This window comes from Paenibacillus sp. FSL R5-0701, assembly GCF_037973995.1.
Lineage (GTDB): Bacteria > Bacillota > Bacilli > Paenibacillales > Paenibacillaceae > Paenibacillus.
On the sequence record NZ_CP150230.1, the window covers coordinates 5,361,221 to 5,476,563 of the forward strand.

The 115,343-nt window shown below is 46.9% G+C and carries 93 protein-coding genes, 1 pseudogene and 1 riboswitch (2 of these 95 running past the window's edge); of the genes and pseudogenes, 17 read left to right on the top strand and 77 right to left on the bottom strand.

Annotated features, from left to right (window positions below; all coding sequences use genetic code 11):
- The 9 genes from pulA to MKZ13_RS23745 all read right to left on the bottom strand — a co-directional run.
- A protein-coding gene (gene pulA / locus MKZ13_RS23705) for a type I pullulanase (protein ID WP_339178715.1) crosses the window boundary here: on the bottom strand, positions 1-1,477 show its 5' portion. Its footprint begins 572 nt before the window's first position; only the first 1,477 of its 2,049 coding nucleotides appear in the window; it begins with the start codon at positions 1,475-1,477; its stop codon lies beyond the left edge, outside the window.
- 170 nt (positions 1,478-1,647) lie between these two features.
- On the bottom strand, positions 1,648-4,719 hold the full coding sequence (locus MKZ13_RS23710) for a DUF5704 domain-containing protein (protein WP_339178717.1): 3,072 nt from the start codon (positions 4,717-4,719) through the stop codon (positions 1,648-1,650).
- Between the two features lie 627 nt (positions 4,720-5,346).
- Positions 5,347-6,606, bottom strand: a complete 1,260-nt coding sequence (locus MKZ13_RS23715) for an S-layer homology domain-containing protein (protein WP_339178720.1) — start codon at positions 6,604-6,606, stop codon at positions 5,347-5,349.
- Between the two features lie 348 nt (positions 6,607-6,954).
- Positions 6,955-8,466: an extracellular solute-binding protein gene (locus MKZ13_RS23720; RefSeq protein WP_339178722.1), complete on the bottom strand. Its 1,512-nt coding sequence runs from the start codon at positions 8,464-8,466 to the stop codon at positions 6,955-6,957.
- A gap of 221 nt (positions 8,467-8,687) precedes the next feature.
- Positions 8,688-9,800, bottom strand: coding sequence for a glycoside hydrolase family 88 protein (locus MKZ13_RS23725; protein ID WP_339178724.1), 1,113 nt, complete (start codon positions 9,798-9,800; stop codon positions 8,688-8,690).
- Between the two features lie 24 nt (positions 9,801-9,824).
- Positions 9,825-11,324 (bottom strand): extracellular solute-binding protein, encoded by a 1,500-nt coding sequence (locus MKZ13_RS23730; RefSeq protein ID WP_339178727.1) that lies wholly within the window; start codon positions 11,322-11,324, stop codon positions 9,825-9,827.
- A 62-nt stretch (positions 11,325-11,386) separates the two neighbouring features.
- Positions 11,387-12,259, bottom strand: coding sequence for a carbohydrate ABC transporter permease (locus MKZ13_RS23735; RefSeq protein ID WP_076212380.1), 873 nt, complete (start codon positions 12,257-12,259; stop codon positions 11,387-11,389).
- A 45-nt stretch (positions 12,260-12,304) separates the two neighbouring features.
- Complete coding sequence (locus tag MKZ13_RS23740; protein ID WP_145323915.1) at positions 12,305-13,258, bottom strand: sugar ABC transporter permease; 954 nt, start codon at positions 13,256-13,258, stop codon at positions 12,305-12,307.
- A gap of 283 nt (positions 13,259-13,541) precedes the next feature.
- Complete coding sequence (locus tag MKZ13_RS23745) at positions 13,542-15,878, bottom strand: helix-turn-helix domain-containing protein (protein ID WP_339178733.1); 2,337 nt, start codon at positions 15,876-15,878, stop codon at positions 13,542-13,544.
- Positions 15,879-16,405: 527 nt separating this feature from the next.
- Here MKZ13_RS23745 and MKZ13_RS23750 point away from each other — a divergent pair.
- Together MKZ13_RS23750 and MKZ13_RS23755 are read left to right on the top strand one after the other, a co-directional pair.
- Positions 16,406-18,409 carry a DNA mismatch repair protein MutS gene (locus MKZ13_RS23750; RefSeq protein ID WP_339178735.1) on the top strand — a complete coding sequence of 668 codons (2,004 nt, stop codon included), beginning with the start codon at positions 16,406-16,408 and terminating at the stop codon, positions 18,407-18,409.
- A gap of 138 nt (positions 18,410-18,547) precedes the next feature.
- Positions 18,548-18,799, top strand: a complete 252-nt coding sequence (locus MKZ13_RS23755; protein WP_339178737.1) for a cysteine-rich CWC family protein — start codon at positions 18,548-18,550, stop codon at positions 18,797-18,799.
- Between the two features lie 65 nt (positions 18,800-18,864).
- On the opposite strand, the gene MKZ13_RS23760 is transcribed toward MKZ13_RS23755, so the two are convergent.
- The 5 genes from MKZ13_RS23760 to gcvH all read right to left on the bottom strand — a co-directional run bounded on the left by MKZ13_RS23760 (position 18,865) and on the right by gcvH (position 24,845).
- Positions 18,865-20,010 (bottom strand): mannitol-1-phosphate 5-dehydrogenase, encoded by a 1,146-nt coding sequence (locus MKZ13_RS23760; RefSeq protein WP_339178739.1) that lies wholly within the window; start codon positions 20,008-20,010, stop codon positions 18,865-18,867.
- Positions 20,007-20,441, bottom strand: coding sequence for a PTS sugar transporter subunit IIA (locus MKZ13_RS23765; protein ID WP_017686856.1), 435 nt, complete (start codon positions 20,439-20,441; stop codon positions 20,007-20,009). Before MKZ13_RS23765 ends, MKZ13_RS23760 begins: the two co-directional genes overlap by 4 nt.
- Positions 20,438-22,540: a BglG family transcription antiterminator gene (locus MKZ13_RS23770; protein WP_339178741.1), complete on the bottom strand. Its 2,103-nt coding sequence runs from the start codon at positions 22,538-22,540 to the stop codon at positions 20,438-20,440. Before MKZ13_RS23770 ends, MKZ13_RS23765 begins: the two co-directional genes overlap by 4 nt.
- 38 nt (positions 22,541-22,578) lie before the next feature.
- Complete coding sequence (locus MKZ13_RS23775) at positions 22,579-24,033, bottom strand: PTS mannitol transporter subunit IICB (protein ID WP_339178744.1); 1,455 nt, start codon at positions 24,031-24,033, stop codon at positions 22,579-22,581.
- Between the two features lie 419 nt (positions 24,034-24,452).
- Positions 24,453-24,845, bottom strand: coding sequence for a glycine cleavage system protein GcvH (gene gcvH / locus MKZ13_RS23780; protein ID WP_047844042.1), 393 nt, complete (start codon positions 24,843-24,845; stop codon positions 24,453-24,455).
- Positions 24,846-25,189: 344 nt separating this feature from the next.
- A riboswitch (glycine riboswitch) is annotated at positions 25,190-25,312 on the top strand.
- A gap of 320 nt (positions 25,313-25,632) precedes the next feature.
- Between gcvH and gcvT the strand changes: the two genes are divergently transcribed.
- The 3 genes from gcvT (at position 25,633) to gcvPB (ending at position 29,689) form a co-directional block, all read left to right on the top strand.
- Complete coding sequence (gene gcvT, locus MKZ13_RS23785; RefSeq protein WP_127551417.1) at positions 25,633-26,769, top strand: glycine cleavage system aminomethyltransferase GcvT; 1,137 nt, start codon at positions 25,633-25,635, stop codon at positions 26,767-26,769.
- Positions 26,766-28,121 (top strand): aminomethyl-transferring glycine dehydrogenase subunit GcvPA, encoded by a 1,356-nt coding sequence (gene gcvPA, locus MKZ13_RS23790; protein ID WP_339178746.1) that lies wholly within the window; start codon positions 26,766-26,768, stop codon positions 28,119-28,121. The genes gcvT and gcvPA overlap by 4 nt, the downstream gene beginning before the upstream one ends.
- Before the next feature lie 128 nt (positions 28,122-28,249).
- Positions 28,250-29,689 carry an aminomethyl-transferring glycine dehydrogenase subunit GcvPB gene (gene gcvPB, locus MKZ13_RS23795; protein ID WP_339185446.1) on the top strand — a complete coding sequence of 480 codons (1,440 nt, stop codon included), beginning with the start codon at positions 28,250-28,252 and terminating at the stop codon, positions 29,687-29,689.
- Between the two features lie 237 nt (positions 29,690-29,926).
- Here the strand turns inward: gcvPB and ptsP are convergent, their stop codons facing one another.
- The 11 genes from ptsP to MKZ13_RS23850 all read right to left on the bottom strand — a co-directional run bounded on the left by ptsP (position 29,927) and on the right by MKZ13_RS23850 (position 43,553).
- Positions 29,927-31,639: a phosphoenolpyruvate--protein phosphotransferase gene (gene ptsP, locus MKZ13_RS23800; RefSeq protein ID WP_047844045.1), complete on the bottom strand. Its 1,713-nt coding sequence runs from the start codon at positions 31,637-31,639 to the stop codon at positions 29,927-29,929.
- The gene (locus MKZ13_RS23805) at positions 31,632-31,907 is read right to left on the bottom strand and encodes an HPr family phosphocarrier protein (RefSeq protein WP_024633102.1); all 276 of its coding nucleotides are present in this window, start codon (positions 31,905-31,907) and stop codon (positions 31,632-31,634) included. Before MKZ13_RS23805 ends, ptsP begins: the two co-directional genes overlap by 8 nt.
- A 77-nt stretch (positions 31,908-31,984) precedes the next feature.
- Positions 31,985-34,036, bottom strand: coding sequence for a glucose-specific PTS transporter subunit IIBC (ptsG, locus tag MKZ13_RS23810; RefSeq protein WP_339178751.1), 2,052 nt, complete (start codon positions 34,034-34,036; stop codon positions 31,985-31,987).
- A gap of 287 nt (positions 34,037-34,323) precedes the next feature.
- Positions 34,324-35,178: a PRD domain-containing protein gene (locus tag MKZ13_RS23815; RefSeq protein WP_036617005.1), complete on the bottom strand. Its 855-nt coding sequence runs from the start codon at positions 35,176-35,178 to the stop codon at positions 34,324-34,326.
- 165 nt (positions 35,179-35,343) lie between these two features.
- Positions 35,344-36,897 carry a flotillin family protein gene (locus MKZ13_RS23820; protein ID WP_145323943.1) on the bottom strand — a complete coding sequence of 518 codons (1,554 nt, stop codon included), beginning with the start codon at positions 36,895-36,897 and terminating at the stop codon, positions 35,344-35,346.
- Positions 36,898-36,960: 63 nt separating this feature from the next.
- Complete coding sequence (locus MKZ13_RS23825; protein WP_221824722.1) at positions 36,961-37,497, bottom strand: protease; 537 nt, start codon at positions 37,495-37,497, stop codon at positions 36,961-36,963.
- A gap of 276 nt (positions 37,498-37,773) precedes the next feature.
- A complete protein-coding gene (locus MKZ13_RS23830; protein WP_047844049.1) occupies positions 37,774-38,937 on the bottom strand; it encodes an iron-containing alcohol dehydrogenase in 1,164 nt (387 codons plus the stop codon).
- Positions 38,938-39,029: 92 nt separating this feature from the next.
- Positions 39,030-39,617: an MSMEG_1061 family FMN-dependent PPOX-type flavoprotein gene (locus MKZ13_RS23835; protein ID WP_260632990.1), complete on the bottom strand. Its 588-nt coding sequence runs from the start codon at positions 39,615-39,617 to the stop codon at positions 39,030-39,032.
- Positions 39,618-39,767: 150 nt separating this feature from the next.
- Complete coding sequence (locus MKZ13_RS23840) at positions 39,768-41,366, bottom strand: UDP-glucose--hexose-1-phosphate uridylyltransferase (protein WP_339178754.1); 1,599 nt, start codon at positions 41,364-41,366, stop codon at positions 39,768-39,770.
- Positions 41,367-41,380: 14 nt separating this feature from the next.
- The gene (gene galE / locus MKZ13_RS23845) at positions 41,381-42,370 is read right to left on the bottom strand and encodes a UDP-glucose 4-epimerase GalE (protein ID WP_017686840.1); all 990 of its coding nucleotides are present in this window, start codon (positions 42,368-42,370) and stop codon (positions 41,381-41,383) included.
- Between the two features lies 1 nt (position 42,371).
- Positions 42,372-43,553, bottom strand: coding sequence for a galactokinase (locus MKZ13_RS23850; protein ID WP_221824726.1), 1,182 nt, complete (start codon positions 43,551-43,553; stop codon positions 42,372-42,374).
- Between the two features lie 153 nt (positions 43,554-43,706).
- On the opposite strand from MKZ13_RS23850, the gene MKZ13_RS23855 reads away from it, so the two are divergent.
- Complete coding sequence (locus MKZ13_RS23855; protein ID WP_339178756.1) at positions 43,707-44,681, top strand: AraC family transcriptional regulator; 975 nt, start codon at positions 43,707-43,709, stop codon at positions 44,679-44,681.
- An 80-nt stretch (positions 44,682-44,761) separates the two neighbouring features.
- Here the strand turns inward: MKZ13_RS23855 and mgrA are convergent, their stop codons facing one another.
- The 6 genes from mgrA to MKZ13_RS23885 form a co-directional block, all read right to left on the bottom strand.
- Positions 44,762-45,769, bottom strand: coding sequence for an L-glyceraldehyde 3-phosphate reductase (gene mgrA, locus MKZ13_RS23860; protein WP_036674510.1), 1,008 nt, complete (start codon positions 45,767-45,769; stop codon positions 44,762-44,764).
- Positions 45,770-45,847: 78 nt separating this feature from the next.
- Positions 45,848-46,588: an NAD-dependent protein deacylase gene (locus MKZ13_RS23865; RefSeq protein ID WP_339178759.1), complete on the bottom strand. Its 741-nt coding sequence runs from the start codon at positions 46,586-46,588 to the stop codon at positions 45,848-45,850.
- A 234-nt stretch (positions 46,589-46,822) separates the two neighbouring features.
- Entirely contained in the window at positions 46,823-47,590 is a 768-nt protein-coding gene (locus MKZ13_RS23870) for an HAD family hydrolase (protein WP_339178762.1), read from the bottom strand.
- A gap of 64 nt (positions 47,591-47,654) precedes the next feature.
- Positions 47,655-48,419 carry an alpha/beta fold hydrolase gene (locus tag MKZ13_RS23875; protein ID WP_339178766.1) on the bottom strand — a complete coding sequence of 255 codons (765 nt, stop codon included), beginning with the start codon at positions 48,417-48,419 and terminating at the stop codon, positions 47,655-47,657.
- A gap of 94 nt (positions 48,420-48,513) precedes the next feature.
- Positions 48,514-49,179, bottom strand: coding sequence for a bifunctional 2-keto-4-hydroxyglutarate aldolase/2-keto-3-deoxy-6-phosphogluconate aldolase (locus MKZ13_RS23880; protein ID WP_017686833.1), 666 nt, complete (start codon positions 49,177-49,179; stop codon positions 48,514-48,516).
- Between the two features lie 88 nt (positions 49,180-49,267).
- Entirely contained in the window at positions 49,268-50,233 is a 966-nt protein-coding gene (locus MKZ13_RS23885) for a sugar kinase (RefSeq protein ID WP_339178769.1), read from the bottom strand.
- Positions 50,234-50,455: 222 nt separating this feature from the next.
- On the opposite strand from MKZ13_RS23885, the gene MKZ13_RS23890 reads away from it, so the two are divergent.
- The 3 genes and pseudogenes from MKZ13_RS23890 (at position 50,456) to ilvD (ending at position 53,865) form a co-directional block, all read left to right on the top strand.
- Complete coding sequence (locus MKZ13_RS23890) at positions 50,456-51,496, top strand: fucose 4-O-acetylase (protein WP_339178772.1); 1,041 nt, start codon at positions 50,456-50,458, stop codon at positions 51,494-51,496.
- Positions 51,497-51,619: 123 nt separating this feature from the next.
- Positions 51,620-51,862: pseudogene (locus MKZ13_RS23895) on the top strand (general stress protein); the annotation flags it as partial.
- A 317-nt stretch (positions 51,863-52,179) separates the two neighbouring features.
- Positions 52,180-53,865, top strand: coding sequence for a dihydroxy-acid dehydratase (gene ilvD / locus MKZ13_RS23900; RefSeq protein WP_074096200.1), 1,686 nt, complete (start codon positions 52,180-52,182; stop codon positions 53,863-53,865).
- 85 nt (positions 53,866-53,950) lie between these two features.
- Here the strand turns inward: ilvD and MKZ13_RS23905 are convergent, their stop codons facing one another.
- The gene (locus tag MKZ13_RS23905; protein ID WP_339178773.1) at positions 53,951-55,354 is read right to left on the bottom strand and encodes a polysaccharide deacetylase family protein; all 1,404 of its coding nucleotides are present in this window, start codon (positions 55,352-55,354) and stop codon (positions 53,951-53,953) included.
- A 174-nt stretch (positions 55,355-55,528) separates the two neighbouring features.
- On the opposite strand from MKZ13_RS23905, the gene MKZ13_RS23910 reads away from it, so the two are divergent.
- Positions 55,529-56,725 (top strand): AI-2E family transporter, encoded by a 1,197-nt coding sequence (locus tag MKZ13_RS23910; protein ID WP_339178776.1) that lies wholly within the window; start codon positions 55,529-55,531, stop codon positions 56,723-56,725.
- Here the strand turns inward: MKZ13_RS23910 and MKZ13_RS23915 are convergent.
- The 14 genes from MKZ13_RS23915 to MKZ13_RS23980 form a co-directional block, all read right to left on the bottom strand.
- Positions 56,704-58,545: a penicillin-binding protein 2 gene (locus MKZ13_RS23915; protein WP_339178778.1), complete on the bottom strand. Its 1,842-nt coding sequence runs from the start codon at positions 58,543-58,545 to the stop codon at positions 56,704-56,706. The genes MKZ13_RS23910 and MKZ13_RS23915 overlap by 22 nt on opposite strands.
- Positions 58,546-58,639: 94 nt before the next feature.
- Positions 58,640-60,928 (bottom strand): methyl-accepting chemotaxis protein, encoded by a 2,289-nt coding sequence (locus MKZ13_RS23920; protein WP_339178779.1) that lies wholly within the window; start codon positions 60,926-60,928, stop codon positions 58,640-58,642.
- Between the two features lie 234 nt (positions 60,929-61,162).
- Complete coding sequence (locus MKZ13_RS23925; RefSeq protein WP_221824739.1) at positions 61,163-62,491, bottom strand: U32 family peptidase; 1,329 nt, start codon at positions 62,489-62,491, stop codon at positions 61,163-61,165.
- Between the two features lie 17 nt (positions 62,492-62,508).
- Positions 62,509-63,438 carry a peptidase U32 family protein gene (locus MKZ13_RS23930; protein WP_036616959.1) on the bottom strand — a complete coding sequence of 310 codons (930 nt, stop codon included), beginning with the start codon at positions 63,436-63,438 and terminating at the stop codon, positions 62,509-62,511.
- A gap of 14 nt (positions 63,439-63,452) precedes the next feature.
- Positions 63,453-64,493 carry an endolytic transglycosylase MltG gene (gene mltG, locus MKZ13_RS23935; RefSeq protein WP_339178782.1) on the bottom strand — a complete coding sequence of 347 codons (1,041 nt, stop codon included), beginning with the start codon at positions 64,491-64,493 and terminating at the stop codon, positions 63,453-63,455.
- A gap of 76 nt (positions 64,494-64,569) precedes the next feature.
- Positions 64,570-64,884, bottom strand: a complete 315-nt coding sequence (locus tag MKZ13_RS23940; protein ID WP_047844066.1) for a DUF1292 domain-containing protein — start codon at positions 64,882-64,884, stop codon at positions 64,570-64,572.
- Positions 64,885-65,184, bottom strand: coding sequence for a DUF1292 domain-containing protein (locus tag MKZ13_RS23945; protein ID WP_017686820.1), 300 nt, complete (start codon positions 65,182-65,184; stop codon positions 64,885-64,887).
- Positions 65,185-65,196: 12 nt separating this feature from the next.
- Positions 65,197-65,613: a Holliday junction resolvase RuvX gene (gene ruvX, locus MKZ13_RS23950; RefSeq protein WP_036616953.1), complete on the bottom strand. Its 417-nt coding sequence runs from the start codon at positions 65,611-65,613 to the stop codon at positions 65,197-65,199.
- A gap of 128 nt (positions 65,614-65,741) precedes the next feature.
- Complete coding sequence (locus MKZ13_RS23955) at positions 65,742-66,002, bottom strand: IreB family regulatory phosphoprotein (RefSeq protein ID WP_036616950.1); 261 nt, start codon at positions 66,000-66,002, stop codon at positions 65,742-65,744.
- Positions 66,003-66,131: 129 nt separating this feature from the next.
- On the bottom strand, positions 66,132-68,753 hold the full coding sequence (alaS, locus tag MKZ13_RS23960) for an alanine--tRNA ligase (RefSeq protein WP_339178785.1): 2,622 nt from the start codon (positions 68,751-68,753) through the stop codon (positions 66,132-66,134).
- 436 nt (positions 68,754-69,189) lie between these two features.
- A complete protein-coding gene (locus MKZ13_RS23965) occupies positions 69,190-70,257 on the bottom strand; it encodes an AI-2E family transporter (RefSeq protein WP_076212453.1) in 1,068 nt (355 codons plus the stop codon).
- Positions 70,258-70,551: 294 nt separating this feature from the next.
- Positions 70,552-70,761: a hypothetical protein gene (locus MKZ13_RS23970; RefSeq protein WP_017686815.1), complete on the bottom strand. Its 210-nt coding sequence runs from the start codon at positions 70,759-70,761 to the stop codon at positions 70,552-70,554.
- 10 nt (positions 70,762-70,771) lie between these two features.
- The gene (locus tag MKZ13_RS23975; RefSeq protein ID WP_017686814.1) at positions 70,772-71,293 is read right to left on the bottom strand and encodes a PRC-barrel domain-containing protein; all 522 of its coding nucleotides are present in this window, start codon (positions 71,291-71,293) and stop codon (positions 70,772-70,774) included.
- 164 nt (positions 71,294-71,457) lie between these two features.
- Positions 71,458-72,609 carry a cysteine desulfurase family protein gene (locus tag MKZ13_RS23980; RefSeq protein ID WP_339178788.1) on the bottom strand — a complete coding sequence of 384 codons (1,152 nt, stop codon included), beginning with the start codon at positions 72,607-72,609 and terminating at the stop codon, positions 71,458-71,460.
- 132 nt (positions 72,610-72,741) lie between these two features.
- Between MKZ13_RS23980 and MKZ13_RS23985 the strand changes: the two genes are divergently transcribed.
- Positions 72,742-73,116 (top strand): hypothetical protein, encoded by a 375-nt coding sequence (locus tag MKZ13_RS23985; RefSeq protein ID WP_339178791.1) that lies wholly within the window; start codon positions 72,742-72,744, stop codon positions 73,114-73,116.
- Positions 73,117-73,293: 177 nt separating this feature from the next.
- On the opposite strand, the gene MKZ13_RS23990 is transcribed toward MKZ13_RS23985, so the two are convergent.
- The gene (locus MKZ13_RS23990) at positions 73,294-73,713 is read right to left on the bottom strand and encodes an Rrf2 family transcriptional regulator (protein WP_017686811.1); all 420 of its coding nucleotides are present in this window, start codon (positions 73,711-73,713) and stop codon (positions 73,294-73,296) included.
- A gap of 321 nt (positions 73,714-74,034) precedes the next feature.
- Between MKZ13_RS23990 and mnmA the strand changes: the two genes are divergently transcribed.
- Positions 74,035-75,159: a tRNA 2-thiouridine(34) synthase MnmA gene (mnmA, locus tag MKZ13_RS23995; RefSeq protein ID WP_036616942.1), complete on the top strand. Its 1,125-nt coding sequence runs from the start codon at positions 74,035-74,037 to the stop codon at positions 75,157-75,159.
- 131 nt (positions 75,160-75,290) lie between these two features.
- On the opposite strand, the gene crcB is transcribed toward mnmA, so the two are convergent.
- From crcB to MKZ13_RS24015, 4 genes are read right to left on the bottom strand one after another with little or no spacing between them, the layout of a single operon-like run.
- Entirely contained in the window at positions 75,291-75,650 is a 360-nt protein-coding gene (gene crcB, locus MKZ13_RS24000) for a fluoride efflux transporter CrcB (protein ID WP_339178794.1), read from the bottom strand.
- Entirely contained in the window at positions 75,647-76,048 is a 402-nt protein-coding gene (locus tag MKZ13_RS24005; protein ID WP_339178797.1) for a CrcB family protein, read from the bottom strand. Before MKZ13_RS24005 ends, crcB begins: the two co-directional genes overlap by 4 nt.
- A gap of 32 nt (positions 76,049-76,080) precedes the next feature.
- A complete protein-coding gene (locus MKZ13_RS24010) occupies positions 76,081-77,388 on the bottom strand; it encodes a replication-associated recombination protein A (RefSeq protein ID WP_339178798.1) in 1,308 nt (435 codons plus the stop codon).
- A 14-nt stretch (positions 77,389-77,402) separates the two neighbouring features.
- Positions 77,403-78,320, bottom strand: coding sequence for a LysR family transcriptional regulator (locus MKZ13_RS24015; protein ID WP_339178799.1), 918 nt, complete (start codon positions 78,318-78,320; stop codon positions 77,403-77,405).
- Between the two features lie 136 nt (positions 78,321-78,456).
- Between MKZ13_RS24015 and MKZ13_RS24020 the strand changes: the two genes are divergently transcribed.
- Positions 78,457-79,200, top strand: a complete 744-nt coding sequence (locus MKZ13_RS24020) for an SDR family NAD(P)-dependent oxidoreductase (RefSeq protein WP_339178801.1) — start codon at positions 78,457-78,459, stop codon at positions 79,198-79,200.
- Positions 79,197-80,099, top strand: coding sequence for an EamA family transporter (locus MKZ13_RS24025; protein WP_339178804.1), 903 nt, complete (start codon positions 79,197-79,199; stop codon positions 80,097-80,099). Before MKZ13_RS24020 ends, MKZ13_RS24025 begins: the two co-directional genes overlap by 4 nt.
- Before the next feature lie 125 nt (positions 80,100-80,224).
- Here MKZ13_RS24025 and MKZ13_RS24030 read toward each other — a convergent pair whose 3' ends face one another.
- From MKZ13_RS24030 to MKZ13_RS24085, 12 genes are all read right to left on the bottom strand, one after another.
- Positions 80,225-82,405 (bottom strand): UvrD-helicase domain-containing protein, encoded by a 2,181-nt coding sequence (locus MKZ13_RS24030; protein ID WP_339178806.1) that lies wholly within the window; start codon positions 82,403-82,405, stop codon positions 80,225-80,227.
- A 225-nt stretch (positions 82,406-82,630) separates the two neighbouring features.
- Complete coding sequence (locus MKZ13_RS24035; protein ID WP_339178808.1) at positions 82,631-84,409, bottom strand: ABC transporter ATP-binding protein; 1,779 nt, start codon at positions 84,407-84,409, stop codon at positions 82,631-82,633.
- An 86-nt stretch (positions 84,410-84,495) separates the two neighbouring features.
- Positions 84,496-85,794, bottom strand: a complete 1,299-nt coding sequence (locus MKZ13_RS24040; protein ID WP_339178811.1) for an NCS2 family permease — start codon at positions 85,792-85,794, stop codon at positions 84,496-84,498.
- A gap of 245 nt (positions 85,795-86,039) precedes the next feature.
- A complete protein-coding gene (locus MKZ13_RS24045) occupies positions 86,040-86,798 on the bottom strand; it encodes a tRNA threonylcarbamoyladenosine dehydratase (protein WP_339178813.1) in 759 nt (252 codons plus the stop codon).
- Between the two features lie 17 nt (positions 86,799-86,815).
- A complete protein-coding gene (gene aspS, locus MKZ13_RS24050) occupies positions 86,816-88,594 on the bottom strand; it encodes an aspartate--tRNA ligase (protein WP_076329184.1) in 1,779 nt (592 codons plus the stop codon).
- A gap of 214 nt (positions 88,595-88,808) precedes the next feature.
- Entirely contained in the window at positions 88,809-90,062 is a 1,254-nt protein-coding gene (gene hisS, locus MKZ13_RS24055) for a histidine--tRNA ligase (RefSeq protein WP_017686789.1), read from the bottom strand.
- A 781-nt stretch (positions 90,063-90,843) separates the two neighbouring features.
- Positions 90,844-92,112 carry an SEC-C metal-binding domain-containing protein gene (locus tag MKZ13_RS24060; protein WP_339178817.1) on the bottom strand — a complete coding sequence of 423 codons (1,269 nt, stop codon included), beginning with the start codon at positions 92,110-92,112 and terminating at the stop codon, positions 90,844-90,846.
- Between the two features lie 630 nt (positions 92,113-92,742).
- Positions 92,743-93,189, bottom strand: coding sequence for a hypothetical protein (locus tag MKZ13_RS24065; protein WP_221824758.1), 447 nt, complete (start codon positions 93,187-93,189; stop codon positions 92,743-92,745).
- A gap of 104 nt (positions 93,190-93,293) precedes the next feature.
- Entirely contained in the window at positions 93,294-93,800 is a 507-nt protein-coding gene (locus MKZ13_RS24070) for a type 1 glutamine amidotransferase domain-containing protein (RefSeq protein WP_105601829.1), read from the bottom strand.
- A 265-nt stretch (positions 93,801-94,065) separates the two neighbouring features.
- A complete protein-coding gene (locus tag MKZ13_RS24075; RefSeq protein ID WP_221824760.1) occupies positions 94,066-94,233 on the bottom strand; it encodes a hypothetical protein in 168 nt (55 codons plus the stop codon).
- Positions 94,234-94,309: 76 nt separating this feature from the next.
- Positions 94,310-94,771 (bottom strand): D-aminoacyl-tRNA deacylase, encoded by a 462-nt coding sequence (dtd, locus tag MKZ13_RS24080; protein WP_339178820.1) that lies wholly within the window; start codon positions 94,769-94,771, stop codon positions 94,310-94,312.
- 12 nt (positions 94,772-94,783) lie between these two features.
- Entirely contained in the window at positions 94,784-96,961 is a 2,178-nt protein-coding gene (locus MKZ13_RS24085) for a bifunctional (p)ppGpp synthetase/guanosine-3',5'-bis(diphosphate) 3'-pyrophosphohydrolase (RefSeq protein WP_211082497.1), read from the bottom strand.
- 373 nt (positions 96,962-97,334) lie between these two features.
- Between MKZ13_RS24085 and uraA the strand changes: the two genes are divergently transcribed.
- Positions 97,335-98,651, top strand: a complete 1,317-nt coding sequence (gene uraA, locus MKZ13_RS24090; RefSeq protein WP_339178825.1) for a uracil permease — start codon at positions 97,335-97,337, stop codon at positions 98,649-98,651.
- Positions 98,652-98,807: 156 nt separating this feature from the next.
- Here uraA and MKZ13_RS24095 read toward each other — a convergent pair whose 3' ends face one another.
- The 6 genes from MKZ13_RS24095 to MKZ13_RS24120 all read right to left on the bottom strand — a co-directional run bounded on the left by MKZ13_RS24095 (position 98,808) and on the right by MKZ13_RS24120 (position 105,322).
- On the bottom strand, positions 98,808-99,323 hold the full coding sequence (locus MKZ13_RS24095; protein ID WP_091020472.1) for an adenine phosphoribosyltransferase: 516 nt from the start codon (positions 99,321-99,323) through the stop codon (positions 98,808-98,810).
- A gap of 37 nt (positions 99,324-99,360) precedes the next feature.
- Positions 99,361-101,769, bottom strand: a complete 2,409-nt coding sequence (gene recJ, locus MKZ13_RS24100; RefSeq protein WP_339178830.1) for a single-stranded-DNA-specific exonuclease RecJ — start codon at positions 101,767-101,769, stop codon at positions 99,361-99,363.
- A 40-nt stretch (positions 101,770-101,809) separates the two neighbouring features.
- Positions 101,810-102,769 (bottom strand): cation diffusion facilitator family transporter, encoded by a 960-nt coding sequence (locus MKZ13_RS24105; RefSeq protein WP_339178831.1) that lies wholly within the window; start codon positions 102,767-102,769, stop codon positions 101,810-101,812.
- A 73-nt stretch (positions 102,770-102,842) separates the two neighbouring features.
- On the bottom strand, positions 102,843-103,751 hold the full coding sequence (gene secF / locus MKZ13_RS24110; RefSeq protein WP_221824764.1) for a protein translocase subunit SecF: 909 nt from the start codon (positions 103,749-103,751) through the stop codon (positions 102,843-102,845).
- Positions 103,741-104,991 carry a protein translocase subunit SecD gene (gene secD, locus MKZ13_RS24115; RefSeq protein WP_091020478.1) on the bottom strand — a complete coding sequence of 417 codons (1,251 nt, stop codon included), beginning with the start codon at positions 104,989-104,991 and terminating at the stop codon, positions 103,741-103,743. Before secD ends, secF begins: the two co-directional genes overlap by 11 nt.
- Positions 104,992-105,082: 91 nt before the next feature.
- Positions 105,083-105,322, bottom strand: a complete 240-nt coding sequence (locus MKZ13_RS24120; RefSeq protein WP_221824798.1) for a post-transcriptional regulator — start codon at positions 105,320-105,322, stop codon at positions 105,083-105,085.
- A 227-nt stretch (positions 105,323-105,549) separates the two neighbouring features.
- On the opposite strand from MKZ13_RS24120, the gene spoVB reads away from it, so the two are divergent.
- Entirely contained in the window at positions 105,550-107,172 is a 1,623-nt protein-coding gene (gene spoVB, locus MKZ13_RS24125; protein ID WP_339178835.1) for a stage V sporulation protein B, read from the top strand.
- A 7-nt stretch (positions 107,173-107,179) separates the two neighbouring features.
- Here spoVB and MKZ13_RS24130 read toward each other — a convergent pair whose 3' ends face one another.
- The gene (locus MKZ13_RS24130) at positions 107,180-107,944 is read right to left on the bottom strand and encodes a DUF421 domain-containing protein (protein WP_339178837.1); all 765 of its coding nucleotides are present in this window, start codon (positions 107,942-107,944) and stop codon (positions 107,180-107,182) included.
- Between the two features lie 182 nt (positions 107,945-108,126).
- Here MKZ13_RS24130 and MKZ13_RS24135 point away from each other — a divergent pair, with 182 nt between their 5' ends.
- Complete coding sequence (locus MKZ13_RS24135) at positions 108,127-108,519, top strand: TIGR04086 family membrane protein (protein ID WP_017686772.1); 393 nt, start codon at positions 108,127-108,129, stop codon at positions 108,517-108,519.
- A gap of 125 nt (positions 108,520-108,644) precedes the next feature.
- Here the strand turns inward: MKZ13_RS24135 and yajC are convergent, their stop codons facing one another.
- The 7 genes from yajC to ruvC form a co-directional block, all read right to left on the bottom strand.
- Positions 108,645-108,959, bottom strand: a complete 315-nt coding sequence (yajC, locus tag MKZ13_RS24140; protein WP_145324035.1) for a preprotein translocase subunit YajC — start codon at positions 108,957-108,959, stop codon at positions 108,645-108,647.
- Between the two features lie 67 nt (positions 108,960-109,026).
- Positions 109,027-110,163: a tRNA guanosine(34) transglycosylase Tgt gene (gene tgt, locus MKZ13_RS24145; protein ID WP_076212514.1), complete on the bottom strand. Its 1,137-nt coding sequence runs from the start codon at positions 110,161-110,163 to the stop codon at positions 109,027-109,029.
- 43 nt (positions 110,164-110,206) lie between these two features.
- The gene (queA, locus tag MKZ13_RS24150) at positions 110,207-111,235 is read right to left on the bottom strand and encodes a tRNA preQ1(34) S-adenosylmethionine ribosyltransferase-isomerase QueA (RefSeq protein WP_221824766.1); all 1,029 of its coding nucleotides are present in this window, start codon (positions 111,233-111,235) and stop codon (positions 110,207-110,209) included.
- A gap of 6 nt (positions 111,236-111,241) precedes the next feature.
- The gene (locus MKZ13_RS24155) at positions 111,242-113,329 is read right to left on the bottom strand and encodes a SpoIID/LytB domain-containing protein (RefSeq protein WP_339178841.1); all 2,088 of its coding nucleotides are present in this window, start codon (positions 113,327-113,329) and stop codon (positions 111,242-111,244) included.
- Positions 113,330-113,433: 104 nt separating this feature from the next.
- Entirely contained in the window at positions 113,434-114,444 is a 1,011-nt protein-coding gene (gene ruvB / locus MKZ13_RS24160; protein WP_221824768.1) for a Holliday junction branch migration DNA helicase RuvB, read from the bottom strand.
- Positions 114,445-114,499: 55 nt separating this feature from the next.
- Positions 114,500-115,114: a Holliday junction branch migration protein RuvA gene (ruvA, locus tag MKZ13_RS24165; RefSeq protein ID WP_036616866.1), complete on the bottom strand. Its 615-nt coding sequence runs from the start codon at positions 115,112-115,114 to the stop codon at positions 114,500-114,502.
- Positions 115,111-115,343 carry the 3' portion of a crossover junction endodeoxyribonuclease RuvC gene (gene ruvC, locus MKZ13_RS24170; RefSeq protein WP_017686765.1) on the bottom strand. It continues 271 nt past the right edge of the window, so 233 of the gene's 504 nt are visible here — the last part of the coding sequence; its start codon lies beyond the right edge, outside the window — the gene reads right to left on this strand; its stop codon occupies positions 115,111-115,113. The genes ruvA and ruvC overlap by 4 nt, the downstream gene beginning before the upstream one ends.

A 115,343-nucleotide genomic window follows, 5' to 3' on the forward strand; every position in this document is an offset into this window, starting at 1 on the left:
CTTCCACGCTCTCGCAACCACAAATACTTCCATCCTCGTTATAACTGAGGAAATTCAGGGTATCGTGGAGTCCTTGTGTACGCGCGACTTTATCCCACAGATTGAGATTATCATGCACGGTTACATAGTTAATCGTCTCGGATGGACCATCCGTAAAATCCTCAATGGCTCCCCGGACGCCAGTCCACAATTCGTCTTCTTTCCCGTCCGCGCCCGTCGCAAAGCCCGTACCCATGCCATCGCTGTCTCCCTTGATCACTCCGCGGTAATTATCGTTAAACACAGCAAAACCCGCCCCGCGCTGCGCTCCTTTTAGGGTCATATCATCACCAAGCGGCGAATCCAGTGCGCCCCATGGTTCACCATATAACAATATGGAAGGTGACACTTCGGTGTGCAACTCCGCTGCAAGCTGTTTCATCGTAGTTGTGTCGATCAGGCCCATTAGGTCAAATCGAAAACCATCCACATGATACTCCTCTGCCCAGTAACGCACCGAGTCGATGATAAACTTGCGAACCATGGTGCGTTCAGTAGCTACCTCATTGCCCGTACCTGAGCCATTGCTATAGGTTCCATCGGCGTTTTGACGATAGTAGTACCCTGGTACAAGTTTTTCAAAAGAGCTGCCTTCCGTATCAAACGTATGATTATATACCACATCCATAATGACACCTATTCCCTTGTTATGAAGGGCCAGCACCATTGATTTGAACTCACGAATCCGTGTCTCCGGCTCATCTGCACGTGATGCATAGGACCCTTCCGGGACATTGTAATGAAGTGGATCATATCCCCAGTTATAGTTGGAGGCATCAGACGTATCCCCATCCACCCTGGATTCATCCACCGTCGCAAAATCAAATACAGGCAGCAGATGAACGTGGGTAATCCCTAGTTCAACCAAATGATCGATCCCCAGTGTGTTACCCTCCGAATCACGCAGACCCGTCTCGGTGAAAGCCATGTATTTGCCTTTATTTGTTATACCAGATGATGGGTGAATGGAAAAATCACGTACATGCAGTTCGTACAGGACTGCATCTACAGGACTGGTCAATTGCGGGCGAATATCCTCACTCCATCCCTTCGGATGTGTTTGCTCCAGTCTCACAATTACACCCATTTCTCCATTCATGGTCACTGCTCGTGCGTAGGGGTCTACAGCATGGGTTGAATGTCCATCTTCGAAAGTAGGCTTGTACATGTAACGGTAGCTGTTTAAATCACCCTCCAGTTCCAGAACCCAGATGCCTTGTTCTTTCTTTTGCATAGGTAACGCCTGCTGTTTCCGTTGATTGGGCTCTTCCTCCGGGCTCCCCCCTGTCAAAGGTGGGTACAGAAGTAGTTCCATCTGAACGGCTAACGGTGACCAGACTTTAAAGTGACAGGTTTGTGCTTCTAATGTGACACCTAAATCTCTTCCTTGGTATGTATCTTCTGAAATCAATAGTTCCTGCTTATCCTCTTCAATCATGTGTGTTGTTCCCCTCTCGTTGAGAAAATTGATGAAAATGGATGATACGAGTGCTCCTTACCCTTTATACCCGTTCTGCTGCCCAACCATAATCCGAATTACACAAAAGAAGACAAACGTCATGTAGATTCACATGACGCCTGCCTTCTTTATGGGTAAAACGATTCTCTCTAATGCGGTACCTGGGATTGGAAATCATTCCGGCTGGATTGATCGGCGTGGTACAAAACCACGTCCCCATCTTGCATCGGCCATCTTCTCCCCTGACCATCTACCGGGCCGTTATCAAAACCTTCCATTTGCCATTGATTCATCAACGGTGCGTGAATATATTGTAGATGTGGCGCACTCGTATTGCCACTGCGCAATGTTTCGATATTGAAGTTAACCACAATGTAACCATCCCTCAGAAATATCATTGCCTTCTCATCCAACTGGTTTTGTCTGGAAAGTGGCTCTAAATCGGTTCCTTTGGGTACTGCATATACATCTGCTGGCAAGCTATATTCCCCATACCAGCGCTGAATCGCTGCATTCGCCCGATCTACATTAACACCAGATGGAATATCTGTTTTTGGGCCAATGAGTGTACGTATCTGTGAAGGAAGAATCATCCAGTCATAACGACCTACCCACGTTTTATGATGAGAGGTCTGATCCACGAAACGAACCATATGTTCCGCCATTGTACCCTGATTGCGTTCCTCCTCCGACAGTTCATAGGTATACTGATAACGCGCTGTATCACCTAACTCCGTACCGGGGACATTCCGCAACCGTGAGTTCAGAACAACAAAGCGTTTTTCTAAATCTTGTGCCGATCCGATACGAATGAGTCGTTCCTGTCCTCGGTGGTAGTATAAATCCACTTCTTGCCGGGTGGTGCCATCTTTACTCACAAAAGAGAACGTCGGCGTGATTCGGATACCATCCTGTTTCCCAAACATGTTGCCCTTGGTTTTCAAATCAAACTTGAAATGGTAACCCGTCTTCACTGCAGCATTTCGGAAACCCTGTACCGGATGACTGCCGGGACGAATAGGCAGGACATAGGGAGCCAAATTACCTCGGGGATCTCCGTCTATACTGTTTCCACCGGTCCAGTAGCTTACACCCGTTGGTTCGGGGCTGCCTATCCGCTTACGGAACACATTCTCCCAGTTGTAGTCTGAAATATCGGTGATGTGAAAATCATACAATCGTCCGATAACTTCTACAGCAACGGTATCTACTGCGACATGATGAGTCAGATTCGTATTGGCATCCTGTTGTTCTGTGAAGTTTGCAGGTGTATTTTCGGCGATATTTCGAAACTCGACCTGATAATTCCCTTCATCTACCCATACAGGAAGAAAAAAAGGAGTGTCCAACTGATTTACCGGAATATCCACCCATGTCATAGCCGGAATAAACTGACTTCTGGCACCATTATAGACATCGAATGGGAAACGAACCTGTTTGATCCGGAAATATTTCGCATAATCATGGTTTCCATAACCTGGGTAACTCGCTACATCCAAATGTTGACCTGAGGTCGGTATTCGCACAATGAATGGACGCTCTAAAATAAGTGCAGCTCTGGTCGGATCAGGCGTAGTCTTCTGATTATGAGGCTGATCATCAGACACCCAGGCATAGTTCACAACTGGAGTATGTACTGTCACCGTGTTAATTCCCAGAATGGGGAACTTCTGATCCTGACCTCCGTTAACATTGCCAGGGAGCAATCCATACGTAATCTCACCCGTGGTTGGCTGGTTAGCTTTGTTCATCAATGTGTTCTTGATTGTCAGACGGTTCTGGTACAGAACATCGTCTCCGATCATGCCAGGTTGGGGGATCGTGCCAGGTCTTGGAGTTGTTTTCTCCACCGGGGCAGGATCCATAATCATCCCTCCATTAAAGACTACCTTGTCGTTATTAACGGTGTTCTCTCTAACCTCCGCTTCAGCTTCAGATTGAAACAATGACGTTTCATCTGGCGTAGAGGGTTCAGTAGAACCACCCGGAACCCCTTTGATGCCAAGATCAATTTCTCGACATGGCGCAGGTTTCACATGATTGGTAACCGCAGTATCCATAGCAGATTGCAAAGTCGGTGGTGTATATGCATTGGGCGTCAGAGTCACGGTGTCACCATAACCGCCTAGCGCATAGTTAGATACCTTAGCTTCATTTAACTTGTAAACCTCCAGTTTATCGATCTGCCAATAGCTATATGTCCGTGTTACTTGCATGGTTTTATCCCCGGGCACATCAAGTTCTTTGGGCTCAGGAGGTGTTCCTGGATCCCCCTCACCACTAGACGCTCTTCCCGGGATCGTCCAGGTTTTATGATAAACCCTTTTCACTTTAACGGTGTAAGTCACCGTTCCTGTCATGTTAACCCAACGGTGCTGAAACAGATACCCTTTAGCTAAGACATTGGCATAAAGGTCTTCTGAAGTTGGAATGCCGCGAGTGACATCAAACTTCTCAGCTCCTCGATCGTCTGCCTTCAACACACCTCCAACAGACGGGTCCATAACTGATGCTTCAATAACCGTGCCTCTACTCGGTGGGCTGATGGTCACAGGGCAAGCGTTCACAGGGTCGCCCCCCGGATCGCCATCATTACCACCTTCTCCATTATTCGTGCAGTCCTTCACCTCAAGCACCTGAGTCCCTTGTTCATCCAGTTGCTGAGCAGAATCAAGAAAATGAGCTTTGATGGTAGTGCTACCCACGATACCTTTTGTCGCGATTTTGCCATCAGCACCGATCGTTGCCACAGCCGGATTCGAGCTCTGCCACGTCAATTTAGGATGAGCTGTCAGTTTATGAACAGAGCGATCCGGTTTGGTTAGAACTGCTTCCGCCTGTAGTGGTGTCGTATTGGCTTTACAAGCATTCGGCAGATTCACAACGAGTCCTGGCTCAGACGTGACAGTTATGGTGGCAGTATCCGAGATTAGATATGTACCATTGTTCCAGATCGCACGCACAGTGACCGTGCCCGGACTTTCGGCCGTTAACATCCCTGTTTTCAACTCTATACTCGCAATTGTCTCGTCAGAAGAAAACCATTTGATCTCCGCTTCCCTTCGCGATACGTCGATGCCCTCACCAAAGGCTGTCGCACCATAGCCCTTTGTCTTCACCTTGGCTACCATCTGCTGAGTTTGACCTAGGGTAAGGGTTTTATTTGGAGTTACATCGATTTCTTTTTCTTCCTCCAAATCGCCTTCCCAGATGATATCCATGGGTGTAAAATAAGAAGCATTGTATTTAGGACAGCCCGCCGTTGTTTGCCCACCATTTGCGAAAGGGCTCTTCTCGGTTGGTATATGGTACCCTCCAGTAATTGTTCTTATTGCAACAATTGTTGAAGGAAAAGGTGGGGTAGGGTCTCCCACACCAGTATATGAATCTTGATCTGCTCTCCCCTGATAATTAACATCATGGATTCGGACATTAAAGATACTTGAGACTTCTACTCGTCTGGAATTATAATCAGGCCAGTTTTCTGCAGGCCATCTACTGAAATCTACACTATCTGGAACTTCTGTAGCAGCAGGAAATGGACTGGAGCAACTCCCTGCATTATTCGCATAAGTTGGTCCCCCAGCATGGTCAGCTCTAAATTGTCCGCTATCCACTTGGTACCAATATACCCCTGGCCTCCCTACAGTAGGAGTGGCTAATATTGTAACCTTCCGAGGGTTTTTCATAGATTTAGGTCCATACTCATCTGTAGCAGCATGAACAACGTTCATAGGTAAGTACAATACTAACAATAATAATATTTGTGAAATAAATATACTCACTAAAATAATAGCAGAAAAATAATTAAGCTTTTTCATTACAACTTACTCACCATCCTGATAAGGCTACCTTTGAATTTTAAATTCTCCTTCTGTATCTGATTTCAAAAAATAAGACCAAGATTTATTCCTTAAAGTCGATGTAGTCCAAAATCTTTTCTGTAATCCTTTTTTTATAAGTTCTCCTGAGTCCATAGGAATTGTCACATTACTCTGTTTCTTAGCCAAATCTAAATCAAGACGATTAAATTGTATTAACGAATCGGAAAGACCTTGGTTAAATGTAATTAAATTCGAGGTTTCTAAGTTAGATGTAAATGACACATCTGCAAAAGTCCTATAAGAGCCACTTGCGTACTTATCCGGAAGAAAGAGCTTCGCGTAAATACCCTTCGGCTTATTTTGAGTAGCGTCTACAACGATAAAACGATGAATTTTTAATACACCCGAGTTATTTCTTAAATTGATATTTCCTTTTGATAAATCAGATATCAAGACCGAACCTGAACTATACCTATAATTACTAATTGTCGTTAAATTCGTCCCCGTCGTGCCGACCTCTCTCATCTCATTCAGGTCACTATACTTCCCGGCATCCGTGCCTTCTACGTCCATATAACGCAGCAAAATGGCCGATACTTCTGCACGAGTGGTGGAATCCGCAGGTTTTAATGTGCCATCTTGGAATCCACCTACAATGCCTGTCCCACGGACAAGGGCAAGATACGGAATCTGTTCGGCACGAATGGTGCCGCGGTTCACTTCCGGTGTGGGGAGAAGCGTATTTTTTGTATCGTTAAAAGCATTCTGGAAGCTGGCTCCGGACTTAATCAGTCCATTGGCAATCCATTTCATCATCTCGTAACGTGTCAGTTCCGCATTCGGATTGAACCCTTTGGCGTAATCGCCAGCGTTAATGAATCCTTGTCCGACAAGCTGGCTAACCGCCGCTTCAGACCAATGTCCCTTGAGATCAGCAAAGGGATTCTGCCCCTCTAGCTTCTCCAGTCCAGTCGCACGGGCAAGTATGGTCGCATATTCCCCACGCGTGATTTTGCCATTAGGACGAAATGTTCCGTCCTGGTAACCAGAGATAAGATTTTTTTCATAAGCTTTGGCAATAGTCGCTTGAGCCCAATGGCCCTTGATATCCTTGAACTTGCTAAGGGCCGTGTCACTTGTCCCCGATGCAGCATTCGCTGTTGAGGTCAGATGTACAGGTCCAACGTTCAATAGTGTTCCTGCCAATACAGCTGTCGTTAATAACCCGACGATCCACACGTTCCGTTTTTTCTTCTTCTCGTGTCCTTTGATCTGCTTCTTCAATCTACTCACGCTCCTATGTACCTTAGTATGGGGATGCTTTACTTGGTCAACCTAGTCACTTCTCTTCATAACCAAAACCTAAATTTGCCATAATAATCAATATTCTACCATGTTGTACTAGGCTATTGGTATCATTTTTCGTCCATCCCCATTACTTCAAGGTGTGCACCCCTCCTTCCATAGACCCACTTCATTCGCCTAAAACACAAAAAAAGGCCATGAATCCGCAGATTCATAGCCTTATGCTTTAAGGGTGTGGTTTTTCTTATGATATTGGAAAAATGAACTCATTCATAGAATAAACCATATCATTCCATTTGATCAACCCTTTTTTTATTTCAGCCAGCTTTATTTCCCGTTTAATTCCTTATAGGATGCTTCGAGTTCCGTAATCAATTGATCACCACCGGCTTTTCTCCAGCTTGCGATTTCCTGCTCCCAACCTGCATCATCGATTTTGCCCATAATGTACTTGGTCTGCGCATCCCAGATCATCTGATCCAACTCCTGACCACGCTCGGTATAGATTGCCGAAGACAAGGTGAGTGCCGGATTGGCGATGGCGTACTGCTCATTCTCACGCGCCATCTTTGTACCTTTCATACCAATCGGAACATCAACCAGTTCAGGCACATTATAACCTTCAATACTTAACAGATTATCCCGATATGGCTTCACTTCACGCTGATAAGCGTCAAAATCTTTAAGTTCGGTTTTCCCATCCGCAGTCTTGCTGTAGTGCACATCGAGCAATCCACGGAGCTGCAACGTACTCAATTCCTCATCCATCAACTGGTCCAGGAACGTAAGAACCTGCTTCAATTGCTCCTCATCCGTAACGGATGCCTTCGGGATGACCAGCATTCCGTAGTTTCCTGGCTCCCCGGCGATACGAATACCATCGGTTCCCTGGAAAGGAGCCACGTCAATCTCCCCATCCGGAGCGTTAGGTGTAAGTCGCTGCTGAGAGGACTTTCCGTTCTGGGCCACACCGTTAAGCTTCATGCCAACCAGGCCGGAATCCATTTTTTTGTCCGCATCGGAAGGGTCCAGGGCAGGGAAATCACTATTAATCAGTCCCTCGCTGAACAGTCGCTTGAAGAGTTTCATTGTGTCCACATATTCGGTGGTCAGGAATTCCGGGGTCAATTTCCCGGCATCGTCCACACCCCATTTGTTAACACCGCCAATACTTACAGCGATCCGCGTCAGTGGCGAAGAGACACCTTCATTATATTTTTTGAACAGCAGCGCACCATACGTATCCTCTTTACCATTCCCGTCAGGGTCGTCCTTACGAATGGAGCGCATCACTTCATACCAATCATCCAGCGTTTTGGGTATATCCAGCTTTAATGTATCAAACCAGTCCTTGCGATATACGATCGCAGTCCGTCCAATATCCCGGAAGTTCGGAATACCGTAGACCTTGCCTTCAATTTTGATATTGTTAAAATAAGCTTCGGATTGGGCAGACAGGTTTTTATAATCCTTCAAGTAAGGCCCCAGTTCCCAGAACAGTCCCGTTTTGGCGGCATTAAATGTGGTCGGCACATAATTCACACGCATAATGGTCGGCATCTCGCCTGAAGCAACCATAACATTCACCTTATCATCAAAAGCAGACTGCGGAATCCACTGTACATTGACATCCGTATTTGTATATTCCTCAATCTTCTTTTCAATCCCGTTCTCCTTTGCCGGTATGTCTCCTACCTGCATTAAAGAGATGGAAATGGGAAGTTTACCTTCCCCTGCAGCAGGCGCTTTTTCTCCCCCGCAACCTGCAAGCAATCCAGCGGACATTGCACCAATTACAACGATTCCGCCTAAACGGGACATTGGACCTTTTGGACTCATGAACCATCTCTCCTTTTGGATAAGGTTATGTACACAGACCACTCCGATGACAGAACAACCTTCAGATCGCTGTTATCCCCAGATTTTTTTGATTCCCTTCTAAACAAGGGGAAAATCCGGGGATAAGCCTATGCTTCCGATGCAGCTTTCTTTCAGAAAGCTTTTAGGCGAACGCTTCGCTTCCTCAAGTTATTTCTGTCCTCTACGTTCTCATGTACATGTTAGTTGGACTTGTAAAGTTCAATCTCCACTCCTGCCAAAATGAACGGAGCAACCGATTTCGGATCATTGATTCGAATGGACTCGGTAACATAATACTCGTATGACCCATCACGATACGGGCTTCCTCCGAGGCCGGCTCCGCCGTTACACTGCGTCAGGGACAGTACGCCTTCACGATCCGTTTGCAGCAGATGCTGCAGCAGACCCTGATATCCATTTTCCGCAACCGCTTTGAACTTGCCACTCAGATATCCATTACGCACACCTTTGGCCAATGCATAGACAAACATTGAAGTACCGGAAGCTTCTAGATAGTTCCGCTCACGTCCCGGCTGATCTAACAGATGTGGCCATAGTCCGGTCTGCTGATCCTGCACATGCACTAGTGCGTTGGCTACCCGTTCGAAGATACCCACAATCTGGCCGCGCTGCGGATGATCTACCGGCAGATGATCCAAGGTATCCACAACCGCCATCACATACCAGCCCATCGCCCGACTCCAGACATGTGGAGAACATCCGGTCTCTCCCGAACTCCAGCGCTGCTCTTTGCTCTCATCCCAGGCATGGTACAAGAGACCGCTACGCGGATCACGCGTGCGCTGTTCCACCAGCAAGAGCTGCAGGGCAGCCTTGTCGAACCACTTCTCTTCGCCTGTTACTGCGCCATACTGGGTCAGGTACGGAGTCGCCATGTACAACCCATCCAGCCACATCTGGAAGGGGTAAATCTTCTTGTGCCAGAACCCGCCTTCACTCGTGTGTGGCTGTCCCTTAAGCTGAGTGATAAGCAACTCCGCAGCTTTGCGGTATTTCTCTTCCCCTGTTTTCTCGAGCAACAGGAACAGTGATTTTCCCTGATTGATCTGATCCAGATTATATTCCTCGATCGCATAGGAGCGAATGGAGCCATCTTCCTGAACGAAATGATCCATCAGCTCACGGATGTAGTCAAAATACTTTTGCTCCCCCGTGTGTGTATAAAGCTCCTCCAGTGCTTTCAAAAAGCAGCCGTTCTCGTAATGCCAAGTGGCGTACAGCTCATGGTTGCGATAACTCTCCATGAATTGCTGTGCCATGCGCACCGATGTGAATTGCAGTGTTTCCTTCATGATCAAGCCTCCGCTTCCGGCTCTTTATTGAGCCTGTTTTTTGTAATCTTCGGCATATTCCTCACGAATCTTGTTTCCACCAGCATTGCCCCAATTCTCGATTTCCTTTTCCCAGCCACTTTGATCGATCTTGCCCATAATGTATTTGGTTTGTGCATCGGCAATCACCTGATCCAGATCCGCCCCACGGTCACCATACGTTGGAGAATATAACGTCAGCGCAGGGTTTGGCACAGCGTGCTCCGCCAGTTCCTTGGCAAGTGTCGTACCTTTTTCACCCAGTTCGGTATCCTTCAATTTCGGTACGTTATATCCTTCCACATAAGGAAGGTTGTCACGGTAAGGTTTCACTTCACGCTGGAATGCATCGAAGTCACTCATCTCCACCTGATCTTCGCCCACTTTGGTGTGATGTTTGTCTTCCATACCACGCATCAACAGGGTAGCCATCTCAGGGTCCATCAATTTATCGAGGAAGGAGAGCAAATCCTTGAGTTCTTCTTCCGATTTCACCGTTGATTTAGGGAATGCCAGAATTCCGGAGTTACCCGTCTGTCCTGCAACACGATCTCCGTTCGGTCCAAGCAAACCAGCGATGTCTACCACACCATCCGGATTGTTTTTGGACAGACGCTCTTGCTGACTTTTTCCGTTCTGAGCAACACCAACACGAATACCGACAACACCGGAATCATACTTTTTCTCCGCTTCTGTAGAGTCGAATACGGCAAAGTCCTGGTTCAGCAGTTTCTCATCGTACAAACGTTTCAGCAGATCCAACACCTGCATATATTCCGGTGTCATGAATTCCGGCGTGAAGCTGCCATCATCCTCGACTTTCCATTTGTTAGGTGCACCAAAGCTTACGCCAAGGCGAGTCGTGAAGGAATATTGGTCCTCATTGTATTTTTTGAAAAGCATCAGTCCAAATGTATTATCCTGACCATCTCCATCCGGATCGGAGGTTGCCAGTGTTTTAATCGTTTCATACCATTCATCCGGTGTGGCTGGCACCTTAAGATTCAGCTTTTCGAACCAGTCCTTGCGATAGATCACTGTAGCCCGTGCAATATCCGAGAATACAGGAACCCCATAAATTTTGCCCTCTACCTTGATATTGTCAAAGAAACGCTCGTTCTGTGCCGACAGATTTTTATAGTCTTTCAGCAAAGGCCCCACTTCCCAGAACACGTCATTACGCATTGCACTGGTCACCGTTGGATTATATTGCACCTTCACAATTTTCGGCATATCGCTTGAAGCAATCATCACGTTAATTTTGTCATTGTAGGCCGAAGCCGGAATCCACTGGATATCCAGTTTGGTATTGGTATACGCTTCAATCTTTTGCTGAACTTCATTGCCCTTGCTTGGCACATCACCCACCTGTGCAATGGCTATGGACACATTCTGTACGCCGCCCTCGGCAGCCTGACCCTCGTCTGATCCGCATCCTGCCAGCAAACCTGTCACCAGTGCCAGTGTGCTCAAGACAGCTACGGCTTTCTTTTTTGTTGCTTTCATAACATGAAAACCTCCCTTTTTTTATGCAGTCATACTGAACTGACTTTGAACCATCTGCCGACTCAACCTTTCACCGAACCCAGCATCACGCCTTTGGCAAAATGCTTTTGCAGGAATGGGTACACCAGCATAATCGGGATCGTGGAGAACACGATAACTGCCATGCGAATGGTAAGCGGCTGGATCTCGGTCTCTTCAATACTCGTGTCACCGATTCGGCTCTGTGCCAGAATGACAATCTCACGTAGCCAGACTTGGACAGGCCACTTCTCACTATCGTTGATATAGATAACAGCGCTGAAGAAACTGTTCCAGTGGGCCACCGCGTAAAAGAGTGAAAATGTCGCCATGGCTGGCATGGACAACGGCAGGACAATCCGGAACAATACGCTGACATCGTTACATCCATCAATTTTGGCTGCATCCTCCAGCTCATCGGGAATGGCTTGGAAGAAGTTTTTCAGTACAATCAAGTTAAATGCACTAATAGCGGTAGGTAACATCAGTGACCACAACGTATCCGTCAGGTGCAAGGATTTTACGACAAAGTATGTTGGAATCATCCCGCCACTGAAGAGCATCGTGAACAATACACCGAGCAAAATGGGCTGGCGTCCACGCAAATATCTTCTGGAGAGCGGATAAGCCATAAGTGACGTAAACAGCAGGTTAATGAAGGTACCAATCACCGTAATATAGATCGATACGCCCAGACTGCGAATCAAGGTATCTGTAGAGAAAATGTAACGGTACGCAGCCAGAGAGAACTCTTTGGGAAAAAGAATAAATCCTCCCTTAGCCACTTCATGCGGACTGGTAAACGAGACGGCCAAAATATAAATGAACGGGATGACCGTCACGATTCCAATCAACAGCAGCAAGCCATGATTGAGAATATCAAAGATCCGGTTGCCCCACGTTTTATCCTGTTGCATCTTAATGTTCACTCCTGTCTGGTGAAGAACGTCTGCACCCAAAGGTTAGTAGACGCCTTCCTCCCCGAATTTTTTGGCCATCGTATTGGCACCAAGGACAAGCGCCAGCCCGACAACCGATTTGAACAACCCGACAGCAGCACTATAACTGTACTGTGCCTGTGTAAGCCCCTTCGTGTACACGTAGGTATCAAATACCTCGCCCACATCCCGGTTCGTCGGAGTCAGCATCAGGAAGATCTGTTCAAAGCCTGTATCCAGGAAATTGCCCAGACGCAGAATGAGCAAAATGACGATTGTACTGCGAATGGCCGGCAGCGTAATGTGCCATGTTTGGCGCCAGCGATTGGCACCATCAATCCGTGCAGCTTCATAGAGCTGTGTATCCACACCGGAAAGCGCAGCCAGGAAGATAATTGTGCCCCAACCGACTTCTTTCCAGATGGATTGTCCAACAATCATCGTTCGGAACCAACCAGGTTCAAGCAGGAACGCCACTTTTTGTCCTGTCAGGTTATAGAGCAATTCATTAATCGCACCACCCTCGGTTGTGAACAGCATGTAGAACACACCAACAACAACAACCCAGGAAACAAAGTGTGGAACATAAACAAGAGTTTGTACAAATCGTTTGAAACGTTCACGGCGAACTTCATTCATCATGAGTGCCAGTACAATCGGCAGTGGGAAAAAGAACACAATGTTATAAATGGCTAGTAAAAACGTATTCCGAAATAATGTCCAGAACTGCGGTTCTCCGAAGAAACGTTGAAAATGTTTGAAGCCTACCCATTCACTCCCCAAGATCCCCTTGTAAGGGGTGTAATCCTGAAAAGCCATCGTGATGCCATACATGGGTATGTATTTGAAAATAACAAAGTAAAGCACACCCGGTATTAACATGATATACAGCCACCGGTTTTTGATAATGTCCCTCCACAGCAGGTTTTTGTCACTGCGGGTAGCGGGCCGTGTTCGAGCCGCCGTTTCGGCTTTCATATTGTCTTCCTCCCCACATTGGAAACGATTACAAAATATCACTTCCTGAATTCATGTCTTCATTGTGGAGGATAAACGAATGACTGGCTATCGTCTCGTTTTAGCCTTTTATTTTTCCTTATGTAGCAAGGTTTTAACTCATTTCCCTCACAGAATCTAAAGGCATAATGAACTGCTTTCAACCTCCATGTTCCTGTCTTAACTTCATGGAGGAAAGTGGTCTTCTTCCTTCAGCCGAACAAAAAAAAGCCTGCCTGCCATGGCGGGCAGAGCAGGTTTGTTTTTATCGCTGCTGCTCCCGGTACTTGCCGGGGGTTGTTCCTGTGATTTTGCGAAACGTACGGATAAATGCGGTTGGATTGGTATAGTTTAATTTCTCGGCAATCTCCGATATTTTAAGATTTGTTGTTTGCAGCCAGGTCTTCGCTTTTTCCATACGATACTCTGCAAGATATTCCGTAAAATTGACTCCTGCTTCTTTCTTGAATACCCGACTTAGGTAGACAGGGTGAAAATTAAGCTCAGCGGCACAGGCTTCCAGCGATAATTCACGGTCATAACGTTCCTCGATCAAGCGAATCATGCGTCTCGCAATATTCATGTATTGGGATTCTTCCTGTTCTCGCCAGAAACGGATGACGGGCAGGAACAGCCGCTTGCGGAACCAATTGGTCATCTCGTCCAACGTGGACAACTTCAGCAAATGTGACATGGATGCTTTTTCACCCAATACTTCGGCTACATCCCCGCCCTGCTCCTGCACAAGCTGATATACACGAGACAATAACTGAACCATAATGACAGGGTATTCACTGAAATGAAGCTTTTTGTCTGCAAGCAATCCCAAATATTGCTTAAAGTAGGCGTCAGTCTTTTCTTCATCTCCTTGCTTGAGCGCAGAAGCGAGCTGATCTTCAATCATGCGCAGTTGGGTATACAATGCGGCCTCCATCTGACCACGTGGCTGAATATCCTCGTAATGCAAAATAATACGGCTGCCCAGACTTACCCTCCCTTGCAGAGCCTCCCGACTCTCCTGAACTGCTCTTGGCGTATCGCCAATACAAGCATAGGAACGACTGATGCCGATACTTACGGGCAGATTCAAATAAGTCACGACACGTTCACGAATCCAGTCTGCCTGAGTATGCATCCATTCCTTCAGCTTCACCTCATCCGTGAGTTCGGAGGCAAGAACGGTGACCTGAGCATCATCCAGCATGACCGGGGTGAACCGAACTGCCGAAGGGAGTAGCTCACCTACCATATTGTTGACAGCAAACAGCAGCAGATCGCGATCCTGTTCCTCATATCGGGTCCCTTCCAAGGTATCGATCTGGAGCATGAGTACGCCAAGACTCGCCCACCCTATCGGGAAATCGTACAATTCTCCCTGATATCTGAAATCTTCTTCCGAGATTTTACCTGTCAGCAGTTTGGTCATAAAAAACTCCTGGAGGTGCACATGCTGCCCCTTCATCTGCTCCCGCATCGTTTTCTCCGAACTGAACAAGGTTGACAATTGCTCCTCAATATAGATAAATTCATCCTGTCGGCGTCCTGACGGAGCAACTGGGGAATCCAACCCCTTCGTGAATTGCAGCAGTCTGGAGATTGGTGAGTACATCCGCCGACTGCCGTATATGGCGAACAATCCTGTTACACATAACATGACAAGTGTAGCGATACCGGTAACCAATGCAATTTTCTGCGACTGGGCCGTAATCTGTCCAAGAGATACAACGGACACGTATAACCAGCCATTGAGCGGAGATTGCCTGTAACTAACCGCCACTTGATTACCTTCCACCTCCGCACTGAAGAAACCCTCTGGCTGGCCCGTCGTTTGCACCATTTCCTGAATTTCCTTATTCAGCGCGTCATATTTCCCGCCTTGCTGCATGTCGTTCAGAAAATACTTCTGCTCCCGATCCAGAACGTACATATCTCCAGAATTCGTATTTCGGCTCAAGTAGGTGCTCAGTTCCGTATCGGCGATATCAATTACAAGAAATCCCTTTGGTTTCACATTGGTTGGTATCATCGGGATTTTGAATACCATACTGACCACATTATCCGATGATATAAGAGCAGGTGCCTGTTCGGGTGTTAGTTCACCCATACCTGCTGACACAGGTACACTTTCTTTGGCTGAACTGGCATTCTGAGTGACCCAGAACAGGCTGTTGGTATAACTTAGGTAGGAGCCAATTCGGTCTCGAATGCTGAAATCATCCAATTTGCCAAAAGAACGCATCGAAACGACCCAATCTTCATCCAGATTAACCAGATAGGCTTGGTCAATGTTCGTAACCGCTTGCAAGTTGTTAAAACCGGAGGTCAGATCACGAATCTCCTGAAACTCGCTGCTGTCTAGTGGTTTCTTCATCGCCTGTAGTACCAAGGGCGAATTAACATACTGGATGGATGATAATTGCAGGCTGCGCAGAACTTGTTCTACCCTCATTTGGGTCTGATGCAATATCTGAAGATTGCTCTCACGCACTTTCTGTTCAATGTCACGTGATGCAATCGTATACGAGACCGAACCAATAACAATGACCGGAAGGGCTCCGAGGATCAGGGTAAAACAGAGCAAACGCAGTAAATACTTAGGCAAGAAGAGCATCCTCCTTTATACGTATGTTTATTAAAATAAATCGCTTTCATTGGATTAATTTACTATTGTTATTTTAAAACCCATTCTTATTCAAGTCCACTCATTTATTCTAAAGGTTGACTTCAAACCAATTTCCAGTTTATATTGGTTGCATATTCCTCAATCAAAGGAGAGATTTTTAATGTCGGTGAATGTTCTTAACTAACCAAGTTTCATATTCAGGAGTTTGGCCTTTCATTGCGCTTGTGCCCATATGGCATACGTGTATTTCATGATGCGCCAGATCCCTGCACTTAGTTAAGAACAGCGGATATCATAAATCGCCTCCGGGATTGTAATTGTCCGGGTCTATTTCCGCGCTGTGTTCAGCGCGGATTTTTTAATATAGACCTGTAGTGGACTTTGCTTTCCCATACGTTTAGGGCGGAGAATGACGTTTGTTCATTCTCCGCCCTTTTTGCGTTTTCCAGGAATATGTTTCAGCGCGTCAACTGAAATCCCAATTCAAATTCAAGGAGAGATTACGCATGAATGAGAACACATTAAACAGTTTGGGCTATCCACAAATTCAAAAAAACGTTGCAGACTGCGCCCTATCTTATCTGGGCAAACGTTATGCCAGAGAACTAAAACCGATGGCAGATGCTCACCTGATTCAGATTCGCCTGGAAGAAACAGCAGAAGCAGCTGCGTTGATTCGCTTTGGGGCCAGTATCCCCCTCCCTTCACTCGACGGAATGGAAACCATTATGGATCTGCTTGGCACGGGTTATCTATTCAGTGAACGCGACTTCAGTCATCTAGCTCAGTTCCTGCGGAGCTGTGCACAACTTATGAAATACATGGAGGGCAAATCCGGGGCCGCTCCCACCGTCAGTCGTTATGCAGCATCCATGATTCTGATCGAACCTTTGCTGAGTGAGATTGAGCGTTGCATCCATAGTGGACGCATTCAGGATCAGGCGAGTAAGGAACTGATTCGAATTCGTAAAAAAATAACGGTTAATGCGGAACGCATGAAACGAAAGCTTGATTCTCTGGTGAGTAAACATCGCTCCATTATGCAGGAACATGTCATCAGCCAACGGGGAGGAAGAACGGTTCTGCCCATTAAGAAAGAGTTCCGTAAACAGGTGAAAGGCAGTGTGCTGGATGAATCCGGGAGCGGGCAAACCGTATATATTGAACCTGTTGAGTTAGTAACTCTGCAGATGGAATTGGCCGCTCTGCAAGCGGAGGAGTCCCGAGAGGAGATGAGGATTCTCGGTGATTTAACCTCCCTGGCCGAATCATATAACCGTGAAATCGCCCTGAACACCGAAACGGTAGGTGTATTGGACTTCCTGTTTGCCAAAGCCAAATATGCGGCCACCATGGATGGACGTACCGTTCGAGTCAATACTCAGGGCCACATCAGCCTTCAACGTGCACGTCATCCGTTCATGGGTTCTTCCATGGTTCCCCTTGATTTTGCCATTGGCAAAACGTACTCGTCGCTCATTATTACTGGCCCCAATACCGGGGGTAAAACGGTCGCACTCAAAACACTTGGTTTGTTAACCTTGATGATGCAATCAGGTTTGCTTATTCCGGTCGAGGAAGGTGGCAAGATGGCTGTTTATAACGAGGTAGCAGTTGATATTGGTGACGGGCAGAGTTTGGAACAAGCGCTCAGTACATTTTCCGCACATATTCGCAATATGATTGGCATACTGGAACAGGCTGATACATCAACTCTTGTGCTCATTGATGAGATGGCTTCCGGCACAGATCCCGGTGAAGGTGTTGGACTGTCCATCGCCATGCTGGAGGAACTTCATAGCCGCGGAGCAACCGTTGTGGCGACAACACATTTTGGTGAAATCAAACATTTTGCTGCTGCCACCCCAGGATTTGAAAATGCCCGCATGGAATTTGACACCGTTTCTCTCCAGCCACTGTATCGATTGCGTATCGGAGAAGCTGGTGAGAGTTATGCTTACTCCATCGCATTAAAGCTGGGCATGCCACAGCGAATTATCGAGCGATCCAAGTCCCTGTCCGATCAAAGTATTTCGAAAGAACGTACATTAGGGTTCACGTCACCTCCTTCGGAAACTCCGGTCCTGACGCCTGATCGTTCTGTACCAGAATCAGACGGCCCAGCAGAGTTATCCAGGAGAAACCAGTCGAAACAGTCAAAGGATCCAGTCGGTCACCACAAAAAGACAACAACCAGAGAGTCGGATTCTCCTGCTCCTTCCAAAACTTTTCGCAAAGGAGATCGGGTGTACGCGGCCTATCTTAATCAGTCGGGCATCGTCTGTGATATGGAGGATAGCCGTGGAAATATCGGGGTCATGCTGCGGGGACGCAAAGTCAAAATCCATAAGAAACGCCTGACCCTGCATATATCTGCCGATGAGCTTTATCCAGGTGATGATTATGACTTGGACATTGTGCTAGAAACAAAGGAAAATCGAAAGAAACGTAAGTTGATGGGACGCAAACATGTGGAAGGCCTCCAAATCGAATTACCGCCTGAAGAATAGCCGATGGGAGAAACAGATGTAGTGAACTGGAAGTCATATATACACAGTGAAATCCATAATCACAAGCACATTTCTGTTATACTGGGACCAGTATGTTTACTTCAGCTCGTAGCTATTCCACAGGGAGGGAAGAACTCTATGTCTGCAGAACAAGACGATCAAGAGCACATCCATATCGATGTTCTTGTCTGCCCATTATGCGGGGAAGCTAATCGCTGTTCCTATGCCGCAGGACATCCTCATTCGGAATGCTGGTGTAACCGGGCTACTTTCCCCGAGGGTGTGTTTGACCGCATTCCGCCAGAGCAGCGCCGAAAATCGTGCATATGTCAACGCTGTTTGGATGACTATGCCGATAAACTCCAACCAAAAGAAGAGCCACACAGTTAACAACAACTGTATGGCTCCTCTTCTATTATGCATTATCTAGACTGTTAGCCTCGCTACCACTGCTCTTACATTTGGTTATACTGGGCAACAGCCTGTTGAAGCACCGGATGATGCTCATCTATGGACGTATAATGATGCAGTGCAGCCGAAACCCCCTTCTGGCGGATCATGTCCTGCAGTTCAACCGCTTCCGGATCATCGGAGACATCGAACTTGCAGGCTGCTGCCATGCCCAAAGCCAGATAGGTCGTTTCGCTTCCATCCGCATATGCCTGGAGGGCCGGGCGAACCAGACGATCATTCGGAGACAACTTGCGCAGCGGGGAACGACCAACACGAGTAACCTCATCGGTGAGATACGGGTTGACAAACCGTCCCAATATTTTGACAATATACTGCTCATGTTCTTCCGGGTTGAATGCAAAACGCTTCACTAGAACTTTTCCAGTTTCCTGCAAAGCACCGTAGACAATCGATTTCACCTTCTCGTCGGCAATAGCCTTCTGAATCGTGTCATACCCGTGCACATTACCGATATATGCTGCAACGCAGTGTCCTGTATTAACAGTGAACAGTTTCCGTTCGATATACGGCTCCAGATCATCGACATATACAATGCCCTCAACCGGTTTGAATGCAGGAGCCATCTGGGAACGATCAACTACCCACTCGTAAAAAGGCTCAACCTGTACATGCAACGGATCTTCATGATGCTGAATAGGCACTATCCGGTCTACGGCTGAATCTGGAAAATAAACATACTGATCTGCAAGGGAACGTACTTTTTCATCAAGCAGAGCATATACATGCTCTTTTAATTGCGTACTGGCTCCAATGGCGTTCTCGCAAGCAATAATGTGAAGTGGGTTTTGAACCGGACCGGAATTCAATCTTTTCTCCAGTCCCTTCGCTATACCTGGTGCAATATGTTTCAGCACGCCTACGCCCACTGCGGTTGTAATCAGATCAGTTTCCACCACGGTTTGGGCAACCGTTTCTAGCTGAGTCCCATCGATTGCGTTTACACCTGTAACGGTCTCCTGATCCTTGCTCTCGTTAGCCAGTTCCACTGTATACTGCCCCCGTTGCTGGAGAGCTGCTACCAAGTCCTGATTCACGTCGGAGAAAATCACCTCATACCCTGCACGGGAGAGAATCAATCCAATGAACCCACGTCCAATGTTACCTGCGCCAAAGTGTAGAGCCTTCATAGTTCCATTTCACTTTCCAGAATAGCGATAACTTCTTCGGCTGTTTTCGCCAGACGCAGGGCCTCCATATTCTCATCCTCAGCACAGATCACCGCAATGCTAGTCAAGATCTCCATATGTTCCCCGCCTTGAGCCGCGATACCAATGACCATATAAGCCTTTTCTTCGCCAAAATCAACACCTTGTGGATACTGAATGACAGAGATACCTGTGGATAAAATGAAAGCTTTGGATTCCTTTGTACCGTGTGGGATCGCAAGGCCGTTCCCTACATAGGTTGAGACAATCTCTTCACGTTCAATCATCTTCTCAATGTAATCAGCGGTAATATGTCCCGCATCCTTCAGAATCTGTCCTGCCATGCGAATCGCTTCGTATTTATCCTGAGCCGTCGCATTCATGATGACTTTATCTGTTGTTAACATACTCATAATGGTTGACCTCCAATTTCGGTTTTACTGCGATAAAATCCAACGAGTTCCTGGGACAGGTAATGAATGAGTTCATCCCTGATTCCCTTTTCCAGCAATGTAATCATTTCTTCCTGTAATAACAGGGCGCTGATCTCACTGAGAACCTCCAGGCTTTCCTTGGATAATTCTCTGGGACCGAGCATCAAGAGGACATGGGTAACTCCTGCCGGATCATCCGGCGTACGAAGGAGTGGCTCAGTGAGCTGAAACAAGCTAATGGACGGCCTGTAGATCCCCTCACTGCGTGTATGAAACAGCGCAAGTCTTGTGCCGGGAATCTTCTGACTCCCCACTGCCTCACGTGCCTCCAACCGTTTTGCGACCTCCTCCGGTTCCCTCAACACACCAGATCCATGGAGTACGTTGCACATCGCATACACCGTTTTATAGAATCCGATATCTTGGTTATCCAGCGGATACACCTGAAACTTTCCAATAATTCGGACGATCTCAACTAAAATAGCTTCCATTCCGTCAGGGTCAGAATAACGACTTGTCGTCTGAACCTCTATTTCACAAGGGTTATTATGCTGTTGTTGTAATGTTGTTGTTCGGATAAAATGACGCAGACGCTCGCTCTCTTCCGCCGTAAGTAGTGGACTCACTTTGTAATACTGATGCTCATCCATCGGCAGATCGACAGTGGATAAGACCAGATCATATTGATCTGTAGGCATCCGGGCAGCTTCATACCAGGACACGCTGTCCATGATCCGAATTTCGGGAATCTCCTTGGATAATCGGCTGGAAAGCATGCGTGATGATCCGATTCCGCTTGTACACACGATGATGGCCCTGATCTCCCGTTTCAATGCACGTAACCTCTCGATGGAAGCGCCAAAGTGCATGACTAAGAAACCAATTTCCTCATCCGGAACGTCAGTACCTGGCCAAGCTTGATGCACGGATTGTTTGACTTCTTCGAAGAGTGAATCATAATCCTTGCGAATCTGCTGCAGTAGCGGATTACGAATCATCTGTTGCCCTTCAATTCGCTCCATTACAGGTTGCATATGACCAAGCAGACCTTCACGAAGCAACCGATCCTCATGAAAGGCATAATGTGTTCTCGCCTGCATCTGATCAATCAGTGAATGTACCCTGTCCAGTAATATCAAGTCGTCTATTGGCAACAGCCGTGAAGAGTGAATCCGCTGCTCTGTCTCAATTAATAGTCTGTGAAAATAAGCTTGCTCATCTTGGGAGAATGTCAGTCCCAGTTGGGTGGATAACACACCACACAAGCGGGAAGCCATATAAGGTGGAACCTTCATCTCATCTTGCTCTGCAACTTTATCTCCCGTGTTCTCTTGTGGAGACATACGGCCAATGCCAAAGCCTTTACGAATACGTACAACCGCTACGGATAATTGAATCAGCAGCTTCATGTATTGGCGTTCCGGGATGTTCTCCAGCCATTCGATGTCTGGTTGCCATAACGCATTTTCGACCGTAAGCACATCACCGTGTCCAATCATATCCAACAGTTTTTGGTTTACGACGGAGCCCCCTTGTTCTGGCTGTCTTCCGAACAGGTCGGACTCATCCAAAAATTCGAGAGCAAGTGCAGCTATGGCTGTGCGATGAATCGTCTCACTTCCGTTAATCTTGACGCCATATCCACGTCTGCGAACCAGCTTTAGTCCCGCCTGACGGATCCGTGACTCCAGATCGTCCAGATCCGTGGTTACGGTGGATACGGTCACTTTCAGATCCGAAGCCAAGGCGAGTAACTTTACAGGCTCCGGTTCATCCAGCAAGATGCAAAGCATGAAGAGCTTACGCTCTTCTGGCGTAAACTCTACATATTCTTTACCCTCTAGTTGCTTGCGCAATACAGCCAGATCATCGGAACTGGCATCGATTCGGATACCGGTTCCTGATTTTTTTTCCAGCCTCATGCCCAAAGGTTCAAGCCATTGTTCAATCATTTGCAGCTCCCGGTGAACCGTTCGGGTACTGACCTTTACTTCAACGGCGATTTCGCCGGCAGTGACTTCATGTGGATGCTCCAGCAGAAACTCCACGATTTCACGTTGTCTTTTGGTAATACTCATATCTCAGCCTCCGGCTCAGGGAAAACGAATGCGTGCAATTACTTTAGACGTTCAACGAGCGCATCGTATTCCGGGCTTTTTAGGAAGTTGTCGATGGATATATGTTCTGCGTTCGGCGCTACGGAGCGGGCACGATCGGTTAATACTTGTTGTGTAATTACCACATCTGCATCCGGCGGGATATCACTGATAGCCGTATTGGTCACCGTAACGTCAATCCCCTCTGCCTTCATCTTCTTGCGTAGAATGGAAGCGCCCATGGCACTCGACCCCATGCCTGCATCACAGGAGAAGACAATTTTCTTCACATCTGTTTTCACTGTAGAAGAAGCCATATCTGCGACTCTGTCTGCTTCACGTTGATTAGCCGTAATACCAGCGTTTGGCACGGTTCCTTGACTCTTCATGTCTTTCATCCGACTGGATGCGGACTCCAGATCTTCGTCCTTTTGTTTACCCGTTTTCAGCAACACTGCTGCAACCAGGAAGGATACAACTGCTGCTACAAGCACCCCTGCGAGCATCGGCAGGTATCCACCTTTTGGTGTTAAGAGGAAATACGCGATAATACTACCCGGTGATGGTGCCGAAACAAGTCCTGCTCCAGTGAGCATGAATGTTAATGTACCTGCGACGCCACCCGCAATTGCGGCAAGAATCAGAATCGGTCTCATCAAAATGTAAGGGAAGTAGATCTCATGAATTCCCCCGAAGAAATGAATGATAACAGCACCCGGTGCAGAAGATTTGGCCATTCCGCGTCCGAAGAAACAGTAAGCAAGCAAGATACCAAGTCCCGGACCCGGGTTCGATTCAAGCATGTATAATACGGATTGCCCTAATTCTCTCGCTTGATCTGTTGCAATTGGTGTCAGAATCCCGTGGTTGATTGCATTGTTCAGGAACAATACTTTACCTGGTTCAATGATTAGGTTGACCAGCGGTAACAAGCCCAGATTCATTAAGCCTTGTACCCCGGCAGACAATACTTTGCTAATCGCTTCTACAGCAGGCCCGATGCCCAGTAGCGCAAAAATCCCCAAGATCCCGCCAATAATACCGGCTGAGAAGTTGTTAACCAGCATTTCAAATCCGGCTCTAACTTTACCTTCAATGGATTTATCAAACTTTTTAATGATCCATGCTGCCAGTGGTCCGGCAATCATGGCACCGAGGAACATCGGGATATCACTACCCACGATGACCCCGATGGTCATAATGGCACCCACGACACCACCACGCTGACCATGCACCATCGTACCTCCGGTGTAACCAATTAACAGTGGCAGCAAATATTTGATCATCGGATCAACTAGCTGTGCAAGCGTCTCGTTAGGGAACCAGCCTGTTGGAATGAACAGAGCCGTAATTAATCCCCAGGCGATGAACGCTCCCATATTTGGCATGACCATACCACTCAGGAATCGGCCAAAACGCTGAACACCAACCCGTAGCCCACCTTTGGAATTGGACGATTGGTCCAAATTACTCATTGTATTATCCTCCTTGGATCAAGTGATTATGATTTATGAAAGGGGTATCATTTCTCCCCTGCTGTAATCCTAAGCGAGAATGCTCTCCTGTTCAATGAAATGAAAGCGTACTTTCGTCATGAACAATGATGACAACATTAGGTTATGTAATCGTTTTAATTGATGCATAATGACTGAACCCATTGGTACACAAGGATTTTTTCGCCTATGACTTTTATCATTTCCAGAATCATTTTCTAACCTATAGCTTGGTCCAATCAGGTGATTCACATCCACAATCTGTTACAATCCACATTCAAAACCATTCTTTTAAAGCACAAAAAACCTGTGCAAGCATCCGGCTCACACAGGTCAAAACAATATGAAGCTCATTTCATTTGGTTATAAAATATATGTTAATAAGTACAAGTTCGTTAAAACTATTCTTCCGTATGTTTCCGATACGCGTCTGCATTCATCAATGTAGACAATGCTGCTGTCAGATCTCCCTCAACACGGATCTCAATCATCCAGCCTTCCTCGTAAGGAGAGCTGTTCACAAGTTCAGGGGAGTCCTGCAACGAATCATTGACTGCAATAATTGAACCTGTGACGGGAGAGAACAAGTCCGACACCGTTTTGACCGATTCGATCGTTCCAATGCTGTCCTCTGCTTTTACATTGGTTTCAAGGTCAGGCAATTCCACAAACACAATGTCACCCAGCTGATGCTGCGCGAACTCGGTAATGCCAATACGTACAGTATCCTCCCCTACGGTTTGCACCCATTCGTGCTCTTCACTGTACAGGAAATCACTTTTCAATTCGCTCATCGATATCCGCCTCGCTTTTCATTAAATGAGTGCATGCGTTCTTTGACCTTAACCTTTTTCCCAGAACATAGCGTATGATATTTTTGAATCAAATGTCAAGATACCTCACAATTTATTTACTGAACACCTCTAAATCCTGTAACCGGATTACACTCTTTCTTCATATACTGGTGAATATTAGAATAGTAAGCGTAGTCTTTTTAAATATACGAACAATAACATAAAAACTAAATTAAATATTCGGTTTTAAATCATTATCTATGATATCGTTCTTGACATCGGTAGTGGATTCACGTTTTAATGAAAGGAGTAAATGTGTTTATTGGACTATGTTATACCCGCGGATGAATGTAAAGGGAGAGATTACCCGTGACACCCGATTCGGGATGTACATGAGGTAACGCCGAAGGAGTAAACCACCGATAAGCGGAGGTGAATCTCTCAGGCAAAAGGACTTTTACGGGACGCAACTCTGGAGAGCATCTATTCGCCCTGTGCGGGCGTTATGATCACCCAAGGGGAAACCTGCTGCACAACGTAGCGGGGTAACTCTCAGGTACAAGGGACAGAGCCTTAGAATAAGCGTGCTACTTGGCATGCCGATTCTTTGGCCTGTCCTTTTCCTTTTTCCCAAAAAACGAAAAACAGGATGTAGAACGGCGCTGCCATAGCTGCCCTTACCATACTTATGTGATGAAAATATCTAGCTGAAAATTTAAAAATACCTTGGTTCATTGATCCACGATTGTATATCCGGCCGGCTGACGGCCTATGACGAGGTGATTTGATGTCCGATTTGCTTAGAACACCACTCTTCCCACTGTATCAGCAATACGAAGGCGTACGGTGCATTGATTTTGGAGGCTGGGAGCTTCCGGTACAATTTAGCGGAATCCAGAAAGAACATGAAGCGGTGCGCGAGCGTGCTGGGCTGTTTGATGTATCCCATATGGGCGAATTCACAGTACAGGGTGAGCAGGCTGAAGTTTTTTTGCAACAAATGATGACCAATGATGTGACCACGCTGGTTCCCGGTCAAGCCCAGTACACCCTGATGTGTTATCCAGATGGCGGTGTGGTGGATGATCTGCTCGTGTATAAGCTGGAAGATCAGCATTATATGCTCGTCGTTAACGCCTCCAACATCGACAAGGATTGGGCGTGGCTGCAAGAGCACTTGATCCCTGGCGTAAGCATGACCAACGATTCGGAGCAAACGGCGCTGCTCGCCTTGCAAGGTCCACTGGCTGTAGACATTATCGGGAAAGTTACAGATACGGATGTAAGCTCGATTGAACCGTTTCGTTTTGTGCAGGATGCTGAAGTATGTGGAGTAAAATTACTGTTGTCCCGTACCGGATATACCGGTGAAGATGGCTTTGAACTATATGTTCCTGCGGACCAGGCTGCTGTGGTCTGGAATGGATTAATGCAAGCCGGTGAAGGTCACGGACTTGTACCGACCGGACTTGGTGCCCGGGACACATTACGCTTTGAAGCAAGGCTCCCCCTGTATGGACAGGAATTGTCGGCAACTATCTCTCCACTCGAAGCTGGCGTAGGTATGTTTGTGAAGCTGAATGCCGGACCTTTTATCGGACACGAAGCCTTGTTACAGCAAAAAACTGACGGGCCCGCCCGCAAACTGGTCGGCATCGAAGTGTTGGAGCGCGGTATTCCCCGCCCCCACTATCCGATTTACGCCGAAGGCGTACAGATTGGTGAAGTGACAACAGGCACGCAATCACCTACATTGAAGCGTAATCTGGGGCTTGCCCTCATCGACAGCAAATACGCTGCGCTGGGAACCCCGCTTGAGATTGAGATCCGCGGCAAGAAACTGAAAGCGGAGGTCGTGAAGACCCCTTTTCATAAACGGACACGTACGTCGAAGACACCTACTCAAGGAGCTGATCAAGCATGAGCAAGCACCGTTACATTCCCATGACTGAGCAAGATCAGAGCGCCATGCTCGCAACCATCGGTGTGGATACGCTGGAGGATTTGTTTCAGGACATTCCAAAAGAGATCCGTTATCAGGGCGAGCTGCCCGTATCCTCCAAACTTGATGAATATGCGCTGACACGTCACATGTCCAAACAAGCTGGCGCCAACGCCAATTTTGAAACACACGCCAGCTTCCTCGGCGCAGGTATATACGATCATCATGTTCCTTCCGTCATCAATCATGTCATTTCCCGTTCCGAGTTTTACACCGCCTACACACCTTATCAGCCTGAGATCAGCCAAGGTGAACTACAGGCCATTTTCGAATTTCAATCCTACATCTGTGAATTAAGCGGTATGGCTGTAGCCAATGCCAGCATGTATGACGGTGCAACGGCCTTCGCAGAAGCAGGTAATCTGGCCGCAGCGGCAACTCGTCGCAAACAGCTCATCGTATCCCGTACCGTTCATCCGGAAGCCCGTCAGGTATTGCAGGCGTATGCGCACGGACTCCGTCTGGAGATTGTTGAGATTGGTTATAAGGATGGCGTCACTGATTGGGATGCCCTGCAAGCCGCCATATCGGACGATACCGCTGCTGTCATGATCCAGAGCCCGAACTTCTTCGGTGCCGTGGAAAATGTAAAGCAGGCTGCCGACCTGGTGCATGCGCACAAGGGACTGCTCGTTGTAAGTGCCAACCCGCTATCGCTGGGTCTGCTGGAAGCCCCAGGCAAGCTAGGTGCCGACATCGTTGTAGGTGATGCGCAGCCCCTCGGCATCGCCGCTTCACTCGGCGGTCCAACATGCGGATATTTCGCCGTATCCAAGCCTCATATGCGCCGAATTCCTGGCCGAATTGTAGGCCAGACAACCGATCGCAACGGCAAACGTGGTTTTGTACTCACACTGCAAGCACGTGAACAGCATATCCGCCGCGAAAAGGCGACATCCAACATCTGTTCCAACCAGGCTTTGCTTGCACTCAGCGCATCTGTCTATATGTCCATCATGGGGAAACAAGGAATGATCGATGTAGCGGATCTAAATCTGCAAAAGAGCCATTACACCCTGAATACATTAACTGCGATTCCTGGTGTTAGCCTGACGTTTAATGCACCAACATTCAATGAGTTTGTGATTAAACTTCCTGAAGGAACAGACGTGGATGCTCTTCAGTTGAAACTGCTGGATGCAGGCTTTATTGGTGGTTACGAACTCGGACGTGATTATCCGGAGCTTGCCGGACATATGCTGATTGCTGTTACGGAACGGCGTAGTAAGGAAGAAATTGACGAATTCGCACGAGCATTGGAGGGATCGCTGTGACTCAGGAAACGACGACAACACCGGCACAAGGACAATCTGAAACGGGTACCTCTGTCTCCACTTCGGCTCAATTTGAGACGGATACAACATTTAGTGCACAGACCTTATCTCCTGCTCCGGAACAATCATTGATTTTTGAACTCAGCAGCCCGGGACGTGTCGCTTATTCCTTGCCAGAAAGTGACGTTCCTCGTCAGGCTGCCGATACGTTGATTCCCCGGGAAATGCTCCGTTCGGAAGCAGCGGCACTGCCGGAAGTATTCGAGGTAGATGTTATTCGACATTATACAGCCCTGTCCCGTCGCAACTTCGGTGTAGATAACGGATTCTATCCACTGGGCTCTTGTACGATGAAATACAATCCAAAGATTAATGAGGATGTTGCACGTTATAACGGTTTCGCCAAAATCCATCCGTACCAGCATGAATCCAGCATTCAAGGTGCTCTTGAACTGTTATATACATTGCAAAACGACCTTGCAGGTCTGACAGGCATGGACGCTGTGACCCTGCAACCAGCCGCTGGTGCCCATGGCGAATGGACTGGACTTATGATGATTCGTGCCTACCACGAAGGTCGTGGTGAACAACGTACCAAAGTCATCGTGCCCGATTCTTCTCACGGGACCAACCCGGCAAGTGCTACCGTTGCAGGATTTGAAACGGTGACGATTCCATCCCGCGCAGACGGACTGGTCGATCTGGACGCACTCCGTGCAGCAGTCGGTTCGGATACGGCGGCATTGATGCTGACCAACCCGAATACACTTGGTCTGTTCGAGAAAGACATTCAGGAGATTGCATCCATCGTACATCAGGCTGGTGGCTTGTTGTATTACGATGGCGCGAACTCCAATGCCATTATGGGCATTACCCGTCCGGGTGATATGGGCTTTGACGTGGTGCATCTGAACTTGCACAAAACGATGAGTACACCTCATGGCGGTGGTGGACCTGGCGCCGGACCAGTCGGGGTGAAGAGCCGTCTGATTCCGTTCCTGCCTAAGCCCATGGTGATCAAAAAGGATGAAGGTATGTATGCATTCGATCGTGAAGGCGATCAATCCATTGGCCGAGTGAAAGCCTACTACGGTAACTTCGGTATATTGGTACGTGCCTATGCCTACATTCGTACCTATGGACCGGAAGGATTGCGCCGTGTATCTGAATGTGCGGTACTCAATGCTAACTATATGATGGCCCGTCTCGCACCTTACTACGAGATTCCGTATCCGGGTGTATGCAAACATGAATTTGTCATGTCTGGACGGGGGTTGAAGCAATATGGTGTACGCACACTTGACGTTGCCAAACGACTGCTTGATTTTGGATATCATCCACCTACGGTGTACTTCCCGCTCAACGTCGAAGAATGCATCATGATCGAGCCGACAGAAACTGAAAGTAAAGAAACGCTGGATGGGTTCATTGATACGATGATACGGATTGCCAAAGAAGCGGAAGAGACACCAGAATTAGTCCTGAACGCACCTTATGGCACACCGGTTACTCGACTCGATGAGACTACCGCAGCCCGCAAACCTGTACTGAACTGCGCTTGCAGTTAAAACTAAGTGAGTTTCTTATCCATGCTCTTGCTGATGTTAACTACACCAGTAAGAGCATTTTTTTTGCTAGACATTACAGGACTTTTCCCTCGTACTCCCCTTTATTCCCTATACATCTACGCAACAAAAAAAGCCGATATCCACAATGAATCGCGGATATCGGCAAAATCGCTACATCAATGCAGCTTATTATCGGAAAAAGAAAAAACCTCAAATCCGGAGGAAACCCCGGCAAAATTACGCTTGAATGCTTTGAACCAATTCAACAACTTGTTCAGCCGTTTGCATATCCAGAGCTTTAGCAGCCAGTTCCTGCATATCCGCACGGGACAATTTGGTGATCTGACTACGAGCTGGCAGAATGGAGGTTGCGCTCATGCTGAACTCATCCAATCCAAGACCAAGCAACAATGGAATTGCTGTTTCGTCTCCTGCCATCTCACCACACATGCCAACCCATTTGCCTTCACGATGCGCTGCATCGATAACCATTTTAACCAAACGCAAAATGGCTGGGTTGTAAGGTTGGTACAGATACGCTACTCTTTCGTTCATACGGTCAGCAGCCATTGTGTATTGAATCAGATCGTTCGTTCCGATACTGAAGAAATCCACTTCTTTGGCAAACTGATCCGCCAGAACTGCAGTCGAAGGAATTTCGACCATGATTCCGAGTTGAATGCTGTCAGAAACAGCAATGCCTTCAGCAACCAGCTTCTCTTTCTCTTCGAGCAAGACAGCTTTTGCTTCACGGAATTCACCGAGTGTTGCGATCATCGGGAACATGACACGCAGGTTTCCATGTACGCTTGCACGCAGCAATGCACGCAATTGTGTACGGAAGATATCCAGACGGTCCAGACACAGACGAACTGCGCGGAAGCCGAGGAATGGATTCATTTCTTTTGGCAGATCCAGGTATGGAAGCTCTTTGTCTCCACCGATGTCGAGTGTACGAACAACAACAGGTTTACCTTCCATTTTTTCCAGTACCGCTTTGTAAGCATTATACTGAATGTCTTCGGAAGGGAGCTTGTCTCTGCCCATGTACAAGAACTCGGTACGGTACAGGCCTACAGCCTCGCCACCGTTCTCCAGAACACCCGTTACATCATTTGGTGTACCGATGTTGGCTGCAAGTTCAACATGAACGTTGTCCACCGTTACCGTTGGCTCATCACGAAGTTTTCTCCACTCTGCACGTTGTGCATCATACTGTTCCTGTTTGGCACGGTATTCAGCAATAACTTCATCAGTAGGGTTAACCAGTACGTGACCATCCAGACCGTCAACAATGATCATATCGCCTTGTTTCGCTTGAGCCAAGATGTCCTTGGTTCCAACAACAGCTGGAATCTCAAGAGAGCGAGCCATAATCGCCGAGTGAGAAGTACGACCACCAATGTTGGTTGCAAAACCTTTAACAAATTGACGGTTCAGTTGAGCCGTGTCGGAAGGTGTTAGATCCTCCGCAAGCACGATCACTTCTTCGTTGATCTCAGCCGGACTCATGAAGTCGATACCAAGCAAGTGATTTAGCACACGTTTGGTAACGTCACGCATATCTGCAGCACGTTCCTGCAGGTAAGCACTCTTCATGTTCTCAAACATGGAGATAAATTGTGATGCCGTTTCGTTCAAAGCAAATTCTGCATTGATCATGTCATCCGCAATTCTAGCTTTAACCGGATCAATCAGTTCCGGGTCATTCAAAATGAGCAAATGCGAAGCAAAAATCTCTGCTTTTTTCTCGCCAAGCTCTTGTAAAGTGCGCTCTTTGATCGCCTCAAGCTCAGCCTGGGATTTACCCAGAGCTGAGTCGAGTTTCGCGATCTCTGCGTCAACGTCGTTAATTTGGCGTTTTTCTACAGAGTAGTCAGGATGCTCCAAGATAAACGCCTTGGCGATAGCAATACCCGCCGAAGCCGCGATCCCGGAGACATTAAGCATTAATTTCGCCCAACCCTTCGTTAACCATAACGTCAGTCAAAGCTTGAAGAGCTTCAGCTTCGCCTTCGCCTTCAACGATGATGTTGATGGTGTCGCCTTGTTCCAATCCGAGAGAAAGAACACCCAGAATGGATTTCAAAGTTACTTTTTTACCGTTAGCTTCTGCAAAGGATTCTGCACCTTTGAATTTATTTGCTGTATTAACCAGGGCTGTCGCCGGACGTGCGTGGATACCATCTTCGTCTGTAATTCTGAATGTTTGTTGCATTACAATCATCTCACTTTCAGTAGTTTGGTTTAGGCATTGCATATATTTACACTTGCTTGCCATTGTCGTAACACTTCTTATTTTATCTCAATGATTGGCTGTTCGCCAACTTTCAGCACTCCGCTCTTCTTCAGAGTTACTGCGGAGCCCTCTGGCAGGTTGGTGAAAATAACTGGTGAAATGATCGAAGGAGCGTTTGCTTTGACATACTCCAGATCCACTTCCATAATCGGCTGACCTGCCGATACCAGATCACCTTCCTGTACCAGTACGTTAAAGCCTTGACCTTTCAGCTTCACCGTATTAACACCTATATGAACAAGCACTTCCTTGCCTCCATCGGACATGATGCCCACGGCATGTTTGCTTGGAAATACATTAAACACTTTACCATACACAGGAGAAGTTATCGTACCATCATGTGGCAAAATTGCGAATCCATCACCTGTCATTTTCTCAGCAAAGACCGGATCAGGTACATTTGTAATGTCCAGCAATTCACCATTGACTGGCATGACGATATCCTCAGCAACGATGCGCTCGCCTTGCTCACCTTGTGCCTTCTCCTCTTCAGGAGTTGGTTTGGCAGCTGCTGGCGTTGGTGCTGGTGTTCTTCCTGCAATAATATCCTGCATTTGAGATTTGATCGTGTCAGAACGTGTTCCGAAGATGGCTTGAACATTATTACCCACTTCAAGTACACCAGATGCACCCAATTGTTTCAAACGATCTTTTTTCACATTGGATTTCTCATTAACTTCAATCCGCAAACGAGTAATACAAGCGTCCAGATGTTTGATATTCTCTTTGCCACCGAAAGCTTCGAGAATGTTATGGGGCAGATCATCCGTTGAACCAGAGCCTCCGCCAGATTCGGTTTCAGGCGTTGCATCCTCTCGTCCAGGTGTCTTGAGATTAAATTTGCGAATGATAAACCGGAAACCGAAGTAATAGATCACCGCAAGAATCAATCCGACAATAATAACGTCCCACCAAGGTGTACGGTTCGGAATAATCCCGAAGATCAGGAAGTCAATGAACCCACCGGAGAAGGTCATACCGATCTTTACACCCAGAATTTGCATGGTCATGAAAGACAAACCTGCAAAGATACAGTGTACTGCAAACAGGATTGGTGCTACAAACAGGAACGAGAATTCAAGTGGTTCTGTGATACCTGTCAGGAACGAGGTCAGTGCAGCTGAACCCATGATACCTGCAACATACTTTTTGTGCTCCGGTCTTGCTTCATGGTACATCGCAAGTGCCGCTGCTGGCAAACCAAACATCATGAACGGGAATTTACCAACTTGGAATGTTCCTGCTGTGAGAGCAACGCCATCACGTAACTGGCTGAAGAAAATCTTCTGATCCCCACGAATAACATCTCCGGCTTTATTCACATACTCACCGAACTCAAACCAGAATGGGGAGTAGAAAATGTGGTGAAGACCAAACGGAATTAATGACCGTTCCACAACTCCGAAGATGAATGCCGACAATGTCGGGCTTGTATCTACCATGAAGTGAGATACAGCATTCAATCCATTTTGAATCGGTGGCCAGATAATCACCAGAAGCAACCCGATTAAGAGGGATACAACCGAAGTGATAATCGGTACAAATCGTTTACCTGCAAAGAAACCGAGGTAAGACGGCAGTTCGATTTTGAAAAATCGATTGTAACACAGCGCGGCGGCAATACCTATGATAATACCTCCGAACACGCCTGTACTTAATGTTGGGATACCCAAGATGCTGGCATAACCCGGTACTTCACCGATCATTGCCGGAGTAACACCTACTGCAGATCCTAATGTAACATTCATGACCAGGTAACCGATGATCGCTGCAAGACCTGCAACGCCTTCGCCACCAGCCAATCCGACAGCTACGCCGACGGCGAACAGCAATGCCAGATTATCAAATACGATCTGACCTGCGTTCATCATAATTGTTGCGATCGAGTTCACCCAAGGGGTGTCGAGCGCCGTTACATATTGCAAGAAATCTGGATTAACCAGCATGTTACCAATTCCGAGCAGCAAACCTGCCGCAGGTAGAATGGCTACAGGCAACATAAGAGCTTTACCTACTCTTTGCAATACACCAAAAAGCTTTTTGAACATCGCGTCGTTTCTCCCTTTCGTCTAAGTTATATGTTGTGATGCAAGCAAGGGAACACAAAAAAAGGCATGAATTAATAAAGTAAACTGTGCCAACCTTGGGGTATAGCATACCCTGTACAAGGAAAGAACAATCACACTTTAATTAACTCATGCCTGATCGAGTCAGTAACACGTCGCTTATGTTTATTCAGTTGCTTGATTACGGAAACCATTGTAGCACCAGTTCTAATCTATTGCAAGCCTTTACACCAAAAAAATAAATTCTACATTCCATCACTGGAATGATCTCACTTATTCTCTTCTTCCTTCCGCTGATTCAGCCTTTGCAGATGAATGGTCAGATAACCTACCTCTGCAGGATAAACCGGCAGTTTCAGTCTTTTCTCCATTACTTTGGTCAGTTTCCATGCAAGCGAGTACATTTCGGGATACTCTAACTTAAGCAGGGAATCCAACTTATGAAGCTCTTCCACTTTGTCTCCACGGCGAACACGCTCAAGGGCAAAACGAAGATGCGTCAGCAAACGAGAGTAATCCAGCGATTCCGTTTCAAACGAATAATCGAGTTGATCAGACACCAGGTTCACCAAATCAGTGATCAATTGTGAATGCTCACGTACCTGGGATATATTTTGATTGGTCATTGCGCTATAGATATGGAGGGCAACAAAACCAATCTCATCCATCCCCAGATCTACACCCATTTTCTCTTTGATCAGACGAACAGCGTATTCTCCCATTCGATATTCTTCAGGATAAATCTCGCGGGTTTCATATAAAAATGGATTTTGTATGATAATGCCCTGCTCCTTGCGTTTTAACGCGAAAGAAATGTGATCGGTTAATGCAATATGGATATGTTCATTCAGAGGAACGTCCGTACGCTCTGCAATATACGTAATAACTTCGTTAATAATCTCGATCAGTGCTTCATCCACCTGTGGAAGAAGCTGTTTGTACTGCTCTTGCTCCTGCTGGTTTTTCAAAATGAACATTTTCTCCACAGCCATCAATGGAATGTGATCACTCGGTTTTCGGTTAAAGCCAATGCCTTTACCAATAACAACGACTTCCCCGTGTTCTGGATGCTGTGCAATGATTACATTATTATTTAGCGCTTTATCTACATGCAAGTTGCTCATTGTTTGCACCTCTTTTTCACACCATCTTAGGTGTGATTAAGTCACACCCTGTTACGAACGAAAAGACACCCGGAGCGGGCAAACCGCGCCGGACGTCTCGCTTAAAAAGTAACAAAAATTCGCCTTAAGGTCAATAGAGCAACCATGCAAGATTCGAAGTGCTTCTTACTCGTCAACTCCAGCTCTTTCCACAATCTTGTCGATTATAGAAGGAGTTGTAACAGCCTCGCTCTGTTGAATGGCAACTGGCGCAGGTGTTTTGGACTTCGTAAGGCCTTTAATCAGCTGCTCTACATCGATGCCGGATACACTTTTGAGCATCTCTGGAGCGGTCGCCATAAGTTCGGTAACATAGTTACTCACTCGTGCTGCACCTTCACCTTTACCTGTATCTACCACCGTCAGTTTATCAATGGATGCAATTGGCTCTGCAATTTTACCAGCCAGTTCAGGCAGCATTTTGACAATGATATCGAGTACAGCTGCTTCGCCAAACTTCTGGAACGCTTCGGCCAGTTTTTCTTTTGCTTCTGCTTCTGCAAGACCACGCAAACGAATAACTTCTGCATCTGCTGTACCTTTGGCAAGTTCCGCATCCGCCATGGCCTGACCTTCAAGTCGCTTCTGCTCAGCTGTTGCTTTGGCATGTGTTTCGATGGAATACTGTACTGCATCGGCTTCACGCATTCTTTTGGCTTTATCCGCTTCGGCAGCCTGCTCTACCGCATAACGATCCGCTTCTGCCTTTTTCTTCACTTCGGCATCGTATTGCTTCTCACGCACGACGATTTCTTTTTCTTGGAGATCGATCTCACGTTCTTTACGAACGAGTTCAACCTTCATTTCTTCTTCCACCACAGTCTGTCTGGCGCGAGCTTCATGGATATGGTAAGCCTGATCGGCTTCTGCTTTGGCTGTATCCTGATCCCGCTTAAACGTGGCTACTTTCAGTTCTTTCTCTTTGGCTGCCTCGGCGATATTGGTATCCCGCAGCAACTCTGCTTTTTGCCCCTGTTCCTCCGCATTAGCCTTCTGAATACGTGCATCACGCATTGCTTCTGCTTCAGCAATCTCGGCATCACGCTTCACTGCGGCAATTCTCGGTTTACCGAGAGCATCCAGGTAACCCTGTTTGTCACGAACATCCTTGATGGTAAATGAAACAATTTGCAGTCCCATTTTCTTCAAATCTCTAGCTGCTACGCCTTGAACCTCTTGGGCAAAACGATCCCGGTTCCGATATACTTCTTCCACCGTCATTGTACCGAGGATGGCCCGCAAATGCCCCTCCAGTACCTCCTGTGCTTCGCTTCTCAGCGCTTCTACAGGTTTACCGATGAATTGCTCAGCTGCCGTAGCAACGTCTTCTACAGCGCCTCCAACCTTGATAATAGCTACACCGTCAGCAATAACCGGAACCCCTTGCTCCGTGTACACTTCAGGTGTGGAGACATCCAGCTTGTGGGACAACAAGGAGATAAACTCGGACTGCTGGAATACCGGCAGGATAAATGCACCGCCACCACGAACAATTTTGATTTTTCGGCCAGAATCATCATCGGAGATATTTTTGCTACCCAGGAATGACCCCGTAACGATCATCGCTTCATCCGGTCCAACCGTTTTGTACCTCGCCCAGAAAGCCAGACCCAAAATTAGAATGACTCCGACTACAACTATAGGAATCAACAAAACATCCCAGTTCAAATTTAAATCCATTCCACATCTCTCCCCTTATTCATTCATGATGAGTGCTTAAACTAATTAGGTGATTAGAATACTTTATAAATCTTTAAGTACATTTTCATCCCATTCCGACACACGCAGTACGCCATCTACAACATCCACCACAACAACACGTGCTCCCGCCGCAATGGGGAGGTGTTCAAAACTGGATGCCGTTTGAATCGTACTACCGGATGCAAAGCGGATCATCACTTCGCCAAAACCTTTTTCCGGCACCGGAATGGTGATTTCCCCAATTTTCCCAGATAACTCTTTCATTGAAAATGCAATAGAGACATCGCTGTTACGCATCGGTTTGATGTATGCGAAGAATACCAGCATGGCTGCAGCAATACCTATAAGCAGGGATAGTATTAGACCGGACATCGCACTTAATGAACTATAACGTGTCAGCATTATGCCTGCACCACCAAAGGTTGTAATGGAACCAGCTAACACAACGGGTTTGAAAAAATCAAGGCCTGGCATTTCAAAAGCTCCGTCCAGCAAGCCATCAATCAAGTCACCCAGCACAAGGCTGACAACCGCAAATATCGCCCCTCCGATTAGACACCCCCAATACATTGTTTCCATCCCCTGTTCCTCCTCTCTCTGCCGCAAATTCATCCTAACTGAGCATTCCACATGTAAATAAATACGTAGCTACCATCAAAATGTTTCAAAATCTTTCCTCAAATGTATTCTGGAGCCGATAATGGGTATTATCACAACATTCTGTTCTCCTTGCTTCATGTTCCTCCATCATTCTCGTGCAGATCCGAATACACGAAAAAACCGCAAGCCCCCATGAAGGAGACTTGCGGTTATTGGACGACAGAATGTGTCCTTCACTTTGCAGTGATTATAGAATTACAGAGAAGCCTTGTAGATGGATACAACATCTTCCCGTTGCAGTTTCTTGAAGTTACCGAATGGACCAAACAACATCGCTTTGTCAGCCATTACGTCGATCTGGCTGTCATCGATATCGTAATCTGCCAAACGGTTAGGTGCACCAATGGATGTCCAGAATTTGCTGAGCGCATCGATACCTTCTTCAGCAATCTGTCTGTCCGACTTGCCCTCAGGGTTCACTTCGAATACATTAATTGCCAGACGTTTGAATCGATCCACATTCACATCCAGGTTATGTTTCATCCAGTGTGGGAACAAGATCGCAAGTCCACCACCGTGTGGGATATCATACACTGCGGAAACCGCATGTTCAATATTATGTGTTGCCCAATCTCCTGCGAGACCCATATTCAGCACGCCATTCAGTGCCATTGTTCCGCAATACAGAATCGTTTCGCGCAGTTCATAGTTCTCCAGGTCTTCAACCAGACGAGGCGCTGCTTCCATGACAGTACGCAGAATCGTCTCACAGAAACCGAGTTGAACCGGTGTATTGGCATCCAGATGGAAGTAATGCTCCAGTACGTGGGACATCATATCCACCATGCCGTATACCGTTTGGTCCAGCGGAACAGTGTATGTATTCACCGGATCCAGGATAGAGAATGCAGGGAATGAGTATGCGCTACCCCAACCCAATTTTTCTTGTGTATCCTGATTCGTAATAACCGAACCCGAGTTCATCTCCGAACCGGTTGCTGCCATCGTCAATACGGTACCGAGTGGAAGAGCGTCCTGTGCAACGGCTTTGCGCTGAGCAAAATCCCACATATCGCCATCATATTTGGCACCTACCGCAATGGCTTTGGAGCAGTCTAGTACACTACCGCCACCTACAGCCAGGATCAGGTCGATGTTATTTGTTTTACAGAGGTCTACCCCTTTATGCACCGTAGAAAGACGCGGGTTAGGTTCCACACCAGCCAGTTCAGTCACTTCTGCTCCGGCTTCCTTAAGCAAACCGATCACTTGATCGTACAGACCACTGCGTTTGATACTGCCGCCACCATATACAAGCAGAACCCGTTTACCGTATTTCGGCACTTCTGTCTTTAATGCTTCCAGTTGTCCTTTGCCGAAAATCAGCCGGGTTGGATTATAGAATTGGAAAGATCTCATATCTATTGTCGCCTCCAATGGAGTTTAGTATTTTTGTGCAACTCCAATTATAGTACCCTGTTTATAGAAAAACAAATCGATAGTCACTCACTTTATAACAACCCGTTAATCTCCAAATGAGCTCGAAACATCTCGCTAGATGAAGGCAAATTCTCAGCATCCACCCATGTTTCTGTGGCCCATAATCCAGCCTGTTTAAATGCCCGCGGACAATGGATAAAACACTCTTCCACATCTACAATGACAGCCGCACCTATGGTTTTACCACTCCAGCCCATACTGGCGATGAATTCCTCATCCTTGGTAATGGATGCTGTGCCATTAATACGCAGCACTTCATTCATACCCGGAATCAAAAAGAGCATGCCAACACCAGGGTTCGACAACATGTTCAACAACGAGTCTATCCGCCGATTGCCTGGGCGTTCGGGATAAACGAGCCGGTATGTATCATACACTTTCACAAATCCCGCTCCATCACCCCGAGGTGACACATCACTTTTTCCATCACGATCGGAGGTGGAGAGGAAAAATAATGGTGACATGGATATAAAGTTCTGAACATGTGAATCCACAAATGAAATTGCCTTGTTACGCACATGTTCATGCGGTTCACCCACCATGCCTTGCAGTTCCTCAGCATCTGTAATCAACGGAATATTCAGCGCCTTCTTTTCCAAATCATTAACCCCATTTCCTCAATTCATCATGGTACTCTAGGACTTCTCCCCATTATAACTGCCTCGGAGGTTCATTCCAATGCGTGCTCATGACAAGAAACACCCGCTCCTGAATGGGCGGGTGTTCTTGATTTGTTGATATTATGTTGATTATTCAGTGTATCCCATGCTGCTTACAAAACGACGGAAAGCCTGGCGTCCTGCTTCATCATATTTGTAGACACCTGCATGCTCCAGAATCTCGGCGAATTTCAAGCCGACTTCCTGCTGTACAATGGCAACGGCTTGTTCTTTGTCCAGCTTAGGACCAAACCGTTCAATCAATTCTTCCGCCCAGCCCAGATGTTTGTTCAACACATGATCGGAAGCTTTGGCCGCTTCAGCAAGCTTGGCATCTCCAGCGAGGATATCCGCGATACTGTCCAGTTCTTCTTTCAAACGACCTGGCAGAATGGCAAGTCCCATCACTTCGATCAGACCAATGTTCTCTTTTTTCAAATGGTGCATCTCACGGTGCGGATGGAAAATCCCTTCCGGATGCACATCATTTGTACGGTTGTTACGTAATACAAGATCCATCTCATAACCACCATCTGCACTACGACGAACGATTGGTGTTACCGTATTGTGTGGCACTTGTTCCCCGTCCACTTCACTGAACGCTTCGATATCCACAGCAGAATCACTGTAGACCTTCCACGCTTCATATACGGCGTTACCCGCTTCAAGCAGCTCTGCAGGATCGTGTGAAGCCAGACGCATTACAGACATTGGCCATTTTACGAGACTCAGTGTAAGTCCAGGTGCATCCGCATGGCGGAAGACAGCCTCAGGCTGTGCATTTTGAATCGCGAACGTATGACGTCCGCCCTGGAAATGGTCATGTGTCAGAATCGATCCGCCTACGATCGGCAAATCCGCGTTAGATCCGATAAAATAATGCGGGTACTCCCCGACAAAGGCAAGCAGTCTGCGAAGCGTATCCTTCGTCAGTTTCATCGGCACATGATCATGATGGAAAATGATGCAGTGCTCGTTGTAGTAAACATACGGCGAGTATTGGAACAACCAAGGCTCGTTGTTAAGCTTCAACGGAATGACTCTCAGGTTTTGGCGAGCAGGGTGATTCACCCGACCAGCGTAACCTACATTTTCACGACACAGCTGGCATTTAGGATATACCGGAGGCGGAAGCAACTTGGCCATGGCAATTTCCTTTGGACTTTTCTCCGGCTTCGACAGGTTGATAGTAATCTCCATGTCTCCATAGGCCGTGTCCTGTGTCCAGTAGACGTTCTTCGAGATCCGATCCATCCGAATATAGTTGGAGTTAATCGACAAGTCATAGAATTGAGATGTGGCTGCCTCAATGCCTTCCGTCTGCTCCGTGTGGCGGAATGCGCGTACCACTTCGGATGGGCGTGCCATCAGATGACCCATGATTTTGGCATCCAGCAAATCACGGAATGTATCGCTATTTTCAGGAATGAGTCCAATGGTGAATCCATAATCAATCAACGTATCCAGCATAGCCTGTGGACCATCGGGCACAGTCGTGTCCAACTCACCGGCATAAGGCTCTGATAATCCGAATTGTTCCAGCAAGAGGTTACGGCTATAATCCCAATCCGCTTCCTCGATTAATTGTTTCTGCAAGGCAAATGCAACCAGACGTTCAATGGCATGCAGTGCTTCCTGCTGCTCCGGTGTCCGCTCTGTGGCACCTGCTGCAATATGAGTCTGTGACATAAGGTATTCGCCTCCTAGTTTTTTCCGTAGCCGTCAGGACGTGATTGGTGCCAGCTCCAAGCGCTTTGAATGACATCTTCCAGATTGGTCCATTTTGGATTCCAGCCCAGGACAGATCTCGCTTTTGCAGATGAAGCTACCAGCACAGCCGGGTCACCTGCACGACGTGGTTCCTGTACAACCGGGATATCGAGGCCAGTCACTTTTTTGGCTGTTTCGATCACTTGTTTTACAGAGAATCCTGTGCCGTTACCCAGATTAAACACGTTACTGTTCTCACCTTTGCGAAGATAATCTACTGCACGCAGATGTGCATCAGCCAAGTCGCTCACGTGGATATAGTCACGGATACATGTTCCATCTTCTGTTGCATAGTCGTCACCAAACACGGCGATGTGCGGGCGTTGTTTCAATGCTGTTTGCAGTACGAGTGGAATCAAATGACTCTCTGGCTGGTGATCTTCACCAATTTTGCCGCTGTCATGTGCACCTGCTGCATTGAAGTAACGCAGGGAAACGTATTTGATATCCTGAACTTTATCGAACCATGACATCATGCGTTCCATCATCAGCTTTGTTTCGCCGTATACGTTGGTTGGCTCTGTACGATCACTCTCTTCGATTGGCACTTTCTCAGGCTCACCGTAGGTAGCTGCTGTAGAGGAGAAGACGATGCGGCGTACGTTCGCTGCATTCATCGCTTCCAGCAGACAGAGTGTACCAAACACGTTGTTGTCATAATATTTAACCGGGTCTTTCATACTTTCGCCTACGAGTGAGTTGGCTGCAAAGTGAATGACTGCATCGATTGAATTCTCAGCGAACAGCTTCGCCAGAATTTCTTTGTCACGCAGATCCCCTTCATACAACTTACCGCCGAGCAACGCTTCACGATGCCCTGTCTGCAAGTTATCCAGTACAACAACCTCTTCTCCACGTTCCAACAATGCTGCTACCGTATGAGACCCAATATACCCTGCTCCACCTGTCACCAAAATTGCCATTTTACTTCGCCTCCTTCAATTCTTTAACACCGTCGCCTACGCCGCATACATAAAAATCACCTTTGAGATGGGTACGCGCTTCATATGCAGCGCCCACTTCACTTACAAAACGCTCGACATCATCTTCATGCACAAGTGATACGGTACAACCGCCAAATCCTGCGCCAGTCATTCGAGCACCAAGCGTGCCTGGAATCCGCTGAGCTTCTTCAACCATAACATCCAACTCATCACAGCTTACTTCGTACAAATCGCGAAGCGATTCATGAGAAGCGTTCATCAGCTTGCCGAAGGTTTCCAGATCGTTACCCTGCAATGCTTCGACCGATGCGAGCACACGAGCATTCTCTTCCACAACATGTTGTGCACGCTGTCTTACTTTCTCATCCTTGATCTGATCCTGTAGTGTTACGAACTGCTCTGGCGTCAATTGAGCCAGGTAATTCAGTGCAGGCAGCTGTTCCTTCAAGATGGCAAGTGCCTGCTCGCATTGGGAGCGACGTTCATTGTAAGCCGAATCCACCAGACCGCGGCGTTTGTTTGTGTTACCGATGACCAATTTGTATGAGCCTGTACGGAAAGGAACCTTTTCGTACTCCAGTGTGTCACACATCAGCAGGATCGCGTGATCCTGAGCACCGTTTGCAACAGCGAACTGATCCATGATTCCACAGTTGACGCCTACGAACTCATTTTCCGCTTTCTGGGACAGAAGCGCCAGTTGAACCGTGTCAATATCCGATACACCCTCCAGAGACTGAATCGCAAATCCGGTAAGTACCTCCAGAGATGCGGATGATGAAAGTCCTGCCCCGTTCGGAATCTCCCCGTGGTACAGGAAGTCGTAGCCTTTTGTTACATTCACACCTTTGCCTTGCAGTTCAACCATGACACCAACAGGATAGTCGGTCCATTCTCCGGTTTTTTCCTTACCGATGGAGGAAGTGTCTAGTCCCCCTTCATAAGACATGTTCGTGGAAGCCAGTTGCAACTTGTTGTCCTGACGCTCACGAATGATCAATGTTGTTCCGAATTCAAGTGCTGCCGGAAGCACGTATCCACCGTTATAGTCAATGTGCTCACCGATCAGATTCACACGCCCAGGGGCATGAAATACACGGATGTCCGCTCCACTCTCTCCGTACTTCTCAATAAACTTTTGTTTCAATTCAGTTATGTTCACTGCTGGTGCACCTCGCCTCGTTGTTGTGGTTTTCTTAATGTTATTATATAAGAAAGCGGTGCCTCTTGTAATGCAACCATGTGTGTTTCATATGGATAAATGTGACCTTAAGGCGTATAATGATCGGAGCATCCCGGAAAGAAGGAAACGACCATGTCAGATCAATTCAACGCCAAGAAAGAATCCCTTGCATCTTCTAACGAAAAAATACAGGAATCACCTTCCGGTAAAAGCGGAGCACTCAGTTATTCGGTTGCCTCCAATCCGGTCTATTATGAACAAGGCGCACTGCATGTCCTGTTTGCCGGGGCAAGCCAGACCCTTCCGGGTCACGCCCTCGGTCCTAAATTGTTTGATTATTATCTGCTGCATTATGTAGAAAAAGGGGCGGGTACGTTCCGTACCGAACTGCACACCTACGAGTTATCCGCAGGTGATTGTTTCCTCATTCATCCCGGGCAACTGGTAAGTTACCAGTCTCACGCCCGCAATCCATGGCAATACCGCTGGATCGCTTTTACGGGCAGCCAGGCTGCCCAGCATGCTGACGAGGCGGGATTCCGCCCGGAGAAGTCCGTTTTTCATGCCGGACCATCCTGTGGAATTTCCGATTGGTTATCCGTGATGCAGGATGCTTTTGCCGAGCGCAAAGAAAGCTCCCATTTCACATCACTGGGTACGTTATATATGATTCTAGCTGAAGCACAAAATCACCTTTCGCAGGGTCAAACCTTAATTCCCGGTGAATCCTCCATCCGACGTACGGTGAAACAGATGATTCAATATATGTCCACTCAATATGCCTATCCTGTCTCCATTGAACAAATGTCAGCGAGTCTTGGTTACAACCGTGCGTATCTATCCCGTATTTTCAAACAGGAAACCGGACTGTCACCGGTCACTTATCTGCTAAAACTTCGGATCGACAAGTCGCGCCAACTCCTGAGAGAACGTCCGGATCTGTCCATCGAACAGGTATCTGCATCGGTCGGACTGCCAGACGCGCTGTACTTCTCCAAACAGTTCAAACGATTTCACGGTGAAGCGCCCAGCTTGTATCGAGAGAAAATACTGTCCCGCCCACTACATCAGGGGTTACAGCAGAATGCTCAACAAAACAAACGGTGAGCAACATAACGGACGGAACCACGGACGACAAAAAAGGTGCATTCCGCCATTATGGCTAAGATGCACCTTTTGCACTTTATTTATTTGTCATCAGGCTCCGGAGACAGGATGGATTCAATCCGTTCCAATTCCTCTGTAGAGAAATCCAGCTGACTGAGCGCAGCCACATTCTCTTCAATCTGGGAAGGACGACTTGCGCCAATCAACGCGGATGTTACCCTGCCATTACGCAGCACCCATGAGAGTGAAAATTGGGCCAAACTCTGACCACGGGCTGCTGCAATCTGGTTCAGCGCCCGTACTTTGCGGAGCGTCTCTGGAGAAATGTTGTTTTCATTCAGGAATACCGATGGTCCTTTGGCACGTGAGTCTTCCGGGATACCATTCAAGTATTTGTTCGTGAGCACACCTTGTGCCAATGGACAGAATGCAATACTGCCGGTTCCATACTCATCCAGCACGTCCTGCAAACCATCTTCAATCCAGCGGTCCAGCAGCGAGTATTTCGGTTGATGGATTAACAGGGGTGTACCCAGACTTTTCAAAATTTCGGCAGCCTGTCTTGTCTGCTCTGCGGGATAGTTGGAGATCCCTACATAAAGGGCTTTGCCCGAGCGAACAATATGATCCAGTGCCATCATCGTTTCTTCCAAAGGCGTTTCGGGATCATAACGATGTGAATAGAAAATATCCACATAATCCAGGCCCATACGCTTCAAGCTCTGATTCAGACTGGATACCAGATTTTTGCGTGAACCCCACTCTCCATACGGCCCGGGCCACATATAATAACCCGCTTTGGTGGAGATCACCAGTTCATCACGATAAGGTTTCAGATCCTGGGCCAGTACCTGTCCAAATAACTGCTCTGCTGAACCTGCCGGTGGGCCATAATTGTTGGCAAGGTCAAAATGTGTAATGCCCAGATCAAATGATCGGGTAATCATATTACGGCCATTCTCAGCGTTATTGATACCGCCAAAATTATGCCACAGCCCCAGTGAAATCGCTGGCAGTTTCAAACCTGAACGTCCAACGCGGTTATATTTCATCGTTTCATAGCGAGTATCGCTTGCTACGTAGACCATTATGAATCCCTTCTTTCCCCAGGTTCCGCCTCTTGTGTCCGGTCTATGCCGGAGAATGCGGTTATTCAGTCCATCCGTTCAACCAAGAAGCTGGTCCACATTATTCATTACCTCACCAATCGGCTCTGTAATCAGCAAATCCGCCCTGCGGTCGTAAGCGGTAGGTGTAGCGTTGAGCAGAACGGTATGTTTTCCCTGAAAATACGTAATTAACTGAGCCGCTGGATATACCGTCAGTGAAGTGCCTCCCACGAGTAACAGATCTGCAGAAGACAGTGCATCAATGGAGCGGTACAATGTCGTCTGATCCAGTTCCTCTTCGTACAGCACCACATCCGGCTTGATCACACCACCACATGCGGTACAGCGAGGTACCGTATCTTGGGATTGTATAATATCATTCAGCGTATAAAACTGCTTGCAATCCATGCAGGCATTACGATGAACTGAGCCGTGAAGCTCAAAAACATTGCTGCTGCCTGCCTTCTGATGCAGTCCGTCGATATTTTGCGTGATCACTGCCTGAAGTTTTCCTTCCTGCTCCAGACGGGCCAATAGTCGATGGCACCCATTCGGTTCAGCATCTGGATGAAGCATTTTGCCTCGATAAAAATCATAAAAAATATCGGCGTGTTGATCAAAAAAATGTCGACTTAATAACTCTTCCGGTGGATAAGGCGAATGCTGCTCCGTCTGATACAGACCCGCAGCCGAGCGGAAGTCGGGAATCCCGCTTTCCGTTGAAGTTCCGGCCCCTCCGAAAAAAACAATCCGGGAGCTTGCCTGAATCCAGGCAGCCAGCTGTTCTGTTGCGTTCATCCTCTCTCCTCCTTTTGTTTACTATATAAATTGAACTAAAGAATATTTACACTGGCCACTCCGATGACAGAACAACCTTCCGATCGCTGTTATCCACAGATTTTTTTGATTCCTTTCTAAAGGGAAAAATCCGAGGATAAAGGCGAACACTCCGTTTCTTCAGGTTATTTCTGTCCTCTCCGTTTTGTGTAAATGTTGAGTTCAATTTATATCGTTCAACCAAGCCAGGGTGACTTATAAAATAACGCTTATCTCATTATAATGACGAATAATGGCATGGGCATCAACCAGGTGAGATCCTTGATCTAACTGCGGACAGTAACCGAGGGTATAGGATACCTCTGCGTGCCGCCCCATCTGCATATCCCCATTACTGTCTCCAATTACAACGGCCTCCGCAGGATCGATATGTAATTCACGGCAAGCCAGGAGTGCTGCTTCTCCATCCGGTTTGCCCTGGGTCACCCGATCACAGCCCACAATGGAGGTGAAAAAGGAACGAATCCCCATCCAATCCAGATGTGTTTCTGCTGCCGCTGTACTGTCTGAAGTGACGACTGCCAGCTGTATGTCTGCTGCCCTGCAACTGTCTAAGAAAGCAAGTAATCCTGGCATCGGTTCAGCTGATTTGCGCTCCCTTACCGATTTCATGGCCACACTTGAAAATTGGCGTATCGTTGTGATCGCTTCATTCCATGGTATGCCTGCTGCATACAGCTGGCCGGCAAGCAATCCCGTACATTCATCCACAGTCGCAATGGCCAATGGGCCTTGCGGATCATAGCCGACAATATGACCTTCTGCATTATGAATGGTGCCCAGGACGCGCTCCCGTTCAACCGTAAATGAAGCTCCAAGCTCATTCATACGTGATTGTAACTGACTCAGCAACGTCTCTGCCCATGGCCCCCATAGCTGGAGGAATTCCAGTAATGTTCCATCTTTATCGAACAGTATAGCTTTACATGGGATCTGCACTCCATACACTTGAAGCATGGTCATCCGTATCACCTCCATCAAGTTATGCTATACATGCATACAGCCCTTAATGCAGAATAATCAAAATCTATTTGATCGTACTTAACCAAGCCAGTACTGTCTTGACCGTCTGATTCAGTTGTTCTTCTCCACTCACTTCCGGCTCGCCATCTCCTTTTTGATGACCATAATCACCGAACTGGGCGTGGTTTCCACCTTCAATGGTGTAGTACACCGTCTCCACGGGCAAATACATACGTCCACTCTGATACTTGGTCATATTCACAACTTCATCTTTAGTACCCAAAATGGTTAAAGCAGGTATTCCCAGTGTCATTACACTCCCTTTTTCATCCGGGTAAGATGCCAAGAAGAAGATCCCATGAAGTGCATCTGGATGTGCGGCTACATAACGTGCAGCCATGGACCCACCGAGAGAATGTCCACCCATAACAAATTGTTCGTCCGGATAGGCGGCCAGAATCTCATCTGCCAAGTTTGGCTTAAGCACTGCCAGGTTAACTGGCATCTTGGCAATTATGGTGTGATGACCCGCAGCAGCCAGCTCATGCGCGAGTGGTGCATAACTTTCCGGTTTCACCAGCCCACCAGGGTAGAAAAGTATACTTTTTCCAATCGGTTTATCTGGCACAAAATCAATCCAGTTCTCTTGTTCGTTCACGGTCACCTTATTGGCTGTTTCCATGGCCGCTTGGGCTGTTTCCTGTGGACCGTATGGTGTGAATAATTTCCACGCAACAAATCCACATCCAATGACAATGAGCGCCAGAAGTACGAGCAGGAATTTCCCGATGCCCCTCTTCTTGCGCCCTGTATTATACCGATTTCTCAACGTTAATCACCTTTCTTCACTTCCGCAGGTGCCGCGGCTCACAGAATTGGGAGCCTTTGTCCATCAGGCTCCCCTTCTACGAATTGAAAAAATATTATTCAGCCTTGGCCTTGCGGTAAGCATCCATATATTGTTCCGCTTTGCGACGGACATGACTCAGGTCACCCGTCTTCACAGCTTCCGATGTCAAGTCGGAGCCGATCCCTACAGCCACTGCTCCACCCTTGATCCAATCACCCAGATTAGACAAGGATACCCCGCCAGTTGGCATGAAATTCGCCTGCGGCATAGGGCCCTTCATCGTTTTGATAATCGAAGGATCATACAGATTACCCGGGAACAACTTCACAATGTCCACGCCAAGTTCCAATGCGCGTTGAACGTCAGCAATCGTCATCACACCAGGCAGAATCGGAATTCGATACAGGTTGCAGATCTGAACCGTATCCGGATTCAGGGAAGGCCCAACTACAAACTCGGCACCCGACATGATGGCCGCTCTCGCCGTTTGCGGTTCAAGCACCGTTCCCGCACCAATAATCGCGAATTTCTCTGGATCTTGTGTGTTCCAATGATATACACGGCTTAATTTTTCAATGGCTTTGAGTGCACTGGGTACTGTCATCGTAATCTCGATAACTTTAATGCCACCCGCAATCGCTTGCTCGGCCATGGCAATGACTTGATCCGCAGAATCTGCACGCAGAACTGCAACAACCCCATTGTCCGTAATCTTTTGCAACAGCTGAAGCTTCTTCATTTCATTCTCTCCCTTGTCAATGTGGTGGTTGTGTATACAAGCCTTACATTTAAGAACGAAGATGAGCCATATATGATTTCAGCAGCGACTAACGCTCAACATGGGCAACGTTGTTCAGCTTGGCCTCGACCTGCCCCCACGTCGGGAGCGCCTCCCAATCGCCAACAGCCTGTATAACCATGGAACCGGTCAAATTGCCGAGACGGGTTGCTTCCTGCGGGGAGTATCCTTTTAATATACCCGATAAAAATCCCGCACAGAATCCATCTCCTGCTCCTACCGTATCCAGAACATTATCCGCCTTAAAGTACGGAACTTCCGTTAGGGTACCATTCGCCAATACGTAGGTCAAATCAGGGCCACCCTTCACGATGCACACAGCATTCATGGCAGATAAACGCTCAAGTACTTTTTGATCATTTTCTTCGTTATATAGAAGTTTCATCTCGTCCAGACCCGGTAAAAAGTAGTCCGCCAGTTCAGCTAAACGCAGTATAACCGGACGGGCCTCATCCGCAGACCATAGTTTGAGACGCAGATTTGGATCAAAGCTTACTTTCACACCTGCCTGTTTGGCAATATGTATGGCAGCCTCTACCGTAGCAAGTCCGGACGGGCTTATCGCTGCCGTTATACCCGTAACGTGCAATATCTTCGCCCCGGCAATATAATCAGGATCCAGATCATCAGGTGTGATCGCACTTGCAGCAGATAGCTTCCTATAATAATGCACCGAGGCTTTCCCGGAAGCGTTCTCACGAATCATCAAACCAGTTGGCTCGTGATCACTCAACCTTACCCGGGATACATCTACGCCTTCACCGCGAATGGCTTTCAGAATCATACTGCCGATCGGATCATTGCCCAAGCGTCCAAACCAACCACTGGTATGCCCCAGGCGGGATACGCCAATAGCCAGATTGCTCTCAGCACCCCCAAAAGACTTGTCCAGTGTGGCTGCATATTCCAGCCCTCTTGTATCCTTGGCAGTCAGCAAACCCATACTCTCCCCAAACGTAATAATTTCCGGGCTTGGATAGGGACTCGTTGACATGATTTCTTCCCTCCTTATAGTTACATTCCCTCATCTTCTTTTTCTATTGTCATCCTCTATGCAACCGTTGTCAATCCCGTTGCGTTCATTTTGTTGTCACAGCTTTGATAAAAGATAACGCTTACTAATGTGAATTAAATCACAATAGATAATGAACATCCATATTACCCTTATTACAGATGCAAATGACCTTGCAAACAGGGTCTATAAGGGGGCTACACCATGAAAAATCAGACACTGATCCGGGATGATCAGGAATCTTTCTTTTACAATCTGCGCTTTATGCTTATCGTCTGTGTCCTTGCTGGCAATGCACTTGAACCACTCATTACACGTTTTGCAGGAGCCGAAGCTCTGTTCCTGTGGATATATACGTTTCACATGCCGCTCTTTGTATGGGTAACCGGGTATTTTGCGACACACTCACTCCAAGGTGCATCTGGGCGAAACGTCCTGAAGCAGATTGCCCTGCAGTACGTACTGTTTCAGTCCTTATACGCATTGATGGACTTTACCGTATTCCATACACCCCATATGCGGCTATCCTTCTTTGCACCTTACTTGCTGTTATGGTTTCTCGCGAGTCATTTCTGTTGGCGACTGCTGCTTCGTCTGACGATTTCCTGGAAACCGACTTATCGGCTGATTGGATCGATTGCGATCGGTATAATTGCCGGGTATCTGCCCATCGACGGGTTCTGGCTCAGCTTCAGCCGTACGTTTGTATTTCTGCCGTTCTTTGTCATCGGTTATGACTATGGAGCAACCATCCGTTCACATTTATTATCCGGTTGGGGGCGAAAAACCGCAGCCATCCTCTCTGCTGCACTGTTGGTATGGATCGGGTATGGTGGTTTGAATATTTCATCCGGATGGTTACTCGGCAGCATGACGTACGCCGAACTGGGTCACCACGAATGGTATGCCGGCATCTTCCGACTTGGAGTCTACCTATTGGAGATCGCATCGGCAGCACTGTTCTTGGCCTGGGTACCTTCCTTGACTTCCAGACTGACGGACCTTGGACGACGCACACTCTATGTATTCCTGCTGCATGGGTTTCTCGTTCGTCTCGCGGTCTGGTCCGGAGTCTACAGTTATATGGGAAGCTCGGCGTATATTCCAGTCATACTTGTCATTGCCGTACTCTTCGCAGTCACCCTGGCTCTGCCGGCTGTACGTCACACGTTCAAACCCTTAATTGAACCGGATATATCCCGATTTTCTTTCCATCGACCTGAGGTGTTTAAACGGTCGGCCTAATGCTCTGACGGATCTCTTCACCATCCGTTCTATCCTGGTGTATTGTTTCAGGCTGGAAATAAGGTGGTAAATTAGGGATACGCGCTACAAAAAACAACTTATCGTTGTAAGGAGTGATTTGTAATGGCACGTCAACCGACGTCAGAACGCAAGATGAGCCGTGAGGAAGCTGGCAGATTAGGTGGTAAAGCCACTTCCAAGAACCATGATCGAAGCTTCTACCAGATGATTGGTAAAAAGGGTGGAGAAGCGACTTCAGATGCCCATGACACTGACTTTTACAAGCAGATTGGTCGCAAGGGCGGCGAAGCAACCTCCGAAACTCATAATAAGGAATTCTATCGTGAGATTGGACGCAAAGGTGGAAGCAACTAATGAATTCCGCTTGCCACATCGAAACATGATCATAGCTTTCCCGCAAATCAAGAAGTCTAATTCCATGAAAAAGGTTTTAGGCTTCTTTCTATTGATTGTAGAAATATGACGACGGTTGTGATAGACTCAATAGAAAAACCGGGTGTTCACGGGTTTAAAGCAGCAAAGAATTTCACAAACTACGGGGAGCTCGACACCGGCATGCCGGTCCTTTTTTTTAGAGTACGGATGAAATTAAACGACAGATGCACTGCCATTTACTTTTCCATTCATGTTGCTCAATATTATATATTTGGGGGGAATACACCATGTCAGCCAAGAAGATGCGTTCCGATATGATCAAAAAAGGTTTTGACCGTGCACCACACCGGAGTTTGCTCCGCGCAGCGGGCGTTAAAGAAGAGGATTTCGGCAAGCCGTTTATTGCCGTATGTAACTCATACATCGATATCGTGCCCGGCCACGTCCACCTTCAGGAATTCGGTAAAATTGTAAAGGATGCTATTCGTGAAGCCGGTGGCGTTCCGTTCGAATTCAACACTATCGGAGTAGATGATGGTATTGCCATGGGACACATTGGTATGCGTTACTCGCTGCCAAGCCGTGACATTATCGCGGATTCCGTGGAAACGGTTGTATCAGCTCACTGGTTCGACGGCATGGTATGTATCCCGAACTGCGATAAAATTACACCCGGCATGATGATGGGTGCACTCCGCTGTAATATCCCTACCGTGTTTGTCAGCGGTGGACCGATGAAAGCCGGTCGTGACAGCAATGGTAAAGCTCTGTCCTTGACCTCTGTATTTGAAGGCGTAGGTGCTTACCAAGCAGGTAAAATCGATGATAAGAGCTTGCTTGAACTTGAACAGTTCGGCTGTCCAACATGTGGATCATGTTCCGGTATGTTTACTGCAAACTCCATGAACTGTCTGGCTGAAGCGATGGGACTGGCTATGCCAGGTAACGGAACCATCCTGGCTGTTGCTCCTGAGCGTCGTGAGTTTGTTAAACAATCTGCTAAACAACTAATGGAACTTATTAAAATGGATCTGAAACCACGTGATATCGTTACTGTAGAAGCAATCGATAACGCGTTTGCACTGGATATGGCGATGGGTGGATCTACGAATACAGTACTGCACACGCTGGCACTGGCTCATGAAGCTGGCATCGAGTATCCAATCGAGCGCATCAATGAAGTAGCTAACCGCGTTCCGCATCTGGCGAAACTTGCACCTGCTTCCGATCTTCACATCGAAGACGTTCACAATGCAGGCGGCGTAAGCGCAGTGCTGAACGAATTGCTCAAAAAACCAGGCGCGATTCACGGTGACTGCATTACCGTAACGGGCAAAACGATCCGTGAGAACGTTGAAGGAAAAGAAATTCAGGATACAAATGTCATTCACCACCTGGATAACCCGCATTCCGAAAAAGGCGGCCTGGCTGTATTGTTTGGTAACCTTGCACCACAAGGCGCTATCATCAAGGTTGGTGCTGTTGATGCTTCGGTTGGCGGATACCACAAAGGTCCTGCCATCTGCTTTGACTCCCAGGAGCAAGCGCTCGAAGGCATTGCTAACGGCAAAGTAAAAGAAGGACATGTTGTTGTTATCCGTTATGAAGGACCAAAAGGCGGACCAGGTATGCCTGAGATGTTGGCTCCTACTTCCCAAATCGTAGGTATGGGGTTGGGTGCTAAAGTCGGTCTGATCACCGATGGACGCTTCTCTGGCGCATCCCGCGGAATCAGTATCGGACATATCTCTCCGGAAGCAGCTGAAGGTGGTCCAATCGCCTTTGTTGAAGAAGGAGACATCATCGAGCTGGATCTGAACAACCGTATCATCGAATTGCACATCAGTGACGAAGAGTTTGAACGTCGTCGTGCAGGTTGGAAAGGCTTTGAACCGAAAGTAAAAACCGGTTACCTGGCTCGTTATTCCAAACTGGTTACCAATGCAAGCAACGGTGGCGTACTGAGCATTTAATTCATTAATAAATAAAGGGTTGCTCTTCTGCCAAATCTGGCGAAGGGCAACCCTTTTCTTTTGCTGGTTGGTGTGATCAGTCCGTTTAGTGCCGCTCTGGCAGTATCTCTTGTTCAATTAACAACGATTCATCTCTGGATTCTTCTACCGTTGCTGCCACCTGCATCATATGTTGACCGTAACGTTCCAACAGCAGATCCAGCGGCATGGCAATCATCTTGGGTACCAGTTGGTCTGTACGCTGTTTTAGTCGTTTGGTTCCTGCCGGGTGGATTACACTTAACAGCAGCTTCAAGTATACTTTGGATGCAGCACTGAACGGTCCAGGAGGCAATTCTTGTATGGTAAATCCGAATTTTTCTGGGCCTCTATTAATCATGCTCACACCGTATATCGCCTTGGCAGAGCGTAACTCAGGTTCGAGTGCCACCATGCGTGCCAGATCCGGCAATTGCTGTTCCATGGTCCGAATCATGCGAATAGCCAAATGCATACTGGAACGTGATGTCACTCCAAGTTCAAACAATTTCTGATTGTCAAAATGCAGTTCGATCACCGGATCTCCATTTTGAATAACATGGCCGTCATTCATCTCTATCCGCGCTCCGTGATATACACGTGATCTGAAGTGCAGCATGGGGTCCTCTGGCGAAGCCGTCCGCAGATGATATACCCAGTGAAACAACTTCTCCCAACCCAGCCACAAGGCCACAACGAGCCGCTTCCATAACTTCAGTGGTGTCTGTAATTGCGTTTTGTTCTGAGATTCGCTCACTGTGATACCTCCCATCAACGTATCAACGCGTACGCTTTGCAGGCCTAGCCGTTCAGCTTCCTGCAAGACGACTTCCAGCGCCTGAAGCATCTGCTCCGGCGCGTGTGCATCAGCACCAAGGGTCGTTCCTCGATCATGCAGCAGCATGACCTCTCCGCCTCTCAGTTCCTTCAGCATCCGTTCGGTCAATCTCTGGGCACCTACTCGGCTTCTCCAGTCCTCAAACATGGAAGACCACAGTACAATCTTTCGTTCTTTCTTACTGAAAAAATCAAACAGATTCATAATCCCCCACGGTGGACGATAATAACAAGTTTTCACGCCGGTTACTTCATGGATAATCTGACCTGTTCGCTGAATCTGATCACGAACAGTACGTGGCCGCATGAGCCAGTTCGTCTTGTGAATATAATTATGAATGCCAATAAGATGACCCTCGTCATGTATGCGTTGTATGAGTTCAGGATGACTCGCAGCATGTTCTCCAACGACAAAAAATGTGGCTTTTGCTTGATGCTGACGAAGCAGATCGAGCAGTCTTGGCGTATAGTGTGGATCTGGCCCATCATCAAACGTTAATGCAAATTGTGTATCACTTCTTCCCCGTCGAAATACACGAAAACCAAAAAGCCTGCTGATCAAACTTGGAATAAAGGCGTAAAAAGATGAAAGATACAATAACCACAGTAGAATACTCTGAAGTATCATTGTCATGTTGCAAGCTCCCCACTTCTCCTGCTGAATTACGGTGCACGATGGCACTATCTAAAATAAACCGCCTTTAATTTTATCATAGTTCAGACTTTTCTTGAATCCTGTTTTCCCAAAAAGATAGCTATCGTGTACAATAAATACAATCTAATTATTGCCATCAAAGGAGCCATGTCCATGTTACCGCTTTACAAAAAATACGGGCGAACTGTCTTTGACATCGCATTGCTCATATTAACCGTGTATGTGATCATGTACAGTTTCAGTCAATTATACCAAGTGGCTGCACCAGTCTTTCTATCATTCATCGTGTATTGGATGATTGAACCGCTGGCCAAATTTTTACATCGCAAAGGAATGCCCAAGACGCTTGGAGCCGCCATCTCCGTCTTGTTGTTTCTTGCATTGATTGTCGCTGCCTTTTTTGGTGTGGGCTTAATTATCATTTCACAAATTTCCAATCTGCAAGATAATTTCCCCGTATACATTGAGATGATACAACGTGAATTCACCAATCTGGTGTTATTCATTCAGGACAAGTCAGATGCTCTCCCTGATGGAGTTATGGAAAAAGCGAATGATTATTTTGCAACACTGACCGGATTCCTGTCCAAATGGGTAACTAGCGGCGCGCAATTCGTCGTAGGTTTCCTCAGTTCATTCTCTTCTTTTATTACGAACTTCGGAATTGCGATTATTCTGGCATTTTTCCTGAGTATCGAGATTGAGTCCTGGCGCAAGTTCGCCCGTGCGAAAACGCCCAAAACATTAAAGTTAGCTATTGAATTCATGCGTAATCACGTGTTCAAGACAATCCGCTCGTATCTGAAGGCACAGATGATCATGATGCTCATTACGTTTGTATTGATTTATGCAGGTTTGTTGATTTTGGGAACCTCTAACGCCTTTACCATTGCAGCAGTCTGTGCGGTTTTTGATCTGGTACCATTGCTTGGCGTTCCTGTTGTGTTTATTCCATGGATCGTCTACTTATTCATTATTGGCAATAGCAGCCTGGCGATTGGCCTGATTGTGATTCTGGCAGTGACGATGCTGACAAGACAATTGCTGGAACCGAAAATATCGGGTAATTCGATTGGTGTATCTTCGGCGTACTTGATGCTTTCGTTTATGCTGATCTCCCTTTCGATCTTTGGCCTGGCTGGTGTAGTGTTATCTCCAGTGCTCCTGATCCTTCTGAAAGAACTGTTACAACAAGGGTACCTCCAAAAGTGGATTCACCTGCCAAAAGATGAATTTGAATCCTCTCCATTGGTCATGGACCCACCGGTTAGTAAGGCCTCAGCGAATTTTGCCGAGTCTACTGTACAACGTCCCGTTTCTGCGAAGGATCATGAGGACTCAGCCAAATAGTCCATCACCTTCCTGAATAGAGCCGTCGCTTGATGTTGGCTGTCAGGAGAGACATTTTGAACAAGAACAGCTACAGCATATTGGGGTTGTTCTACCGGTCCATAACCAATGAACCATTGATTATTGCGCTTCTCTCCATGTTTCTGTATCTGAGCTGTACCTGATTTCCCTGCAACATGCCACCGTGCACGCTGCAGGGATTTTCCTGTTCCCTCACGTACTACCTTATTCATCCATGATAACAGTTTATGCGCTGTTGCGGGAGCAATCTGTCCTGATGTTGAAGGTGAATCATGCAAGGGCATTTCCAGCATGGTACCACCATCCGCATATCGGATGCGCTTAACGAGACGTGGTGCACTAACCTTTCCATCATGTAACAGTGTAACGATCAGATTGGCAGCTTGCAGCGGTGTGACCAAGACATCGCGCTGGCCGATTGCTGTCTGTATTTTCGCACCTTCATCAGCAGAAGAAACAGTCTCTGTTCTCACACGACCGTGATCCTCATGATCAAAGTGTCGTAACACGGGCATTCCTGCCATCTGCTTCCCCTCCCAGCCAATCGGACGCGCGAGTCCCAGACGATCAGCCGTGTTCTCCAGTTGCTCCATACTAAGCCTGCGCGCCGTTTCCGCGAATACGATGTTGCAAGACTCCGCGAATCCTTGCTCCAGATTCAGGTCTCCATGCCCATGCTCCTTCCAGCAAGACAGCCCATATCTTCCGTACTCACCACCGCAATGGAATTCTTCTCCGCTAGAAACCGCATGATACTCCAAAGCAGCAGCCGCAGTGACAACTTTGAAAATGGAACCCGGTACGGCTCCCTCTACTGCACGATTACCCCAGGCCGATTGCTTGGGGTTCACATGTTGTGGCTGATAGAAAGGGCGGGAGATCATGGCGCGAACATCTGCATTAGCGGCATCTAACACAACCACGGCCCCTTCTTGTAATCCTGATTCTTGCGTCAACTCCTCCAACCCACGCTGTAACTCAGCATCCACTGTGGTTTCTACACGTAAAGGATAATGGCTATTGGCTGGTGCAATGACATGTGGCTGAACATCGGGGATAATCTCTCCACCACCCGAAACCATGCGTGATACAAGCGTAGGGCCAATTCCCCTTAACAGGGGTTCAAGTGTCCTCTCCAGTCCAGCTGCCCCTGATTTCATAGCAAATGGCTGTTTTACTTCATCCTGATGCCCAGTTATAACCTTGGAGGACTCAGGCTGTTCAGACAGATAACCCATCCACTGCATCCCTGTATGCCCCTGAAGATACCTTGTCATCATCGGATAGATGCCAGCTCCTTGCAGCTGCAAACTACGTAGGCGCTCCACCTGAGCAGACGTCAAATGAACAGGCTGATGTGTACCTGCTGTCCAGAAATGAGGTACATTTTCCTGATTCCATTCCTTCTTCAATTGATCCAGATCGGTATGTAATATAGCTGCCAACTGTATCATCTCGGAGCCTTCTAATGTCCCATGCTTGCGTAATGTCTCTAATGGTCCTGCCTGTGGAAAAAGAATCAATCCCCATTGCAGCTTACCAGTCAACGCTTCACCCTTGTAATCCGTAAATTGTCCCCGCCCCGGGTCAAGCATCACCCCGCGTTCACGCTGCAATACAGACATTTCACGTACCGTTCGGTGAAATCCGGGCATCGTCTGATTCACCTGAACAATCTGGACCCAACCCAATCGTAATATAAGCATTCCAAAGACAAGAGTTAGAAGAATACAAGTTATATAGATTCGCCGTTTCGCAAGGAGATACATCCCAATCTCACCTTTTGTCGTTTTGATCATATTATTGCTGATATGACTTGGAATTATCCGGTAAACAAAAAAGAAAACCTGTCCCATGTGCGGGACAGGTTCTCCACATTTCAACCTTGGCTTTTTACACCGTAAAGCGTGACAAGGTTTCTTTCAGTTCAGTAGACACATTCTCCAGTTTGCCAGACAGATTGACCAGCTGGTTACTGATATTTTGCTGTTCACTGCTCAAGGAAGCTACTTCTTGGGACGTTGCAGAAGATTCTTCAGCTACAGCGCTGACATTACTCATTGCTTCAGACAACGTACCTTGAGATTTATTTAAATCTCCAATAGAACCTGTCACCATGCCCAGACGTTCCACAAATGCACCCATCTGTTCCTGTACGGAAGCAAAGATGACGTTGGTGTCTTTAACCGCATCCATCTGTTCCTTGAATAACGGATAAGCTGCAGACAAAGCATCCACGGTCTCATTCATTTCAGTCATGATTTTGTCTGTTATCTCTCCAACCATCTCAATGGATTGTCTGGATTGAGCCGCAAGTTGACGAACCTCATCTGCCACCACCATGAATCCGCGTCCGGCTGCACCGGCACGTGCTGCTTCAATGGTCGCATTCAGGGAAAGGATATTGGTCTGTTTCGTTATGTTTTGCAGTACTTCAAGCACTTTCAGAACAGAGGACGTGCTCTCTTTCAGCGAATCAACCTTATTCACCAGTGCACCAATCATTTCTTCTGTCTTCTGGGTTTTGGTCATCAACTGATTCAGATGTTGTGTTCCTGTCTGACTGGACTTCTCTACATGACGAGCAGAATCACCCATCTGTTCATTAGCAGCGATTACACTCTGCATCTGACGAGAGATATTGTCAGTTAATTCATTACCACGTTCCGCTTCGGTTGCCAAACTGCCTGCACCGCCTGCGATCTCCTCTGTAGCTACGGCGATCTCCGAAGCAGATACAGCCGTTTTCTTGGATGCACTGCTCAGCTCAGAGGCCGTATCCAATACTTCCTGCGCAGAACGATTGGTTTGTTCAACCAGCTTAGTAATCTGCTCCATCATCAGATTGAAGGCGGTCGAGAGCTGACCAATTTCATCCTTGGAGCTATAAGGTGTACGAACTTTAAGATTACCTTTCGCACCTTCCTGCATCAGGTCTTTCAATTTGCCGAGTGGACGAGCGATCATACGCACCATCCAGATCCCGATCAATACGGCAATCCCCGCATCAATCAGCGCCATCCACAAGGTCAGGGTTAGAATGCCCTTTGCATCCTGGACCAAAACAGAGGTAGGTATCATACCAACCAGTTTCCAATTGGATGTATCCATCGTACTGTATACAGCCAGCATTTCCGTAGATTTGCCATCTACCGTATACTCCGTATTCGTGCTACCTGCTGGTTCGGTCAACTCTTTGACAAATGCAAGCTCTGTATCTTGTCCCGTACGATCCGAGATTGAGGATGCAACCACTTTATTATCCGGAGCAATCAGTTGAAGAATAGCTCCTGGCCCCAGATCAAGCGATTTCAATTGTTCCTCCAGAACTTCCAGTTTCAGTTCAATAACCAGAACATACGACTGGGTCGTTCCCTGCAGGTTTTTCATTGAACGTGCAATTTTAAACGTTGGGGTTGAGCCATCTTCCTTGACCTCAGTTGGAAGCCAGCGATAACCGCCCACCTCAATCAACTCACTGTACCATGCTTCTTGGCGAATGTTGCCCATGGATGAACTGTTACTACCTGTACCCATAATGGACTTTGTATCGTCCGTAGGTACCAAATAAATCGCTTCCATAGATTTATTTGTAAATGCAACATTGGATAATTGCTTGTTGATTGAACTTGAGTTTATGAATGTATCATACGCAGTCAGATTTTGATCTGACATTTTTTGTAGCAAGGACTGCATTTCAGGATCAAAGAAAATCTGTGTGGATGTATCCACAAATCTCTCCAAAATAATGTCCATTTTTTGTTTGGTCTGATCAATGGTCTCCTGATTGGCACGTGAGGCATTTTTCTCTATCGTACCCTTGGCTTTTGAATAGGATAATAGACCTAAACTCACTACAAAAATCATAATTCCCGCAAAAAAGATCAAGAACAGTTTAACCCCTACGGATTTAACCGGATTTGCCTTCTTAATCTGTTGGAAAGAAGAACCTCCAAGGTTTTTCCAATCCCGGTTTTTAAATTGTTTCTTCACCCAATCAGTCTTGATCCAGCCCAGCTTGAGCTTGCTGCGGTCAATCTTAAACAATCTTTTGCCAGTGCCTGTTGTTTTGCTTTTGACTACTTTTTCTTTCTTCACTTTCTGAACCTTCTCAGGATTAACCTGCTCGGCTTTTGTCACTTGCTCCCCACTGTCTTTCTGCTTCTTTTGAACCAATCCCATTCACCTGCCAGTAATTTACTTGTTGGATTTTTCTTTCTCTCCCCTATAAATATGTAGTATTCGACAGCTTTCTTCGTTCCCCTTTCACTTCCCAGAAATATTTTACAACTTTATTCCTATTTTTCTATAAAAAAAAGACCCCCATCTGCCGATAAACGGAGGTCCCCAAGTAAATTTCATAACACTATTTTGTTAAATCATAATACAATATTGACACATCGTAGGTATTTGAGCCTACTTCTTTTTTCTCATCATATCGAAGTACGAAACCGGTTGGTCTACCTTCATTTTAATCAGCTGCAACGGGTGACGAGCAGCATCCAGAACATTGCCTTCTTCATCCTGTATTTCACCGACGACCTGTTTGAAAAAGTGACCTCCCGGACCGAAAAATTCGATTTCCTGTCCTGGTTTGAAGTGATTGCGCTGTTGAATGGTTGCCATTCCTGTTTCAGCATCATACCCCATGACCAAGCCAGCGAAGTCAAAAGGTACAGCCTTTTCTTCCGGTTCATAGATATGATCTTCATGGTCTGGTGTATCATAGAAAAATCCGGTATTCAGCGGGCGATTCGCCGCTTTGTTCATTTCTTCAACCCATTCAGGTTTCAGAACATAATTTTCCGGGTCTGCCATATAGGAATCAATAGCTTGACGGTAGACGTTAACCACAGTTGCCACGTAGTGGATCGATTTCATACGTCCTTCAATCTTGAAACTGTCCACTCCCACATCAATCAACTCGGGAATATGGCCAATCATGCACAGATCCTTTGATCCCATGGAGAATGAATTATCCTGTTCCTCGAACAGGGGAAGCTGGTTCTCACCCAGTTTGAATGTCGCAGGGGCCTTCATCTGCATGTCCTCTTCGCTGACCCACACCGTATCTTCTCTCGCATCCTCGAACAGATCATACTTCCAGCGGCAAGACTGGCAACAGCCGCCCCGGTTGGAGTCCCGATCCGTAAAGTGATTGGAGAGCACACAACGTCCGGAATACGAGGAACACATCGCCCCATGAATAAAGGCTTCAATTTCGATATCCACATTGGCCTTGATCTCTTCAATCTCTTCAAAGCTGGTCTCACGTCCGAGAACAACACGTGGAAGTCCTTCATCTTTCCAGAACTTCACGGCTTGCCAGTTGAGTGTGGATTGTTGAGTACTTAGGTGTACCTCAAGGCCTGGCACAGCACGAAGGGCTACTTCAATGATAGCCGGATCGGCTACGATGATCGCAGAGATCCCCGCATTATAGAGGTTTTGCAGGTATGTTTCGATCCCCTCAACATCCTCATTATGTGCATAGATGTTTGTCGCTACGAACACCTTGGCTCCATACTTTTTGGCAAACTCCACACCTTCACGCATCTCTTCAAAGCTAAAGTTATCCGCGTTGGAACGCAGTCCATAGGCCTGTCCACCGATATATACGGCATCTGCACCGTAATGGATTGCAAATTTCAGTTTTTCCAGATTACCCGCCGGAGCTAGCAGCTCCGGTTTGTCCAGACGGTTACGTTTCCCCGAAAACTTCCGCTGTACCGCCACTGTTTCCATTCTGTTCACCTCGTCTATTAATACACTTGTTCTTTATAGAAAAATCCAAACGACAATTCACGTTCAGGGTCCTGTAACTTCCGCACCTCAGCGAGCCACTCTTCAGAGAACGCATATGCATCAGCATCGGCTACATAACTGTCAATCGCTGTCCGATATGCACGTACAACAGCTTCATTGTAGGTGAGTGATTTTAACATACCTTCAATTTTGAAACTGTGCACACCCGCCTCCATCAACAGATGAAGATCTTCGAGGATACATATATCCTCAGAGCTCATAATGTGTGTACCGTTAATATCCTCGTAGATCGGGAATTTCTCATCCCGACGTTCAGCCTCGATCAGGAACAATCCCCGCTCTTTCCCCAGATGTCCCTCAACCGGCCGCCCTTGATGAGCCATATAACTTTGCACCAGACTGCGCTTGGAATGATAAATATTCGTCATGCCATGCACCTGAACCTGAGCTTCCACTTTCAGAAAAGGGACCATTTCCGTCAACTCGTCCATATTCAACTCACGGGCAAGCACAACACGACTAGCTCCCTTGGTTCCCCAATAGTTGGCCGTCGCATAGTTCGTTGAAGTCATCTCCGCATTCCAGTGCAGCTTCACATGTGGCGCGTATTCCTTCATGGTAGCCAGCACGGATGGATCATTAAACTCCACACCATCAATACCGATTCTGCCAAGTGCTTGGACATATTCAGGCAATTCTTTCAACAGTTCGTTGGACATCAGATTAGTCATGGATACATACACACGCGCCTGATGTTTGGCTGCAATGGCAACCACCTCTGCTGTCTCTTCCACGCTAAAGCTGCCTGGAAGACGCATGCCGAATCGATCATCTCCAATGACCAGAGCATCTGCTCCCGCTTGGAGAAGCACTTCTGCCTCTTTCACATTCGCTGCTGTAACGAGCAGTTCATGTTTCTTACTCATATAATCCCCTCCGCTTATTGCGCAGCCTTACTTTTGGCTATATTTTGCTGGTGTTCCTTATACGTTTTGGCAAATAGATGTCCAGACGAGCCATCCTTTTTTGTCACATAGAACAGATACTCCGAAGCTTCCGGATTTAGCGCTGCCTCAATGGACGGAAGACTTGGACTGGCAATTGGACCTGGTGGCAAGCCTTTGTTCAGATACGTATTATAGGGACTTTTCACCTTTAGATCCTTGAAAAACAATCGCTCCTTCGGTCTGTCGAGCAGATATTGCACGGTAGCATCAATCTCCAACTTCATATCCTGATTGATCCGATTGTAGATTACACCTGCAACCAGAGCACGTTCCTCGTCCACTACAACTTCTTTCTCCACGAGTGACGCAATCGTCAGCAGTTCATGCAGGGAAAGGTTCTTTTCCTGGAGCTTGGCTTTCAAATCAGGAATGGAATTAATCTTGGTCTGGAATTCTTCCAGCATCCGTTGCATCACATCATGCGTGGAACTTCCCTTTTTCAGCTCATACGTCTCCGGGAACAGATACCCTTCCAATACGTAGCGAAGTTCTTCATCCACTGGAATATCTTTGATGATATCTACATCAAAGGCCGAAGGATCATTGGCCAGCTTGATGAATTCATCCCGATCTACAACATGCTCATAAGAAAGCTTACCCGCCATTTGCAGAACGTTATAACCCTCCGGAATCGTAAATTTCACCATTTCTTCCGGTACAACTTCGCCACTCCTCAGCTTGCTAACAATCTCATCATATGTCACGCCAGGATTCATTGAATATGTACCCGCCATGAAATTAGAACCTAGTTTCTTCCACTTTAAATACCCTTTGAAGGTTAACCCGCTTCGGATGAGGCCTTCTTCTTGAAGCTGATCCGCGATTTTCGAAGTTCCCGATCCGCTCTTAATCTCGAATACGACCGGTTCTGTAGAAACTTCCACAGGACGCATCATACTCCACACGTAACCGCCTGCGCCTCCGACAAGAACTACAATGATAAGCAGTATGACTACAATTGCTTTCCCTTTCAAAAAAGAAACAACTCCTTTACACAACCAAAAAGAGCGGACTTCTCCGCCCTCCCGGTTTCTTCAATTTGAAGCTGATTTAATCTTCGTCAATGGGGAGTGTACACTCATCATACAGTTCCGAGATGTTCTCCCACTCATCATCATCGTCGATCGTAACTAACTCTGGCATGATCTGGTCTTCACTTCCAGGTGATACCCGCAGAAGTTCAACCTCGTCATAAGGTCGCAACGAACTGCGGAGCACCGCGTACTGCTGACCGTTCACTTCGAACTCAGCCAACAAGTCATACGGTTGTGATTTACCGTTCTCTTCCTCGAGCTCAACATGAGCACCGAATGCCAGACGCAGTGAATCTGTCCATTTCAGGTCTTTGCGGCTATATTCCGTCATTTAGTTCGCTTCCTCTTCATCTTCAGCAAGAAATGTATTAAACGTCTCCTCAACGATATCCCATTCGGCATCATCTTGGATGACGAAAAGTTTAATATCGTCGCCCTCTTCTTCATAACGGAATGCATATACATCCGTTTCGCCATCTTCAGGTTCAACCGGAGCAACCATCATGTACTTGGCCTCCGAACCATCTACTTCAAACTTCATGATGACTTCGAATTCCTCTTCATTACCCTCGTCATCCGCAATGTAAATAATTTCCGCTTCTTCTTCCATACCCAGTTGATCTTCAGCCATTGTTGATCCCCCTCACCTTCTACTATTGGCATCCAAATAATTTTGCAAAATCAAGCTTGCGGCCATTTTGTCCACAACCTGTTTGCGTTTTTTCCGACTGACATCCGCTTCAATCAGCGTACGTTCTGCTGCCATGGTTGTCAGCCGTTCATCCCAAAGGTGAACAGGTAAATTCAGTTCATCCCGCAGGCGATCGGCAAAAGCAATGCATATCTCACCGCGCGGTCCTACGGTGCCGTTCATGTTTTTGGGAAGTCCGACTACGATCTCACTAATCTCATGCTCACGCACAAGTTCGGCAATCCGAGCGAACTCGCCTTCATCACGGCGGCGTTCTAGCACTTCCAATCCCTGGGCAGTCCAACCGAAGGCGTCACTCGCGGCAACTCCGATTCTTCGGTCCCCATAGTCCAAACCTAATATTTTCATCCATGCTCTCCCATCCTGGGGCCTGCTCAGGTCGATTACAAATAATCGCCTTCTCAAGCTTCAGGCTGTCTTCTGTCGGTTCATTTCCCGCTGCCTGCAAGGCTGCAACACAGCGGAAGCGGCGTACATTACCGGTGATTGGCCAGATAGGAACGTACAAGCTCTTCAATCAGCTCATCGCGCTCCTTTTTACGGACCAGACTACGTGCGTTGTTGTGACGAGGAATGTATGCCGGGTCTCCAGAAATCAGATACCCAACAATCTGGTTGATCGGATTATACTCCTTATCGACCAATGCATCATATACCGTGAGAAGAATCTCTTTGGATGATGCTTCCTGTTCGTCACCTTTCACATTAAATTTAACCGTCTTATCCATGGAGTCCATTGATGACACCTCGCTCCTGCATGAACATGGGGACCATGTCCTGCCGAATTGATTTCTGTTTATATAATAACATATTCTGACTGCCACAAGTAAACAAAGGATAAGGCAATTGTGTTTTTTGCTTGTCCTTTACTGGCTAACCAGCGAAACCGCCAGTTTCAGCGCTTCATCCAGCTTGGTCGCATCCTTACCTCCGGCTTGCGCCATATCTGGACGTCCACCACCGCCACCGCCGCATACTGCTGCGACTTCTTTGACGATTTTACCAGCGTGTAGTCCTTGTTTTACTTGTTCAGCAGGTACAGCTACAACAAAATTCACTTTGCCGTCCGCTGGAGCACCCAATACGAGTACCGCGTTAGGCAATTTTACTTTCAACTCATCTGCCACTGTACGCAGCGCATCCATGTTCGGAGCATCTACGCGTGCTGCCAGCAATTGTGTATTTCCTGCTTGTACCACTTGATCCGTCAATTGACCCGCTTCCATGGCACTCAGCTTGCTTTGCAGGGATTCAGTCTCTCTGGCTGCTTCTTTCAGTTGTTGGTTCAGACCTTCAATCCGTTTAGGTACATCAGCCACATTGGCTTTGAGCAGTGCTGCTGATTGTTTGAGCAGTTCCAACTGGCTTTCCACATACAGATATGCGCCGCGGCCAGTTACAGCTTCGATCCGGCGTACGCCGGAGCCAATTCCGCTCTCGCTCACCAGTTTGAAGATTCCGATCTCTGAAGTATTATTTACGTGACAGCCGCCACAAAGTTCCAAACTGTAGTCTCCGACTTGAACGACACGCACAATATCTCCATATTTTTCACCAAACAGGGCCATCGCACCCATTTCTTTGGCTTCATCAATAGCTTTCAGCTCGATGTTCACGTTCAGACGATTCCAGATCTGTTCGTTCACCTGACGCTCAATCTCTGTCAACTCTTCCGGCGTAATGCTGCCGAAGTGAGAGAAGTCAAACCGCAGACGCTGTGGCTCAACGAGCGATCCCGCCTGATTTACGTGAGTTCCGAGCACATCTTTGAGTGCTTTGTGCAGCAAATGGGTAGCTGTATGGTTTTTGATAATGTCACCACGTTTGGCTGCATCTACTTCAGCACGGATAACTTCACCCACACGCAATTCACCGGACTCTACCGTCACCAGATGAACGTGTTGTCCCTGCGGAGCTTTGAACAAACCTTGTACTTTTGCTGTTACACCAGCACCTCGCAGCAAGCCCTGATCACTCACTTGACCGCCACTTTCCGCGTAGAACGGAGTTTTGTCCAGAACAACCTGACACGTTTGTCCTTCGCCTACAGATTCAACAAGGGCGTCACCAGCTACGATGGCTACCACTTTTGCTTCCGTCAACAGGTCAGTATAACCAACAAACTCACTTTTAACCTCCAGGTCAGCAAGTGGTCCGCCTTGAACTTTCATGCTCTCGTTCTCTTGACGCCCAGCACGTCCAAGCTCACGCTGTTTCTGCATGGAAGCATCAAAACCTTCACGGTCCACAGTCAGACCATGCTCTGCTGCATAATCTTCTGTCAGGTCAAACGGGAAACCGTACGTATCATACAGTTTGAAAGCTTCAGGTCCGCTAATAACTGTGCGTCCTTCGGATTTGGCTGTGCCGCTGATATCAGCCAGAATAGCCAGACCATCTGTGAGTGTTTCGTGGAAACGCTCTTCCTCGGTTTTGATCACTTTAGCGATGAACTCCTGTTTGTCTACTACCTCAGGGTAGTACATGCCCATTACTTCACCAACGGTTGTTGTCAGTTCATACAGGAATGGACGGTCAAGTCCAAGTACTTTTCCATAACGAACTGCACGGCGAAGCAAGCGACGGATGACATATCCGCGTCCTTCATTACTTGGCAGAACGCCATCACCTACTGCAAAAGCAACCGTACGGATATGATCGGCAATGACTTTCAGTGCAACATCAATCTCGACGCTGTCGTTATATTTCACACCCGCAAGAGCAGCTGTTCTCTGAATCATAGGTTGGAACAGGTCTGTGTCGAAGTTGGAATCCACATTTTGCAGAATGGAAGCAAAACGCTCCAAACCTGCACCTGTATCAATGTTTTTGTTAGGAAGCGGTGTGTAGCTACCATCTTTGTTATGGTTGAACTGGGAGAATACCAGGTTCCATACTTCCAGATAACGTTCGTTTTCCCCACCTGGATACATTTCAGGATCACTCATGTCGTTTCCGTAAGCTTCGCCGCGGTCATAGAAGATCTCGGTACAAGGTCCACATGGGCCTTCGCCGATATCCCAGAAGTTTTCATCCAATTTAATGATACGCTCAGCAGGCAGTCCTACTTTTTCGTTCCACAGTTTGAAAGCTTCTTCATCTTCTGGATATACCGTTACGGAAAGACGTTCCGGATCGAATCCGATCCACTCTTTGCTGGTCAAGAATTCCCACGCCCATGTTACGGTCTCTTCCTTGAAGTAATCTCCAATAGAGAAGTTGCCGAGCATTTCGAAGAACGTATGGTGACGACGGGTTTTACCAACATTCTCGATATCATTGGTACGGATACATTTTTGGGAGTTCGCAAGGCGCGGGTTCTCTGGCTTCTCACGTCCGTCAAAATAAGGTTTGAGCGGTGCCATACCCGCATTGATCCACAGAAGGGAAGGATCGTTGTGAGGCACGAGCGATGCGCTCGGCTCGATTTTGTGACCTTTACTTGCAAAAAATTCTATCCATTTGGACCGGATTTCACTGGCTTTCATACTGGATGCCCCCATTAAATTATAATAGTCCGTTGCGTATTCGCTCCGGTTGGTCAACATTTTTTTTTGTAAAAATAAACACAAAAAACGCCCCTGAATAATCAGGGACGATGTTATCGCGGTACCACCCTGGTTATTGCTGTTTATCCCTTGCTGCCCGGACAAACAAACAATCTCCTCGTTCATGCGAAATAACGGTCGCTCCCGGCAGGGTTGTCCTGCACTCCGAAATTAGCTTTCCGCCGCATCATCTTTCAAGACTCTTCCAGCCATCAGTTCAGGCTCACCCTGATCCGATGAAGTCTATTCTCTGAGGAAAGGAACCCTCGGCGTACTTTATTTCATCATCGATTTCATGTTCTCAACATACACACTCATTATATCGATAGCACAAGCGGGTGTCAACGCGGCCTCGTTGATGTTTTACCCCTGCTATTTAGTCGGTCCTTCGTTTGATGTAATAGGCAAAAAAGTGTTGCACAATCACCTTCAGCACGGCAAAAACAGGTACTGCCAGAATTAAACCTACAATGCCTGCCAATTCACCTCCGACGAGCAGTGCAAATATAATCGACAGTGGATGCAGATGCAACGTACGTCCCACCACCTGAGGAGAAATAACGTTGCTCTCCAACACTTGGCACAGTGTGTTCACAATGACAACAAGTAGCACCATTTTGAACGATACGGTTGATGCCATGACCACAGCAGGAGCAGCTCCAAGGAACGGCCCCAAGTAGGGTACAATGTTAAACACAGCTACAATGCTTGCAAGCAGCAGGGCATACGGCATATCAATGACGATATAACCAATGTAGGCAAAAATACCAACAATGACACAGACAATAAACTGTCCCCGAATGTAGTTCCCCAGTGCAGTATCGATCTCTTTCATCACCGAGACAATCGCTTTACGACGTGAACGCGGAAGATACGCCACAATGGTGCGCTCAAACACCTCAAAGTCTTTTAACATATAAAAGATCAGAAATGGCACGATAAACACATTGAATAACACATTAATCGTGGCCCCGATATTGTCCATGAGCACAGTAATTCCCTGAGTTAGTCGATCCTCCATCTGAAAAAACCAACTGTTCATGCCTGTTCGCACACTTGGCGGCATTAATTTGTGATCCATATTGTTCATCAGGCTCTGGGCACGCATGGACAGTTCCGGCATATGCTCGTTGAGTTCCCCCAGCTGTTCAATCAATACCGGAATGACATTCATCAGAATGACACCGAGGCAGGTCAGGAAAAAGGCATATATGAGTAGTACCGCAATCGTACGCGGCACCTTGCGCCCTCCCAGCATGCTGACAATCGGATTGAGTACATAGGATATAATAAGGGCTACGATAAAGGGTGCCAGCACTGTTTTCAGGAACGCATATATGTGAAGCAGTAAAGGCCGCAGCAGCCAGATAAAATATAAAATGATCAATCCGAGCAGCAGCCAGATCGCGTAACGGAACAGCTTGTTTTTGGTTAATTGCTCCACTTGCATCTCTCCTTTTGGACTGGCTCTGAGAGTCAGTATATGTAGGAAAGGTAATATTTATTAACACAGCCCAGAAGTGGAAAGGAGCAATCCGAACATTTTTTCTTAAATCCAAAAAACGCCCCCTTCATCAGAGAAGGAAGCGCATTTTGCTGCACGGGTTAGCATATAATCAACCATACACCAGCCGAACCACTATGTAACCGCATCTATATACATCTGCCAACAATTATCGACAGCCTCCCAGGACAGACATTGTCATGAAATCGCATATAGAGGAAGTTATCCTGCTTATTAAGAAGAAGCGTGAAGATGAGGGAAGTCTTGTGGCAGCTCGTCCCCGAAAAACAAATCATCCAGAGAACTCAGCGTACCGTCTTCTTCCACCTGATATACAGACATTTTCTCACCGTTCACCGTTAATTCGATAAAGCATCCCCAGCAATAAAACTGGTGGGAACCAATTTTCCCGATATCTTTGGAACTACAGTTTGGACATTTCATATTCATTCACCTATCCATTAACAGAATGAATGGCATTTTCCAAGCGTTGTTCACTCAGCGACGGCACCATAATGGCACTTTCCCCGATGGACATATCGCTTGTACATGGCAGCCATTTGCGGCCCTCGATCAGATCGGACACAAAACCGTCCGTAATTTCAATCCCTATTATTGTATTTCCCAACTCTTGGTCAAAATAAACATCGGAGACACGCCCAAGCAGCAAACCTTCTTCGGTGAGCACGGACATCTCCTTCAATTTAGACCGACCGAGGAGGTACGTGTATTTTATGTCGTCGGCTCCCGTCTTGCGGACAGCCTGTTGATTACGGATCATGACGGCATCTTCGCCGTAGGCAACGATATCTTGCCACTGCACGATTTTGACATGATTGGTAAACAGACCTTTGTTCTCAAGCTCAATGCCTTCGATCTCCCAATCATCATTCACAATGAAATCCTGGATTTTACCGACCTGCTTCCCGTCCTCAACATCAAAAACGGCAAGTCCGATCATTTCCTGAAGCTTCATCGCTGGGTCCCCCTCATCTTCTTATCATTAAATAGGCGCGGCGCTATTGCTAGGTATGCCCAAAGTTGATGAGTGGCAATCAGACGCCGATCATCAAAACCGCTTCTATCCAACCGATGAAATGGAACTTCTTCCCTCCTTCTGTTCCATGTGTAAAGTTCCCCTTAGGGTCTATTACGCAGTCGTCCAAGAATGGTTCCAATTTTTTCGGCGGTTATCATGATTTCTTCCGTAGTATTACCCAATCCCCAGCTAAATCGAATCGCAGAGTGTAAAAATGTTTCAGGCAATTTCATCGCTTTCAGCACATGAGAGACTTCAAGTGAACCGGAAGTGCAGGCAGAACCGCTTGCAACAGCAATCCCTTCCATATCCAGATTCATTAACATCGTCTCTGTGGACACTTCGGGAAAGCTGATATTCAGGATGTTTGGCAGCGTATGCTCCAGGTGTCCATTCACGTGAAAGTGCTCCGTCCCCACATGAATTTCAAGCTGTTCCAACAAAAGTTTACGCAATTCCGAATCATGCTGACGATGCGCCTCCGTCTGTGCTGATGCAATCTTGAGCGCCTCTGCAAATCCGGTAATACCTGCGATATTCTCCGTACCAGCGCGACGCTGACGCTCTTGCAACCCACCGTGAGCTCTTGCTTCCAGCACAATTCCTCGTCGTACATAGAGTGCGCCCACGCCCTGAGGTCCGTTGATTTTATGTGCAGAGAAGCTGATCAGATCCACAGGCAGTTCCTTACAGGAAATATTCTGGCTGCCCAGAGCCTGAACTGCATCGGTATGGAAAAGGATATTATGCTGACGGGCAAGCTCACCCACCTCGCGGATCGGCTGAATCGTGCCTACTTCATTGTTGGCATACATCATGGTGATTAACACCGTATCCGGTCGAATGGCCTCTCGCAACTCATCCAGATTTATTCGTCCATGACGATCAACAGATAGATAGGTTACTTCATAACCTTGCCGCTCTAATTCCTGACAGGTGTGCAAAACAGCATGGTGCTCAATTGCGGTCGTAATGACGTGTTTCCCCTTATCCTGTCTGGATGAGGCTGCTCCAAAGATTGCCAGATTGTCGCTCTCCGTGCCGCCTCCGGTGAATACCAGTTCGTCCGGGAAACAGCCCAAAGACGCCGCAATGACATCCCTTGCTCCGCTGACAGTCCGTTTGGCCTCACGCCCAAAGGCATGGATACTTGATGCATTGCCAAATTGTCCTGTCATGACGTTCATCATCGCTTCTGCGACTTGTGGATGCATAGGTGTCGATGCGGCGTGATCCAAATAAATTCGTTTCATTTATCTTCACCCCGTTATATGTTAAATTTCTATTTGATGGCAAACTGTCAAAATTGGAAACTGAAACGGATGCTCTATTGTCACATCTTCGTGTATAATGTTCTATATCCATTTCAAAAAGGAGAGAGAGACATGAGTGATCCCATTCTCGGGCAGATTCTGAATCAGCTTCAACAAATGGACAAACGATTCGACAGCATTGATGGACATCTTGGAAAAATAGACCACCGGCTTGATGCTATGGAAGAGAGGCTTGGTGCCGTAGAGAGCAGACTAGACACTGTCGATGACAGACTTAATGCTATTGAGGAACAAACTAAAAACATTCCGCTTCTTCATCAAGCTGTTCTGGAAACATTGACCGTTACGAAACGTCTTGACGCTTCCCAATCCGCCTCTGAACGCAAAGTAACTACCGAATTGAATACCCATCAGCACAGCATTGATATTTTGAATCGCCGTCAGTTACGCATGGAAGCTGATATAGAAACCTTAAAAAGTCGCTGATTTACAAGTGATCCAGTTAAGTTCACACTTGACCATCTTGTAAATCCCGCGGCTGAATACATAGCCCTGCTCAATTAAAATAATCTGTAGAAATTGAAGAACAAAGTACCCATTGGCATGTCTAAAGCCCCCAAGTTGGGGGCTTTATTGTGTCTTCTGTGATGCGAATTAGTGACCTTAAATGTAGAACATATAGCTATCTTTTTTGTCCTGATCCTGGAAGGTAATCAGGTCTTTCAGTGTTGTGGAATCCAATACTTCCGCAATCCCGTCACGAATACGCAACCACAGATCACGTTTCGCCGGATCATCTTCCTCCGTGAAGTCTACTGGAGAGATTGGCCCTTCCAGTACACGGATTACATCGCCTGCAGTCACGGTTGCAGGATCACCCGCAAGGATATAACCGCCGTAAGCACCTCTAATGCTTTTCACCAGTCCTGCATTACGCAGTGGAGCAATCAGTTGCTCCAAGTAATGCTCCGAGAGCTGGTTGCGCTCAGCAATGCTTTTAAGTGATGTAGGGCCTTCGCCTATTCTGGCAGCAAGCTCCATCATGATTGTGAGGCCGTAACGGCCTTTTGTCGATATTTTCAAAGGAGTCACCTCTTTCAATTTTCAGAAACGATTGGAAACTTTATATTTAATCCTATGGTCCATGACCGTATGTTTCACGATCTGTCCACAGCGGAGATGCATTGAGATTAGCATAAACCTTCTAATCCTCCGTATTCCGATCATAACCCTCAGCTAATGTTAACATATCTGCATGCTTTATGGAAAAGAAAGATTGACGATATTCCAAAATGTGCGTCTGTGGTGGACACTATCCAAAATTGGCCGGGTGTATCGTATCTTGAGTCCGGTTATGCTAGAATAAGAAACGAAACACATTTATATATAGAAATGGTGATAACGATGTCCAAAACAATTGAAAATACACGGGTCGTCGTTGGCATGTCCGGAGGTGTCGATTCTTCCGTTACCGCACTGCTGCTGAAAGAGCAAGGGTACGATGTCATCGGCATTTTCATGAAAAACTGGGATGACACCGACGAGTTCGGCCACTGTACCGCTGAAGAAGATTCAGAGGATGTACGCCGCGTATGTGAACAGATCGGCATTCCTTACTACACTGTCAACTTCGAGAAAGAATATTTTGATAAAGTATTTACCTATTTCCTTGATGAATATAAGTCGGGTCGCACGCCAAATCCGGATGTCATGTGTAATCGTGAGATCAAATTTGGTGAATTCCTGAACAAAGCTCTGGATCTCGGCGCAGATTATGTAGCTACAGGACACTATGCTCGCCTGATTGAAGAGGATGGCACACTCAAGTTGCTTCGTGGTGTGGACAACAATAAGGATCAAACGTATTTCCTTAACGCACTCAATCAGAACCAGCTGTCCAAAGCCATGTTCCCGATTGGTCATCTGCCCAAACCGGAAGTGCGCAAAATCGCAGAAGCGGCTGGTTTGTATACTGCCAAGAAAAAAGACAGTACAGGTGTCTGCTTCATCGGTGAGCGCAATTTCAAAGAGTTCCTGAGTAATTATCTTCCTGCCAAAGGCGGAGACATGGTTGATATCGCAACTGGTGAAGTCAAAGGCCGCCATGACGGTCTGATGTACTACACACTTGGACAGCGCCAAGGTCTTGGCATTGGTGGTTCCGGCAATGGTGAACCCTGGTTCGTTGCAGACAAGAACCTGGAGAAGAATCAACTGCTAGTTGTTCAGGGCGATGCCCATGCAAGCCTGTACTCCACAGGTCTAACCGCAACGGGTGTGAACTGGATTGCTGGTGCAGAGCACATGCCTAATGTGCCATACCGTTGTACTGCCAAATTCCGCTATCGTCAGCCGGATCAAGGTGTAACATTGACCTGGCAGGAAGATGGAAGTGTGGATGTACAATTTGACCAGCAGCAAAAAGCCATCACGCCAGGACAAGCCGTTGTTTTCTACGACGGAGAGGTCTGCCTGGGTGGGGGTACGATCGATCAGGTGCAAAAAGTACCTGTACCCGCAATGCAATAATAGAGCTTGTCCATTAAAATGCGGATTATACACAATACCGTGTATCCCTATAAAAAAAGCCGTCTTTCATGTATACAATGAAGGATGGCTTTTTTCCTGCTTATTTTTGCAAAAAAATTAAAAATAGTTCGTTATGCAGTCAACCAGACTCCTGCCCAGGCGGCCAACACCCCAACTAGAACCGAACTGACAACGTAGAGCGCCGCGCTTGCGTATCGTTGTCGACCCATAAGTCCTAACGTTTCATAGCCAAAGGTGGAGAATGTGGTATAAGCACCACAAAATCCGGTTCCCCAGATCACCCAGATTCCATCTGAGATCATTGCAGATTGATGCCACCCATATAACAGCCCAAGCAACAATGAACCACTGACGTTGATGATCCATGTTCCCCATGGAAAAGCCGTTCCCAGCAAGCCAGAGACCCATTTTCCCAGACTGTAACGCAGTACCGCACCCAGCACACCTGCAAAACCAATCCACAGGATCATGAGGCATCACCCTCTTGTCTTTGTGCTGCCAACATACGCTGTCCAAGGCTCATACCCAGCGCACAGAGCAACAACCCTGCCAACAGACTTACGATCATATAAATAGCGGCACTGATCCATTCGCCCCCTTCGGATAAACGAACAATATCCAGTATAAACGTGGAGAATGTCGTAAATGCGCCAGTAAAACCTGTACCAATCGCCAGTCGAAGTTGTGGTGTTATTTTGCCTGGAACAGCTATGGTAAAGAACCAACCCAAAAAAAGGCTACCCATCGCATTGATTAGCAGTACTGCCCAAGGGAACCCTCCGTGGACAGTTGGTATCGCTAACTGTATGGCATATCGGGTCAATGTACCAAGAAATCCGCCCGCCCCTATATACAAAAGCTCTTTCATGTTGTGTGCATCTCCCGAGTGATCTGTCTGTCTTACAGTTCTCTGCGCCGCTGTTGGTTCAGCCTGATCTTCGATTCGTTCCCCTGCTCCGTGGCCTCATAGAATACTCTCCGTGAGAGCTGCTTTGGCAAATATTCTTGTTTCACATAATGCCCAGGGTAATTGTGCGGATATTGATAGCCCTCATGTCCAAGCTCCACAGCACCCGAATAATGCGTATCCCGCAAGTGAAGCGGAACTTCTGCCGATTTCACCTCATCAATCGCGTTCATGGCTTTGGAAATGGCGGTGTACACCGCATTGGATTTTGGACTTTCGACCGCGAACAAAATCGCTTGTGCGATGTTCAGCTTGGCTTCGGGCCAGCCGTTATTCCGATACGCATCAAGTGCTCCAATGGCCTGGGTCATAGCTTGCGGGTTCGCAAGTCCAATGTCTTCACTGCTTGCTGCAATCAGGCGCCGAATGAAGGTCATCGGGTCCATGCCGAGCTTCTCCACCGCGTATAGAAACCAGAACAGCGCCGCATCACTGGAACCCCGAATACTCTTGTGAAATGCAGACAACACATCATACTGTGTGGATTCATCTGCCTTCACAATCGGTCGCCGAATAGACTCTTCTGCTACACCAAGCGTAATATGAATGGACCCATCCTTCTCCGGTGGCGTGGTCAACGCAGCCAGTTCAAGCGCATTAAGCGCACGCCGAATATCCCCGTTGGCCATCGTGGCAATATGTTCAAGCGCCTCATCGTCCGCCTGCAGCTCCATGAACCCCAGACCTTTGTCCGCATCACTCAATGCTCTGCGCATTGCAATTAGGGAATGATCCTTATTTAGCGATTCTAGCTGGAACAGAGTGGAACGGCTCATCAAGGCTCCATTGACATAATGAAAGGGATTCTCTGTTGTTGCGCCGATAAAAATAATCGTGCCCTTCTCTACCGCTGGCAATAGCGCATCCTGACGTGAACTGTTAAACCGATGTACCTCGTCGAGGAACAAAATGGTTTTCGTTCCATACAGCTGTTTGTTCGTTTGGGCCTGTTCGATGACTTCACGCACATCCTTGACGGAAGCTTCCACTGCATTCAGACGTACGAACTGTCCTTGCGTTTGCTGAGAAATAATATGTGCCAAGGTAGTCTTGCCACATCCCGGCGGGCCGTATAACAAGATTGACGAAATCTGATCAGCCTCGATGGCGCGCCGGAGTAATTTCCCTGGTCCAATAATATGTTCCTGTCCAATATATTCATCCAGATGCTCTGGCCGCAAGCGGTCCGCGAGCAGTCTAGCTTGTGGTTTTGAGTCCTGTTGAAATGAAAATAAATCCATTGCTCATCACTTCCTTAACGGATTGCCTTGCCTTGATTACAATACACCTCTGATGGTTCTCCACTCTCTATCATATCATACTCTCGCGGTAACATAGCCATAAATGCATGAAGTGCACTGCTGACAAAGGCATCCTTGCGAGTAATAAAATGAGTCATCATGCGATTCATACCTACGGGGAGTGTATGCGTGCGCAGTAATCCATTTTCGATCTGATGTCTAATCACAATCTCTGGTAATAAGGAAATTCCCATGCCGGACGTAACCCCACTAATAATCGCTTCAAGGGTTCCGAATTCCATAATTACTGGGCGGGTAACACCACCCACCTCTAACCATTCCTCCAAAACCTGACGATAGGAACACCCCATGCTGTAGACAAGAATGGGTTTACTCTTAAGATCTTCATCCGTAGGACCCATACCAGAATAGACAACAAATAGTTCCTCATCAAATACGGGAATAGAAACGATGTCGGGATGATCACAGGGACAACCAATGAAAGCCCCTTCCAATTCATACCCAATAACCTGATCCATAAGCATCTGCGAATTACCAGTAACCAGTGACAAGGAGACATCTGGATACTGTTTATAATATCTGACGAAAAGTTCAGGTAGTCGCACGGCCGCTGCGGTTTGTGTAGACCCTATTCGCATTGGACCCGATGGTGTGCTCGTCGCCCGAAGTGCCTTGGAAGCATCATTCAGCAAACCAATAATTTTATCTGCATAGGTCAGCAGCATCTCTCCGGCTGGAGATAACGTCATGCCTCGGTTATGACGAATGAACAACGTTGTACCTACTTCTGCTTCCAGATGCCGTATTCGTGCCGTTACGTTCGATTGAACATACCCCAATTTAGAAGCAGCTTTGGTCAGATTTCCTTCCTGTGCAACACACTGAAATATTCTAAGATCCCCGCTCTCCATAGTTCCCCCACTCTGACATCATTCAAAATGATATCCGCTTCATTACCAATCATTATACTTCATGTGTAAACCGGACTACAATTCATGTAGATCCCAAACCAGTCATCTGACTGGATAATGATAAGGAGTGTTCAGCATGACATACTGGAAAAATAGAGTTGCTCTGATCACAGGTGGCGGAACGGGTATAGGACGTGCTGTAAGTGAGTTGCTCGCTGAACGCGGAGCCTTGGTCGCTGTCAACTATTCCCGCTCACAAGATGCAGCAAACGAGACTGTTCAACACATTTTGGATACGGGAGGCCATGCATTCGCCGTTCAAGCTAATGTTGCCAATGATCTTAATGTCCGGCGGATGGTCACTACAATAACTGAAACCTATGGCCCGATCACTGCACTTGTAAATAACGCTGGAATCACGCACCATATCCCCATGCACGATCTGGAGTCTGTTACAGATGACATCTGGAATGAGCTGGTTGATGTGAATGTGAAAGGTATGTTTCATTGCGCTCGTGCAGTGACGGAAGGCATGAGACAGGCTGGCGGTGGTTCTATCGTGAATTTGGGCAGCATCGCAGGCAGTACGGGATCCGGTTCCTCCCTCCCTTACGCCGTCTCCAAAGCGGCCGTTCACGGTCTAACTTTATCACTTGCGCACGCACTCTCACCACACATTCGGGTGAATGCCGTCGTCCCTGGCGCAGTTGCTACAAGGTGGTGGGCTGGAAACGAGGAGCGAATGTATCGTCTCGGCGGAGAAGTGTTATTACAGCATATTGCCTCACCTGAAGATATCGCGCACATGATCTGTGCTGCGCTGGAACAGCAATCCATGACCGGGCAACTAATTACTGTAGATAGCGGACATACGTTATGAGCTCCAGTCATGATAAAGATTCCCGTATCATCAAACCATTGAAATATACACTATTGATCATTTTGACAACGCTAATCATGGGTACTTCTTTTCCCGTTGGCAAGATCGGCATGTTATATGCCCCACCTTTCCTGCTCATGGGCATACGTTATATACTGGCAGGTGGCTTGATGGCCTGGTTCCTTCGTAAACGTCCTTTGCCTACTGGATGGCAGTCTTGGTTGAAAATAATCCTCATTGGCCTGTTCCAATCCGCAGGAGTGATGGGCTGCGCCTACTACAGCATGAACTGGATTACATCCGGTGAATCCGCCATTATTACGTTTACCAATCCGCTACTGGTCATTATCCTTAGTGCTCTCTTATATAGAGTGACCTACCGTTTCAGTCAGTGGATCGGTGTTATACTCGGTTTCATCGGGATTATGTTAACCTTTGGAATACAAATGAGCTTTAGCCCCGGAACCTGGATTGGATTTGGTGGTGCGATCTCCTTTGCCGTGTCCACATTGCTCATCAAACGCTGGGGCAATGGCTACGATACTTTTGTCTTAACAGCCTATCAGATGCTTGCTGGAGGTGCTGCGTTGCTTCTACTGAGCGTATGGACTGAACAGCCTCACTTTATGGTCAATACCACCTCTGTTATGGCGCTGCTCTGGTTAACCCTTGTTTGCTCCATCATCCAGTTCTCACTCTGGTTTTATTTGCTGCAGAATAGTGACCCCGCCCAAACCAGTTCGTATCTGTTTCTGGCACCGTTCTTTGGTGTATTATCGAGTTGGATTTTACTAGGAGAACACGTTCATTGGTTTGCATTGGCAGGTGGTTTATTTATTGGTGTTGGCATATTCCTGGTGAACCGTCGCTCATCCAGAATGAGAAATAGCGTAACATAAACTTGAACTCCCCCATCGTTCTTCGTCGGAAGATTAAGCAATTCTCGTACAAAAGCAGAAAAAGGCATGCGCTTATGGGACTTTCCCATGGACGTCATGCCTTTTGTTGTAGAAGCAAACTTTATTTACCCAAGCTCAGGCCAACCCTGAATGGTTACAGGCTCGCCGTCCGGATTGTGTGTTGCAGCAGCATAGATCGGCAGTTCACCCTCGTGGAACAACCACAATTCGTGCAAGGCCCTTGTACAACCAACGTACAACAGCTTCGCATCACCTGCATTCGGCAGATAATGCTTCTGGTCTACGTCTGCCACAATAACGGCATCAAACTCTAACCCTTTGGACAGATAGACTGGTAAAACGGAGTGTCCACCCGTGTACTGCTTTTTGCCACCATCGATCAGATTCAGATCCCAGCCTGCGGCCTGCAGTTCACGATGAAGTTCCTCTGCTTCATGTAGTGTACGGGTCAGAATGGAGACGGTTCGGTAGTCTTTGACGGTTAACACCTTCAAAGCCTCTTCAAGACTCGCCGTCCGCCCTTCGCCTCCATAAGCCAACGTCCGAACCGGATCACCACTACGGAAAACAGGAATCGCAGTAATCCCGCTCTTGACGCCACGTTCCAGGATTGTATTGGCATAATCGATAATTTCCATCGTTGAACGATAACTTCGGGTCAATGCAAAGTATGCATTCTGTTCCTTAGGAAACAGAGAACTCATCTCTTCCCACGCATGAACACCACGGTACTCATGAATGCCTTGAGACAAGTCACCCAGTATGGTGAAGGAATGCCCTTTGACGAACTGATCCAATAACGCCACATGAAAAGGGGAAAAGTCCTGCGCTTCATCAATTACGACATGATCAAACCGCTCCGAACCCTCAATATCATGGACCAATGTATGAATGTATACCAATGCAGGCAGATCCTCTTCACGGACGATATCCTGTTTCAGATCTGCTGCCGTTTGTTTCATTACGCCTTTGGGGATAAGCCCGCTGAGCGAGGCTGGCACAGAACCACCCTTTGCAGCTTTGAACAGCTGTTTGTATAACGTAAGCGGCTCGTATTGAGGCCATTTTTTGGCATAAGCTTTCTCACGAGTAGACGCTTTTTTCTTGCGTTCTTTGCGTACAGCTTCTGGCATCGGTTTCTTAAGTTCCATCTCAATCCAGCGGTGAACCCGCGCCATGACCCGTTCTTTGCGTTTGGCCAGTGGATAATGTTTGTATTCCTCACCGAACCAGTTCTCGATCTCCGTCTTGCTGAGCACCTTACCATCCCATGGACTGAAGTCCATATCCGGTACGGAATCCGCTTCCATGCCCGACAGCCACTCTCGAATAAGCTTCATGAAACGGATCGATCCTTTGTAACGTCCAGGTACATTATCATCCAATTCAGGTCGTGCATCTGGTGTTTCGAACCAGGTGTTCAATGTATCCGACGTATTCGCCAAAGGCATCTCCAGCCCCAGCAAGTTCATCGCCCAATCCGGGAATGTCCGCTGTTGAATGTCCCCTACTCCAAGTTCCGGAAGCACATCAGAAATGTAGTCCAGGAACATATGGTTGGGTGCAAAAATAACCATTTTCTCCGCAGATACCTGCTCCTTATACTGATATAGCAAAAAGGCAAGCCGATGCAGGGCAACCGTCGTTTTCCCGGATCCAGCTACACCCTGAATGATCAATGCAGTGTTTCTCGCCGCACGAATAATCAGATCCTGCTCCGCTTGAATCGTAGATACGATATCACGCAGTTTGTTATCCTTGTTCTCTCCCAGACGATAAACGAGGAATTCATCAGATACCGCTGGCTGGTCGCTGTCACGGTTATATGTATCCGCCACACGTTCCAATATCCGCTGCCGAATGACAACGTTTCGTTTCAGATATACGAGACCTTCGATAAGCCCTTCCGGGGCTTCATACGTAGCGGAGGCTTCCCCTCCCGTAAATGAGTAAAACAGGCTTGCGACAGGAGCACGCCAGTCGATGACGAGCGGATGCTCTCCCACCTCTTCGCGGTCTACGCCGATTTTGCCAATATACAGCGGTTTCCGTGCACCACTGCCCTGTTCTTCGAAATCCAAGCGTCCGAAATAGGGTTGCTGCGCGCTCTTGGACAAGGCGGTGCGGCGCTCTTCGCGTCCAGCTTCCAGCACTTGTTCTGTGAAGTCGTGGCCGGTATACACCGGAATGTTCTGCAGTCGCTCCAGCTGACTGTCCACTTCCTCCATCGTTCGCTCTAACCTGTACTCTTCTTCTTGATAGGCACTTTGAAAGCTGTCTGACATGTTTCAGTTACCTCCTAAGAATATGTTTGCTCTGCATCGCCAATCACTGACGACGCAAAAGGATACCCACTATATCATATTGATGTGTAAAAAGCTACAGCAACCTGGGAATCTCATAAAAGAAAACCGTTGCTCACGCTCGTACTGAACGAATGAACAACGGTCTTAAGTTGAACTATTTTTGAACCTTATCTTTGAAAAACAGTTATCGATCTAGTTCTGACTTCAATCTTGCCCTTCCTGTGCCACAAACTGTTTCTGCGCTAATTCACGGTACACAGGATGATTGCTAATTAATTCCGTATGAGTTCCTGTTCCGGTAACATGTCCATGCTCCAATACAACAATCTGATCGGAATCCACCACTGTGGACAATCGGTGCGCGATCACGATCGTAGTTCTTCCTTCCATCAGGTTGGATAAAGCCTGTTGTACTTCATACTCTGAGGTACTGTCCAGACTGGATGTCGCTTCATCCAACATAAGAATATCCGGACTGCGCAGTAAGGCACGAGCAATAGCAATCCGCTGACGTTGGCCCCCGGATAACTTGATTCCCCTCTCGCCCACTTCCGTGTCATATCCCTGTGGCAACTTGTTGATAAAGTCGGCAGAATAAGCCATCTCAGCAGCTCGCCGGATCTCATCCATCGTGGCCTCACGACCTAATCCGTACGTGATGTTGTCTTTGATCGTACCCGCCATAAGCGGACTTTCCTGTGATACATACCCAATCTTGCTACGCCAGGAGGCTAAAGAATAATCCGTTATGGCTTGTCCCCCATATGAAATGTGGCCTGAATCGGGCATATAGAACTGCTCCATCAAAGAGAACAGTGTTGATTTGCCGCTACCGCTTGGACCGACAATCGCCGTCACTTTGCGTGTAGGTACCGTCAGATTGATACCGTGCAGCACTTCTTCTCCTGTGACATAGGAAAAGTGTACATCATGGAATGCAATCGTCTCATTTCCTTTTGGAGCTACCTTGGTGCTATCATGAGGTTCTTCCTCATCGGCAAGAATAGCTTGTATGCGCTCCGTAGCACCAACTACTTTTTGCAAACGGGAGTATAGCGTCGTGAATTGTCCCATTGGCATAATGACCTGGAACAACAGCAAAATGAACGCAACCAGTTCACCAGGCGACAGCAGTCCAGACGCTACGCGCATTCCCCCCACACCCAGAATAACGACCAATACCGCAGTCATGACAAATGTAAACAAGGGACCGATCAGCGCGAGGATACGTGCTTCCTGCAAGCCAAAAGCAAACATTTTACGAATCCGGGAATCTCCCGCTTCCACTTCCTGTTTCTCCGTACCGTAGGCTTTGACTAATCGGATCTCGCCAATAACCTGACTGAGCACTGATGTAAGACCTGCCATCTCGTCCTGTTGTTTCTTGGAGATCTTGTACATCTTCTTACCCACCGGCAACAGGATCAACAGCGTAAGTGGAACCAGACTCAGAATAATGAGCGACATCACCCAATCCAAATAGAACAGTAATGCCACACCACCCACAACGGCAACAATGTTGGATACAAAAGACACCAAATAATCTGCGATCAATGTCATGATCTGGCTTGTATCATTCGTAATCCGACTCATGGTATCGCCTGTACGATTACGATCAAAATACGGCATTCGCAGCGACAATACCTTGTTCCACAGCTTGGTGCGAAGTGTCGCGACCACGCGTTGTCCGGCGTAATTCAACATATAAATGCTAATACCCGAGGCAATCGCCTGAATCACAAATGCCCCAAGCAACAATAAAATCACAGATTTGTTCAGTGCCGAAGTGGTAAGTCCATCAATCAGACCTTTGGTCATCAATGGCACAATCAGCCCGGCCGTCGTTTGAATCAGAGTTAAAATGAGGGCCAGAATCAGGATAAGTTTTGGCGGGTTCGTGGAAGCGATAAGCTTGACGAAATCCTTAAATCCCTTTTTTCCTACCTTCGGTTCATTCTGCCCTGTTTGTTGCTGCTCTTCCATTCCCGTTCCTCCCGTTCTCCATCTGCTCACCAGAGATCATACGTATGAACTTACATGACGTTGCCTTTTGTTGTATAACACAGCCTTTACAAGACTCCATGCAACACAAAATTGGCTAAAAAGAGGATGGAAATGCCATACATAACCACAGGCATCTGTTTACCTTGACCTGCTGCCAGCTTCGCTAAGGGATAGGCAATAAATCCAAACGCCATACCGTCCACGATGCTATATGTAAATGGAATCATGACCATGATCAGAAATGCTGGAAATGCCTCTGTGAAGTCACCAAAATCCATATCTTTCACACCTTGTACCATCAGGCCACCAATAATGATCAAAATGGGCGCAATTGCACTGTCCGGAATGTAACCGAGGAGCGGGATGAAGAAAAAAGTAGCTCCGAATAACACGGCTGTAACGAGCGGAGTCAAACCTGTGCGACCGCCTGCTGCAATTCCGGCTGTAGTCTCGGCTGCAGCAACTGGAGGGCTGCTTCCGAATACGCCTGCCAATACGGTACTAATGGATAGTGCACGTAGACTTCCTTTGAACCGCTCTGGACGACCAATCATCTGTGTCTGAGCGGTAATTAATCCGATATTTTCGAACACCACAATTAGCAGTAGCAAAAATACCGCGATCCAGAATGCAACATCAGCCAGTTTCATCAAAGATAATTCGCCAAACAAGCCGCCGTATTGACGCAGCGCATCCATAGCTGATACGGACTCACCCGGGTTCACTGCACCAAGTACATAGGCAAGGCCTGTCCCGACCAGAATACTGATCAGAAGTCCACCCTGTACGTTCCGTATAAATAAAATCAAGGCTAGTACCAGCGTAACGCAGGCTGTAATGACATTAGGATCATTGAAATGCCCAATCGCGACAAACGTGGTCTGATGTGCGATAACGATTCCACTTTTTTGCAAACCGATAAATGTCAGAAACAAACCAATCCCGACCGTAATGCCATGCTGCAGATTTTTCGGGATCGCTTCGCTGATCATTTTGTATAGTGACGTAAACGCAACAATGGCAAACAGTATACCTGTAACGGTTACAACGGCCAGCGCTTCTTGCCAGCTTAATTTCATGGAATGTACAAGTGTATACGTGAAAAATGCATTAATCCCCATGCCAGGCACAACGATAATCGGTGATTTTCCGCCAAATGCCATGAGCAAACAGCCTGCAATGGACGTCAGCAGGGTTCCCACCATGGCCGCCTGCAAGGGCATACCGGCATCGGAAAGAATTGTAGCATTGACCATAACGATATAGACCACGGCAAAATAGGAAATGGCTCCCGCCACAATTTCCTTTTTCCACTGGTCTCCTGGCTCCATGCCAAGACGTCTGGTCATCCATCCGTGTTTCATTTCGTTCTATTCCCCTCTCTCTAGCCGCAAATTCATTATGTATGTATCATCATTTCGCGCAGCAGTGAATATCATACACGGTTTTGACTTTGAAGTACATGACGTAACTCTGACATTTATCTATGAATACAGTTCAGCTATCATAGACGATTGACGTCCCATCCGCTCCGCTCTTGCGAAGTATGATCACACACAAAAAGCGCAGATGCCTTATCAGCATCCACGCTTCTTCAGTTGGCAGCAAGTTACTGCTGCTTGTTCTCTACAATTTCTAACAAATCCTTAATCGCAACACTGACCATAATCAGTCCAGCTACCGGAGGCACAAAAGAGTTACTCGCAGGTGGCTGTTTGGCCTTACGAATTTCCGGAGCATTCTCGGGAACGATTTTTTGTGTTACGTCCTCACGCGGTTTCATCGGCTTTTCAGTCGAGAAGACCACTTTCACGCCTTTTTTGATGCCGTCTTTACGAAGTGTGGTACGCACAACACGGGCAATCGGGTCCATGGTCGTTTTCGAAATATCCGCAACCTGGAATTTCGTTGGATCCATTTTATTTGCCGCACCCATGCTGGAGATCATCGGAATTTTACGTTTCAGGCACTCTTTAATGAGATGGATTTTGTAGATAATCGTGTCGGATGCATCCAGCACATAATCCAGTTCATATTTGAACAATTCCTCATACGTTTCTTCCGTGTAAAACATATTCAGGGCAATCGCATCACATTCCGGATTGATCAGTTTCACACGTTCCACCATCAGATCCGCTTTTTTCTGCCCTACTGTCGTGGTCAGCGCATGAATCTGGCGGTTAATGTTGGTGATGTCCACAACGTCTTTATCAATCAGGATGATGCGACCTACACCGCTGCGGGCAAGAGCTTCTACAGCAATTCCACCTACACCGCCAATACCGAGCACGGCTACTGTACTATTCTTCAATGTGTTCAGACCTTCAGGTCCGATCGCAAGTTCTGTTCTTGAAAATTGATGGAGCATTGAGAATCGATGCCTCCTTATTTCTTTTCCGCTACCGGTTTACGGGCTACACGGATGTGAAGTTGTTCCAATTGAGAATCATCCACTTCGGAAGGTGCATTCATGAGCAGATCCGTTGCACTTGCCGTTTTCGGGAAGGCAATCGTTTCACGCAGATTCGTGCGGCCCGCCAGCAACATCACAAGACGGTCCAGACCAAAGGCAATACCACCATGCGGTGGAGTTCCATATTCGAATGCTTCCAACAGATAGCCGAATTTCTCATTCGCTACTTCTGGTGAGAGTCCAAGGGCAGCAAACATCTTCTCTTGAACATCACGTTTGTAGATACGCATCGAACCGCCACCTACTTCATAACCATTGAGAACAAGGTCATAGGCTTGAGCGCGGATTGCACCCGGATCAGTGTCAAAGAGATGTACATCTTCGTCTTTTGGACGAGTGAACGGATGGTGTTCTGCCACATAACGTTTCGCATCTTCATCATATCCGAGGAGTGGGAAGTCCACAACCCAAGCAAATTTGAATTTGCTGTCATCAATCAGACCCAGTTGACGGCCGATTTTCAGACGCAAAGCGCCCAGAACGTCAGCAACCACTTTTTTCGTGTCCGCGGAGAAGAGCAGCAAGTCGCCATCTTCAGCACCTGTACGTTCTTTGACAGCTTCGATTTCTTCAGGCGTGAAGAACTTCACGATTGGCCCTTTGAACTCGCCGTCTTTCACTTGAATCCAAGCCAGACCTTTCGCACCGTAACGTGCAGCAAATGGTCCGAGATCATCGATCTCTTTACGACTCCATGTGCCACAGCCTTTAGCGTTCAGCACTTTCACTTCTCCACCTTTTTCGATGACAGAAGCAAATACTTTTACACCGCTGTTTGCTACGATATCGTTCATTTCAACCAGTTCCATACCAAAGCGCAGATCTGGTTTGTCTGAACCGTATTTACCCATTGCATCTGCATACGTAATCCGTTGGAAAGGCAGTTCCAGCTCAATACCTTTGGTTTCACGCAGCAATTTGGCCATCAGTTCTTCCATCATTGGCAGCAGGTCATCCTGTTGCAAGAAAGAAGTCTCGATGTCGACTTGAGTGAATTCTGGTTGACGGTCTGCACGCAGATCCTCATCCCGGAAACAACGAGCGATCTGATAATAACGCTCAACGCCACCCACCATCAGCAATTGTTTGTAGATTTGTGGGGATTGTGGCAAGGCGAAGAATTCACCTTCATGCACACGGCTCGGTACGAGATAATCACGCGCACCTTCCGGGGAGCTCTTAGTCAGGATCGGTGTTTCCACTTCAACGAACTCTTCTCCATCCAAGTAGTCACGGAACACTTTAGATGCTTTGGAACGCAGTTTCAATGTTTCAAACATTTCCGGACGACGCAGATCCAGGTAACGATATTTCAAACGAAGGGATTCATCAACTTCGACACCATCTTCAATGAAGAATGGAGGTGTTTTTGCCGCGTTCAGCACTTCGATTTCTGTAATTTGAACTTCAATTTCGCCTGTAGGCAGGTTTTTGTTAACTGTTTCTGCATCACGTTTAACAACTTTACCCGTTACAGCGATAACATACTCACTACGTACGCGATCTGCGATTTGCAGAGCTTCACCGGAATAAGCCGGGTTAAAGACAACTTGTACAATCCCGCTGCGATCACGCAGATCGATGAAGAGTACGCCCCCCAAGTCACGGCGGGTCTGAACCCAACCGTTCAATGTTACTGTTTCACCGATGTGTGCGGGTGTTAATGCGCCGCAATGATGACTTCTTTTCATAACCAAACTCCTCATTATGTGAATTTCCGTTCTGTATGGGCAGTTAGTACCTGCTCTTCAACAGTCCGGTTACGTGTAGACCATGTATTCGAAAAGGCATGTTACCTCTGGCTCGCCAACTTCCGCTTAATTTGGAAACGTCGGTGAACCTCAGTACTTTTGCCGGATCAATTGTTTTACTTGAATGTTTAAGACTTAATGTAAAACTCCGTGCTTATTTACCTTCGCGAATTGCCGCTACCAGATCATCAAGCTTCACGGTTTGTTGCTCACCCGTATCCATCGACTTGAGGGCGATCTCACCACGCTCCAGCTCGTCATCACCAAGGATGGCAGTGTAGCGGGATTTGAAACGGTCAGCTGATTTCATCTGTGCTTTCATCTTGCGGCCCAGATAATCACGTTCCCCAGACAGTCCAGACTGACGAAGTTTGAACAACAGACGGTTCACTTCACGATCAGCAGCCTCTCCCAGAGCAACAAAGTATACATCCAGTGGAGCCAGCGTAGTAACCTCAATGTTTTGGTGCTCCAGAATCAATTGAATACGTTCCAGACCAATACCGAAGCCGATGCCCGGCTGATCAGGTCCGCCGATATCTCCAACGAGACCATTGTATCGACCACCGCCGCCAACGGTATCAATTGCTCCAATACCTTGGGCTTTTAATTCAAACGCAGTCAGCGTGTAATAATCCAAGCCCCGTACCAGACGATTATTCACAGCATAATCTACGCCGAAATCATCCAGGTATGCCTGCAGCTTAGCAAAGTGATTCAAAGACTCTTCATCCAAGCTATCCAGTATGGACGGTGCCCCAACGAATTTGTCCTGATCGACCTTGCAGTCGAGCACACGCAGCGGATTACGCTCCATGCGGGACTGGCAGTCCTTGCACAGGCTGTCTTTCATCGGTCTGAGGAACCCAAGTAACGTCTCGCGATATTCTGCACGGCTGGTCGAGTTACCAACGGAGTTGATCTCCACTTTGACATCCTTCAAGCCGAGCTCTACACACAACTGGTAGCCCAGTGCGATCACTTCGGCATCAATCGCCGGGTCCAGCGCACCGATGGCTTCTACACCAAACTGGTGGAACTGACGCTGACGGCCTGCCTGCGGACGCTCGTACCGGAACATCGGACCGATGTAATAGAGCTTGCTCACATCCGGTTCGCCGTAGATTTTATTCTCTACATACGCACGGACAACACCCGCTGTTCCCTCTGGACGAAGAGTCATGCTGCGATTGCCTTTGTCATCAAAGGTATACATTTCTTTCTCAACGATATCGGTAGTCTCTCCAACACCGCGTACAAATAAAGAAGTCTGTTCGAAGATCGGTGTACGAATCTCACGGTAATTAAACCGTCGACACAGATCTCGTGCTTTTTCTTCTACGTACTGCCATTTCTCGACAACTCCAGGCAGTAAGTCCTGCGTTCCAGTCGGTTTTTGAAAAGCCATCTTGATCCCTCCAGCATTGATTTTTCTCTAAAAGTAAAAAAATTCTACACGTGATCACTGCGCGGGCAGAACAACCTTACAATCGCTGTTATCCCCAGATTTTTTGAATTAATTTTATAATGTGGAAATCCGGTGATAAAGGCGAACGCTTCGCTTTTACAGGTTTTTTCTGCCCTCTCCGTTTTCGTGTATTTCTTTTAAATCAACTTATATAACAAAAAAATCCCTCGCCCTGTCGCTGTGTATACAGCAAACAAAGGGACGAGAGATTGTGTAATATACATTCACCCGTGGTACCACCCACATTCCGGAAACCTGACACTTTAGCCGTTCAGGTGATCTCTGATGATTCAGGTTTGCCCAAGGCATTCTGATCAAGCAGATATTCCGCTCTACGTGTAACGCACGTCCTGCGCAGGCCAGCTACTGGTCAACAGATCATCTCTGCTGTGTTCGCCGTCTGTTCTCGGGGAAGTCATTCGTCCGCTCATCAAGAGAATCCTTACAGCCTTGGGATTCCTCTCTGGTCATGTGGGCACGGAGTACTTGGTCCCGTCATCAAATCAGTAATATAGTTCAAAAATCGACTTGTATTGACTGTAGTCAACGTATTATTTTCTGATTGTAATGAACCGCAGTGCTAAAGTCAAGAGTAACACGAAAAGATAGCTCTAGAAAATTTTGCTCACACGCAGCATGGTATGAGGAGTCCACAGAAAATATGGCTAGTAGAAGCTGGATTCATCATATGAATTCCAACTTCTATTCGCTTCTTATTCCTCTATTGTTGCAGCATCCACTTCAACAGATCCGGCGCGCTCGCCCATAAACGGGAATGCATAATGACATATTCAATCGCTTCGTCGGAGTCGCCCATTCCGACAAAGTCAGGGAGGTTATGCGGCAGCCGTTTCAAACCCAACAGGTAATCAGGCACATGTTTGTTCACACCCCGGGCCACACGGTACAGCATTTTGAGCTGGGAGGTGATTCCGTTTTTCTTATACTCCAGAATGATCTTGTCATAGGCAAAGGCCGTTGCGGCGTCACCTCTTCCATACTCCTCCAGCAATTGCTCTGCCTGATCCAATTGGTTTCTGTACAAATACACAGCAGCGAGCAGGTAACGTGCTCCGGTATTGTCTTCCGTATTAAGCTCTAGCATATGCTCCAGGATCTGTGCTGCTTCTTTTGTATCTCCACCAAACCAGCAGGATTCGGCATAACTTTTACATATCCGGATATAGGGACGAGTCTCATGAAGCCCCCAGAAGTCCCCTTTGTTCTCCTCAAAGAACAGTTCGCCCAGTTCACGTTTGCCAGCAGCGATTCCTTCCTTGAGGTAAGATCGTGCATCATTCTCATTGTCCGATTCCTCAGCTAGAATAAGATACGCATCAGAGCTGTCAGGATACATCTCCAGCGCTGTTTCCGCCAGATGTACTCTCCGTTTGGAAGAGCTCGCTTCCCTCGCCTTAGACAGCAGAGCCTGTGCTTTGTCTTTCGATGTGCCTGGACCGTTCAGCATCAATAGCTCGTCCGTTTCACCGCCCATGCCGTATTCTTCGATGTAACTATTCATCTCCTTAACCTTCCGGGAGATCGTGCCTGTCGTTACCTCATATTTATCAGCGAGCTCAGCCTTTGAGACATTGAAGCCGTATTCCTCGGACAGCAAATACTCAATTGCAGCAGAAAACGAGCCTGTCTTCTTCACAGTAGGGCGGGTCTGACGGGAGTAGCCGTTCCATAACACCAGAGCTTCCAAAATTACCTCTGGCTCGTATTGGTTCCTCATGTTCTCAATAGTCTGCAGGGCCAGCTGTTCGTGAGCCGGGTGCTCCCATTTCAAATCGCTTGCCACCATCTTTTTCAGCTTGGTCAAGGTCAGTTTGCTCTCAGGCAGAATGGAGGCTTCCCGAACCGGTTGCTTCGTTGATATTATCCCCAGTATGGATTCTACAGCAGAGGACTCCTTGTTCAGACAACATTTCTTATATTTTTTCCCACTACCGCATGGGCATAAATCATTTCTTCCAACCTTACTCAAAACTAATTCCCCCTTAAATCTGTCTCTAGCCATTCGCATGAGAACTCTGTTGCTTTAGCATTGTAGGTGTCATTTCTCAAACGAGGCATTCTATATAACTTTCAAATTCCATCGATCAAGCAGAAACGGCTGCCCTGTACTTATATAAAAAAGGTGGGGCCGTTTCAGCGAGTATATGTTCATCTGGAATATGACGGATCACTCTGGCGATGAGTTCCTCATACTCTCTGTCATAGGATTGGATTCGCCTGAACCCAATCGCTGGAGCTAGATTTACCGTCCAATGTAGCCCAACTATGAAAACAATTCGCTGTAGAATATATAAACCCATCTCTCTATTCTAGCAAAAATTGAATAAAGGGGTAAGCTCTGCCCAAAACATACACATTCTCAGCTCAAAAAAAATAGCCTGCACACGGTGTGCAGGCTCAAAGGATATATAAAAAAAGGGGGTCATGTGTGTTATTATAAGCCCACTATGTTAAAGGCTTATGTAACTAATATTACAGTAATATTACAAAAATGATAGCGCTTTATAATTGTGTTTTTAATATATTTATAATTGAAAAACCCTTGCGCATTACTCGACTCTGTAGTCAAGCAGTGCAAGGGCCTAGAAGTATCTACACGTTAATTCAACTCTTCCACATAGGCATGGTTGGAACGAAGCTTATGAACAATCTCTTCATAATCCTCATCCCTTACTTTGGCAGACAGAACATAATGCAGATCATCATAATCGGCCGAAGACACATCCGAAGCATTCAGCATGTCTCCATCCTCATTCACTCTGTCACGAGTATCCCGCTCTGCATCACGGTCCACATTGGCTACCACAGGGATCACATTTTCGCTGGCTGGAACACCCGGGGCTGCACCTACACCCATTGCTCCGTTAGTACCTACGCCACCTGCTGTATTATAAGGCACCAGTGGCACCATAACACGCGTGTCTCTACCTATCGCACTATCGAGCTGACCTACTTCCAAATGCTCTGTACGGAACGTCTGAAGTGAAGTTCTTGCGCCCTCTGCCTCGTCTTCGGTTCGAAAATACGCCTGAATATGTTTTGTCATGTCAAACCCTCCTTTTTCGGAATGAAATGCAACGTGAAGTTTGTAAACGTCACGACGTAACGTAGTTAAGATACATCCATGTATGTCAGATGTACTGGGTGAAGTTATATAACTTTTAGCAGTTCACGTACAAACGCTGGCTCATCTTCGGGTGTTCGGGATGTAATATAGTTTCCATCCACAACGGCCTCATGATCCTTGAACTCTGCTCCTGCGTTTACCATGTCATCCTTAAGTGGTGGATAGGATGTAATGGTGCGGCCTTTCAACAGACCGGCACTAGCCAAAATTTGCGGACCATGACAGATCGCTGCAATTGGTTTCTTCGCACTGTTGATCTCGGTGACAAACTTCAAAATGTGCGCATCCGTTCGCAAATTCTCAGGGGATGATCCACCGGGAATCACGACTGCATCATAATCTGAAGCGGATGCATCACCAATCGCCTTATCTGTGGTATAGGAGGCCTTTCCTCCTTTACCTTTAAGGGTCTCACCGGCTTTTAATCCGATAATCTCCACTTCATGTCCAGCTTTTTTTACTTCGTCATACGGGACCTGCATCTCCGAATCTTCAAAGTCATTCGCCAATAAAAAAGCAACTTTACTCATAACGTATGTTCTCCTTTCCGTGTTCGAACTTTCTTTATAAAATCGGGTCTTGCAGTACATTGGCACTTCGTTGTGCCTCGTTTTGTTATTACCCTCACCAGAGCAATTTATAACAATTGGGTGTAATTTCATTTTGTGACGAAGTCCTCAAACGAATAGTTAAAAGAATCAACTCACGACAAAAAGTCCTGATTCGGGAAGGAATCAGGACTTTTTAGAATCTGTATAATCCTAATATCGGATATTTATATCCCTGTGTAAACATTCAAGATCGCGGAAGATGACTCTTCTTCCCTTTGTCCGAATCCTGAAGTGCCCAGATCGTTGCAACATACTCTGCAGCCGAACGAGCAAGGTGCAATGATTCATACAGGTTACCAGGGAGTAACAAAGGTTCTGTACGGGTACGTGTTTCTTTCGCAGATTGGCGCATAATTGGATGGGTACTCCTTTGATCATGAAATAGTCATCAACGAATTATCCCTTATTATGGCCTGAACCCTATGAAATTATGCACCTGGTTCCTGACGAACCGGACTTTCAAGCATCAAAGTCACGGGTCCCCAGTTAGTAAATGTTACATCCATCATCGCTCCGAAACGCCCGGTTTCAACCTGAATACCTTTATCCCGTAGTAGTTGATTAAATGTTTCATATAACAGTTCTGCCGCTTCAGGTCGGGCCGCAGCTGCAAAGCTCGGTCGCTTTCCTTTGCGACAATCTCCGTACAGGGTGAACTGGGAAACAGACAATACAGCACCGCCTACATCAAGCAGGCTGAGATTCATCTTCTCCTGATCATCCTCAAATATCCGCAACCCACTAACTTTGTCAGCCAGATACTGGGCATCCTTCTCGATATCCTCATGGGTAATGCCTACGAGCAGCATTAATCCGGATTCGATCTTACCTGTAAGCTCGTCTCCCACGGTCACCTGAGCCTCTTTACAACGTTGTACAAGCACCCTCATCTTACAGGCTCCTTACTGCATAATCCGATGCACCGAATAGACATCTTTCACACGTTTGATCCGTTCTACAACGGATTGCAGATGATCCGTATTACGAATCAGAATTGTGACGTGCACCAATGCTAATTTATTTTTGTCTGTCCGTCCTGTAACGGCAGATATATTGGTTTTACTTTCGGATACAGCCTGAAGTACCTCGTTAAGCAAGCCATTCCGATCATGGCCTGTAATCTCAATATCCACACTGTAACTTGCTTCGATATTCTCTTCCCACTCGACCTCAATAACACGTGCTGCTTCTTCTCCATCTGCACTTGTCGGAATATTCGGACAGTCACTACGGTGTACGGAAACGCCGCGTCCGCGTGTAACATATCCGATTATGTCATCCCCAGGTACAGGATTACAGCATCGTGCGAATCGAACAAGCAGATTATCGATGCCTTTAACACGAATACCGTTGGTTGGTCGATTTCTGCGCTCAGGCGCAGGTTTCAGCTCGCGCATCTCGGAATTTAATTCCAGCAAACTGGACTCTTCCTGCTCTTTACGCAGTTTTTCGGTTGCTTTGGTTACAATCTGTGCAGCAGTAATCCCACCGAATCCAACAGCCGCAAGCATGTCATCAATATCGTTAAACGCATATTTTTTGGCAGCTTCCATCAACTTGTCATCCGTCATCCACATAGAAGGATCAAGCCCCATGCGTTTCAGTTCACGCTCACAGCTCTCCCGACCTTTTTCAACGTTTTCTTCACGGCGTTCCTTCTTGAACCATTGCTTGATCTTCGCTCGTGCATGAGAAGATTTCGCAATTTTCATCCAGTCCTGGCTCGGTCCGTAAGAATGTTTGGACGTCAAAATTTCGATGATATCACCTGTCTTCAGATGATAATCGAGCGGAACAATCCGACCGTTTACTTTGGCACCAATGGTCCGATTACCAACCTCTGTATGGATTCGATAAGCAAAATCCAAAGGAACAGAGCCGATCGGCAATTCAATGACTTCTCCTTTTGGCGTAAATACAAATACCAGATCCGAGAAGAAATCCATTTTGAGTGACTCTACGAATTCTGATGCATCCTGTGCTTCGTTTTGAAGTTCAAGAATTTCACGGAAGAACGTAATCTTGTCTTCAAAATGATTTCCGTTCGCAGCGCCTTCTTTGTAGGCCCAGTGGGCAGCAATACCAAATTCAGCAGTCCGGTGCATATCCCATGTCCGGATCTGTACTTCCGTTGGTTCGCCATTGGGACCAACTACCGTTGTATGCAGCGATTGATACATATTCGCCTTTGGCATCGCAATGTAGTCTTTAAAGCGTCCAGGCATCGGTTTCCATAGCGTGTGTATAATTCCCAGGGTAGCATAACAATCCTTGATATTATCCACAATAATACGAATGGCAAGCAGATCATAAATTTCGTTAAACTGCTTGTTTTTGGTGGTCATTTTCTTGAACACGCTGTAGATATGTTTCGGACGTCCCGAAAGGTCTGCCTGAATTCCCATCTCATCGAGCTTGTTCGTAATTCCATCCATAACCGTATCAATATATTGCTCCCGTTCCGCACGTTTTTTGTGCATCAGGTTTGCAATTCGGTAATACTGCTGCGGATTCAAATAACGGAGGGCGATATCCTCCATTTCCCATTTGATTGCAGAGATACCCAAACGGTTTGCAATCGGACAGAAAATTTCCAGTGTCTCATATGAAATCCGGCGCTGGCTTTCTTCCGACTGAAACTTGAGTGTCCGCATATTATGCAGACGGTCAGCCAATTTAATCACGATGACACGGATGTCCTGCGCCATGGCGATGAACATTTTGCGGTAGTTCTCGTTCTGCTGTTCTTCCTTGGAGCGAAACTGAATACGTTCCAGCTTCGTCAAGCCGTCAACAAGCATGGCACACGTATTGCCGAAATGATTGCGGATCTCTTCAAGTGAGACCGTAGTATCCTCTACTACATCATGAAGAAGCGCTGCTATTATGGAGATGGTGTCCATCTGCATGTTCACAACAATGTCGGCAACCGCAAGCGGATGCAGAATATACGGTTCTCCCGATTTTCGCGTCTGTCCATGGTGGGCCTGATCAGCAAATTCGTAAGCTTCTCGTATGCGCACCAGATCGGGTTCTTTGATATATGCCCCGGCCTTCTCGAGTAATTGCTCTATGCCCATTCTGATCTGTTCCGTGTCCTTTCTATACCAAATGGAACCCGTGACAGTGCTGCAACACAGGTTCCCCGTAAAAGTAATTTCCTATAATTATGACGCTTCGCCCGTTTCCCGTCAACTGCTGACGAATAAGAGCGCTTATCCAATTTTTATATTGGTGATCTGAATTACTTCTATCCCGTTTCCCTATGACTCAAAGGGGATTGAATGTATTTCTTATTTCTTATGTATTATTGCCGTTATTTGCTGAAATAGAAGGAAAATTCATGAAAATATAAATTCCATCGCTTTGCTACGTCAAAAATGTTATTGATTAATTAAGAGAAACTCTGTAATCTATTGAAAGTTTGTGTTTCGGAAAAGGAGATGAAATTCATTGCAACGCGAAATTCAGGTTAATCAAAAGATGCCACTCGGCTCAGGTTCACTGCTTAGCCTTCAACATTTGTTCGCCATGTTTGGCAGCACGGTGCTTGTACCGAACCTGTTCGGTGTCGACCCTAGTATGATATTGCTGATGAACGGAATTGGAACCCTGCTGTACATACTAATGTGTAAAGGAAAAATCCCCGCCTATTTGGGTTCCAGCTTTGCTTTTATTGCTCCTGTCACGATGGTATTAAAAGAACATCCAGAGAACGGTTACTCGATGGCTCTTGGCGCCTTTATCATAACAGGTATTGTTTTCTGTCTGGTAGCTCTCATTGTGAAATATGTCGGAACAGGCTGGATTAACGTGGTATTCCCACCAGCAGTTATGGGTGCCATCGTTGCTTTGATCGGTCTGGAGCTTGTACCTGTTGCAGCTGGTATGGCCGGATTGATTAATTCCGATCCGGTAGCTAATCCCAACTGGGTTCCTCAGGCGAAACCTATTATACTCTCCATGGCCACACTCGGGATCACTGTCATTGGTGCCGTAACATTCCGTGGATTTCCCAAAATCATTCATATTCTAATCGGTATTGTAGTGGGTTATATCCTTGGTTATTCTATGGGTCTGGTCGATAAACAGGCTATTGGAAACGCTGATTTCCTCTCACTACCAACCGTAACCACTCCTACATTTGACTGGTCTGTTGTCTTTACCATTTTACCTGTAGCACTCGTGGTTATTGTAGAACATATTGGACATTTGCTTGTAACGAGCAGCATTGTAGGCAAAGATCTCTCGAAGGACCCTGGGCTTCATCGTTCCCTGCTTGGTAACGGCGTATCCACCATACTGTCAGGGTTTGTAGGATCAACCCCGAATACAACCTATGGTGAGAACATCGGTGTTATGGCTCTGACTCGGGTATACTCCACATACGTTATTGGAGGCGCAGCGGTTATTGCAATTGTACTCTCCTTCTCAGGAACATTTTCGGCGCTTGTAGCCAACATCCCTGTACCCGTTATGGGCGGCGTATCCCTTCTTCTGTTCGGGGTAATTGCGGCATCCGGTCTGCGTATTCTGGTTGAACAGAAAGTTGACTTTGCCAAACCAACCAATCTGATTCTCACTACACTTGTACTGGTCATCGGACTGAGTGGTACAGAAGTTATCTTCTACGGCGTTCATCTGAAAGGGATGGCACTCGCAACCATCGTTGGAATCCTGATGAGCTTGTTGTTTAAGCTGTTTGAAGTGCTGGGTTGGTTGAATGAAGACTCCAGAAAACAACCTATTACTGAAAAAACACCTGATTAATTTCCATCGTATACACATCAAAAAGCCTGTTCTTTCCAACCTAACGGATGGAGAGGACAGGCTTTTTCGCAATCATTAATGCTGTATATTATTTCCCGGGAAAAGGGAAAAGCAATTCAGGTTTTAATCACAACTCTCCAAGTGGAGATTTTAAACTTAGTAGTTCATCAATGTGAATACATCGATTTTCTCTGGCAATTTAGCACGACCATTCAGATCAGACAGTTCGATCAGGAATGCAGCTCCGACAACGTTCCCACCCAATTGTTCAATCAAGTTGATGGAAGTTGCAATCGTTCCACCCGTTGCGAGCAGATCATCTGCGATCAGGACATTTTGACCTTTTTCAATCGCATCTGTGTGCATCGCGAGTGTATCCTTGCCATACTCGAGATCATAACCAACTTCAATCGTCTCTCCAGGCAGTTTTCCACTTTTGCGAATCGGAGCAAAACCGACACCAAGAGCATATGCCAGAGGGGCGCCCACAACGAAACCACGTGCTTCAGGTCCAGCAATAACGTCAATTTTGAGATCAGAAACCATCACTTTCAGTTCATTGATCGCATTGCGGTACATTTCTCCATCCTTCAACAATGTTGTAATGTCCTTAAAGCTGATTCCCGGTTGTGGAAAGTCAGGAATGACACGAATATAATCTTTAAAATCCAAAATAATCTCCTCCTAAAATAAATACACAAACTTCCATCTAAGATACGCCCTTCATCCGGGATATCATCCATTGTGTCAGTTGCGGTGTGGCTGCATCCAGCATCACCTGTTCTATCTCAGCCATATTTTCGAGCGCCTGATAGTGACGTGAAGCGGTTAGTTCACGCTTAGGCGGGTTATCCACAAACGCAATTTTGCCGTTATCACGGGTAATGAAGGATAACTCTTCGAATACATCCAACATCATCGTAATCATGCGCGGCGAACAACCACACTGACGACTGAGCACAGGAGTAATCTCTTGTTCCTCCACGGGTTCAGCTTTCCATTTCAACACCTGCATATAAATACGCTTAAAGAGTTCTCTGGAAGGCATCTGAAGGCGATCTCGGCGGTTGCCTGATCCGTGCAGAAGGATGATATTCTCAGCTCCACTGAACAAAGCCAGCATGGCATCAAGTTGTTCCGGGGTTTCCGGCGTATCAAACACAAATAACGTCCGGACTTGTTCCTGTCCATAATGCTGTGCAGCAGCATTACTCGGAAATAACCCGACCTTTCTATCATATACCCAAAGGCAAGGTTCATACAATGAATTTCCCTCGGAAACATCTGTTTCTTTCCGAACAATAGCACCAACAGAACCTGATTTATATCGCAGATGCACCTCAAGTGAGCTCAAGAAATGCTTCATTGCATTTAGTGGCTCGGCATTACCGCGTAAATCAAACACTTGGACCTGAGGAACATGAATGTCCTGAAGCATCAATTGAGGTTTTCTCATCCCATTCCATTCATTGATGGACAGTTCCCCCATCACATCAATAACGGAACCCGGGAGAAGAAACTCTGCTAACGCTCCCTTGCCAAAAGCGACGGTTTCCAGTTGCAGACCATCCTGCTCCAGAACCAGTTTCAGATGGCGTTTCTCTCGTCCCATTGTTCTGGTTTCCTTCACAGTCACACTTCTCAATACAAACCGTGGCGAAGGATTGCTCATCCCGAAAGGCTGCAATCTGTCGATCTCCTGGATCACTTTCAGCGGAACATCACTAATTCTGCATTCATCATCCGCAAGACGTTGAGGTACAAAGTCCTCTTCGGTCAACACGGTTGCAGCAAACTCATTCAACCCCACCTCAAGTTCTTCCAGTTGATCCCGATGCAGGGTCATCCCTGCAGCAGCCGGATGTCCTCCGTAATGATCCATGGTGTGTTTGTTGACTGTGAGTGCCTCATAGATATCCAAGCCCTCAATGGAGCGCGCAGAGCCTTTGCAGACTCCACTCTCTGGATCAATCCCAAGAATAAGTGTAGGTCGGTAGTAGCGGTCCAGCAATTTGGAAGCCACAATACCAACCACTCCGACATTCCAGCCTTCACCAGCCAATACGATTACATCTGGAACGGATCCAGAACGAAGCTGTATCTTTTGTTCCAACTGTGCCGTTGCTTCTTGTAATATGCCCTCTACGACTTGCTGCCGTTCCCGATTCAATAGATCAAGCTGACCGGCTAGCGTATGAGCTTCATCCAGATTCTCGGTTGTGAGCAGCGACACCGCCCGTCCCGCATGGTCCAAACGTCCACTGGCATTAATACGTGGTGCCATGGCGAAGGCAATATTAATCGAGGTCACCTGACTCTGATCCACACCACTGATTTCCAGCAATGCACTTACACCTGGAAGACGCGAGCCACGCATGGATTCTATTCCATAACTGACGATAACCCGATTTTCACCTTCCAAAGGCATCAGATCGGCAACCGTACCGATAGCGGCAATCTCCATCCATTCACCGGGCACTTCCCCGATCAATGCCTGAGCCAGCTTTAAGGCTACCCCCGCACCTGCCAAACCTTTAAAAGGATACGGACATCCCGGAAGTTTCGGATTAATAAGTGTATAAGCTTCCGGTAAAATTTCAGGTGGTTCGTGATGATCTGTCACAATGACCTCGATGCCCAGCGTTGCCGCATAGGCAATCTGTTCAACAGCACTGATTCCGGTATCCACGGTAATAATCAATGAAACGCCCTGTTGATGGGCCCAATCCAACGCATGGTTGTGCAATCCATACCCTTCATTCGAGCGATGAGGGATATATATATCATACGAGGCCCCAAGATGACGCATCAGGTGGATCATCAGCGATGTACTGGATACGCCGTCGGCGTCATAGTCCCCATAGATTAAAATATGTTCTTCCCGCTCCAAAGCCAGTTTAATTCGAGGGACAGCTTCATTCATGCCGAGTAGCAGATACGGATCATGCATCTGATTCAGATCAGGATGCAAAAAACGTTCGGCCTCCTTCTCATTGTGCACTCCTCGACTCACAAGCAAACGTCCAACAAGGGGTGAAACGGAAAGCGCCTGCGAGAGTCCCGCAGCCGCCTCCAGATCGATATTTGGTGTATTCCACCGGTATTGCGAATAAAGCAATGATAACGCTCCTTTCCTGATCTACTGGACCCGCGCTTCACTACTGAATTAATGTCGCTTCGTGATCGGGCAGTTCATGATTGGATTTATAAGGATAGCCTGGATCATAAGGTATCGCTTGAATCTGTACTTCTTTCACATGACTGAAACGGGTTAGCAGTAGAGTCTTGGCCCGATTAGCAATCTCCTGTGCTTCCAGTATTGAGATTCTCGGATTCACACTAATGACCAGCTCAATCGTAACGTCATGTTCCTGTTCACGTGCAACCAAATGCTCAATGGTAATGATGCCATATACCCGCTGTACGGTCTCCCTGAAATCTGAGGCTTCTTCCTGCTCCAGCTCCTGAACGAGTGAGCCATAGACTGTGTCCACAATCATTCGGTAACCCTTGTGAAGCACAAAACAGGAAGCAATCAACGCAGCCGTGGGGTCCAGGTAGAGCAGCATGCTCAAACCCGTCTCTTCACCAGCCATCGATCCTATAATGCCGATTAACACGGTGAGCGAGCAATAGAGTGCACGGCGATGTTGCTGTGCATAGGCCAGCGCCTGAGACTGGTTTCGTTTACGGAAATATCTGTACTGAAATTGAAAAATTGCTTCTTTCACAGCCAGAGCTGCTACAGCCACCAAAAGCACCGACTTGCCGGGTGCTTCCGGTTCAATTCCGGAGAGACTACCCAATGCGGAGATGGCAAGCTGTAAACCACCCATGAGGATCAGCACAGATAACAATACTGAGATCCCGGGTCTAGCAACACGTGAATGTTCTTTAAATCGTCCCCTGCGAGCCTTGCTCTTATGGCGTACAGACTTGGAGGGAAAGAGACCAGCCAGGGCAGAACCAGCTTCAGAAGCAGAATACAAGCCGTCTGCGAGCAACGATTTGCTATTTGCCATGTAACCGACCCCAGCCTTGATCACCGCAAGTCCCATATTACCAGCAATACCGCTCCATGTGGCAGCTTGAGCAGATGGGATATGTTCTCTGGTCATGAATATTCCCCCTTAATTCTGTACATAAAGTTGCAAAACCGCGCCTGGCAGACGCGGCTTCACAATACGATGTTTAGTTAGATTCTTTAGCTACTGTTTTTGGCTTATCCACTTGTTTACCTTTGAGCGTGAACCATAATGGAGCGGCGATATAGATTGAAGAATAGGCACCAAAGAATGTTCCGATCACCATCGCCAGAGAGAACATACGAATAGACTCTCCGCCAAAAATAAACAAACAGAGTGAAGCAATAAATACAGTAAATGTTGTATTCAGCGAGCGCGTCATCGTTTGGGCTAAACTCCGGTTGACCACTTCACGCAGATCAGCTTTCGTTGATTTTTTGGCGAAACGCAGATTCTCCCGAATCCGGTCAAAGATAACGATCGTATCGTTGATCGAGAATCCGACAATGGTTAGTACAGCCGTAATAAAGGTCAGATTCACTTCAAGACGGAATATAGAAAATACACTTATAACTACGAAAGCATCATGGAATATGGAAACAACCGCTGCCAAAGCGAATCGCCATTCGAATCGAATCGCAACATAGATCATGATTCCGATACTGGCAATCAGTACCGCATAGATCGCATTACGCTCAAGCTCTTTGGCCATCTCTGGATCAACGGTATTCACTTCATAGGAAGCCGTCTCATCCAGTTTGCTAAATTCTTGCTTGAATTTGCTTTCTTGGTTTTCATCCAGTACGTTCGAGAATCGAACATTAACCCGATCAGATCCAGTCGTGATCTGGACTTCCTTTGTGTCAACACCCAGTTCATTCACGATTGGATTGATTTGCTCCGCTGTGATGGCTTTGGATACGGTGATATCCACATTTGATCCTGAACGGAAATCAACGGCGTAGTTCAATCCAAGTGAGAGCAAACTGATAATCCCTACTACAGTCAAAATGATCGAGAATGTATAGGCAATTTTACTTCCTTTAATATAATCAAAATTCCAATTAAAGCGCACGAATTTCACTCTCCTTCACTCCGAAGTACTTAGGCTTCTTCAACACGTTAGCCCGTACGAGCAGGGTCAACAGGAAGCGGGAGAAGAAAATATTCGTGATAATGCTGGTGACAATATCAAAAATCAGCACGAGTGCAAACCCTTTAACCGCACCTGTACCTAGGAAGAACATAACAGCGGCTGCAATAATGGTTGTGACATTGGAGTCAATGATTGTACGGAAGGAATGTTTACCACCCGCTTTAACCGATGACAAGATCGACTTACCACTGCGCATCTCTTCCTTGATCCGTTCGTACGTGATGATATTGGCATCCACCGCCATCCCTATACCCAGGATAAACGCCGCAATACCTGGAAGGGTAAGCACGAATTCTCCTAAATAGAAGATTGCAAGTACCAGCCACGTATGTGTAATCAAGGCAAAACTCGCTATAATACCAGGAATGCGATAAAGCCCAATCATGAACACTAGAATAATAACGGAACCAATCAATCCCGCTTTGATGGTCTGATCCAGAGAAAGCTTACCAAGTGTTGCACCAACACTTTGTGAATACTTCTCTGTAAGTTTCAGTGGCAATGCACCCAGGTTAATGGTGTCACGAAGCTGGTTTGCTTCGTCACGTGTGTAAGCACCCGAAATCTGAGCGGAACCATCTGTTAACTGTTGTCTAACGGTTGGAGCAGAGAGCAACTCATCGTCCAAATAAATGGCGAGAGGTTGTCCGATCAAACGTTTGGTGATCTCAGAAAACTTAGCTTTGTCTTTCACTTGAATGTCAATCATAGGCTCATTCAATTGAGTGAACACAACTTTGGCTGCATTCTCAACAAATTCATTTCCGCGAAGCTCAATTTTGGTGTATTCGCCTTCCTTGTCGTTCTCAGCTTTACTACGGAAGGTTAGAACAGCCGGTTCTTTCATTTTGGCTCTAACTTCAGCCTCATCCGTAACCCCTGCCAACTTCAATCGAATCCGGTTGCTTCCTTCAGTGGTTACCTCCGGTTCGCTGGTTCCGAGCGCATTGGCGCGGCTTTCAAGGCTTTTGGCCGTTTGCACCAAAGATGCTTTGGTGACTTGTTGACCTGCTTCGAGCGGCTCTGCTTCATATAAGATCTCGTAGCCTCCCTTTAAATCAAGGCCCAAGCGTATATTTTTGAGCAGTTCCGGGCTTGTTCCCACCATTACCCCTGTGGTGACAAGCACGACCAGAATGAAACTGATAATTCTTTTCATGCCGTTCCTAGATCCCCTTTCGTTCTCAATATTCCTATTATAGCGATGCCGTAAAAAGCAGTCAATTTTCAACAAAAAAGATCCCTTTCGTCTAGAAAGAGGACCCCCGGTATGCAGACACAGTCATAAAGTTCATAAAGCTTGTTGCTTTCAGTGACAAAATGTCGTTCACCAGCTGGTGAAGCGGTGGAATGCCCTGTTTTTCATATTTATGACTGACGCAAATCCAGACATCTTTGCTGGTGACATATTCGTAACCGACAAGCCTTAATTCCTCCGCTTTGCTACGGCAGAGCATCTCTATTGACTGTTCCAACTCCACATCATTCATTTCTTCCAACGGGGAGCCTCCCTTCGTACATCCAAGCCTTTATGCGGCATCAATATTACATGATTCGACTTCGCCTGATCATATTCCTTCTTGCTGATTATGGTTCTTTTTGTTAATCGTGTCCAAGTTGTCATGAGAAGATAAAGGACTGGCATAGGATGAAGAACAACGGCTTTGTCCCGTTTATGTTGATAGCCTGTACTTTCAACCGGGAAAGAGGGGTAGTCTTGAAGAAACAGACATTTATCCAGGGGGCCATGATCCTGCTCGCGGCAGGCATAATTAATCGAATACTTGGTTTCATTCCGCGCATTGCGCTGCCACGAGTCATTGGTGCAGAAGGTGTTGGCATCTACCAATTGAGCTATCCCTTTTTTATTGTACTGGTGACATTAATTACGGGTGGCATTCCGCTCGCCGTAGCCAAGCTCGTAGCCGAAGCTGATACCGGTGCCAATCGTTATTCCCCTCAGCGAATCCTGCAAGTAAGCTTAAGCTTTACGTTGACTCTGGGTGTTGTATTCATGTTTTTGTGCATCCTGTTTGCACCCTGGGTTACCAAGTACGTGCTCACAGATGAGCGGGTGTACCATACGTTCGTTAGTATGAGCCCCATGATTGCTATTATCGCCGTATCTGCTGTCTACAGAGGGTATTTCCAAGGTAAGCAAAACATGATGCCTACTGCCATTTCATCCATTGTTGAAACCATCATTCGTATCGTCTGTGTCATTTGGTTTGCCTGGCTTCTCCTCCCCCACGGTATTGCCCAAGCTGCTGCTGGTGCCATGCTGGGCGCACTCGTTGGAGAATTCGGCGGTATGCTTGTACTCTTGTGGAAGTATAACAGGCAGAAGAAAGAGTTACCGCTCGCCAAACATCAGAACATGCCCAATCTCACAACCAAACCTTTAAACCCAATACCTTCAGTTCTGAAAGAAACGGGTACTCCACAGCCCGGATTAATCCGGCGTTTGCTTGCAATCTCTATTCCTGTTACAGCAGGCCGATTGGTTGGCTCCTTATCCTATCTTGCCGAAACTATTGTTACTGCCCAGAGTCTGGCTCTGGCAGGCATATCCAAGGGACTTGCTACAGCACAATATGGTGCATTACAAGGTATGATTATTCCTTTGCTGCTGCTTCCGGGGGCACTAACCTCATCGCTCGCGACATCACTTGTGCCTTCACTGTCCGAAGCTTCTGCTCAGGGAGATCGCGCTCTGATTCACAAAAGAATGCATCAGGCCTTACGCTTGGCACTTGTGACAGGTGCTCCGTTTTCCGTGTTTATGTATGTGCTTGCCGAACCGATGTGTCTTGTTCTGTATAATGATGCATCGATCGGAAGCATGCTGAAGCTAATGGCTCCTTTTGCGTTGTTCATTTATATTCAAGCTCCTCTTCAAGCTGCGTTACAAGCTCTTGACCGTCCAGGTAAAGCACTGCTGAATACGTTTATCGGTGCGGTTATCAAAATCACCTTAATTTTAACACTCGCTTCCCGGCCCGAGTATGGCATCTTCGGTGCGGTTATTGCTATCTGTGTAAATTCTACTGTGGTTACCCTACTACATGCCCAAAGCGTACGTAAACTCCTACAATTCCGCTTTAAGATCATGGATTGGGTCAAGACGGTTGCCGGAATGTTTATCATGGGAGCAGCGACCCTGCTGGTATACGAAGAGACGGTCATGATATTGCCTTTATGGGTCCGAATGCTTCTCGCACCTTTCGTCGGGCTTATCGTTTATTTCATCGTTATGGGCTGGACCAAAATGATTGACTTTCATGATCTGTCCCGTGCTCCTTTTATAGGTTCATGGTTCAAACGTCGTTCGGGTAAATGATATTCATTCATTTTTTATCATCTTTTGGACTTACATACACTTTGCCATTGTGATCGATGGAGCATATAAATACATCTTTGAAATCCAAAATGCCATTATGCTGGATCTGATTTTTTAGCCAAAATCTCGTTTTTTGGATGAGCTCCAGATTCTGATCCTGGACTTTACCATCCATTATCAGAGGCAACGGCAGACCTTCATATTTGATATTTGGAAATCCATCTATTTGGTTTTTTCCTGTTTTGGATTTGCTGGAAGAAGACTCTTCTGAGTCAGAATCAGAAGAACTGTTACTGCTGCCATTAGAAGCATTTTGATCTTTAGGAAAAACAGTCAGCTTACCTGTGGTCTCCAATATTGCGAAATCAACCTCACCAATACTATCTACATTTTGTTCTCGGAGCTGTAATAACAGATCATCCAGGTTATATCGCTGTTTGCGCATCTCATCCCGATGAAGAACGCCTTTGGAGATCAATACGGTAGGTTTGCCATCAATCATCAAACGGAGTCTCCGACTCTTCAAACCGACAAAGGCCATTCCGATTTGCACGATGATAACCGTCAACATAGGTGCAATGCCATGAGACAAAGGTTTATCTATATCTTCAATCACAAAGGCAGCCATCTCAGCGAGCATAATTGAGACGACCAGATCAAACATGGATAACTTACCTATCTCGCGTTTGCCCATAACCCGGATAGCACAATACACAAGGAAGTACATGAGAATGGTTCGAAAGATATGTGATCCGACATCTGGGAAGTTCACAACAGGGGTCCTCCTTCGAAACTGAGTTTTTTACAGTTAGCTGTAGTGCAATCCCTATTTTGACCTGAACCTTATATGCTCATGCAGAAATAATCCGTTCATTTAATGGAAATTCAGTTCATAAGTCCAAAGGCTTGACCATACACTGTATTAACTTATAACTTGTACAAGGGGGTTGCTTCATGCAATTGATCCGCCGCTTGGTTTCGTTTCGAGTGTCCAATCCGATTCTGTCAGGCCTCTGTCAGGCTTTTGTATGGATGTTTATCGGGGCATTAATACTCTCTTTGTTTCTCTGGATGAGCGGAATGCGGGAACAGGACCTCTCACTCTATACCTATGTTGTTCATGGCTTGTCATTATTGGTTGGTGGTTTTGTGGCAGGCAAACGTTCTGGTGAAAAAGGATGGTACTACGGAGGCATTACCGGAATTGTATATGGACTCCTTGTGCTATTGATCGGATTTCTCGCGCTGGATGCTTCGTTTAATTGGAAGGATAGTTTACAACTGCTTAGCGCATTCTTCATTTCAGCTCTCGGTGGCATGTTCGGTGTTAATACGCATCGCTCCTAGCTGACTGGTAAAGAACATCGACCTTCCCTCATAAATCAAAAAAGAGAACCGGGTCTCCAAGGAGGTCCGGTTCTCTACTAGGGAATGCGCCACAAACGCACCCTCGTTATTCTATGTTACAGTAACTATTCAACAGCCGTGTCACGAGCTACAGCCGTGCTGATTGCATTACGGTCAAACGTAAGCTTAGTTACATCGTTTACACGCAATACAACCACATCGTCCGTAATCTCAGCGATCGTACCGTGAAGGCCACCAATCGTTACAATTTTATCGCCTTTTTTCAATTGGCTCAGCATGGAATTCCGTTGCTTTTGCTTTTTGTTCTGTGGACGAATCATCAAGAAGTAGAAAATTGCAACCATGAGTACCAAAGGTACGATCAAAGATACAATTCCGCCGCCCGCTTGTGCTCCTGCTAGAGTCATTCCCTGAAACATTCAAAACTCCCCCTTATCGACTATACATACAGATATTACTTGTTACGCCAGTTCCCTTAAACCTCAATCAGAAACCTTTGTCATTGTCATGAAGACCATATTGATCGAAAAATTCATCCCGGAAATCAAGCAAACGATCTTCCATAATGGCTTTACGTACATTACGCATCAAATTCTGCAAGAAATGAAGATTATGGATCGTTGTCAAACGCAGGCCAAATGTTTCATCTGCTTTGATCAAATGACGCAGATAAGCTCTGGAATAGTTGCGACAAGTGTAGCAATCACATTCAGGATCTAATGGTCCAAAATCGGTTGCAAACTTGGCATTACGAATTACCAGACGTCCTTGGCTGGTCATCGTTGTTCCGTTACGGGCAATCCGAGTAGGCAGAACACAATCGAACATGTCCACTCCACGAATAGATCCCTCAATCAACGCATCGGGCGAACCTACCCCCATCAAATAACGTGGTTTATTGGACGGCAACAAAGGTAACGTATAATCCAATACACCATACATCAAATGTTTCGGTTCTCCAACACTCAGTCCACCAATAGCATACCCCGGGAAATCCATGGAAGTCAAATCTGCAGCGCTCTGACGGCGAAGATCTTCATGCATGCCTCCCTGTACGATGGCAAACAGACCTTGGTCATGCGGACGAGCGTGACTTTCGAGACAACGTTCTGCCCAGCGGCTTGTTCTTTCGAGTGATTTTTTTACATATTCATATTCAGCCGGATACGGTGGGCATTCATCAAAAGCCATCATAATATCGGAGCCAAGTGCATTCTGGATTTCCATCGCCACTTCAGGAGAAAGGAACTTCTTGTCTCCATTCAGATGAGAACGGAAGTTAACGCCTTCTTCCGTAATTTTGCGCATCTCGCTGAGAGAAAACACTTGGAATCCGCCGCTGTCCGTCAGAATAGGACGGTCCCAGTTCATGAATTTGTGCAGTCCGCCAGCTTCACGGATGATTTCATGTCCTGGTCTCAGAAACAGATGATAGGTATTACTCAAAATAATCTGAGCATCCATTTCTTTCAACTCTTCAGGGCTCATTGTTTTGACAGTCGCCTGTGTACCTACAGGCATAAAGGTTGGTGTCTCAATAACACCGTGAGGTGTATGTACACGTCCCAGACGTGCACCGGATTGTTTGCAAGTTTTGATATGTTCATACGTAATTGCTGCCATTGGTTTTAATCATCCTCTAAAAGTTAATCGTTATACCGTTATACTAATATATCAACATGGCATCGCCGAAGCTGAAGAACCGGTATTTCTCTTGGATGGCTTCCTCATATGCCTGCATAATATGTTCCCTGCCTGCTAGTGCACTAACCAACATAACCAACGTGGATTTCGGGAGATGAAAATTTGTAAGCATCCCATCGATCACTTTGAAGGAATAGCCCGGATAGATAAAAATGCTGGTCCATCCGCTGCTCGCTTGCAGTATGCCATTTTCAAATTTGCTGCCTACCGTTTCCAAAGTCCGGCAGCTCGTTGTCCCAACCGCAAAAACACGGTGTCCATTCTCTTTGGTCTGGTTAATCAGATCTGCCGTTTCTTGTGACAAAGAGTAATACTCCTCATGCATGACATGATCTTCAACAACGTCAACCGACATCGGTCTGAATGTTCCCAGTCCTACATGAAGCGTAATGAAGGCCACATTAACACCTTTCGCACGAATCTGATCCAACAACTCATCCGTAAAATGTAATCCTGCTGTAGGTGCAGCCGCCGATCCTTCATGCTTGGCATACACGGTCTGATACCGTTCGCGGTCATCCAATGTCTCCTTGATATAAGGTGGCAACGGCATCTCACCCAGACGATCCAGAATCTCTTGGAAGATTCCATCATACGTAAACGTAAGTGTACGTGCCCCCATCTCGCCCTCTTCTTCAATGATTGCCTTGAGTTCCTCACCAAATACGATGACTGAACCGGCTTTCAGCTTTTTACCCGGCTTAACCAGTGCTTCCCACTTGTCACCTTCCACATTTTTGAGCAATAACACTTCCGCTTTTGCTCCGGTATCTTCTTTTGTACCGAATAGACGGGCTGGTAGAACACGTGTATCATTCAGAATCAATGTATCGCCGGGATTCAGAAAATCGATGATATCAGGAAACGTTTGATGATTAATCTCACCGCTATCTTTGTTCAAGGTAAGCAAACGGGATGCCGCGCGATCAAGCAACGGCGTCTGTGCTATCAACTGCTCTGGTAATTCAAAATCATATAAGTTCACATTCATTTAGTTTCATTCCTTAACAATAGTCGCATTTTGATAATAGTGTTTCAATATTGCCTGGTAATCATACCCTTCATCTGCCATGCCTTTGGCTCCCCATTGGGACAAGCCCAATCCGTGGCCATTGCCCTGACCGATGAACATGAAGGTCTGACCCTGCGTTACCGCTCTCGCTTGACCATCACCACTCATAACTACAAGTGCATTACCGGATGATGTTCCTGCGCCAGAAGAAGACAATATAGAGGCACCATTTGAGCCGGTTTTACTGGCTGTTTTGCCGTCAGCGCCTAATACAGTATAACTTCCGGTCCCTGCAATATCAAATAAAGTACTCGGTAATCCACCGAGCGCAGAGCGGTATGTATCGGCATATTTCACCGTCATAGCCTGTCCATTGGCAGTGACTTCAAGTGCTCTTCCGGAAGGTCCACGCTTGGTTACTTCCAAGGTTGAGATTGAAGCAGGAACAGATGCTGTTGTTTTGCCCTGAAGGGATTTAACCAACTGGGCAGACGTGAAAGGTCCTCTCACCCAGGCATAATCGTTGGATTGAGCCACTTTTGCCAACACAACAGCTTCGTTCCCTGGATTCATTTTGGCTACAGGTTCCACGGTGGATTGAATTAACGGAACGGAACGCACATTGGTATTCTGAGCCGTTACCGTCACTTTTGCCAGTCCCGCATTGGTCTTGGTCGTTAATTCTTTGATGTTGTCCTCACGAATGTACCCGCTAACGCCTGAACTGAGCAGCACATGGTACCACATATGTAATCCTGCCTGGGCTGATGCATCACCCGAGCTAACTACATTGGTGAAAACACCTGCTCCACCGTTCCATACCTCAGAAGGATGAGCCGTCTGGCCACCCGCATTGGAGGAGAACACAGCTTCGATGATTTTACCACCGCTCTTGACCACTTCTCCAGTAGTTGCATCCACTGCGCTGGTTACTTTATCGTTCTCCGAACCAATCCCGTTATAGGCTTGGCTGAGCGTTGTATCCACGACATTGGCAATTTTGAAACGTTCACCCTGTTGAAGCGCGTAGGATCGAGCCGCTACAGCTTGAACTTTCAGAGCCTCAGCAGGCCAGGAGGAATACACCTCTGCCCCAACGACAGAGTACAGATATTGCTCCAGTGGAACGACATTGACCAACGCCAGATCACCACTTACGATGCTGATTTCCATATCTCCACGATACGTTCGCTGGGAACGTTCCACTACTTTGATGCCATTGTCATTCCCTTGTACCAATGCTTTGGATTCAGTACCTGCAATGGTGTAATGCGGAGCTGTTTTCAGTGCATCCGTACTTAATCCAGCATCCTGACGGATGATGAGCCCTGCACTATTGTTGACAGGTGAAAGGCTTACCCCTGGAGCTTTGGCTTCCACACTGTTCTTCAATGCGGTTAATTCCGCATCCGTTGAAGCTTCACCCACCCATACCGCATAGGCTTGGCTTCCTCCACTCAGTTGAAGGACTGGATAGGCACTACTAACCCCTGCTGATAAAAGGTTGGCTTGTGCTGCCTCTGCTTCCTGAATCGAACCATAGGTTCCAGCAGACAGGCGTTTACTTCCCGTTACAGCTGGCTTTTGACCAGCCAATTGAGCTGCTGCTACCTTTTGTACTCGTGTAACAGCTTGTCCAGCCAGTGCCTCCGTTGCATAGTTGCCTGTGTAGAGCTGGTAAATGGCATTTCCATTCACAGACGTTGTGAACAGCAACGGTTTATCCGCGGTTGCCTGCAACAGTTTTGCTGCTGCAGATGCTGTCTTGAAATCCGCTGTCTCCAACACTTTCACTCGAAATCCGTCTGCGCTGAAACGGACCTGCCCTGCAGGAAGGCTTACATTTGCGCCACTCTCCGATTGGATGCTCCATTTTTCTGTAGATTCAAGCGTAATGAGTGGTGTAGTTGATTTATACGTACTACCCAGATTTGCAAACATGGCTACCCGGATCGTTTGTCCATCATTTCCTGCTGCATAAGCAGGCACTTGCAGGCAACCCACTGTCAAAAGAGCTGCCGCCAGTACCTTCAATCGACGACTCCACTTCTTCGTTCGTATTGCTTTTCCCACAATCAGACTCCTCTCCATGCATTTCCTTCACTTTTATATCGGGTTAACGTGATTATTTCAATGTTTATGATGAATGTTCAAATGAGCATGTTCAACAGGTTCGATTATTTACCGTCTCTTGGTGGAACAGGTAGACCCAAATGATGATAGGCGAGATCTGTTACGATCCTGCCCCTTGGTGTACGCTGAATCATACCAATCTGAAGCAGATACGGTTCATAGACATCCTCTATCGTCTGACTTTCTTCACCAATCGTAGCAGCAATGGTATCCAGCCCTACCGGGCCTCCCCGGAAGCTGTTGATCATCGATTTGAGCATTTTGTGATCAATCTCATCCAGGCCACGCGGATCAATCTGGAGACGTTGCAGTGCTTCTTCCGCCAGTGTCTGCGTAATAATCCCGTCACCACGCACCTGTGCAAAGTCGCGTACTCGTTTTAACAAACGGTTGGCGATCCTCGGTGTCCCACGTGAGCGCAATGCAATCTCTTGCGCAGCATCTCCCACAATCTCCACACCCAAAATTTCGGTAGAGCGTGAGACGATATAAGCCAGCTCATCAACCGTGTAGAATTCCAATCGACTGATAACACCAAATCGGTCTCGAAGTGGAGCAGACAGCAAGCCAGCACGCGTTGTAGCCCCAATTAGAGTGAATGATGGCAGATCCAGCCGAACGGAACGTGCACTTGGACCTTTACCAATCATAATATCCAATGCCGAATCCTCCATAGCCGGGTACATGACTTCTTCAACCGTACGATGCAAACGATGAATCTCATCAATAAACAAGACATCACCTTCCTGCAGATTGGTTAACAATGCTGCAAGATCACCCGGGCGTTCAATAGCCGGGCCTGACGTGGTTCGTAAATTAACACCCAATTCGTTGGCAATAATATTGGCAAGTGTTGTTTTACCAAGTCCAGGTGGTCCATATAACAAAACGTGATCCAATGCCTCATTACGAAATTTGGCAGCTTCAATATATATCTTTAAATTTTCCTTCACCTGATTCTGCCCGATATACTCATTCAGATACCGGGGACGAAGACTCAACTCAACATTTTGGTCCTCCATCATCAGGTTCGCGGAAATAATTCGGTCATCCATGTTCATCCCTACCTTTTTTTGCAGGCTACAGCTATATTATAATATGCAATTTGTATTATCCCGTAAACAGCATTTGCAGCGCCTTTTTCATCAACACATCAACGGAATCTGCTGTAGTAACATCCTTTTTCAATTTGAGCCACACTTTATCAAGCTCACTGTCAGTATACCCAAGTGCCTTGAGACCTTCACGTGCCTCATCCCAGGCTGAACCACTTCCCGACTCTTCCGATGGAGGAGCGAACAAACCTGTTGCGTACGCTGCCGCGCCAAAACTATCCAGCTTATCCTTAAGATCCAGAATCATGCGTTGAGCAGTCTTCTTGCCGATGCCTGGCAATTTGGTCAAGAACGTAAGATTCTCCTGATAAATCGCCGTAACCACATGTTCTGGTGTACCTCCAGCGAGTATGCCCAGAGCTACTTTTGGACCGATACCGGATACTTCAATCAGTTTACGGAACAAACGTTGCTCATCCCGTGTAACAAATCCAAACAGCAACATCGCATCCTCACGCACATGATGGTGAGTGTACACGGTAATTTCACCTTCTTGCTTCGCAAACGCAAATGGATTTGGACAGAATACGCGATAACCTACACCATGAACATCCAGCACAATATAATCATTCTCTACATGAATGAACTGTCCTCTTAGAAAATCAATCATTTTCGCAATACCTCATTCAACTTGGAATTTAATGTATAAGAGTGTGCGTGGCACACGGCTACAGCCAATGCATCCGCTACGTCATCCGGCTTAGGAACGACCTGAAGACGCAAGAACATTTTGACCATTTCCTGTACTTGCTTCTTCTCTGCTTTACCGTACCCCACAACAGCCTGCTTGATCTGCATTGGCGTATACTCTGCAATAGGCAGACCCTTCTGTGCGGCAG

What these genes read in the sequence shown, in the direction of transcription:
- MKZ13_RS23710 (WP_339178717.1), bottom strand. Translation starts at nt 4,719, where the DNA reads ATGGATATCATCTGGGAAGGCGATTTGGAGGAAGAAAAAGAAATCGAT.
- MKZ13_RS23720 (WP_339178722.1), bottom strand. Translation starts at nt 8,466, where the DNA reads ATGAGTCCAAAAGGTCCAATGTCCCGTTTAGGCGGAATCGTTGTAATT.
- MKZ13_RS23725 (WP_339178724.1), bottom strand. Translation starts at nt 9,800, where the DNA reads ATGAAGGAAACACTGCAATTCACATCGGTGCGCATGGCACAGCAATTC.
- MKZ13_RS23730 (WP_339178727.1), bottom strand. Translation starts at nt 11,324, where the DNA reads ATGAAAGCAACAAAAAAGAAAGCCGTAGCTGTCTTGAGCACACTGGCA.
- MKZ13_RS23735 (WP_076212380.1), bottom strand. Translation starts at nt 12,259, where the DNA reads ATGCAACAGGATAAAACGTGGGGCAACCGGATCTTTGATATTCTCAAT.
- MKZ13_RS23740 (WP_145323915.1), bottom strand. Translation starts at nt 13,258, where the DNA reads ATGAAAGCCGAAACGGCGGCTCGAACACGGCCCGCTACCCGCAGTGAC.
- MKZ13_RS23750 (WP_339178735.1), top strand. Translation starts at nt 16,406, where the DNA reads ATGAATGAGAACACATTAAACAGTTTGGGCTATCCACAAATTCAAAAA.
- MKZ13_RS23755 (WP_339178737.1), top strand. Translation starts at nt 18,548, where the DNA reads ATGTCTGCAGAACAAGACGATCAAGAGCACATCCATATCGATGTTCTT.
- MKZ13_RS23760 (WP_339178739.1), bottom strand. Translation starts at nt 20,010, where the DNA reads ATGAAGGCTCTACACTTTGGCGCAGGTAACATTGGACGTGGGTTCATT.
- MKZ13_RS23765 (WP_017686856.1), bottom strand. Translation starts at nt 20,441, where the DNA reads ATGAGTATGTTAACAACAGATAAAGTCATCATGAATGCGACGGCTCAG.
- MKZ13_RS23770 (WP_339178741.1), bottom strand. Translation starts at nt 22,540, where the DNA reads ATGAGTATTACCAAAAGACAACGTGAAATCGTGGAGTTTCTGCTGGAG.
- MKZ13_RS23775 (WP_339178744.1), bottom strand. Translation starts at nt 24,033, where the DNA reads ATGAGTAATTTGGACCAATCGTCCAATTCCAAAGGTGGGCTACGGGTT.
- gcvH (WP_047844042.1), bottom strand. Translation starts at nt 24,845, where the DNA reads ATGAGCGAATTGAAAAGTGATTTCCTGTACAGTGAAGAGCACGAATGG.
- gcvT (WP_127551417.1), top strand. Translation starts at nt 25,633, where the DNA reads ATGTCCGATTTGCTTAGAACACCACTCTTCCCACTGTATCAGCAATAC.
- gcvPA (WP_339178746.1), top strand. Translation starts at nt 26,766, where the DNA reads ATGAGCAAGCACCGTTACATTCCCATGACTGAGCAAGATCAGAGCGCC.
- ptsP (WP_047844045.1), bottom strand. Translation starts at nt 31,639, where the DNA reads ATGCTTAATGTCTCCGGGATCGCGGCTTCGGCGGGTATTGCTATCGCC.
- MKZ13_RS23805 (WP_024633102.1), bottom strand. Translation starts at nt 31,907, where the DNA reads ATGCAACAAACATTCAGAATTACAGACGAAGATGGTATCCACGCACGT.
- ptsG (WP_339178751.1), bottom strand. Translation starts at nt 34,036, where the DNA reads ATGTTCAAAAAGCTTTTTGGTGTATTGCAAAGAGTAGGTAAAGCTCTT.
- MKZ13_RS23815 (WP_036617005.1), bottom strand. Translation starts at nt 35,178, where the DNA reads ATGAGCAACTTGCATGTAGATAAAGCGCTAAATAATAATGTAATCATT.
- MKZ13_RS23820 (WP_145323943.1), bottom strand. Translation starts at nt 36,897, where the DNA reads ATGGATTTAAATTTGAACTGGGATGTTTTGTTGATTCCTATAGTTGTA.
- MKZ13_RS23825 (WP_221824722.1), bottom strand. Translation starts at nt 37,497, where the DNA reads ATGGAAACAATGTATTGGGGGTGTCTAATCGGAGGGGCGATATTTGCG.
- MKZ13_RS23830 (WP_047844049.1), bottom strand. Translation starts at nt 38,937, where the DNA reads ATGAGATCTTTCCAATTCTATAATCCAACCCGGCTGATTTTCGGCAAA.
- MKZ13_RS23840 (WP_339178754.1), bottom strand. Translation starts at nt 41,366, where the DNA reads ATGTCACAGACTCATATTGCAGCAGGTGCCACAGAGCGGACACCGGAG.
- galE (WP_017686840.1), bottom strand. Translation starts at nt 42,370, where the DNA reads ATGGCAATTTTGGTGACAGGTGGAGCAGGGTATATTGGGTCTCATACG.
- MKZ13_RS23855 (WP_339178756.1), top strand. Translation starts at nt 43,707, where the DNA reads ATGTCAGATCAATTCAACGCCAAGAAAGAATCCCTTGCATCTTCTAAC.
- mgrA (WP_036674510.1), bottom strand. Translation starts at nt 45,769, where the DNA reads ATGGTCTACGTAGCAAGCGATACTCGCTATGAAACGATGAAATATAAC.
- MKZ13_RS23865 (WP_339178759.1), bottom strand. Translation starts at nt 46,588, where the DNA reads ATGAACGCAACAGAACAGCTGGCTGCCTGGATTCAGGCAAGCTCCCGG.
- MKZ13_RS23870 (WP_339178762.1), bottom strand. Translation starts at nt 47,590, where the DNA reads ATGACCATGCTTCAAGTGTATGGAGTGCAGATCCCATGTAAAGCTATA.
- MKZ13_RS23880 (WP_017686833.1), bottom strand. Translation starts at nt 49,179, where the DNA reads ATGAAGAAGCTTCAGCTGTTGCAAAAGATTACGGACAATGGGGTTGTT.
- MKZ13_RS23885 (WP_339178769.1), bottom strand. Translation starts at nt 50,233, where the DNA reads ATGTCAACGAGTCCCTATCCAAGCCCGGAAATTATTACGTTTGGGGAG.
- MKZ13_RS23890 (WP_339178772.1), top strand. Translation starts at nt 50,456, where the DNA reads ATGAAAAATCAGACACTGATCCGGGATGATCAGGAATCTTTCTTTTAC.
- ilvD (WP_074096200.1), top strand. Translation starts at nt 52,180, where the DNA reads ATGTCAGCCAAGAAGATGCGTTCCGATATGATCAAAAAAGGTTTTGAC.
- MKZ13_RS23905 (WP_339178773.1), bottom strand. Translation starts at nt 55,354, where the DNA reads ATGACAATGATACTTCAGAGTATTCTACTGTGGTTATTGTATCTTTCA.
- MKZ13_RS23910 (WP_339178776.1), top strand. Translation starts at nt 55,529, where the DNA reads ATGTTACCGCTTTACAAAAAATACGGGCGAACTGTCTTTGACATCGCA.
- MKZ13_RS23915 (WP_339178778.1), bottom strand. Translation starts at nt 58,545, where the DNA reads ATGATCAAAACGACAAAAGGTGAGATTGGGATGTATCTCCTTGCGAAA.
- MKZ13_RS23920 (WP_339178779.1), bottom strand. Translation starts at nt 60,928, where the DNA reads ATGGGATTGGTTCAAAAGAAGCAGAAAGACAGTGGGGAGCAAGTGACA.
- MKZ13_RS23925 (WP_221824739.1), bottom strand. Translation starts at nt 62,491, where the DNA reads ATGGAAACAGTGGCGGTACAGCGGAAGTTTTCGGGGAAACGTAACCGT.
- MKZ13_RS23930 (WP_036616959.1), bottom strand. Translation starts at nt 63,438, where the DNA reads ATGAGTAAGAAACATGAACTGCTCGTTACAGCAGCGAATGTGAAAGAG.
- MKZ13_RS23940 (WP_047844066.1), bottom strand. Translation starts at nt 64,884, where the DNA reads ATGACGGAATATAGCCGCAAAGACCTGAAATGGACAGATTCACTGCGT.
- MKZ13_RS23945 (WP_017686820.1), bottom strand. Translation starts at nt 65,184, where the DNA reads ATGGCTGAAGATCAACTGGGTATGGAAGAAGAAGCGGAAATTATTTAC.
- ruvX (WP_036616953.1), bottom strand. Translation starts at nt 65,613, where the DNA reads ATGAAAATATTAGGTTTGGACTATGGGGACCGAAGAATCGGAGTTGCC.
- MKZ13_RS23955 (WP_036616950.1), bottom strand. Translation starts at nt 66,002, where the DNA reads ATGGACTCCATGGATAAGACGGTTAAATTTAATGTGAAAGGTGACGAA.
- alaS (WP_339178785.1), bottom strand. Translation starts at nt 68,753, where the DNA reads ATGAAAGCCAGTGAAATCCGGTCCAAATGGATAGAATTTTTTGCAAGT.
- MKZ13_RS23970 (WP_017686815.1), bottom strand. Translation starts at nt 70,761, where the DNA reads ATGAAATGTCCAAACTGTAGTTCCAAAGATATCGGGAAAATTGGTTCC.
- MKZ13_RS23975 (WP_017686814.1), bottom strand. Translation starts at nt 71,293, where the DNA reads ATGAAGCTTCAGGAAATGATCGGACTTGCCGTTTTTGATGTTGAGGAC.
- MKZ13_RS23980 (WP_339178788.1), bottom strand. Translation starts at nt 72,609, where the DNA reads ATGAAACGAATTTATTTGGATCACGCCGCATCGACACCTATGCATCCA.
- MKZ13_RS23985 (WP_339178791.1), top strand. Translation starts at nt 72,742, where the DNA reads ATGAGTGATCCCATTCTCGGGCAGATTCTGAATCAGCTTCAACAAATG.
- mnmA (WP_036616942.1), top strand. Translation starts at nt 74,035, where the DNA reads ATGTCCAAAACAATTGAAAATACACGGGTCGTCGTTGGCATGTCCGGA.
- crcB (WP_339178794.1), bottom strand. Translation starts at nt 75,650, where the DNA reads ATGATCCTGTGGATTGGTTTTGCAGGTGTGCTGGGTGCGGTACTGCGT.
- MKZ13_RS24005 (WP_339178797.1), bottom strand. Translation starts at nt 76,048, where the DNA reads ATGAAAGAGCTTTTGTATATAGGGGCGGGCGGATTTCTTGGTACATTG.
- MKZ13_RS24010 (WP_339178798.1), bottom strand. Translation starts at nt 77,388, where the DNA reads ATGGATTTATTTTCATTTCAACAGGACTCAAAACCACAAGCTAGACTG.
- MKZ13_RS24015 (WP_339178799.1), bottom strand. Translation starts at nt 78,320, where the DNA reads ATGGAGAGCGGGGATCTTAGAATATTTCAGTGTGTTGCACAGGAAGGA.
- MKZ13_RS24020 (WP_339178801.1), top strand. Translation starts at nt 78,457, where the DNA reads ATGACATACTGGAAAAATAGAGTTGCTCTGATCACAGGTGGCGGAACG.
- MKZ13_RS24025 (WP_339178804.1), top strand. Translation starts at nt 79,197, where the DNA reads ATGAGCTCCAGTCATGATAAAGATTCCCGTATCATCAAACCATTGAAA.
- MKZ13_RS24030 (WP_339178806.1), bottom strand. Translation starts at nt 82,405, where the DNA reads ATGTCAGACAGCTTTCAAAGTGCCTATCAAGAAGAAGAGTACAGGTTA.
- MKZ13_RS24035 (WP_339178808.1), bottom strand. Translation starts at nt 84,409, where the DNA reads ATGGAAGAGCAGCAACAAACAGGGCAGAATGAACCGAAGGTAGGAAAA.
- MKZ13_RS24040 (WP_339178811.1), bottom strand. Translation starts at nt 85,794, where the DNA reads ATGAAACACGGATGGATGACCAGACGTCTTGGCATGGAGCCAGGAGAC.
- MKZ13_RS24045 (WP_339178813.1), bottom strand. Translation starts at nt 86,798, where the DNA reads ATGCTCCATCAATTTTCAAGAACAGAACTTGCGATCGGACCTGAAGGT.
- aspS (WP_076329184.1), bottom strand. Translation starts at nt 88,594, where the DNA reads ATGAAAAGAAGTCATCATTGCGGCGCATTAACACCCGCACACATCGGT.
- hisS (WP_017686789.1), bottom strand. Translation starts at nt 90,062, where the DNA reads ATGGCTTTTCAAAAACCGACTGGAACGCAGGACTTACTGCCTGGAGTT.
- MKZ13_RS24065 (WP_221824758.1), bottom strand. Translation starts at nt 93,189, where the DNA reads ATGACAAAACATATTCAGGCGTATTTTCGAACCGAAGACGAGGCAGAG.
- MKZ13_RS24070 (WP_105601829.1), bottom strand. Translation starts at nt 93,800, where the DNA reads ATGAGTAAAGTTGCTTTTTTATTGGCGAATGACTTTGAAGATTCGGAG.
- MKZ13_RS24075 (WP_221824760.1), bottom strand. Translation starts at nt 94,233, where the DNA reads ATGCGCCAATCTGCGAAAGAAACACGTACCCGTACAGAACCTTTGTTA.
- dtd (WP_339178820.1), bottom strand. Translation starts at nt 94,771, where the DNA reads ATGAGGGTGCTTGTACAACGTTGTAAAGAGGCTCAGGTGACCGTGGGA.
- MKZ13_RS24085 (WP_211082497.1), bottom strand. Translation starts at nt 96,961, where the DNA reads ATGGGCATAGAGCAATTACTCGAGAAGGCCGGGGCATATATCAAAGAA.
- MKZ13_RS24105 (WP_339178831.1), bottom strand. Translation starts at nt 102,769, where the DNA reads ATGACCAGAGAACATATCCCATCTGCTCAAGCTGCCACATGGAGCGGT.
- secD (WP_091020478.1), bottom strand. Translation starts at nt 104,991, where the DNA reads ATGAAAAGAATTATCAGTTTCATTCTGGTCGTGCTTGTCACCACAGGG.
- MKZ13_RS24120 (WP_221824798.1), bottom strand. Translation starts at nt 105,322, where the DNA reads ATGAATGATGTGGAGTTGGAACAGTCAATAGAGATGCTCTGCCGTAGC.
- MKZ13_RS24135 (WP_017686772.1), top strand. Translation starts at nt 108,127, where the DNA reads ATGCAATTGATCCGCCGCTTGGTTTCGTTTCGAGTGTCCAATCCGATT.
- yajC (WP_145324035.1), bottom strand. Translation starts at nt 108,959, where the DNA reads ATGTTTCAGGGAATGACTCTAGCAGGAGCACAAGCGGGCGGCGGAATT.
- tgt (WP_076212514.1), bottom strand. Translation starts at nt 110,163, where the DNA reads ATGGCAGCAATTACGTATGAACATATCAAAACTTGCAAACAATCCGGT.
- queA (WP_221824766.1), bottom strand. Translation starts at nt 111,235, where the DNA reads ATGAATGTGAACTTATATGATTTTGAATTACCAGAGCAGTTGATAGCA.
- ruvB (WP_221824768.1), bottom strand. Translation starts at nt 114,444, where the DNA reads ATGGATGACCGAATTATTTCCGCGAACCTGATGATGGAGGACCAAAAT.
- ruvA (WP_036616866.1), bottom strand. Translation starts at nt 115,114, where the DNA reads ATGATTGATTTTCTAAGAGGACAGTTCATTCATGTAGAGAATGATTAT.